At 72.2% G+C, this 114,870-nt stretch carries 94 protein-coding genes and 2 pseudogenes (2 of these 96 only partly in view); 62 read left to right on the plus strand and 34 right to left on the minus strand.

Going from position 1 to position 114,870, the window contains the following annotated elements:
• The 4 genes from ACLJPL_RS13470 to ACLJPL_RS13485 all read right to left on the minus strand — a co-directional run.
• On the minus strand, nt 1–78 hold the 5' end (the start) of the coding sequence (locus ACLJPL_RS13470; protein ID WP_411081035.1) for a pyruvate, phosphate dikinase. Its footprint begins 1,659 nt before the window's first position; the window shows 78 of its 1,737 coding nt (coding positions 1–78); the start codon lies at nt 76–78; its stop codon lies beyond the left edge, outside the window.
• Between the two features lie 104 nt (nt 79–182).
• Nucleotides 183–815 carry a transcriptional regulator gene (locus ACLJPL_RS13475; protein ID WP_411081036.1) on the minus strand — a complete coding sequence of 211 codons (633 nt, stop codon included), beginning with the start codon at nt 813–815 and terminating at the stop codon, nt 183–185.
• Between the two features lie 230 nt (nt 816–1,045).
• On the minus strand, nt 1,046–1,174 hold the full coding sequence (locus ACLJPL_RS13480; RefSeq protein WP_411081037.1) for a hypothetical protein: 129 nt from the start codon (nt 1,172–1,174) through the stop codon (nt 1,046–1,048).
• Between the two features lie 178 nt (nt 1,175–1,352).
• The gene (locus ACLJPL_RS13485) at nt 1,353–2,000 is read right to left on the minus strand and encodes a LysE family translocator (protein ID WP_411081038.1); all 648 of its coding nucleotides are present in this window, start codon (nt 1,998–2,000) and stop codon (nt 1,353–1,355) included.
• Nucleotides 2,001–2,258: 258 nt separating this feature from the next.
• Here ACLJPL_RS13485 and ACLJPL_RS13490 point away from each other — a divergent pair, with 258 nt between their 5' ends.
• The 8 genes from ACLJPL_RS13490 to ACLJPL_RS13525 all read left to right on the plus strand — a co-directional run bounded on the left by ACLJPL_RS13490 (nt 2,259) and on the right by ACLJPL_RS13525 (nt 12,451).
• The gene (locus ACLJPL_RS13490) at nt 2,259–3,602 is read left to right on the plus strand and encodes a PLP-dependent aminotransferase family protein (RefSeq protein ID WP_411081039.1); all 1,344 of its coding nucleotides are present in this window, start codon (nt 2,259–2,261) and stop codon (nt 3,600–3,602) included.
• 328 nt (nt 3,603–3,930) lie between these two features.
• Nucleotides 3,931–6,303 (plus strand): M9 family metallopeptidase, encoded by a 2,373-nt coding sequence (locus ACLJPL_RS13495; RefSeq protein WP_411081412.1) that lies wholly within the window; start codon nt 3,931–3,933, stop codon nt 6,301–6,303.
• 134 nt (nt 6,304–6,437) lie between these two features.
• Complete coding sequence (locus ACLJPL_RS13500; RefSeq protein ID WP_411081040.1) at nt 6,438–7,598, plus strand: NAD(P)/FAD-dependent oxidoreductase; 1,161 nt, start codon at nt 6,438–6,440, stop codon at nt 7,596–7,598.
• 87 nt (nt 7,599–7,685) lie between these two features.
• Nucleotides 7,686–7,991, plus strand: a complete 306-nt coding sequence (locus ACLJPL_RS13505) for a (2Fe-2S)-binding protein (RefSeq protein WP_411081041.1) — start codon at nt 7,686–7,688, stop codon at nt 7,989–7,991.
• Nucleotides 7,972–9,510 carry an FAD-dependent oxidoreductase gene (locus tag ACLJPL_RS13510; RefSeq protein WP_411081042.1) on the plus strand — a complete coding sequence of 513 codons (1,539 nt, stop codon included), beginning with the start codon at nt 7,972–7,974 and terminating at the stop codon, nt 9,508–9,510. The genes ACLJPL_RS13505 and ACLJPL_RS13510 overlap by 20 nt, the downstream gene beginning before the upstream one ends.
• Nucleotides 9,511–9,662: 152 nt before the next feature.
• The gene (locus tag ACLJPL_RS13515) at nt 9,663–10,595 is read left to right on the plus strand and encodes a dihydrodipicolinate synthase family protein (protein ID WP_411081043.1); all 933 of its coding nucleotides are present in this window, start codon (nt 9,663–9,665) and stop codon (nt 10,593–10,595) included.
• A gap of 45 nt (nt 10,596–10,640) precedes the next feature.
• Nucleotides 10,641–11,642 carry a proline racemase family protein gene (locus ACLJPL_RS13520; protein WP_411081044.1) on the plus strand — a complete coding sequence of 334 codons (1,002 nt, stop codon included), beginning with the start codon at nt 10,641–10,643 and terminating at the stop codon, nt 11,640–11,642.
• Nucleotides 11,643–11,746: 104 nt separating this feature from the next.
• Complete coding sequence (locus ACLJPL_RS13525; protein WP_411081045.1) at nt 11,747–12,451, plus strand: GntR family transcriptional regulator; 705 nt, start codon at nt 11,747–11,749, stop codon at nt 12,449–12,451.
• A 126-nt stretch (nt 12,452–12,577) separates the two neighbouring features.
• Here the strand turns inward: ACLJPL_RS13525 and ACLJPL_RS13530 are convergent, their stop codons facing one another.
• A complete protein-coding gene (locus ACLJPL_RS13530) occupies nt 12,578–14,176 on the minus strand; it encodes a helix-turn-helix domain-containing protein (RefSeq protein ID WP_411081046.1) in 1,599 nt (532 codons plus the stop codon).
• Between the two features lie 201 nt (nt 14,177–14,377).
• Between ACLJPL_RS13530 and ACLJPL_RS13535 the strand changes: the two genes are divergently transcribed.
• The 3 genes from ACLJPL_RS13535 to ACLJPL_RS13545 all read left to right on the plus strand — a co-directional run bounded on the left by ACLJPL_RS13535 (nt 14,378) and on the right by ACLJPL_RS13545 (nt 18,723).
• Complete coding sequence (locus ACLJPL_RS13535) at nt 14,378–15,223, plus strand: FAD binding domain-containing protein (protein ID WP_411081047.1); 846 nt, start codon at nt 14,378–14,380, stop codon at nt 15,221–15,223.
• Nucleotides 15,220–18,024: a molybdopterin-dependent oxidoreductase gene (locus tag ACLJPL_RS13540; protein ID WP_411081048.1), complete on the plus strand. Its 2,805-nt coding sequence runs from the start codon at nt 15,220–15,222 to the stop codon at nt 18,022–18,024. The genes ACLJPL_RS13535 and ACLJPL_RS13540 overlap by 4 nt, the downstream gene beginning before the upstream one ends.
• 231 nt (nt 18,025–18,255) lie before the next feature.
• Entirely contained in the window at nt 18,256–18,723 is a 468-nt protein-coding gene (locus ACLJPL_RS13545) for a molybdopterin-dependent oxidoreductase (protein ID WP_411081413.1), read from the plus strand.
• Between the two features lie 48 nt (nt 18,724–18,771).
• Here the strand turns inward: ACLJPL_RS13545 and ACLJPL_RS13550 are convergent, their stop codons facing one another.
• Nucleotides 18,772–19,266, minus strand: coding sequence for a MarR family winged helix-turn-helix transcriptional regulator (locus ACLJPL_RS13550; protein WP_411081049.1), 495 nt, complete (start codon nt 19,264–19,266; stop codon nt 18,772–18,774).
• Between the two features lie 390 nt (nt 19,267–19,656).
• Between ACLJPL_RS13550 and ACLJPL_RS13555 the strand changes: the two genes are divergently transcribed.
• Nucleotides 19,657–20,679, plus strand: coding sequence for a GDSL-type esterase/lipase family protein (locus tag ACLJPL_RS13555; protein WP_411081050.1), 1,023 nt, complete (start codon nt 19,657–19,659; stop codon nt 20,677–20,679).
• Nucleotides 20,680–20,780: 101 nt separating this feature from the next.
• On the opposite strand, the gene ACLJPL_RS13560 is transcribed toward ACLJPL_RS13555, so the two are convergent.
• A complete protein-coding gene (locus ACLJPL_RS13560) occupies nt 20,781–21,428 on the minus strand; it encodes a nitroreductase family protein (RefSeq protein ID WP_411081051.1) in 648 nt (215 codons plus the stop codon).
• A gap of 214 nt (nt 21,429–21,642) precedes the next feature.
• Between ACLJPL_RS13560 and ACLJPL_RS13565 the strand changes: the two genes are divergently transcribed.
• The 4 genes from ACLJPL_RS13565 (at nt 21,643) to ACLJPL_RS13580 (ending at nt 25,551) form a co-directional block, all read left to right on the plus strand.
• Nucleotides 21,643–22,692, plus strand: a complete 1,050-nt coding sequence (locus ACLJPL_RS13565; RefSeq protein ID WP_411081052.1) for an iron-siderophore ABC transporter substrate-binding protein — start codon at nt 21,643–21,645, stop codon at nt 22,690–22,692.
• 50 nt (nt 22,693–22,742) lie between these two features.
• Nucleotides 22,743–23,780, plus strand: a complete 1,038-nt coding sequence (locus tag ACLJPL_RS13570) for a FecCD family ABC transporter permease (RefSeq protein ID WP_411081053.1) — start codon at nt 22,743–22,745, stop codon at nt 23,778–23,780.
• Nucleotides 23,777–24,844 carry a FecCD family ABC transporter permease gene (locus tag ACLJPL_RS13575; protein WP_411081054.1) on the plus strand — a complete coding sequence of 356 codons (1,068 nt, stop codon included), beginning with the start codon at nt 23,777–23,779 and terminating at the stop codon, nt 24,842–24,844. Before ACLJPL_RS13570 ends, ACLJPL_RS13575 begins: the two co-directional genes overlap by 4 nt.
• 125 nt (nt 24,845–24,969) lie before the next feature.
• Nucleotides 24,970–25,551 (plus strand): hypothetical protein, encoded by a 582-nt coding sequence (locus tag ACLJPL_RS13580; RefSeq protein ID WP_411081055.1) that lies wholly within the window; start codon nt 24,970–24,972, stop codon nt 25,549–25,551.
• A gap of 124 nt (nt 25,552–25,675) precedes the next feature.
• Here the strand turns inward: ACLJPL_RS13580 and ACLJPL_RS13585 are convergent, their stop codons facing one another.
• The gene (locus tag ACLJPL_RS13585) at nt 25,676–26,353 is read right to left on the minus strand and encodes a DedA family protein (protein ID WP_411081056.1); all 678 of its coding nucleotides are present in this window, start codon (nt 26,351–26,353) and stop codon (nt 25,676–25,678) included.
• A gap of 71 nt (nt 26,354–26,424) precedes the next feature.
• Entirely contained in the window at nt 26,425–27,309 is an 885-nt protein-coding gene (locus tag ACLJPL_RS13590; protein ID WP_411081057.1) for an SIS domain-containing protein, read from the minus strand.
• 324 nt (nt 27,310–27,633) lie between these two features.
• On the opposite strand from ACLJPL_RS13590, the gene ACLJPL_RS13595 reads away from it, so the two are divergent.
• From ACLJPL_RS13595 to ACLJPL_RS13645, 11 genes and pseudogenes are all read left to right on the plus strand, one after another.
• Complete coding sequence (locus ACLJPL_RS13595) at nt 27,634–28,431, plus strand: DeoR/GlpR family DNA-binding transcription regulator (protein ID WP_411081058.1); 798 nt, start codon at nt 27,634–27,636, stop codon at nt 28,429–28,431.
• A gap of 126 nt (nt 28,432–28,557) precedes the next feature.
• Nucleotides 28,558–28,962 carry a cell division protein SepF gene (locus ACLJPL_RS13600; RefSeq protein WP_411081059.1) on the plus strand — a complete coding sequence of 135 codons (405 nt, stop codon included), beginning with the start codon at nt 28,558–28,560 and terminating at the stop codon, nt 28,960–28,962.
• A 215-nt stretch (nt 28,963–29,177) separates the two neighbouring features.
• Nucleotides 29,178–29,536, plus strand: a pseudogene (locus ACLJPL_RS13605) (nucleotide pyrophosphohydrolase).
• Nucleotides 29,537–29,660: 124 nt separating this feature from the next.
• Complete coding sequence (locus ACLJPL_RS13610) at nt 29,661–30,161, plus strand: DUF6099 family protein (protein WP_411081060.1); 501 nt, start codon at nt 29,661–29,663, stop codon at nt 30,159–30,161.
• Between the two features lie 94 nt (nt 30,162–30,255).
• Nucleotides 30,256–31,179 carry an LLM class F420-dependent oxidoreductase gene (locus tag ACLJPL_RS13615; RefSeq protein WP_411081061.1) on the plus strand — a complete coding sequence of 308 codons (924 nt, stop codon included), beginning with the start codon at nt 30,256–30,258 and terminating at the stop codon, nt 31,177–31,179.
• Between the two features lie 119 nt (nt 31,180–31,298).
• On the plus strand, nt 31,299–32,216 hold the full coding sequence (gene mmuM, locus ACLJPL_RS13620; protein ID WP_411081062.1) for a homocysteine S-methyltransferase: 918 nt from the start codon (nt 31,299–31,301) through the stop codon (nt 32,214–32,216).
• Nucleotides 32,217–32,325: 109 nt separating this feature from the next.
• Nucleotides 32,326–33,861: a 3' terminal RNA ribose 2'-O-methyltransferase Hen1 gene (locus ACLJPL_RS13625; RefSeq protein ID WP_411081414.1), complete on the plus strand. Its 1,536-nt coding sequence runs from the start codon at nt 32,326–32,328 to the stop codon at nt 33,859–33,861.
• Nucleotides 33,858–36,443 (plus strand): polynucleotide kinase-phosphatase, encoded by a 2,586-nt coding sequence (locus ACLJPL_RS13630; protein ID WP_411081063.1) that lies wholly within the window; start codon nt 33,858–33,860, stop codon nt 36,441–36,443. Before ACLJPL_RS13625 ends, ACLJPL_RS13630 begins: the two co-directional genes overlap by 4 nt.
• Before the next feature lie 103 nt (nt 36,444–36,546).
• On the plus strand, nt 36,547–37,782 hold the full coding sequence (locus tag ACLJPL_RS13635; RefSeq protein WP_411081064.1) for an arginine deiminase: 1,236 nt from the start codon (nt 36,547–36,549) through the stop codon (nt 37,780–37,782).
• A gap of 139 nt (nt 37,783–37,921) precedes the next feature.
• A complete protein-coding gene (gene argF / locus ACLJPL_RS13640) occupies nt 37,922–38,926 on the plus strand; it encodes an ornithine carbamoyltransferase (protein WP_411081065.1) in 1,005 nt (334 codons plus the stop codon).
• A 223-nt stretch (nt 38,927–39,149) separates the two neighbouring features.
• Nucleotides 39,150–40,658 (plus strand): amino acid permease, encoded by a 1,509-nt coding sequence (locus ACLJPL_RS13645; RefSeq protein WP_411081066.1) that lies wholly within the window; start codon nt 39,150–39,152, stop codon nt 40,656–40,658.
• On the opposite strand, the gene ACLJPL_RS13650 is transcribed toward ACLJPL_RS13645, so the two are convergent.
• Entirely contained in the window at nt 40,609–41,058 is a 450-nt protein-coding gene (locus tag ACLJPL_RS13650) for an ATP-binding protein (protein WP_411081067.1), read from the minus strand. The genes ACLJPL_RS13645 and ACLJPL_RS13650 overlap by 50 nt on opposite strands.
• Nucleotides 41,059–41,434: 376 nt before the next feature.
• On the opposite strand from ACLJPL_RS13650, the gene ACLJPL_RS13655 reads away from it, so the two are divergent.
• Nucleotides 41,435–42,262, plus strand: a complete 828-nt coding sequence (locus ACLJPL_RS13655; protein WP_411081068.1) for an enoyl-CoA hydratase family protein — start codon at nt 41,435–41,437, stop codon at nt 42,260–42,262.
• Between the two features lie 179 nt (nt 42,263–42,441).
• Nucleotides 42,442–44,712, plus strand: a complete 2,271-nt coding sequence (locus ACLJPL_RS13660) for a bifunctional salicylyl-CoA 5-hydroxylase/oxidoreductase (protein ID WP_411081415.1) — start codon at nt 42,442–42,444, stop codon at nt 44,710–44,712.
• Between the two features lie 19 nt (nt 44,713–44,731).
• Here ACLJPL_RS13660 and ACLJPL_RS13665 read toward each other — a convergent pair whose 3' ends face one another.
• Together ACLJPL_RS13665 and ACLJPL_RS13670 are read right to left on the minus strand one after the other, a co-directional pair.
• Nucleotides 44,732–45,565 (minus strand): PaaX family transcriptional regulator C-terminal domain-containing protein, encoded by an 834-nt coding sequence (locus ACLJPL_RS13665; protein WP_411081069.1) that lies wholly within the window; start codon nt 45,563–45,565, stop codon nt 44,732–44,734.
• A 9-nt stretch (nt 45,566–45,574) separates the two neighbouring features.
• Nucleotides 45,575–47,230 (minus strand): AMP-binding protein, encoded by a 1,656-nt coding sequence (locus tag ACLJPL_RS13670; protein WP_411081070.1) that lies wholly within the window; start codon nt 47,228–47,230, stop codon nt 45,575–45,577.
• Between the two features lie 225 nt (nt 47,231–47,455).
• Here ACLJPL_RS13670 and ACLJPL_RS13675 point away from each other — a divergent pair, with 225 nt between their 5' ends.
• The 9 genes from ACLJPL_RS13675 (at nt 47,456) to ACLJPL_RS13715 (ending at nt 56,804) form a co-directional block, all read left to right on the plus strand.
• Nucleotides 47,456–48,736, plus strand: a complete 1,281-nt coding sequence (locus ACLJPL_RS13675; RefSeq protein ID WP_411081071.1) for an acyl-CoA dehydrogenase family protein — start codon at nt 47,456–47,458, stop codon at nt 48,734–48,736.
• Nucleotides 48,733–49,134 carry a RidA family protein gene (locus ACLJPL_RS13680; RefSeq protein WP_411081072.1) on the plus strand — a complete coding sequence of 134 codons (402 nt, stop codon included), beginning with the start codon at nt 48,733–48,735 and terminating at the stop codon, nt 49,132–49,134. Before ACLJPL_RS13675 ends, ACLJPL_RS13680 begins: the two co-directional genes overlap by 4 nt.
• 229 nt (nt 49,135–49,363) lie before the next feature.
• Nucleotides 49,364–52,267: a Na+/H+ antiporter subunit A gene (locus ACLJPL_RS13685; protein WP_411081073.1), complete on the plus strand. Its 2,904-nt coding sequence runs from the start codon at nt 49,364–49,366 to the stop codon at nt 52,265–52,267.
• Complete coding sequence (locus ACLJPL_RS13690; protein WP_411081074.1) at nt 52,264–52,884, plus strand: Na(+)/H(+) antiporter subunit C; 621 nt, start codon at nt 52,264–52,266, stop codon at nt 52,882–52,884. Before ACLJPL_RS13685 ends, ACLJPL_RS13690 begins: the two co-directional genes overlap by 4 nt.
• A complete protein-coding gene (locus ACLJPL_RS13695; RefSeq protein ID WP_411081075.1) occupies nt 52,881–54,533 on the plus strand; it encodes a Na+/H+ antiporter subunit D in 1,653 nt (550 codons plus the stop codon). Before ACLJPL_RS13690 ends, ACLJPL_RS13695 begins: the two co-directional genes overlap by 4 nt.
• A gap of 35 nt (nt 54,534–54,568) precedes the next feature.
• On the plus strand, nt 54,569–55,156 hold the full coding sequence (locus tag ACLJPL_RS13700; protein WP_411081416.1) for a Na+/H+ antiporter subunit E: 588 nt from the start codon (nt 54,569–54,571) through the stop codon (nt 55,154–55,156).
• Nucleotides 55,153–55,491, plus strand: a complete 339-nt coding sequence (locus ACLJPL_RS13705; protein WP_411081076.1) for a monovalent cation/H+ antiporter complex subunit F — start codon at nt 55,153–55,155, stop codon at nt 55,489–55,491. The genes ACLJPL_RS13700 and ACLJPL_RS13705 overlap by 4 nt, the downstream gene beginning before the upstream one ends.
• Entirely contained in the window at nt 55,488–55,841 is a 354-nt protein-coding gene (gene mnhG / locus ACLJPL_RS13710; protein ID WP_411081077.1) for a monovalent cation/H(+) antiporter subunit G, read from the plus strand. The genes ACLJPL_RS13705 and mnhG overlap by 4 nt, the downstream gene beginning before the upstream one ends.
• A 213-nt stretch (nt 55,842–56,054) precedes the next feature.
• Entirely contained in the window at nt 56,055–56,804 is a 750-nt protein-coding gene (locus ACLJPL_RS13715) for a CDP-alcohol phosphatidyltransferase family protein (RefSeq protein ID WP_411081078.1), read from the plus strand.
• Here ACLJPL_RS13715 and ACLJPL_RS13720 read toward each other — a convergent pair.
• On the minus strand, nt 56,773–57,222 hold the full coding sequence (locus ACLJPL_RS13720; protein WP_015612087.1) for an adenylyltransferase/cytidyltransferase family protein: 450 nt from the start codon (nt 57,220–57,222) through the stop codon (nt 56,773–56,775). The two genes, ACLJPL_RS13715 and ACLJPL_RS13720, sit on opposite strands and share 32 nt — an antisense overlap.
• A 152-nt stretch (nt 57,223–57,374) precedes the next feature.
• Between ACLJPL_RS13720 and ACLJPL_RS13725 the strand changes: the two genes are divergently transcribed.
• From ACLJPL_RS13725 to ACLJPL_RS13735, 3 genes are read left to right on the plus strand one after another with little or no spacing between them, the layout of a single operon-like run.
• The gene (locus ACLJPL_RS13725) at nt 57,375–58,637 is read left to right on the plus strand and encodes a glycosyltransferase (RefSeq protein ID WP_411081079.1); all 1,263 of its coding nucleotides are present in this window, start codon (nt 57,375–57,377) and stop codon (nt 58,635–58,637) included.
• Nucleotides 58,634–60,325 (plus strand): lipopolysaccharide biosynthesis protein, encoded by a 1,692-nt coding sequence (locus ACLJPL_RS13730; protein ID WP_411081080.1) that lies wholly within the window; start codon nt 58,634–58,636, stop codon nt 60,323–60,325. Before ACLJPL_RS13725 ends, ACLJPL_RS13730 begins: the two co-directional genes overlap by 4 nt.
• A complete protein-coding gene (locus ACLJPL_RS13735) occupies nt 60,322–61,569 on the plus strand; it encodes a hypothetical protein (RefSeq protein WP_411081081.1) in 1,248 nt (415 codons plus the stop codon). Before ACLJPL_RS13730 ends, ACLJPL_RS13735 begins: the two co-directional genes overlap by 4 nt.
• Here ACLJPL_RS13735 and ACLJPL_RS13740 read toward each other — a convergent pair.
• A complete protein-coding gene (locus ACLJPL_RS13740; protein WP_411081082.1) occupies nt 61,538–63,079 on the minus strand; it encodes a hypothetical protein in 1,542 nt (513 codons plus the stop codon). The genes ACLJPL_RS13735 and ACLJPL_RS13740 overlap by 32 nt on opposite strands.
• Nucleotides 63,080–63,187: 108 nt before the next feature.
• Here ACLJPL_RS13740 and ACLJPL_RS13745 point away from each other — a divergent pair, with 108 nt between their 5' ends.
• A complete protein-coding gene (locus ACLJPL_RS13745; RefSeq protein WP_411081083.1) occupies nt 63,188–64,351 on the plus strand; it encodes a glycosyltransferase in 1,164 nt (387 codons plus the stop codon).
• Between the two features lie 76 nt (nt 64,352–64,427).
• On the opposite strand, the gene ACLJPL_RS13750 is transcribed toward ACLJPL_RS13745, so the two are convergent.
• The 5 genes from ACLJPL_RS13750 to gmd are packed head-to-tail and all read right to left on the minus strand — an operon-like array spanning nt 64,428 to nt 69,644.
• Nucleotides 64,428–65,267 (minus strand): glycosyltransferase family 2 protein, encoded by an 840-nt coding sequence (locus ACLJPL_RS13750; protein WP_411081084.1) that lies wholly within the window; start codon nt 65,265–65,267, stop codon nt 64,428–64,430.
• The gene (locus ACLJPL_RS13755) at nt 65,264–66,022 is read right to left on the minus strand and encodes a hypothetical protein (protein ID WP_411081085.1); all 759 of its coding nucleotides are present in this window, start codon (nt 66,020–66,022) and stop codon (nt 65,264–65,266) included. The genes ACLJPL_RS13750 and ACLJPL_RS13755 overlap by 4 nt, the downstream gene beginning before the upstream one ends.
• The gene (locus tag ACLJPL_RS13760; protein WP_411081086.1) at nt 66,022–68,277 is read right to left on the minus strand and encodes a LamG-like jellyroll fold domain-containing protein; all 2,256 of its coding nucleotides are present in this window, start codon (nt 68,275–68,277) and stop codon (nt 66,022–66,024) included. Before ACLJPL_RS13760 ends, ACLJPL_RS13755 begins: the two co-directional genes overlap by 1 nt.
• Nucleotides 68,278–68,634, minus strand: a complete 357-nt coding sequence (locus ACLJPL_RS13765; RefSeq protein ID WP_411081087.1) for a hypothetical protein — start codon at nt 68,632–68,634, stop codon at nt 68,278–68,280.
• The gene (gmd, locus tag ACLJPL_RS13770; RefSeq protein ID WP_366392386.1) at nt 68,631–69,644 is read right to left on the minus strand and encodes a GDP-mannose 4,6-dehydratase; all 1,014 of its coding nucleotides are present in this window, start codon (nt 69,642–69,644) and stop codon (nt 68,631–68,633) included. Before gmd ends, ACLJPL_RS13765 begins: the two co-directional genes overlap by 4 nt.
• A gap of 116 nt (nt 69,645–69,760) precedes the next feature.
• Here gmd and ACLJPL_RS13775 point away from each other — a divergent pair, with 116 nt between their 5' ends.
• On the plus strand, nt 69,761–70,744 hold the full coding sequence (locus tag ACLJPL_RS13775) for a GDP-L-fucose synthase family protein (RefSeq protein WP_411081088.1): 984 nt from the start codon (nt 69,761–69,763) through the stop codon (nt 70,742–70,744).
• A 62-nt stretch (nt 70,745–70,806) separates the two neighbouring features.
• Here ACLJPL_RS13775 and ACLJPL_RS13780 read toward each other — a convergent pair whose 3' ends face one another.
• The 9 genes and pseudogenes from ACLJPL_RS13780 to ACLJPL_RS13820 all read right to left on the minus strand — a co-directional run bounded on the left by ACLJPL_RS13780 (nt 70,807) and on the right by ACLJPL_RS13820 (nt 85,865).
• Entirely contained in the window at nt 70,807–72,357 is a 1,551-nt protein-coding gene (locus ACLJPL_RS13780) for an exopolysaccharide biosynthesis polyprenyl glycosylphosphotransferase (protein WP_411081089.1), read from the minus strand.
• Between the two features lie 378 nt (nt 72,358–72,735).
• Nucleotides 72,736–75,021: a hypothetical protein gene (locus tag ACLJPL_RS13785; protein WP_411081090.1), complete on the minus strand. Its 2,286-nt coding sequence runs from the start codon at nt 75,019–75,021 to the stop codon at nt 72,736–72,738.
• Between the two features lie 102 nt (nt 75,022–75,123).
• A complete protein-coding gene (locus ACLJPL_RS13790; RefSeq protein ID WP_411081091.1) occupies nt 75,124–75,663 on the minus strand; it encodes a hypothetical protein in 540 nt (179 codons plus the stop codon).
• 133 nt (nt 75,664–75,796) lie between these two features.
• Nucleotides 75,797–78,361, minus strand: coding sequence for a SpoIIE family protein phosphatase (locus ACLJPL_RS13795; RefSeq protein WP_411081092.1), 2,565 nt, complete (start codon nt 78,359–78,361; stop codon nt 75,797–75,799).
• 116 nt (nt 78,362–78,477) lie between these two features.
• Entirely contained in the window at nt 78,478–79,107 is a 630-nt protein-coding gene (locus ACLJPL_RS13800) for an alpha-ketoglutarate-dependent dioxygenase AlkB (RefSeq protein WP_411081093.1), read from the minus strand.
• Nucleotides 79,108–79,230: 123 nt separating this feature from the next.
• A complete protein-coding gene (locus ACLJPL_RS13805; RefSeq protein WP_411081094.1) occupies nt 79,231–80,793 on the minus strand; it encodes a GMC family oxidoreductase in 1,563 nt (520 codons plus the stop codon).
• 55 nt (nt 80,794–80,848) lie between these two features.
• Nucleotides 80,849–82,414, minus strand: a pseudogene (locus ACLJPL_RS13810) (APC family permease); the annotation flags it as partial.
• Nucleotides 82,411–83,880 (minus strand): aldehyde dehydrogenase family protein, encoded by a 1,470-nt coding sequence (locus tag ACLJPL_RS13815; protein ID WP_411081095.1) that lies wholly within the window; start codon nt 83,878–83,880, stop codon nt 82,411–82,413. The gene ACLJPL_RS13815 and the pseudogene ACLJPL_RS13810, both read right to left, overlap by 4 nt.
• Nucleotides 83,881–84,200: 320 nt before the next feature.
• Nucleotides 84,201–85,865, minus strand: coding sequence for an MFS transporter (locus tag ACLJPL_RS13820; RefSeq protein ID WP_411081096.1), 1,665 nt, complete (start codon nt 85,863–85,865; stop codon nt 84,201–84,203).
• Between the two features lie 160 nt (nt 85,866–86,025).
• On the opposite strand from ACLJPL_RS13820, the gene ACLJPL_RS13825 reads away from it, so the two are divergent.
• Nucleotides 86,026–89,508 carry an AfsR/SARP family transcriptional regulator gene (locus tag ACLJPL_RS13825; RefSeq protein ID WP_411081097.1) on the plus strand — a complete coding sequence of 1,161 codons (3,483 nt, stop codon included), beginning with the start codon at nt 86,026–86,028 and terminating at the stop codon, nt 89,506–89,508.
• Nucleotides 89,509–89,677: 169 nt separating this feature from the next.
• Here ACLJPL_RS13825 and ACLJPL_RS13830 read toward each other — a convergent pair whose 3' ends face one another.
• The 3 genes from ACLJPL_RS13830 to ACLJPL_RS13840 all read right to left on the minus strand — a co-directional run bounded on the left by ACLJPL_RS13830 (nt 89,678) and on the right by ACLJPL_RS13840 (nt 92,515).
• A complete protein-coding gene (locus tag ACLJPL_RS13830; RefSeq protein ID WP_411081098.1) occupies nt 89,678–90,310 on the minus strand; it encodes a hypothetical protein in 633 nt (210 codons plus the stop codon).
• Nucleotides 90,311–90,392: 82 nt separating this feature from the next.
• Nucleotides 90,393–91,958 carry a PQQ-binding-like beta-propeller repeat protein gene (locus ACLJPL_RS13835; protein ID WP_411081099.1) on the minus strand — a complete coding sequence of 522 codons (1,566 nt, stop codon included), beginning with the start codon at nt 91,956–91,958 and terminating at the stop codon, nt 90,393–90,395.
• Nucleotides 91,958–92,515 carry a hypothetical protein gene (locus tag ACLJPL_RS13840; RefSeq protein WP_411081100.1) on the minus strand — a complete coding sequence of 186 codons (558 nt, stop codon included), beginning with the start codon at nt 92,513–92,515 and terminating at the stop codon, nt 91,958–91,960. The genes ACLJPL_RS13835 and ACLJPL_RS13840 overlap by 1 nt, the downstream gene beginning before the upstream one ends.
• Nucleotides 92,516–92,743: 228 nt before the next feature.
• On the opposite strand from ACLJPL_RS13840, the gene ACLJPL_RS13845 reads away from it, so the two are divergent.
• Nucleotides 92,744–96,364, plus strand: a complete 3,621-nt coding sequence (locus ACLJPL_RS13845; RefSeq protein ID WP_411081101.1) for an AfsR/SARP family transcriptional regulator — start codon at nt 92,744–92,746, stop codon at nt 96,362–96,364.
• Nucleotides 96,365–96,433: 69 nt separating this feature from the next.
• Here the strand turns inward: ACLJPL_RS13845 and ACLJPL_RS13850 are convergent, their stop codons facing one another.
• The gene (locus tag ACLJPL_RS13850; protein ID WP_411081102.1) at nt 96,434–97,309 is read right to left on the minus strand and encodes a LysR family transcriptional regulator; all 876 of its coding nucleotides are present in this window, start codon (nt 97,307–97,309) and stop codon (nt 96,434–96,436) included.
• A gap of 266 nt (nt 97,310–97,575) precedes the next feature.
• Between ACLJPL_RS13850 and ACLJPL_RS13855 the strand changes: the two genes are divergently transcribed.
• The 3 genes from ACLJPL_RS13855 to ACLJPL_RS13865 all read left to right on the plus strand — a co-directional run bounded on the left by ACLJPL_RS13855 (nt 97,576) and on the right by ACLJPL_RS13865 (nt 100,488).
• Nucleotides 97,576–98,220: a disulfide bond formation protein DsbA gene (locus ACLJPL_RS13855; protein WP_411081103.1), complete on the plus strand. Its 645-nt coding sequence runs from the start codon at nt 97,576–97,578 to the stop codon at nt 98,218–98,220.
• Between the two features lie 128 nt (nt 98,221–98,348).
• Entirely contained in the window at nt 98,349–99,257 is a 909-nt protein-coding gene (locus ACLJPL_RS13860; RefSeq protein ID WP_411081104.1) for an EamA family transporter, read from the plus strand.
• Nucleotides 99,258–99,276: 19 nt separating this feature from the next.
• A complete protein-coding gene (locus tag ACLJPL_RS13865; RefSeq protein ID WP_411081105.1) occupies nt 99,277–100,488 on the plus strand; it encodes an MFS transporter in 1,212 nt (403 codons plus the stop codon).
• Nucleotides 100,489–100,524: 36 nt separating this feature from the next.
• Here the strand turns inward: ACLJPL_RS13865 and ACLJPL_RS13870 are convergent, their stop codons facing one another.
• A complete protein-coding gene (locus ACLJPL_RS13870; RefSeq protein WP_411081106.1) occupies nt 100,525–101,013 on the minus strand; it encodes a MarR family winged helix-turn-helix transcriptional regulator in 489 nt (162 codons plus the stop codon).
• Between the two features lie 300 nt (nt 101,014–101,313).
• Between ACLJPL_RS13870 and ACLJPL_RS13875 the strand changes: the two genes are divergently transcribed.
• From ACLJPL_RS13875 to ACLJPL_RS13925, 11 genes are all read left to right on the plus strand, one after another.
• On the plus strand, nt 101,314–101,751 hold the full coding sequence (locus tag ACLJPL_RS13875) for a DUF6069 family protein (RefSeq protein ID WP_411081107.1): 438 nt from the start codon (nt 101,314–101,316) through the stop codon (nt 101,749–101,751).
• A 966-nt stretch (nt 101,752–102,717) separates the two neighbouring features.
• Entirely contained in the window at nt 102,718–102,852 is a 135-nt protein-coding gene (locus ACLJPL_RS13880; RefSeq protein WP_411081108.1) for a hypothetical protein, read from the plus strand.
• Nucleotides 102,849–102,938: a K(+)-transporting ATPase subunit F gene (kdpF, locus tag ACLJPL_RS13885; protein ID WP_411081109.1), complete on the plus strand. Its 90-nt coding sequence runs from the start codon at nt 102,849–102,851 to the stop codon at nt 102,936–102,938. The genes ACLJPL_RS13880 and kdpF overlap by 4 nt, the downstream gene beginning before the upstream one ends.
• An 8-nt stretch (nt 102,939–102,946) precedes the next feature.
• Complete coding sequence (gene kdpA / locus ACLJPL_RS13890) at nt 102,947–104,611, plus strand: potassium-transporting ATPase subunit KdpA (RefSeq protein WP_411081110.1); 1,665 nt, start codon at nt 102,947–102,949, stop codon at nt 104,609–104,611.
• On the plus strand, nt 104,608–106,713 hold the full coding sequence (gene kdpB, locus ACLJPL_RS13895) for a potassium-transporting ATPase subunit KdpB (protein WP_411081111.1): 2,106 nt from the start codon (nt 104,608–104,610) through the stop codon (nt 106,711–106,713). Before kdpA ends, kdpB begins: the two co-directional genes overlap by 4 nt.
• Nucleotides 106,714–106,719: 6 nt before the next feature.
• Nucleotides 106,720–107,391, plus strand: coding sequence for a potassium-transporting ATPase subunit C (locus ACLJPL_RS13900; protein ID WP_411081112.1), 672 nt, complete (start codon nt 106,720–106,722; stop codon nt 107,389–107,391).
• A 92-nt stretch (nt 107,392–107,483) separates the two neighbouring features.
• Nucleotides 107,484–108,167 carry a response regulator gene (locus ACLJPL_RS13905; RefSeq protein ID WP_411081113.1) on the plus strand — a complete coding sequence of 228 codons (684 nt, stop codon included), beginning with the start codon at nt 107,484–107,486 and terminating at the stop codon, nt 108,165–108,167.
• A gap of 35 nt (nt 108,168–108,202) precedes the next feature.
• Complete coding sequence (locus ACLJPL_RS13910) at nt 108,203–110,746, plus strand: DUF4118 domain-containing protein (protein WP_411081114.1); 2,544 nt, start codon at nt 108,203–108,205, stop codon at nt 110,744–110,746.
• 119 nt (nt 110,747–110,865) lie between these two features.
• A complete protein-coding gene (locus ACLJPL_RS13915) occupies nt 110,866–111,192 on the plus strand; it encodes a PadR family transcriptional regulator (protein WP_411081115.1) in 327 nt (108 codons plus the stop codon).
• Nucleotides 111,189–111,545, plus strand: a complete 357-nt coding sequence (locus ACLJPL_RS13920) for a DUF1048 domain-containing protein (RefSeq protein ID WP_411081116.1) — start codon at nt 111,189–111,191, stop codon at nt 111,543–111,545. The genes ACLJPL_RS13915 and ACLJPL_RS13920 overlap by 4 nt, the downstream gene beginning before the upstream one ends.
• Before the next feature lies 1 nt (nt 111,546).
• Nucleotides 111,547–111,873, plus strand: a complete 327-nt coding sequence (locus ACLJPL_RS13925; RefSeq protein WP_411081117.1) for a DUF1048 domain-containing protein — start codon at nt 111,547–111,549, stop codon at nt 111,871–111,873.
• A gap of 108 nt (nt 111,874–111,981) precedes the next feature.
• On the opposite strand, the gene ACLJPL_RS13930 is transcribed toward ACLJPL_RS13925, so the two are convergent.
• A complete protein-coding gene (locus tag ACLJPL_RS13930) occupies nt 111,982–112,479 on the minus strand; it encodes a hypothetical protein (protein ID WP_411081118.1) in 498 nt (165 codons plus the stop codon).
• A 251-nt stretch (nt 112,480–112,730) separates the two neighbouring features.
• On the opposite strand from ACLJPL_RS13930, the gene ACLJPL_RS13935 reads away from it, so the two are divergent.
• The 3 genes from ACLJPL_RS13935 to lanKC all read left to right on the plus strand — a co-directional run.
• Nucleotides 112,731–112,841 carry a class III lanthipeptide gene (locus ACLJPL_RS13935; protein WP_189430104.1) on the plus strand — a complete coding sequence of 37 codons (111 nt, stop codon included), beginning with the start codon at nt 112,731–112,733 and terminating at the stop codon, nt 112,839–112,841.
• Nucleotides 112,842–112,949: 108 nt separating this feature from the next.
• Nucleotides 112,950–113,060: a class III lanthipeptide gene (locus ACLJPL_RS13940; RefSeq protein ID WP_189430102.1), complete on the plus strand. Its 111-nt coding sequence runs from the start codon at nt 112,950–112,952 to the stop codon at nt 113,058–113,060.
• Nucleotides 113,061–113,174: 114 nt separating this feature from the next.
• Nucleotides 113,175–114,870, plus strand: the 5' portion of a protein-coding gene (lanKC, locus tag ACLJPL_RS13945) for a class III lanthionine synthetase LanKC (protein ID WP_411081119.1). Its footprint extends 1,001 nt past the window's final position; only the first 1,696 of its 2,697 coding nucleotides appear in the window; it begins with the start codon at nt 113,175–113,177; its stop codon lies beyond the right edge, outside the window.

Here is a 114,870-nt window from a genome sequence, read left to right on the forward strand (position 1 = left end):
GATGAGGCCGTGCGCCTTGCTGCCCAGGACTTCCGCCGTCTCCTCCACCTCGGCGGAAAGCGGGTGGATCCAGGTCATCGCGGTGTCATCTCCGTGTCGTCCGTGTCGCCTTCGCTGGTTCGGCTTTGCGGGCCCCGGCTCCCTGCGCGGCAGGCGTGGGCAGGTGCGGCCGAGGGGGCGGTTCAGTGGCGCGGGATGCCCAGGGTGACCAGCAGGTCCTCGTGCAGGTGGAACCACACCGTGTGGTACGAGGAGGTGCTGTCCGCCACGTGCTCCACGGACCCGGCCCGCGCCCGGGCGAGGGCGTCCGCGAGCCGGACGGGATAGCGCCGGAAGCGGAGCAGCGCCCCGGACAGCTCGGCGCAGACGGGCTCGGCACGCTGATGGAAAGCCGTGAAGCGGTCGAGCACCCGGGCGTCGTAGGCGGGGTCGCTGTGGTCGTTCATCGTCAGGGCGCCGTCCGTGGTGCGGGTCTGCCATGCCGTGCAGAGGTCGAGCAGCTCGGGGTTGAGCACCATGAACCGGTCGAACGCCGCCATCACCCGGCCCCGGGCCCCGGCGGCCGCCAGCTCGTCCGCGATCCGCTCGGCGTCCGCGGCGCGGCCCTCCTCCGTAAGTCCCCATCCGCCGAAGTCGCCCGAGGCGTGGGTGACGAGTCCGGCCACGGCGAGGTCGATCAGTTCCGATTCGACGTCGGACTCGGGGAGTCCCGCCGCCCGGGCCACCCCGGCGAGGCCGGAGAAGCCGATGCAGCGGAGCGTGTGCAGCACCAGCAGGTCGTTGCTGGTGGGGTGGGACACAAGGGACTGGCTCATGGTGCGGCACCTTCCTGTTCCGTTCACGGTCACCGCCGCTCAGCGCTCAAGATACATCAATCATCCCGATGTTGAGAACATGCGAATGGGGGCGGCCCGCAGTGCGGCAGGGCGAGGCGGGAGTCCGCTGTGCGGTCGGCAGGGAAGTCCGGTGTCCGAGGCGTGATCTGCGCCGGGGGCGTGATCGACACGGCCCCGGGTAACTGAGCGCATATGTTCAAGCATCGGCGTCAAAGAGTTGCGTGCGTACTGCTGGTCGGCTGGGCGGGACTGGCCTTCGTGGAGCGGTGGGCCGAGCAGACGTCCTGGTCGCGGGCCGTGATGCACGGCTTGGTGTGGGCGTGCGTGGTGGCCGGCACGTGGTGGTTCGCCGAGATGACCCAGGGGCGAGCGGCCCGAGCGGGGGAGTCCCGCAAACGCTCCCGAATCTGAGGCGACGTCTCCGGCCCCTGCCGGGAAAAGCCCTGCCCGCCGGGAAAGGCCCTGCCCGCAGCCAAAAGGGAAGGGGCAGGAGAGAAGAGGGCGATTGGCCGAGGCTCAGCTCGAACTGGCCGGTGTGGAGGTGTCCAGGGCCACCGATATGGCCAGCAGGCCGAGCGCCGTTCCCATCAGGTAGCGCTGCGCCTTGAGCCAGGAGGGGCGGCGGGCGAGGAAGACGGCGATGGCTCCGGCCGCCAGGACGATGCTCAGGTTGACGGTGAGCGCCACCACGATCTGGACGGACCCGAGCACGAAGCCCTGGAACAGCACGTGCCCCGCCTCCAGGTTGATGAACTGGGGGATGAGGGAGAGGTACATGATGGCGATCTTCGGGTTGAGCAGATTCGTCATCAGCCCCATCGTGAACAGCCTGCGCGGAGAGTCGTGGGGCATCTCCTGGGGAGCGAACACGGCTACGCCGCCCGGCCTCAGGGCGGTCCACGCCAGATAGGCCAGGTATCCCGCGCCGGCCAGCTTCACCGCGACGTACAACTCGGGGACGGCGATGAAGACCACCGACAGTCCGAGGTTCGTCGCCAGCAGGTAGACCAGGAACCCCACCGCGACGCCGCCGAGGGACACCACTCCGGCGCGCCTGCCCTGTGTGATGCTCCGGGAGACGAGATAGATCATGTTCGGGCCGGGGGTGAGCACCATTCCCAGGGCGACCATCGCGACCCCCAGCACTCCCGTCAGCTCCACCATGGCTCTACGTCGCTTTCTGTTCGGCAAGACGGTCGGTCAGGGCAATTCGAGTGTAAGTTCCCTCGTTGCTCGGTTCAATGCCGCACATTGATCTCGGTGCAATGTTGTGCTTCGATGGCGCTGAGTACGCGGTCGGCCCGATACGGAGATCGGTCCGGGAATCGATCCAGGAATGGGTCCAGGAATCGGTCCGGGAACGGTGCCGGTCGCGGCCGGGAACGGGGCCGGGCACCGGCCAGGTGCGGGAGGCGAGGGCTCGTGAAGGACTACCGGAGCGTCGCCGACGCGGTGGCGAAGGAGATCGGGGCGGGCCGGCTCAAGGCCGGCGACCGGCTCCCCACGCAACGGGAGTTCGCCCGGAAGTACGGCATCGCCCCGTCCACCGCCACGCGCGTCTATCAGGAGCTCGCCCGCCGGGGCCTCACCGTGGGCCATGTGGGCCGCGGCACTTTCGTGTGCGAGGCTCCGGGCGCCCCGGCCCCCGCCCCGGCGCTCTCCGAACCCGCCGACAGCCGCGTCGACCTGGAGCTCAACTACCCGGTGGTGCCCGAACAGGCCGGGTTGCTCGCGGCCGGGCTGGGCCGGCTGCTGCGCCCGGACCGGCTGGAGCCCGCGCTGGGCCCGGTCGGGGCGGTGGGCACCCCCGCCGCGCGCGAGGCCGCCGCCGATCTGCTCGCGCGGGGCGGCTGGAGTCCCGGACCGGAACGCGTCCTTTTCGCCGGGAGCGGCCGCCAGGCGATCTCGGCGGTCGTCGCCGCGCTGACCCGGCCGGGCGCGCGGCTGGGCGTCGAGGAGTTGACGTACCCGGTGCTCAAGGCGATCGCCACCCGGCTCGGCGTCACCCTGGTCCCGCTGGCCATGGACGCGGACGGGCTCGTCCCCGAGGCCGTGGAGGAGGCGCACCGCACCGAGCCGCTGCACGCCGTCTACGTACAACCGGTCCTGCACAACCCGCTGTCGCTGACCATGCCCGCGAACAGGCTGGACCACCTGGCCGACGTGCTGCTGAGGTGCGGGATCCATGCGATCGAGGACGCCGTCTGGGCCTTCCTCAGGGACGACCTGCCGCCCCTCGCGTCGCGCGCGCCCGAGCGGACGGTACTCGTCGACAGCCTGTCCAAGCGGCTGTCCCCGGGGCTCTCCCTCGGGTTCGCCGTGGCCCCCGCCGCCGTGACGGGCAAGGTCGCCGCCGCGCTGCGCTCGGGAGGCTGGACGCCCATGCGGTTCCCCCTGGAGGCGATGGCCCAGTGGCAGGCGGACGGGGCTGTGGCCGCGTTGGTGCGGGCCAAGCAGCGGGAGGCCGGGGTGCGGCAGGAGATCGCGGAGGGCCACCTCGGTGACTTCGTGACGCGCGGGGCCGCCCGTTCGTACTACCGCTGGTGGGAGCTGCCGCGCCCGTGGCGCGCCGACACCTTCGTCGCCGCCGCGGCACGGCACGGCATCGCGGTGACCCCGGCCGCCGCGTTCGCCGCGGGCCGTCACCGCGGGCCGCACGCGATCCGCATCGGCCTGGCCTCGCCCACCGCGAAGACCCTTTCCCGGGCCCTCGCGACCCTCGGCGACCTCGCCCGCTCCGCCCCCGACGACCTGGCCCAGGACTGAGAGACCCCACGCAGACCTGGCCCAGGACCGAGAGGGGTCCCTCGGGGCGGTGGGGCGAAGGGCGCCAGGTCAGGGATCGAGGAGCGGGCGGACAACTGACCGGAAGGTCACCGGCAACTGACCGGCAGTCGACATTCTGTGCGTGCGTCGCCTTCTCAAAAGTTGTGCTGTGTGAAATTGTACTGTCGCATAGCACCCTGCGTGTCCATGTCAATCACATGGATGGGCGGGTGCCGCTCCGCCATCCCCACCCCGTCCCATCCCACCCTCATCCCCCCACCCGCATGGGGTGAGCCTTCAGAGGAGGCAGCTGGTGAGACCAGCTTGGATGCGTCAACGCGCGGTCAGCCTGGCCGTGTTGACGCTCTGCATGTGCCTGGGCCCGATATCGCTCGGCGCCCCGTCGTACGCGTCCGCTCCGCCGTCCCCGTCCGCCGGTGCGTCTTCGTCGGCCGACGCGATCGTTGCGGACGCCCCGGCCCCTTCGGCCCACAAGTCCACCCTCTCGTCCCCGACTTCGCCATCGTCGGACGGCGACGGGGAAATCCCGCCCGCCGCCTCCCTCCGGCCGGACGGCGCGTCCGAGCCCGAGCCCGAGCACGTACGTGACACGCCGCTGCCGGTCGACGAGCGGGGCCCGGCCCCGGCGTCCGACGCGGCGCACAGGCGCGACTACGACCGGCCCGCCGAGAGCCCCGGAGCCGCTGCCACCGCCGCCTGCGATCCTGCGGACTTCACCTCCCGTACCGGAAACGCCCTCGTCCAGCAGATCAAGGCGTCCACCACGGCCTGCGTCAACACGCTGTTCGGCCTGAGGGGCGAGAACGCGCGCCTGGCGTTCCGTGAGGCGCAGATGGCGACGGTGGCGTACGCGCTGCGCGACGCCTCGGCCTCCTATCCGGGCAACGGGAGCACCGGCGTACCGCAGTTGGTGCTGTACCTGCGGGCCGGGTACTACGTGCAGTGGTACAACGAGTCGACCGTGGGGCCGTACGGGCCGCCGCTCACCACCGCGATACGGTCCGGGCTCGACGCGTTCTTCGCCTCGCCGCGCTCGCGCGATGTGACCGACGCCAACGGCGAGACGCTGTCCGAAGCGGTCATCCTCATCGACAGCGCCCAGGAGAACGCCCGTTATCTGGGCGTGGTCAAGCGCCTGCTCGCCGACTACGACAGCTCGTACAACGGGCTCCGGCACATGCGCAACGCCGTGAACAGCACCTTCACCGTGCTCTTCCGGGGGCATCAACTCCCGGCGTTCGTCGCGGCGGTCACGGCGGACCGGTCCACCGCCGACGCGGTCCACTCCTTCGCCTCCCGCCACCTCTCCCTGCTGGGCGCCGACCATGCGTTCCTCGTCACCAACGCGGGCCGCGAACTCGCCCGCTTCCTGCAATACGGGGCCCTGCGGCCCACGGTCCGCCCGCAGGTCAAGGAGCTGCTCGACCGGACGTCCATCACCGGCGCGACCGCGCCCCTGTGGGTGGGCCTGGCCGAGTCGGCCAACTACTACGACGCCGGCAACTGCGCCTACTTCGCGACCTGCGACCTTCCCGACCGCCTGGACAGGGCGGCCCTGCCGGTCAGGCACGACTGCAGCGGCAGCCTGCGCATCCGCGCCCAGGAGATGTCGGCCGCCCAACTCGCCTCCACCTGCACCAGCTTGGCGAACCAGGACGCGTTCTTCCACGACATCGCCCGCGCGGACGGGCCGGTGGCCGGAGACCGCAACACCCGACTTGAGGTCGTCGTCTACAACTCCAGCGGCGACTACGGGACATACGCGGGCGCCATGTTCGGCATCGACACCGACAACGGCGGTATGTACCTGGAGGGCGACCCGTCCGCCGCCGGCAACCAGCCGCGCTTCATCGCGTACGAAGCCGAGTGGCTCAGGCCCGACTTCCAGATCTGGAACCTCAACCACGAGTACACCCACTACCTCGACGGCCGCTTCAACATGGCCGGCGACTTCGCCGCCGGGATGGGCACCCCGACCGTCTGGTGGGTCGAGGGATTCGCCGAGTACGTCTCCTACTCCTACCGGCGACTCTCCTACGACGCGGCCCTCGCCGAGGCGGGCAAGCGCACCTACCCGCTGAGCACCCTGTTCGACACCACCTACGACAACAGCGACAGCACGCGGGTGTACCGCTGGGGCTACCTCGCGGTCCGCTACATGCTCCAGTCCCGCCGTACGGACCTGGACACCGTCCTCGGCCACTACCGCACCGGCAACTGGAACGCGGCCCGCACCCACCTGAAGTCCACCATCGGCACGCGCTACGACGCCGACTGGAACGCCTGGCTCACCGCCTGCGCGGCAGGCGACTGCGGCACCGCCACCCACCCGCCCAACCCGCCGGGCCTGCCCGAGTGCACCCTCCCCGAAGCGACGCGGCTCGATCGGAACTGCGCGCGCTCCGGAGTGTCGGCCCGGGCGGGCGACTACGCCTACCTCACCCTGTACGTCCCCGCCGGTACGCCGCAGTTGCGCATCCGCACGCACGGCGGCACGGGCAACGCCGACCTCTACCACCGGGCCGGTTCCTGGCCGTCGAAGACCTCCTACGCCCACCGGTCCGCGGGGCCCGGCAACACCGAGACGGTGACGGTGGCTTCGCCCGCCGCCGGCTGGCACTACGTCTCCATCGCCGCCGAAGAAGCGGTCTCCGGACTCGTGGTCTCCGCCGAGTACTGAGCCGGCCGGTGGACGCCTGCTGCCCGTCGCGGGTCCCGGGGGAGCAGGCGTCCGACCGTCCGATCCGGCGGAAAGGAGGTCTTGGCAGCCTCTGCGTTATGTGACATGTTACTGCCGTGCTCAAGGGAGAGTCCGTGGATCTCGTCGTGATCGGCGCCGGAGTCGTCGGCGCCGCGTGCGCCTATTACGCCGCTCGGGCCGGTCTGTCGGTGGCCGTGGTCGACCGGGGGCCCGTCGCGGGCGGCACGAGTGGCTGCGGTGAGGGCAACCTCCTGGTCTCGGACAAAGGGCCCGGTCCGGAGCTGGAGTTGGCGCGGATGTCGCTGGCGCTCTGGAGTGAGCTGGCGCAGGAGCTGCCCGCAGACGTCGAGTTCGAGGCCAAGGGCGGACTCGTGGTCGCTGAGGACGCCCAACAACTGCGATTGCTCGGCGAGTTCGCCGCAGCGCAGGCGCGTGCCGGTGTGGCGGTGGGGCAAGTGGACGCCGATGCCCTCCGCGACCGGGAGCCGCATCTCGCTCCCGGCCTCGCCGGAGGGTTCCACTACCCGGAGGACGCCCAGGTCCAACCGGCCCGTGCCGCCGCCCACTTGCTGGAGCACGCCGGACGCGCGGGTGCGCTGGTCTTCCTGGGGGAGGAGGTCACGGAGGTGACGCTCACCCCGCGCGGCCGGGTGAGCGGGGTGCGGACCTCGCGCCGCCGACTGGCGGCCGGGGCGGTCGTGAACGCGGCCGGCACCTGGGCGGGCCGGATCGCCGAACTGGCGGGCTCCTTCCTGCCTGTCCAGCCTCGACGCGGCTTCGTCCTCGTCACCGAACCCCTGCCCCCGCTGGTGCGGCACAAGGTATACGCCGCCGGATACGTCGCCGATGTGGCCAGCGGAGGAGCGGAGTTGCAGACCTCGCCCGTCGTGGAGGGGACGCCAGCGGGCCCGGTCCTCATCGGCGCGAGCCGGGAGCGCGTGGGGTTCGACCGCCGGATCTCCCGCGAGGCCGTCCGGCGACTGGCCGCCGCCGGGACGGGGCTGTTCCCGGTCCTGTCACGGGTGCGTGTCGTCCGGGTGTACTGCGGCTTCCGCCCGTACCTGCCCGACCACCTGCCGGCGATCGGCCCCGACCGCCATGTGCCCGGGCTCTATCACGCCTGTGGGCACGAGGGCGCGGGGATCGGGCTCGCTCCGGCGACCGGGCTGGTCATCGCCCGACAACTCACGGGCGCGGAAACGGGGGTTGACGTGAAGCCGTTCGACCCGGGGCGGTTGGCGGGACCCGCCGACGCGCGACCGGCTTCCGCGTGAGAACTCCCGTACGGGACCTTCTGACCGGGCACTCGCGTGCGACGGCTTTCCTTGCAAGTTCCCTACGAGAAAGGAGGCCGGCGGTCCATGCGACGCAGAGCCGAACCGCCCGCCGAGGCCGGGTCCGTCCGCTTCGCCTTCGACGACCGTGCCGTCGCCGCCCGGCAGGGGCAGAGCATCGCGGGCGCGCTGTGGGACCACGGCATCGTCGCCTGGCGCACCACGCGCGGCGGCGGACGGCCGCGCGGCGCGTTCTGCGGCATGGGCGTCTGCTTCGACTGCCTGGTCACCGTCAACGGCACCCCCAACCAACGGGCCTGTCTCGTCAGGGTGTCGGACGGAGACGTGGTCACCTCGCAGGAAGGACACGGACGTGACGATCTCGGCATCTGAGGGGCACGACCTGGCCGTCGTCGGCGCGGGCCCCGCAGGTCTGGCCGCGGCCGTCACCGCCGCGGACGGCGGCCTGGACGTCGTGCTCGTCGACGTCTCGGAACGCCCGGGCGGCCAGTACTTCCGCCGCCCCGCCCCCGGCCTCGCCCACCGGGGGCGGCCGGTCCACCACCGGCGGGCCGCCTTCACCGCGTGGTCCGCCCGCTTCGCGGCCCACGTCCGGGAGGGCGGGATCACACACCTCCCGCGACGCCAGGTATGGACGGTCGAGGGCGGTGACCCGGCCCCCGGGCGGCAACGCTGGACGCTCCACCACGTCCCGGTCGACGGCGCGCCCGGTGGAGGCGTTCGCGTCACGGCGGCCCGCTGCCTCCTGCTGGCGACCGGCGCCTATGAACGTCAACTGCCCTTCCCCGGCTGGACCCTGCCAGGAGTGGTCGCCGCCGGAGGCACGCAGGCGATCCTCAAGGACTCCCTCGCGCTGCCCGGGCGGCGCATCGTCGTGGCCGGCAGCGGCCCGCTCCTGGCGGCGGTCGCCGTCTCCCTGGCGGAGGCGGGCGCCGACATCCCGGTCCTGGCCGAGGCCGCTTCGTACGCCGGTTACGCCGCCCGGCCCGGCGCCCTCGCCCGCAACCCGGCCAAGGCGGCGGAGGGGGCCCGGCTCGCGATGGGCCTCCTGCGGCACCGGATCCGGCTGCGCACCCGCAGCGCGGTCGTCCGGGCGCACGGCACGGACCGGGTCGAGGCGGTCACCCTCGCCGCCCTCGACCGGGACTGGCGGCCGGTGGCCGGGACCGAGGTGCGCATCGCGTGCGACGCGCTCGCGGTCGGCCACGGCCTCGTCCCGCAACTGGAACTCGCCATCGGTCTCGACTGCGCGCTGCGCACCGCGCCGGACGGAACGCCCGCCGTGGTGGTCGACGAACGACAGCGCACCGATGTCCCGGGAGTGTGGGCGGCCGGTGAGTCCACCGGCATCGGAGGCGTCGAACTCGCCCTGGCAGAGGGCCGTTCGGCGGCCCTGGACATCACGGACTCCATCGACGGGAGCGCGGCGGTCGGGAGCCGCACCGCCCAGCCCGTCCACACCGCCCAAGCCGTCCACACCGCCCAAGCTGCGCAGGCCGCCCACACCGCCCACACCGCCGAAGCCACCCGGCTGCGGGCGGTCGTCGGCCGGCAACGCCGCTTCGCCGACCTCATGGCGGCCGTGCACCGCCCGGGCGCGCGGTGGCCGCAGTGGCTCACCGAGGACACCGAGGTCTGCCGCTGCGAGGAGGTCACGGCCCACGAGCTGCGGCAGGCCCACGAGTTGGGCGCGCGGGACACCCGGAGCGCCAAACTGCTCACCCGGGCCGGCATGGGCTGGTGCCAGGGGCGCATGTGCGAGTCGGCCGTCGCGTGCCTCGCGGCCGGTGACGACGGTTCCGCCCCCCTCTCCCCGGCACGTCGGCCGCTCTCCTGCCCGGTGTCCCTCCAGGATCTCGCCGGCCCCGCCCCCGGCACCCCGTCCGGCTGACCGCACCCTCACCCGCCCCTCAGCGCCCCAACCCGCCCGACACCCGCACCGCCGCCCCCAACCCGTAGCGGCCACGCACCGACAGCCCCACCTCCACCTCCACCCCCACCCGCGCCCCTCCATCCGTACAACCGCGATCCCAGGAGGTCACCATGTCCCCAACTCCCGCCCGCACTCAGCCCCGTACCCACTCCCGTACCCGTCCCTGGCACGGCGTCATGGTCGCCACCACCCTGCCCTTCCGCGACGACCACTCCGTCGACTACGACGCCTTCGCCGCTCACGTCCGCTCCCTCCTCGAAGCGGGCTGCGACGGCGTCGTGCCGAACGGTTCCCTCGGCGAGTACCAGACCCTCACCGACGACGAACGCCGCCGGGTCGTCGAGACCGCCGTCGACGCGGCGGGCGACGGGGCCCGGGTGATGCCGGGCGTCTCCGCCTACGGCAGTGCGGAGGCCCGGAGTTGGGCGGAGCAGGCGGCGCGGGCCGGGGCCGGCTCCGTACTGTTGCTGCCGCCCAACGTCTACCGGGCCGACGCGGAGGCCGTACGCGCCCACTATGCCGAGGTCGCCCGCGCCGGGCTGCCCGTGGTCGCCTACAACAACCCGTACGACACCCGCGTCGACCTCACCCCCGATCTGCTCGCGCAGCTCCACGAGGCCGGGGACATCGTCGCCGTGAAGGAGTTCACCGGCGATGTGCGCAGGGCCTGGGAGATCGCCGAGCGGGCCCCCGGACTCGACCTGCTGATCGGGGCCGACGACGTCCTGCTCGAACTGGCCGTCGCGGGAGCGGTCGGCTGGATCGCCGGGTTTCCCAACGCCCTCCCCGGCTCCTGCACCGCCCTCTACCGTGCGGCGGTCGCCGGTGACCTGGACACCGCCGTACCCCTCTACCGGCGTCTTCACCCGCTGTTGCGCTGGGACTCCCGGACCGAGTTCGTCCAGGCCATCAAGGTGTCGCAGGACGTGGTGGCCGACGGGAGCGGCGGACCCTGTCGGCCTCCGCGCACCCCTCTCTCCCCCCAGGACGGCTCGACCGTACGGGCGTTGACCGAGAAGCTGCTCGCCGAGGGCCTGGACTGAGGCAGCGGAGCCACCCCCCCCGTCCCACCACGAAGGAGCAGCGTTGTGCGCAGCCGTCGCACCGTCCACGCCGTGGACTCCCACACCGAGGGCATGCCCACCCGCGTCGTCACCGGCGGGATCGGAGCCGTACCCGGAGCCACCATGGCGGAGAGGCGCGCCTACTTCCAGGAGCACCTGGACCACCTCCGCACCTGGCTGATGTACGAGCCGCGCGGCCACGCGGCGATGAGCGGGGCGATCCTCCAGCCGCCCACCAGGCCCGACGCCGACTGGGGCGTGCTGTTCATCGAGGTGTCCGGGCTGCTGCCGATGTGCGGCCACGGCGCCATCGGGGTCGCCACCGTGCTCGTCGAGACCGGCATGGTGACCGTGACCGAACCCGTGACCACGGTCCGGCTCGACACCCCGGCGGGACTGGTGGTCGCCGAGGTCCGCGTCGAGGACGGCGCGGCCACCGCCGTGACCCTGCGCAACGTCGCCTCCTTCACCGTCGCCCTGGACCGGCGCGTCGAGGTGCCCGGCTACGGCGAGGTCGCCTACGACCTCGCCTACGGCGGCAACTTCTACGCGATCCTTCCCCTGGCCCGCCTCGGCCTGCCCTTCGCCCGCGAACGCAAGGACGACATCCTGCGGGCCGGACTCGACCTGATGGCCGCGGTCAACGCCGCCGAACCGCCCACCCACCCCGAGGACAGGACGATCACCGGCTGCCATCACGTCCAGCTCCTGGCCCCCGGCTCGACCGCCGTACGCTCCCGCCACGCCATGGCCATCCACCCGGGCTGGTTCGACCGTTCGCCGTGCGGCACCGGCACCTCCGCGCGCATGGCCCAGCTCCACACCCGGGGCGAACTGCCCCTGCACCAGGACTTCGTCAACGAGTCCTTCCTCGGTACGTCGTTCACCGGCCGGCTCGTGGAGGAGAGCCGGGTCGGGGGTGTGCCGGCCGTCGTCCCGACCATCACCGGCCGCGCCTGGATCACCGCGACCTCGCAGTTCCACCACGACCCCGGCGACCCGTTCCCGGCGGGATTCCTGCTGTGACGGGCACGGGACCAGGGCCTTTCGCGGGTGAAGTGCCTGGGCGAAGATCCTTCGGGTAACGTGACATTGCACTGATACGCACACCCGAAGTCCCGGAGGACGCCGTGGTCACTCTGCAATCGCGCAAACTGGTGTCGCCCACCGAGAATCTGCGCGACCAGGTGGCCCATGCGCTGCGCGCCGCGCTCATCGCGGGGGAGATCAAGCCCGGCGGCGTCTACTCCGCGCCCGCCCTCGCCGCGGAGTTCGGCGTCTCGCCCACCCCGGTGCGCGAGGCGATGCTCGACCTCGCCCGTGAGGGCCTGGTCGAAGCCGTACGGAACAAGGGCTTCCGGGTGACGGAGATGACCGAGCGGGACCTCGACGAATACACCGAGATCCGTACGCTCATCGAGGTGCCCACGGTCGGCAAGGTGGTCCGGACCGCGACGCGGGAGCAGTTGGAGGCCCTGCGTCCGGGGGCCGAGGCCATCGTGGCGGCGGCCCGGGGGCACGATCTCATCGGCTACCTCGACGCCGACCGCCGGTTCCATCTGGACCTGCTCGCCCTCGGCGGGAACCAGCACCTCGTGTCGGTGGTCAGCGACCTGCGCAAGCGGTCCCGGCTGTACGGTCTCACGGAGCTCGACGAGGCCGGGGTGCTCGTCGACTCCGCCGAGGAGCACGTACGGCTCCTGGATCTGATGATCGCTCAGGACGCGGCGGCGGCCGAGGCGTTGATGCGCCACCACCTGGAGCACGTGCGGACCCTGTGGGCCAGCCGCCCGCAGCCGGAGAAGCGCAGCGCGCTGACCCTGAACCGCGTCTGACTCCGAACCACATCTGACTCTGAATCGCGTCTGATTCTGAACCGTGCCTGACCCTGAACTATGCCTGACTCTGAACCGTGCCTTACCCCGCGCCCCTCCTCGAAGTCCCGCGTCTGGTCCCCACGTTCAGCGGCAGAGCAGCGCCGCCTTCAGGTCCAGCTTGTGGTCGAGGCGGGCCAGGTCGCGGCCGGTGAGCAGCTCGACGCGCCTGATCCGGTAGTGCACGGTGTTGACGTGCAGGTGCAGCGCCTCGGCCGTCCGCGCCCAGGAGCCGTTGTGCGCCAGGAAGGCGTCCAGGGTCTCCAGGAGCATCCGGTGGGAGGGGTTCGTGGCATCGGCGAGCGGGCCGAGCGCGTGGATGCCGAAGGCCGTCCGGACGTCGCCGGGGACGCCCGAGAGGAGGGCGTCCAGCGTGGTGAGGTCCTCGATCGCGGTGAGGTTCGCGCTCCCTGCCCTCCCCGCAGCCGTCAGTGCGTAACGCGCCTGCACCAGCGCGCCGTTGAGACCTTCCGGGGTCGCGGCCGGAGCGCTGACACCGCCGTACGGGAGGGCGGCTCCGTCGCAGGCGTGCAGCGCGGGCCAGAGGTCCTTGAGGGCGGCGACCACGGCATCCGGAGAGCGCGCCCCGGCATCCCCGGCGATCACCGCCACCGCCCCGCCGTCCCCTGACGCCCCGCCCCCCGACGCCCCGCCCATCGCCGACCGCCCGATCGCGAACCGGTGGCCCGTGAGGTGGCGCAGAGCCTCCTCCAACGCGTCGGCCCCCGCCGCCGCCCCGCCCTCCTCCGCCCCCGCGGAGACCACGACCACCGTGTACGGGCCCTGCTCCGGCAGCCCGCAGGCGCGCAGCGCGGCCGGAAGGGCGGCGGGCCCGGGGCCCGGGGCGTCGATGAGGGCCAGGAGCTCCGTCACCGGGCCACGGGCCGCGGCCTCGCGGCGGAGCTGCCCCTGCCGGTGCTGGGCGAACACCTCGGCTATCTCGTGCAGCATGCGCGGCGGCACCTCCACGGCGCCGGGCAGGTGGAGGTACCACTGGCCGTACGGGGAGGCGTCCGGGTCGACGCCCAACGTGGTCGCGGGGGCCGGGGCGGCCGCGAACGGCGTGGCGGCCCTCAGCCGCCGGGCCGCCCGTGACGCGGGCAGGGGCGGGGCGAGAGGCGTACGGGCGATCGTGCGGCCGGTGGCGCTGAGCACGTAACAGGGCGGGGCGCCCACGTGGTCGAGCGCGCGGGTGAGCAGCGTGTCCGGGTCCGCGCCGGCCGCGCCGTCCGCGAGGAGCCGGCTGAGCTCGCCCCGCACGTTCTCCGGCAGCGCGTAGTGGTCGGCGGGCCGCCTGCTGAGGTCCCCCCACTGCCGCAGGTACACGGTGTCGGTGATGGCCCGGAAGGAGGTGTGCACCGGCACGGAGAGAATCGCGATGCCATGGCGGCGGCACGCCTCGACCAGCGCCTCCGGAACCGTCCCGTGCGTCTCCTCGCCCGCCAGCAGAGCCGCCGCGCCCGCGTCGTGCAGGGCCGCGACGAACCGGTCCGCCTTCGCGCCGTCGTCCGCCGCGCTCCACCACACCAGGCCGCTGAGCACGATCTCGCCCCGCTGGAGGAACCGTCCCGGGTCCTCCAGGTCGGTCGCGGTGACCCCGCTGATCTCCCGGGCGAGGAGCGGCGGTCCTCCCCAGAGCAGGGTCAGGTCCAGGGACTCCAGTCGGAGGAGGTCTTCGACGTGCATGGGCGGTCTCCTAGGGCCTGCCGGGCACCGCACCCGGCATCTCGCATGCACGAGGTCAATACGAGTCCTCGCATCGTAAATGCAAGGTCAGGAGAGGAAAACACCTCTTGGTTGATCCTCCAGTGCCACGGTCCGGGCCTGGTGTATTTCCGTACGGTGAACCAGTCGTGCGGGCCCCCGCCCCGGCGCTTCACTGACGCCATGGACCTCAACACGGTGCTCGATGTACGGGACGCCCGCAGCCGCGTTCCCTGGCGGCCGGGCGACGCCTGGCTCGGCGGGGGCACCTATCTCTTCTCCGAACCGCAGCCGCATCTGCGCCGGCTGGTGGATCTGAGCCGGATGGGCTGGGAGCCGGTGCGGGAGCTGCCGGACGGCTCGCTGGAGATCGCGGCGACCTGCACGATCGCGCGGCTGTCGCGGTTCGCGAAGACGTGGCGTGCGCCGGCGGCCCCCCTCTTCGAGCAGTGCTGCCGGGCCTTCCTCGCCTCGTTCAAGATCTGGAACATGGCGACGGTCGGCGGCAACCTCTGCAACGCCCTGCCCGCCGGACCGATGATCTCGCTCACCGCCGCGCTGGACGGAGTGTGCCTGCTGCGCGCCCAGGACGGCTCGCTACGGCGGGTGCGGGCGGCGGAGTTCGTCGTCGGCGCGGGCCGAAAGGACCTGGGCGAGGGCGAGTTGCTGCGCTCCATCACCCTGCCCGCCCGCGCCCTGGCCTCCCGTACGGCGTTCCGCCAGGCGTCCCTGTACGGGCTCGGGCGCTCGGGAGCCCTGGTCATCGGGGCCCTGGACCCGGTCGACGGGTCGCTGACCGTGACGGTGAGCGCGGCGACCGTGCGGCCGTTCCGCTTCTGGTTCCCGCTGCCGCCGGACCGGGAGTCCCTGCACCACGCGATCGACGGGGCGGTCGCCGCCGACGACTGGTTCGACGACATCCACGGACTGCCCGCGTGGCGGCGGCACATGGCCCTCCGCTTCGCCGAGGAGATCCGCCGCGAACTGACGGCCGGGGAACGGGAATCGACCTCAGGGGAAAAGGGATGAGCTACGGGATCCACATCAACGGCCGGCCCTTCGAGGACGAGCCCCGCGCCGGCCAGTGCCTGCGCACCTACCTCCGCGAACGTGGCTGGTTCGGCGTCAAGAAGGGCTGCGACGCGGGCGACTGCGGGGCGTGCACCGTCCACGTGGACGGCGAGCCGGTGCACAGCTGCCTCTACCCGGCCCTGCGGGCCGAGGGCCGAGCCGTCACCACGGTCGAGGGCCTGGCGACGGTGGACGGCGAACTCCACCCCGTACAAAAGAAGTTCCTGGACGCGCAGGGCTTCCAGTGCGGCTTCTGCACCGCCGGATACCTGATGACGACGGCAGCCCTCGACGACGAGCAACTGGCCGACCTGCCCCGGGCGTTCAAGGGCAACATCTGCCGCTGCACCGGCTACCGGGCCATCGAGGACGCGGTGCGCGGCGTACGGCACACCGAGGAGCCGGACGCCGGGCGGGCGGTCGGCCGCAATCTCGGCGCACCCGCCGGGCCCCAGGTGGTGACCGGAACCGCGCGCTACACCTTCGACGTCGACGTTCCCGGCCTCCTCCATATGAAGCTCCTGCGCTCCCCGCACCCGCACGCCCGCATCCTCGCCGTCGACACCGCCGCCGCCCTGCGCGTCCCCGGCGTCCACCTGGTCCTCACCCACCACGACGCCCCCGAACGCCTCTATTCCACCGCCCGCCACGAGCACCCCACCGAGGATCCCGACGACACCCGGCTGCTGGACGACACCGTGCGCTACGCGGGCCAGCGTGTCGCCGCCGTGGTCGCGGACAGCGAGGCGGCGGCCGAGGAGGGGTGCCGCCGCATCGAGGTGACGTACGAGCGACTCCCGTACGTCACCGACCCCGAGGAGGCGATGCGGCCCGGCGCCCCGGTCATCCACGACAAGGGACCCGAGTCGCGCATCGCCCGCCCCGAGAACAATGTCGTGGGCGAGGTGCACGGCGAGATCGGCTCGGTCGAGGACGGGTTCGCCGAGGCCGACGTCGTGTACGAGGAGACCTTCCGCACCCAGCGCGTCCAGCACGCCAGCCTGGAGACGCACGGCGCGGTGGCCTGGTACGAGACGGCCGAGGACGGTGCGGAACGCCTCACCGTACGCTCCAGCACCCAGACCCCCTTCCTCACCCGGCGGGCCCTGTGCGCCCTGTTCGACCTGGAGTTGAAGCAGGTACGGGTGCTGGCGGGCCGGGTCGGCGGCGGCTTCGGCGGAAAGCAGGAGATGATCGTCGAGGACATCGTGGCGTTCGCCGTGATGCGGCTGCGACGCCCGGTCAAGCTGGAGTTCACCCGCGCCGAGCAGTTCTACGGGGCGACCACCCGCCACCCCTTCACCATCCGGGTCCGGGCGGGCGCACGGGCGGACGGCACGCTGACCGCGCTCCAACTCCGCGTGGTGTCCAACACCGGGGCGTACGGGAACCACGGCCCGGCCGTGATGTTCCACAGCGTCGGCGAGTCGATGGCCGTCTACCGCGCCCCGCACAAGAAGGTGAACGCCTACTCCGTCTACACCAACTCCGTCCCGGCGGGCGCTTTCCGGGGCTACGGCCTCGGGCAGGTCGTCTTCGCGGTCGAGTCGGTGATGGACGAACTGGCCCGCCGCACCGGCGTCGACCCGCTGGTCTTCCGCGAACGCAACATCATCGGTCCCGGCGAGCACATGATCAGCCCCGGCGGCGAGGAGGAGGACCTGGAAATCGCCAGTTACGGGCTCGACCAGTGCCTCCAGGTCGTACGGAACGCGATCCAGGAGTACGGAGAAGGGGACGGGGGCGGGAGCGGACACGGGTTCCGCGACGACGTGCCGGAGGGGTGGCTCGTCGGCCAGGGCGCCGGGATGTCGATGATCGCCACCGGTCCGCCCGGCGGCCATTTCGCGGACGCCACGGTGAAGTTGCTCGAGGACGGTACGTACGACATCGCGGTCGGCACCGCCGAGTTCGGCAACGGCACCACGACCGTCCACCAGCAGATCACCGCCGGTGCGCTCTCCACGACCGTGGACCGGATCGCGATCCGCCAGTCGGACACCGACGTGGTCCGGCACGACACCGGGGCCTTCGGCTCGGCCGGGACGGTGGTGGCGGTCAAGGCAGTTCTGAAGGCGGCCGACGAACTCGCCCTTCGGATAGTGGACTTCGCGGCACGGCACCTGGGTGTGGAGCATGGCGTCTGCCGGCTGACGGTGGACGCGGTGGAGTACGCCGGGCCGGAGGGCGAGGGGTGCGAAGTCAGCCTGAAGGAGCTGTTCCAGGCGGCGCGCACGGCGGGACGGGAGCTGTCGGCGGACGGACACTGGGGCGGTTCGCCGCGCTCGGTGGCCTTCAACGCCCAGTGGTTCCGGCTCGCCGTGGACCCGGACACCGGCGAGATCCGCATCCTGCGCAGCGTCCACGCCGCCGACGCGGGCAAGGTGATGAACCCGATGCAGTGCCGGGGCCAGGTGGAGGGCGGGGTGGCGCAGGCGCTCGGCGCCACGCTCTTCGAGAACGTACGGCTCGATGAGCGCGGCGAGGTGACCACGGCCGCGTTCCGCCGCTACCGGCTGCCGCAGTACGCCGATGTGCCGCGCACCGAGGTGCACTTCATGGAGACGTCGGACGCGATCGGCCCGCTGGGCGCGAAGTCGATGAGCGAGAGCCCGTTCAACCCGGTCGCCCCGGCCTTCGCCAACGCGCTGCGCGATGCGACGGGGATCCGGTTCACGGAGCTGCCGCTGACCCGCGACCGGGTGTGGCTGGCGCTCGCCGAGGCGAGGGGAGAGACCCGGGATCCGGAGATCTCCTAGTCCCAGATGCCACGAGGAAAGCCCCTTCGAGTTGGCTCTTGCTACGGATACGGGGGATTCCCTCTCGCTTCTGAGGTTCGGGGGTGTTCGCTTCGGGCATCACGTACAACGGGGAGCGTGGCCGGGGCGGTTCGCGTCCGAGGTGCGTCGTCGCTGCTCGTGGCATGTGGCACGTCGTTGTCGAGCCCGAGGGGGAAGCCGGTGGCGGTGGACAGGCTCGACGCACGGGATGTGGGCGGCGGGCGGGCGGATGCGCCGCTCCGGTCGTTCGCCCTGACGGGCGAGGTGCGTCGGCCGGTGGCGCTCACGGTCCGGGATCTGCGTGGGGGCTGGCCGCAGCACCGCGCGGCGGTGACCTTCGACTGTGCGACCGGCGGACCCCGAAACCACACGTTCGAGGGGCCGTTGCTGCGGGAGGTCGTCTCCGCCTCGGGCCCGGCGTTCGACCCGCGCGGACGCAAGGACCGTTCGCGCTTCCTGCTGGCCGTCACGGGCCGGGACGGCCACCACACGGTGCTGTCGTGGGCGGAGATCGACGCGGACTTCGGCGACGCGCCCGTGCTGCTGGCCACCCGGATGGACGGCCGGTCGCTGGAGCCGGAGGGCAGCCAGCTCGTGGTGCCATCGGACCGGTGCGGGGCCCGCTATGTCAGCGCGATCACCCGGGTGTGGGTGGGCGGCTGCGCGTCGCCCCCGTGACGGACGGAGCCGCGCGGCAGGGGGGACCGGCCGCGCCCCCCGCCGGGCTCAGCCGACGTCGAGGATCTTGCCCATCAGCCGGGTCAGGGTGCGGCGTTCGGCCGCCGTGAGAGCGCCGAAGGCCCGGTCCAGCAGGTGCGGCACGCCCTTCTCCGCCTCCTCCAGCACCGGTCCCGCCTCCGGCGTCAGCGTCACCGCGTAGGCCCGGCGGTCCCGGGGATGGCGCTCGCGGCGAACGAGACCGGAGTCCTCCAGTCCGTCGATGCACCCCACCATCACGCTGCGGTCGATCCGCAACTGCTCGCTGAGCTCCTGCTGCGAACAGGGCCCCACATCGCTCAGCATCTTCAGCACCAGGTGCTGAGCGACCGTGAGGCGACGCCCGGACGACTCCTCGTCGAGCGTCCGGGTCACCAGTGTGGTCGCCCGGCACAACGCGATGTCGGGGCGCTCCTGCGCCAGCCTGGAGAAGTACTGGCCGCGCCCACCGGCCTCCGGCTCCCGGCTGGGCGAGGTGAGACGGGAAGGCTGTGTGGCGGTCAAGGCTGCTCCTCCTGCGGTTCAGGGCGGCGGGCGGGCCATCGGGCGACGCGAGATTGTCCGGCTCCAGAACGTTTTCCGCCCTCCAGCCTAGACCCGCCGCGATGCGACGGGCTCGGACTCCACCAGGAGGCCGTTCGCGTGGAGCGAAGAGCTCTTCCAAGATTGTTTGTGTACAGACTATTGGTGCTGATACGTTTCTGTTCCTCGCGCCGCCCACATCCCCGAAGCCGTCCCCGATGCCGATGCCGATGCCGACGTCGCTTTCGGCAGCGCCGGTCCGGCTCAGGAAGGTGACCGATCACGCCGTCCGACGCCACCCCCTCTTCCTCGCCCTCTCCCTCCCCCTTCCCCTCTCCCTCCGCTTCGACCGGCCCGGGGCCGAGCGCGTCCGTGGAGCGGTTCGCCCCGGACGATCCCCGGCTGTCCTTCGACGGGATCGTCGGCTGGAGTCACGGGAGCGGCAGCGGTCTCCTGCCGTCGCGGATGCCTCTGGACCGGCTCGCCACCGCCATGTCGGACAACCTCGCGCGACTGGCCCGCACCACCGCCGGAGTGCGCTTCGCGGTCCGGACCGACGCCGCCTCCATCGAGCTGGACGTGGAGATCGGCCCCGGCGGCTCACCGCTGGACGTCCGGGTCGACGGCGTCCTCGCCCACCGCTGGACGGGCGGGCCCGGCCGGCACCGGATCGGCTTCGCCCTGCCCGCCGGGGGCGGTACCCCGGTGGAGGTGGAGGTCTGGCTGCCGCACCTGTCGGTCACCCGGATCGCGGCCGTCACCCTGAGCGGTCACAGCGCGGCCCCGCTCGCGGTGGACCGGCCGGGGCCCCGCTGGGTGGTGTACGGAAGCTCGATCACCCACTGCATGTTCGCCGCGGGCCCCTCGGAGACCTGGCCCGCCCTGGTGGCCGCGGAGCGCGGGTGGCGGCTGCGCAACCTGGGGTTCGCGGGGGAGGCGTACCTCGACCCGGTGGTGGCCCGGGCCGTCCGGGACGCGCCGGCGGACCTGATCACCCTGGAGCTGGGCGTCAACGCCTATATCCGGGGCGCGTTCACCGCACGGACCTGGGGCCCCGCCGTCTGCGGTTTCGTGGAGACCGTCCGCGACGGCCACCCGGGCGTCCCCGTCGTCGTACTCACCCCGCTCGCCTCGCCCGGGCGCGAACAGGCGGCCAACAGCGCGGGAATGACGCTGTCGGAGGCCCGGGCCAGGACCGCCGATGCGGTGCGCGTCCTCCAGCGGCTGGGGGACCGGGATCTCCACCTGCTGGACGGGCTCGCCGTCGTACCCGTCGAGGACGCCGGGCGGGTGTACGCGGACGGCCTCCACCCCACCGCCGAGGGCGAGCACGTCCTCGCCGGTCGGATCGGTGCGGCGCTCGGGAAGCTTCCGCTGCCGCCGGGAGCGAGCTGAGAACGCCGCCCCGCCATCGGCGGAAGTCGTCGTCCCGCATGGGCAGTTCACCGATGAGGGCGGCGCCACGACGAACCTTCGTGGCGCCCCGTCCCGTCCGCCTACCAGGCGTCCCAGTGCGCGATCTCGGCCACATCGGTCCGGGGCCCGGGCCGGAAGTCCGTACCGATCGTGTGCGCGACCGGGATCAGCGCCGTCTGGAGCACGGTGTCGTACGGGATGGACAGGAGATCGGCGGCCTCCCGCTCGTAGTGCAGATGCGGGGTGGTCCAGGCGGTGCCGAGCCCCCGTGAGCGGGCGGCCAGCATGAACTGCCAGACCGCAGGGAGGATCGAGCCCCAGGTGTTCGCCTGCCCCACGTGCGAGGCGTTCTCGTGCCGTCCCTGGACCCGGATGCACGGCACCAGCAGCACGGGGACCTCGTGCAGATGGTCGAACAGGTACTGGGCGCTCTCCGCGATCCGCAGCCCGCCCGCCGGATCACCCCGGTTCACCCCGTCCCGTACGACCTGCTGGCGGGGCCGGGCGAGCCCGAGGCGGTACAGGTCCGCCAGGGCTGCGCGTTTGGCGGGGTCCGTCACCAGGACGAAGTCCCAGCGCTGCCGGTTGCGGCCGGTCGGGGCCTGGGTGGCGAGCTGCAGGCATTCCTCGATCAGGGCGCGTTCCACCGGCCGGTCCAGGTCGAGGCGTTTGCGGACGGCGCGGGTGGTGGTCAGGACTTCGTCGGCGGTCAGGTCGAGCGGGGACATGGAGCTCCGTCCGTACGGCGATCGGTGAACCCGGGCACGCCCGACGGTACGGAGAAATGATCTATAGGTCAATCATCTTCAACAAGATTGAATTGCTGTCGATTGTGTGAGGTGCGCGCTCCTGCCGGAAGGGGAGGGGGGTCATGAAAGATCCCTGTACGTTTAGCTTAGGCTTGCCTAACTCTCACCGCTCGTCCAACCATGAGGAACACCCATGCTCGGCTTCACCCGCGTGCGTCGTCACACCCTTGCCGCTTCGGCCACCGCCGTCGCCCTCGCCGTCGCCCTGGCCGGCTGCTCCTCGGACGGTGACGGCGACAAGGACTCGGCGAAGGGCGCGGCGAAGAGCGACGGCGCCTTCCCCGTCTCGATCAAGAGCTCGCTCGGCACGGCGAAGATCGACGAGAAGCCCGAACGCATCGTCACCCTCGGCCAGGGTTCCGCCGAGACCGCGATAGCCCTCGGCCAGACCCCGGTCGGCATCGAGAGCTACCCGTGGGGCAGCGACAAGTCCGGCTACCTCCCGTGGATCAACGAGGCCGTGAAGAAGTCCGGCGACGAGCTCCCCAAGCAGTTCACGGGCGGCGAGGAGATCGACTTCGAAGCCATCACCGAGCTGGAGCCCGACGTCATCCTGGCCCCCTGGTCGGGCATCACGCAGAAGCAGTACGACGTCCTCAAGGACATCGCCCCCACGGTCGCCTACCCGGACCAGGCGTGGAGCACCGACTGGGACCAGCAGATCGACATCATCGGCAAGGCGCTCGGCCGGACGAAGGACACCGACGGCCTCAAGAAGAAGATCGAGAAGCAGCTCTCCGACGCCGCGGCAACCCGGCCGAACTACAAGGACGTCACCTTCTCCTACATCTACAACAACGGCCCCGGCTCCCTCGGCGTCTTCAAGCCCGAGGAGCAGCGCGTCAAGATGGTCTCCTCGCTCGGCCTGAAGGTCGACCCGGTCGTCGACGGCTTCAAGGAGACCCCCGGCACCGACTCGGCCCTCATCGGCCTGGAGAACGCCGAGAAGCTGAAGGACAGCGACCTGATCTTCACGTTCTACACGGACGCGAAGAACCGCAAGCAGATCGAGGGCCAGAAGCTGTACGGCGCGATCCCCGCGATCAAGAAGGGCGCCGTCGTCGCGAGCAACGACAACTCCTTCGTGACCGGCTCCTCGATCATCAACCCGCTGACCGTGCCGTGGACGATCGAGCGCTACCTGCCGATCATCGACAAGGCCATCAAGACGGCGGGCGAGTAACCCCCGCCGGGTATCCGGAGCACCGAGGCCACAAGGCACACTTCACTCCCATGGCAACCACCACGGTCGCACCGCCGAGCGGCGCCGGTACCTCCCGTACCGGCGCCGCTCGGGTGGCGTTCCTCCTGCTCGCAGCGGTCGCCGCGCTGACGGTCGCCCTCTGCGCGAGCGTCATGTTCGGCAGCCGCAGCACCTCGCTCGGCGATGTCCTCGGCGTCCTCGCCGGCACCGCCGACGACAACGTCACCGCCATCATCGAGAGCCGCTACCCCCGCACCGCACTCGGCGTCCTCGCCGGACTCTGCCTCGCGGTGGCCGGAACCCTCATGCAGGGCGTCTCGCGCAACCCGCTGGCCGAACCCGGCCTCCTCGGCATCAACGCCGGCGCCTCCGCGAGCGTCGTCGCCGCGACCGCCTGGCTCGGGGCCTCCGGCGCCACCGACACCATGTGGTGGGCGCTGCCCGGAGCACTGATCGCCGGAGTGCTCGTCCATGTCATCGGCTCCGCCGGTACGGGGACGAGCGTCGTGCGCCTCGTGCTCGCCGGAGCGGTGCTCACCGCCGTACTGATGGCGTTCATCCAGGCGGTGACGCTCAGCAAGCCGCAGGTCTTCGACAGCTACCGCTACTGGGTCGTCGGGGCCCTCGGCGGCCGGGACTTCGACGTCCTGTGGTCCGTCCTCCCCTTCGCCGCCGCCGGTTTCCTCCTCGCCCTGGTCCTCGGCCCCGGCCTCAACGCCCTGGCCCTCGGCGACGCGACCGCGCTCGCCCTCGGCTCGCACCCCGCGCGCACCCGGGGCGGCGGGCTGCTCGCCGCCACCCTGCTCAGCGCCGCCGCGACCGCCGCCGTGGGCCCGATCGCCTTCGTCGGCCTCGCCGTACCCCATGTCGTACGCGTCCTGGTCGGCGTCGACTTCCGGGTCCAGATCCTCTTCTCCGCGCTGATGGGCCCCACCCTGCTGCTCCTGGCCGATGTGGTGGGACGGGTCGTCATGCGCCCCAGCGAACTCATGGTCGGCGTCGTCACCGCCTTCATCGGCGCACCCGCGCTGCTCATCGCCGTACGCAGGATGCGGGGCACGTCATGACCGTCACCGAACATACCGCCCCCGTACGCAAGGCCCCCCGGGGCTACCTGGTCATCGGCCGTACCGTGGCCGTCCCCATGCGCCGGGCCTCCGTGCTCGCGGGAGCGGGGCTCTTCGTCCTCCTCCTCGTGGCGGCCGTGGCGACGCTCACCTGGGGCCGGCTGGGCCTCGACCTGCCCGACCTGCCCGCCGCCCTCCTCGGGGACGCCGAGGGCAAGGACCGGTTCGTCTTCAACCGGCTGCGCGGCCCCCGCCTCACCGTCGCCATCGGCGTCGGCGCGGCGCTCGGCCTCTCCGGCGCGCTGTTCCAGTCCGTCACCCGCAACCCGCTCGGCAGCCCCGACGTCATCGGGCTCTCCGCCGGAGCCGGGGCGGGCGCGGCCATCTCCGCGCTGATGTTCCCCGGCACGGTCCCCGTCGCTGTCGGCGCGCTCATCGGCGCGGTCGCCGCGATGGCCCTCGTGTACGTCTCCACGGGCACCGGCTTCCGCAACCCCGCCCGGCTCGTCATCGCCGGCATCGGGGTCGCCGCGATGGGCGCGGCCGTCACCCAGTACGTCGTCTACGCCCTGGAACGCGACAAGGCGTCCGTCCTCACCGCGTACGTCAACGGCAGTCTGACCGCCCGTTCCTGGACCGACGCGACCACCATCTGGCTGGTCCTGCTCGCCGCCGCCCCGCTGACCGCGCTGATCTCCCGGCGGCTCGACATCGGGGAGATGGGCGACGACATCTCCGAAGGGCTCGGCTCCGAGCCGAAGAAGGCCAAGACCCTGGCCGTCGTCCTCGCCATCGCGCTCTCGGCCGCCGCCGTCAGCGTCTCCGGCCCCATCGCCTTCATCGCCCTGACCGCCCCGCAGATCGCCAAACGCCTCACCCGCGCCTCCGGCCCCCACCTGCTGCTCTCCGGCCTGACCGGCGGCCTCCTGCTGGTGGCCGCCGACCTCTGCGCGCAGCAGCTGCCGCTCTTCGAGGACCTGCCGGTGGGGATCTACACCATGGCGATCGGCGGCGCGTACCTCGGCTATCTGTTGATCCGCGAGTGGCGCAAAGGGGTGCTCTGATGACGGCGAGAACGACCGGGACCGGGCCGGAGAGCGGTGCCGGGAGCGGTGACAGGGGTGGTTACGGGGGTGACGGGAGCGGTGACGACTGGTCACGTACAGGTTCGTGGACCATACTGCCCGCCGTGGAGCAGAGCATAGATTCGAACAAGAAGCCCGAGTTCGCCGCAGGCACCGACCCGGCGTTCATCCCCCTTCCCGGCCTGGCGGCGCCCGTCGCGCCCCGGAAGCCCGAACCCGAGCCGGAGGCCGATGCGGCAGCCGATCCGGAGGCCGTCGCGGAAGCCGATGCGGAATCCGGTCCTGAAGCCGGTCCGGAGTCCGACGACGCGCCCGAGACGGCAGCGGGGCAGGCAGACGCGGCGGCTACGGACGCCGAAGCGGAATCGAAAGCGGAGAAGGGGGAGGAGGACGGGGACGCCGAGGACGGCCCGGTCTTCGAGGTGAGCGACCGCCGTGGCTCGATCCGGGTGGCCCGGGAAGGGGTCAGGTTCCGGCTGGACGACCAGCAGGCCGAGTTCGACTGGGCCGAGATCGGCGCGGTGGAGATCAAGCCGGCCCGGTTCGGCCGCAGGTTCACCGTGACCGTGCACCTGTCGACCCGGCGCTGGTTCAACGCGGAGGTCGAGGCGGCGAGCCGGAGCGAGCTCAAGAGCTGGCCGGCCGAGCTGGACGCCGTCCTGGACGCCTACTTCGAGGAGTCCTGAACCGGCGGCCGCACCCCGGGCGGCCGAGGGCCGTCGGACACCCTCCAGCGATGCTCCCGGCGCTCGCGGCACAGCGGCGTCCGGGAGCGCCGGTGGCGGACGCGCCCGGACGGGCGGCGTCGGGTCACTCGTCGCCGCGTCTGTTCCCGCGTCGGTTTCCGCGTCGGTCGCGGCCCCGGACGCGCATCACCACGTAACAGATCAACGCCACCACGGCCAGCGCGAGCACGGCCTTGGACATGACCCCGACATACGTGCCGACCACGTCCCAGCGGTCGCCGAGCCAGTAACCCGCCATCACCAGCACGGTGTTCCAGATCAGGCTGCCGACCGTCGTCAGCGCGACGAACACCGTCAGCGGCATGCGCTCCACGCCCGCCGGCACGGAGATCAGGCTCCGGAAGACCGGCACCATGCGGCCCAGCAGGACCGCCTTGGTGCCGTGCCGCGCGAACCACTCCTCCGTGCGCACCAGGTCCGAGGCCCTGACCAGCGGCAGCTTCGCCCACAGGGCGTGCATCCGCTCACGGCCGAAGGCGGCCCCGATCCCGTACAGCGCCACCGCCCCGACGACCGAGCCGAGCGTCGTCCAGAACAGGGCCGAGGCCAGGCTCAACACCCCCTGCGCGGCGGCGAAGCCGGTCAGCGGGAGGATGATCTCGCTGGGCAGCGGCGGGAACAGGTTCTCCAGGGCGATGGCGAAACCGGCTCCCGGCCCGCCGAACGTCTCGACCAGCCCGGTGGCCCAGCCCGCGATCCCGCCCTTCGGCTCCTCGGCGGCGACGGCGTGTGCGAGGTGCATGGGGGCTCTCCGGCGGTGCTGGTCGGGTGCGCGGAGGGGAAACCGGCCGCGTCCTGTCCGGCCATCCTGCCTCAGAGCTGGTCGAGGACCACCGAGCGGGTCAGGTGGCGGGGCCGGTCGGGGTCGAGCCCCTGCGCCGCCGCACGGGCGATCGCCAGCCGTTGTACGCGTACGAGGTCGGCCAGCGGGTCGAGTCCGCCGGCCACCCACCGGGCGCCCGTGGCCCGCACCTGCTCCGCCAGGCCCTCGGGGGCGGTGCCGAACATCCAGGTCGCGGTGCCCGCCGTGCTGACGCTGATGGGCCCGTGGCGGTACTCCATCGCCGGGTAGGACTCGGTCCACGCCAGCGACGCCTCCTTCATCTTCAGCGCCGCCTCATGGGCCAGGCCGACCGTCCAGCCCCGGCCGAGGAAGGAGAACTGGGCGCACTCCAGCAGCCCTTCCGGCAGCGGCTCGGCGAGGGCCCTCTCCGCGTCCCGTACCGCGTCCTCGGTGTGCAGACCGAGGTGGGCCCGCAGCAGGGTGAGGGCGGTCGTGGCGAAACGCGTCTGGACGACGGACCGTTCGTCGGCGAAGTCGAGGACGACGAGATCGTCGGCCGCCGCCCGCACCGGGGTCCGCGGATCGGCGGTGATGGCCACCGTGCGGCAGCCGGGGCGCACCCGCTCCAGCAGGTCCAGCACCTCGGTCGTCGTCCCCGAGCGGGTGAGCGCGACGACCCGGTCGTAGGCGCGGCCGACCGGGAACTCGGAGGCGGCGAACGCGTCCGACTCGCCCTGGCCGGAGCCCTCGCGGAGCGCGGCGTAGGACTGCGCCATGAAGAAGGAGGTCCCGCAGCCGACGACGGCGATGCGCTCCCCGGCGGCGGGCAGGACGGCCGCCTGATCGTCCGCCAGCGCGGCGGCGCGGCGCCAGCAGGCGGGCTGACTGGCTGTCTCGGTCTCGGCGTACGACACGTCTGCACTCCACGGGACGGGGGCGGGGAGGAGGAAGGGCGGGCAGGCCCGGGACGGGGCCGGGCGGCGGGTGAAGCCTCCATGTGGAATCCTGCACGTTACATGCGCTTATCGAGCACGAACAAGCAAGAACAGGCAAGAGCGGGCGCGGACAGGCACGGACAGGCACGGACAGGCGTGATGCGCGAGGTTCGGAGCTGATCGCCGGGGCCCCGGTGGAAGCCGGTCACCGGGCCCCTGTGCGAGGCTAGCGGCGGTCCGGCCACCGGCGACCGCGTTCCCGGGAAGCGCGGAGCCCGCCGCCGGACGGTTGAGGAGACGCACGTGGCCAGGGACGCCCGGTGGGACGCGCTGCTGGAACTGGTCGGCAAGCACGGCAGGGTGGAGGTCGAGGAGGCGGCGGCGACGCTCGCCGTATCGGCCGCGACCATCCGCCGCGACCTGGACCAGCTCGCCGAACAGCACCTGCTGACCCGCACCCGGGGCGGCGCGGTCGCGCACGGGGTCTCCTACGAGCTGGCGTTGCGCTACAAGACCGGTCGGCACGCGCCCGAGAAGCAGGCCATCGGCCGCGCGGTCTCCGAACTGGTCGCGGTCGGCGAAGTGGTCGGCCTGACCGGAGGCACGACGGTGACCGAGGTGGCCAGGGCGCTGGCCGTGCGTCCCGACATCGTGGGCGAGGCGACGGTGGCGGGCGGGCAGCCGACGCTCACGGTCGTGACCAACGCGCTCAACATCGCGAGCGAACTGACGATCCGGCCGCAGATCAAGATGGTCGTCACGGGCGGCGTGGCCAGGCCGCAGTCGTACGAACTGACGGGACCTCTGGCCGTCGGCGTGATGAACGAGATCACCCTCGACGTCGCCGTCCTCGGGGTGAACGCCATCGACCTCGAACGCGGTGCCTACGTCCACCACGAGGGCGAGGCCAGCGTCAACCGGCTCCTCGCCGAGCGGGCGCAGCGGGTGGTGATCGCGGCGGATTCCTCGAAGATCGGCAAGCGGGCCTTCGCCCGGGTGTGCGACCTCGGGGCGGTCGACGTGCTGGTCACCGACTCCGGCATCACGGTGGAGGCGAGGGAGCGGTTCGGTGAGGCGGGGGTCCAGGTCGTGGCGGTGTGAGACCGACTCGATCCGGCCCTTCGCCGTGTCGGTGGTACGCCGAACGGGTGAGGGACGAGAGGATTGCCCGATGAACAGTGAGCGCAGCCGGCGCGAACCCGACCGGCTAGAGGACGGGGTGGCCCTGTGAGCAGGTACGACAGGTACGACAGATATGACGCCACCGACGAACAGTGGGAGGGGCTCGCCCAGGTCGTACCCCTGCGCGGCCGCGACGAGTGGCCGTCCCGGATCGACCACCGCACGGTCCCGAGCGAGCGCGCGGCCGAACAGCGACGCCTGGTCGTCCTGCGGGTGCAGGTCTTCGCGGACGCCCGCGAGGTCGCGGAGTACCTGGTCGCCCAGGTGCCGGTGCTGCTCGACCTGACGGCGGCGGAGACGGACGTGGCCAAGCGGATCCTCGACTTCAGCAGCGGCGTGGTCTTCGGTCTCGGCAGCGGCATGCACCGCGTCGACCGCAACGTCTTTCTGCTCGCCCCGGAGGGCATGGAGGTCGAGGGGGTCACTCCGGCGGGGCTGACCCACTCGTAGGACCCTCCGGCGCCCTTCTCGACTCTCCCCTCGCGCGCGCACTCGCCGGCCCCGACGCCGGACGCCCTTGACGAGGCGTCCGGCGCGGCGACGGGGGCCGGTGGGGAGGGACCGGTGACGGCGGACTACGGCGGCGGGGGCTGCGGCGACGGACCATGGCCGTGGACTGCGGACCGCGGACCGTACTGACAGACCCCGGTGGTAGACCTGGGGCCGTGACAGAAGTCGATGTGGCAGAACTCCAGCGACGGCTGGCCGCGTTCGCGGCGGCGCGGGACTGGGGGCAGTACCACACCCCGAAGAACCTGGCGTCCGCCCTGAGCGTCGAGGCGTCCGAACTGGTCGAGATCTTCCAGTGGCTGACGCCCGAACAGTCCGCCCGGATCATGGACGAGCCGGAGGCGGCCCACCGCGTCGCCGACGAGGTCGCCGATGTGCTCGCCTATCTCCTCCAGTTCTGCGAGGTGCTGGGCGTCGACCCACTGCGGGCGCTGGCGGCCAAGATGGACCGGAATGAGGCGCGCTTCCCCGTCCCCACCCTCCGGAACCCCAGGATCGTCACTCTTCGGAGTGATCGACTTATCCACAATCGACTTGGTGTCCACAGATTTCCGATTTCCTCTGGCCTTACGGTGCTGTCTACCTCACTGTGGGTAATGAATTGGGTGAGCGGGTTTTCGTACGGACGGGGGAAACACATGGAAGCGGAGCGACTCATCGAGGCGGGTCGGCGGGCGCTGGCGGAGAGCCGGGGCGCGCTGGACGTGATGGCGGAGGCATGGCAGGCGCAGGCTCTCGCGCGGACGGTCGGCAGCCGGCTGGCGCTGCTGGGCCCGATGGAGTTACGGGGTGAGGCGCGGGCGCTGGGAGAGATCGGCGGCGGGTGCTCGGCGCCGGACCACCCGGCGGTGCTCTCCCGGGGCGCGAGGGCGGCGCAGCTCTCCGGGATCTCCGATGTGCGGGCGGCGCTGACGGGACTCTCGCTGCTGCTGGGCGAGGCGGGGATCGCGCTCGTCGGGGTGGCCTGCGACACGGGGGAGGACGGCCTGTACTGGCAGTGCATCGAGGCCATGGACGCCGCGGACGAGTCGCTCGACCGTGTGCACGGGCTGCTGAGACGGCTGTCGGAGCGGGAGAGGGAGCGCGACGGCCCCTACGGCGGGATACGCGGCCCGGCGCCGTCGGCGGCGGGGCCCTGAGGGGTGGGGGACCGGGGGAGATAGGGAGAAGGTGAGGGGCGGAGGTGGCCTGGCCCGGGAGGAAGAGCCACCGGTGAAGGGGCAGGATGGGTGCATGGATCTTCGAATCTTCACCGAGCCCCAGCAAGGGGCCGACTACGACACTCTGCTCACCGTCGCCAAGGCTGCCGAGGACCTCGGCTTCGACGCCTTCTACCGCTCGGACCACTACCTCCGCATGGGCTCCGGCGACGGTCTGCCCGGACCGACCGACGCCTGGATCACGCTGGCCGGTCTCGCGCGCGAGACCAAGCGGATCCGGCTCGGCACACTGATGACGGCAGGCACCTTCCGGCTGCCCGGTGTGCTCGCCATCCAGGTCGCCCAGGTCGACCAGATGTCCGGCGGCCGGGTCGAACTGGGCCTGGGCGCGGGCTGGTTCGAGGAGGAGCACAAGGCGTACGGCATCCCGTTCCCGAAGGAGAAGTTCGGCCGGCTGGAGGAGCAGCTGGCGATCGTCACCGGCCTGTGGGCGACGGAGGTCGGCAAGACCTTCAGCTACGACGGCACGTATTACCAGCTCACCGACTCGCCCGCGCTGCCCAAGCCCGCCCAGGCCAAGGTGCCGGTCCTGATCGGCGGCCACGGCGCGACCCGCACCCCGCGCCTCGCCGCGCAGTACGCGGACGAGTTCAACATCCCCTTCGCCTCCCTGGAGGACAGCGAGAAGCAGTTCGGCCGGGTCCGGGCGGCGGCGAAGGCGTTCGGGCGCGACCCCGACGACCTGGTGTACTCCAACGCCCTGGTCGTCTGCACGGGCAGGGACGACGCCGAGGTGGCCCGGCGGGCGGCGGCCATCGGCCGGGACGTGGAGGAGCTCAAGGCGAACGGGCTGGCCGGCTCGCCCGCCGAGGTGGTCGACAAGATCGGCCGGTACGGGGCGATCGGCTCGTCCCGGATCTACCTCCAGGTCCTCGATCTGGCCGACCTGGACCACCTGGAACTGATCTCCTCACAGATCCAGTCCCAGTTGACCTGACCTGACCTGACCTGACCTGACCTGACCTGACCTGACGTGACCGGGCCCGACCCGACCTGCCCCGACCCGTTTCCGTCGCGCGTCGCGGATACCGGAAGACCGATGAGGAGGAGGCGCCCGTGAGCTCCGGCCGTACGCTCGCCGACGCACTGGGCGAAGGGCCCGTCCTGCTGGACGGCGGACTCTCCAACCAGCTGGAGGCGCAGGGCTGCGACCTCTCCGACGCGCTCTGGTCGGCCCGGTTGCTGGCCGACGCGCCGGAACAGATCGAGGCCGCCCACCTGGCGTATCTGCGTGCGGGCGCGCGGGTGCTCATCACGTCCGGCTATCAGGCCACCTTCGAGGGGTTCGCGCGCCACGGGATCGGTCCGGACCGGGCCGAGGCGCTGCTCGCCCGCAGCGTGGAGCTGGCCCGGCGGGCCGGTGACGCGGCGCGCCGGGCCGATCCGGGGCGGGAGGTGTGGGTCGCCGCGTCGGTCGGCCCGTACGGGGCGATGCTCGCGGACGGCAGCGAGTACCGGGGCCGTTACGGGCTCACCGTCCGGGAGCTGGAGCGCTTCCACCGCCCCCGGATGGCGGTGCTCGCCGAGGCGGGGCCCGACGTGCTGGCGCTGGAGACGGTGCCGGACCTGGACGAGGCCGAGGCGATGGTGCGGGTGGCCGAGGAGACGGGGCTGCCGCTCTGGCTCTCGTACAGCGTCGCCGGCGGCCGGACCCGGGCCGGGCAGCCGTTGGAGGAGGCGTTCGCGGTGGCCGCCGGGCGGGAGCGGGTGGTGGCCGTCGGGGTCAACTGCTGCGACCCGGCCGAGGCGGAGGAGGCGGTGCGGGCGGCAGTGGCGGTCACGGGCAAGCCGGCCGTCGTCTACCCGAACAGCGGAGAGGGCTGGGACGCCGAGGGCAGGGGATGGACCGGGCGGGCCACCTTCGACCCGGCCCGGGTGCGGGCCTGGACGGGGGCCGGGGCCCGGCTCGTCGGGGGCTGCTGCCGGGTGGGACCGGACCGGATCGGGGAGCTGGCGGGGCTGCTGGAGAGCTGAGCGGGGGAGGCCGGCGGCGCTGCCGGAGAGCCGAGTCGGGTATCGGCGGGGCTGCTGGGCATCGAAAATGCCTGGTGAGGGAGGGGAGGTGAGGACCATAATCGGGCGGGTGTTCCTGACGATCAGTACGACCGGCACCCCTGAACGCCCCGCCACGGACCTCGGCTTCCTGCTGCACAAGCATCCCGACCGGGCGCAGGCGTTCTCCACCTCGCACGGCGCCGCGCACGTCTTCTACCCCGAGGCGTCCGCCGAGCGCTGCACGGCCGCACTCCTGCTGGAGGTGGATCCGGTGGCGCTGGTGCGGCGCGGCAAGGGCAAGGGCCGGGGCGGAGCGCCCGACGCGGCGCTCGCGCAGTACGTCAACGACCGCCCCTACGCGGCCTCCTCGCTGCTCTCGGTCGCCCTCGCCGCGGTGTTCAAGTCCGCGCTGGGCGGTGTCTGCCGGGCCATGCCCGAGCGGGCCGGGGCTCCTCTGCCGCTGCGGATCGAGGTGCCCGCGCTGCCCGCCCGGGGCGGTGCGGAGCTGGTGCGCAAGCTGTTCGCGCCGCTCGGCTGGGAGCGGGTCGAGGTGACGGCGGTGGCGCTGGACGAGCAGTTCCCGGAGTGGGGCGACTCGCGCTACGTACGTCTGGTCCTGGAGGGGGAGTCGCGGCTGGCCGACGCCCTGCGCCAGCTCTACGTCCTGCTGCCCGTGCTCGACGACGCCAAGCACTACTGGGTCGCGCCCGACGAGGTGGACAAGCTGCTGCGGGCCGGTGAGGGCTGGCTGGCCGACCACCCCGAGCGCCCCCTCATCACCCGGCGCTATCTCTCCCACCGCTGGGGGCTGACCCGCCAGGCCGACCAGGCCCTGGAGCTGGTCCGGCTCGCGGAGTCGGACGACCTCGACGTGGACAGCGTCGACAACGCGGTGGACGAGAGCACCGACACCGAGGAGAAGCCCGTCCCGCTCGCCGAGCACCGGCGCACCGCGATCCTCGACGCGCTGCGCACGGCCGGTGCGCACCGGGTGCTCGACCTGGGTTGCGGCCAGGGCCAGTTGGTGCAGGCGCTGCTCAAGGACGTGCGGTTCACCGAGATCGTCGGCGTCGACGTGTCGATGCGCGCCCTCACCATCGCCTCGCGCCGGCTGAAGCTGGACCGGCTGGGGGAGCGGCAGGCGGGCCGGGTGACCCTCCAGCAGGGCTCCCTCACCTACACCGACAAGCGGCTCAAGGGGTATGACGCCGCCGTGCTCAGCGAGGTCATCGAGCACCTCGACCTGGACCGGCTGCCCGCGCTGGAGTACGCGGTCTTCGGTGCGGCCCGCCCGGGCACGGTGCTCGTGACCACGCCGAACGTGGAGTACAACGTTCGCTGGGAGACCCTCCCGGCCGGACATGTGCGCCACGGGGACCACCGCTTCGAGTGGACCAGGGCCGAGTTCCGGGCCTGGGCGGGGAAGGTCGCCGAGCGCCACGGGTACACCGTCGCGCATCTGCCCGTGGGGCCGGACGACCCCGAGGTCGGACCGCCGACCCAGCTGGCCGTCTTCACCCTGGCCGACACCGCGACCGACAAGGACAACGACCACAAGAACAACCACGACAAGAACAACGACCACAAGAGCAACGGCAAGAAGAGGGAGGCGGAAGCCGCATGACGAACAACGACACCAGCACGACCGACAGCACCGACGTCACCGGCACCGCCGCCCGCACCCTGCCCGTGACCGACCTCTCCCTCGTCGTCCTCATCGGCGCCAGCGGATCGGGCAAGTCCACCTTCGCCCGCAAGCACTTCAAGCCCACCGAGATCGTCTCCTCGGACTTCTGCCGGGGCCTCGTCGCCGACGACGAGAACGACCAGAGCGCCAGCGGCGACGCCTTCGACCTGCTGCACTACATCGCCGGCAAGCGCCTGGCCGCCGGACGGCTCACCGTCGTCGACGCCACCAGCGTCCAGTCCGAGAGCCGCAAGCAGCTCGTCCGGCTGGCCCGCGAGCACGACGTGCTGCCCATCGCCATCGTGCTCGACCTCCCCGAAGAGGTCTGCCTGCGGCGCAACACGGCCCGACCCGACCGCGCGGACATGCCCCGCCACGTCGTCCAGCGCCACCGCCGCGAGCTGCGCCGCTCCCTGCGCGGCCTGGAGCGCGAGGGCTTCCGCAAGGTGCACATCCTGCGCACCGAGGAAGAGGCCGAGAGCGCACAGGTGGTCCTGGAGCGCCGCTACAACGACCTGCGCCACCTCACCGGCCCGTTCGACGTCATCGGTGACGTCCACGGCTGCCGCTTCGAGCTGGACACCCTGCTCGGCAAGCTCGGTTACGTGGACGGCGCCCACCCCGAAGGGCGTACGGCCGTCTTCGTCGGCGACCTCGTCGACCGGGGCCCCGACAGCCCGGGCGTGCTGCGCCGCGTGATGTCCATGGTCGCGGCGGGCAACGCCCTGTGCGTGCCGGGCAACCACGAGAACAAGCTCGGCCGCTACCTCGCGGGCCGCAAGGTCCAGCAGACCCACGGCCTCGCCGAGACCATCGAGCAGCTGGAGCGTGAGGACGCCGAGCACCCCGAGTTCCGGCAGCAGGTGCGGGAGTTCATCGCCGGGCTGGTCAGCCACTACGTGCTGGACGGCGGCAATCTGGTGGTCTGCCACGCCGGGCTGCCGGAGAAGTACCACGGCCGCAACTCGGGCCGGGTCCGCTCGCACGCGCTGTACGGGGACACGACGGGGGAGACCGACGAGTTCGGCCTGCCCGTGCGCTACCCGTGGGCCGAGGACTACCGGGGCCGCGCCGCCGTGGTCTACGGCCACACCCCCGTGCCCACCACCTCCTGGATCAACAACACCATCTGCCTGGACACCGGCGTGGTCTTCGGCGGGAGGATGACCGCGCTGCGCTGGCCGGAGCGCGAACTCGTCGACGTACCGGCCGAGAAGGTCTGGTACGAGCCCGTCAGGCCGCTGACCACCGAAGCGCCCGGGGGCCGGGAGGGCAGGCCGCTGGACCTCGCGGACGTCCAGGGCCGCCGGATCGTGGAGACCCGGCACATGGGCCGGCTCGCCGTGCGCGAGGAGAACGCGGCCGCGGCGCTCGAAGTGATGAGCCGGTTCGCCGTCGACCCGCAGCTCCTGGCCTACCTCCCGCCCACCATGGCCCCCACCGCGACCTCCCGCGAGGACGGCTTCCTGGAGCACCCGGCCGAGGCGTTCGCGCAGTATCGCGGCGACGGAGTCGAGCGGGTCGTGTGCGAGGAGAAGCACATGGGCTCCCGGGCCGTCGTCCTGGTCTGCAAGGACGCCGCCGCCGCGACCGCCCGGTTCGGCGCCAACGGCCCCACCGGGGCCCTCTACACCCGCACCGGCCGCCCCTTCCTCGACGACCGGGACATGACCGAAGTGATCCTGGACCGGCTGCGCACCGCCGTCACCGCCGCCGGGCTCTGGGAGGAGTGGGACACCGACTGGGCGCTGCTGGACGCCGAGCTGATGCCGTGGTCGCTGAAGGCCGGCGGCCTGCTGCGCTCGCAGTACGCGGCGGTCGGCGCGGCCTCCGGCGCGGTGTTCCCGTCCGCCCTCGCCGCCCTGGAGACGGCCGCCGCCCGGGGTGTCGAGGTCGGCGACCTCGCCGGGCGGCAGCGCGGCCGGGCCGAGGACGCGGCCGCGTTCACCGAGGCGTACCGGCGCTACTGCTGGACCACCGAGGGGCTGGACGGGGTGCGGCTCGCCCCGTTCCAGATCCTCGCCGTCCAGGGCCGTTCGCTCGCCGCCGTCCCCCACGACGAGCAGCTGGCCTGGCTGGACCGGCTCGTCGAGCACGACCCGACCGGGCTGCTCCAGGTCACCCGGCGGCTCGTCGTGGACCTGGCCGACGAGGCGTCCGTCCGCGCGGGCGTCGACTGGTGGCTGGAGATGACCGGGCGCGGCGGCGAGGGCATGGTCGTCAAGCCGCTCGGCGCGCTCGTCCGGGACGCCAAGGGCCGCCTGGTCCAGCCCGGCGTCAAGGTGCGCGGCCGGGAGTATCTGCGGATCATCTACGGCCCCGAGTACACCCGCCCGGAGAACCTGGAGCGCCTGCGCTCCCGGTTCCTCGGCCACAAGCGCTCGCTCGCGCTGCGGGAGTACGCCCTGGGCCTGGAGGCCCTGGACCGGCTGGCCGAGGGCGAGCCGCTGTGGCGGGTCCACGAGGCGGTGTTCGCCGTCCTGGCCCTGGAGTCGGAGCCGGTGGACCCCCGGCTCTGAGACCGGGCGCCGGCTCCGGCGACCCGGCACGGACTCCGGCAGCCGCTCCAACCCGTGGGCGATTCGCGGGGTGAACGGCGCTCCGCCCGGTGAGGATGAGGACATGGGATTCCATGTCGACTCCGAAGCCGGGCGGCTGCGCCGCGTCATACTGCACCGCCCCGATCTGGAACTGAAGCGGCTCACCCCCCGCAACAAGGACGCGCTCCTCTTCGACGACGTGCTCTGGGTGCGCCGCGCCCGGCAGGAGCACGACGGGTTCGCCGACGTCCTGCGCGACCGGGGCGTGGAGGTGCACCTCTTCGGCGACCTCCTCCAGGAGTCCCTGGACATCCCCGTCGCCCGGCGGCTGGTGCTCGACCGGGTCTTCGACGAGAAGGAGTACGGGCCGCTCGCCACCGAGCACCTGCGCTCCGCCTTCGAGGAGCTGCCGTCCGCGGAGCTCGCGGAGGCGCTGGTCGGCGGGATGACCAAGCGCGAGTTCCTGGAGCGGCACAGCGAGCCGACCTCCGTCCGCTTCCATGTGATGGACCTGGACGACTTCCTGCTCGGCCCGCTGCCCAACCACCTCTTCACCCGGGACACCTCCGCCTGGATCTACGACGGGGTCTCCATCAACGCGATGCGCTGGCCCGCCCGGCAGCGCGAGACCGTCCACTTCGAGGCGATCTACCGTCACCATCCGCTGTTCACCGGGCCGGAGGCGGGCGTCTTCCACCACTGGTCGGAGGGGCAGGACGACTACCCCTCGACGATCGAGGGCGGTGACGTCCTGGTCATCGGGCAGGGCGCGGTGCTGATCGGGATGAGCGAGCGCACCACCCCGCAGGCGGTGGAGATGCTGGCCCGGGGGCTCTTCGACGCCGGCTCCGCGCGGACGATCGTGGCGCTCGACATGCCGAAGGGCCGGGCGTTCATGCACCTGGACACGGTGATGACGATGGTCGACGGCGACACGTTCACCCAGTACGCCGGGCTCGGGATGCTGCGCTCGTACACGATCGAGCCGGGCAGCGGCCCCCGCGAGCTGAAGGTCACCGACCACCCGCCGGAGCACATGCACCGGGCCATCGCCGCCGCTCTCGGCCTCGACGCGATCCGGGTCCTCACCGCCACCCAGGACGTGCACGCCGCCGAGCGCGAGCAGTGGGACGACGGCTGCAACGTGCTGGCGGTCGAGCCGGGCGTCGTCGTCGCGTACGAGCGCAACGCGACCACGAACACCTATCTGCGCAAGCAGGGCATCGAGGTCATCGAGATCCGGGGCAGCGAGCTGGGGCGGGGGCGCGGCGGGCCGCGCTGTATGAGCTGTCCGGTGGTGCGGGACCCGGTGCAGTAGCGGGAGCGGTGGCCGGGCGGCGTCCGGGGCGGTCAGGGGGCTGTATAGGAATGCAGGTAGTCGTATAGACTTCCAGCGTCACGCGTCGACCCGTCCCCCTCCGGACCCGTCGATCCCGTCCCACTCTGGAGCAGCCATCATGGCCATCGACCTCACCGGCCGCCACTTCCTCAAGGAGCTGGACTTCACCTCCGAGGAGTTCCTCGGCCTGGTCGCGCTGGCCGGTGAGCTGAAGGCGGCCAAGAAGGCGAGGGCGGAGGTCCAGCGGCTGCGCGGCCGGAACATCGCGCTGATCTTCGAGAAGACCTCGACGCGTACGCGCTGCGCGTTCGAGGTCGCCGCCGCCGACCAGGGGGCCTCCACCACCTACCTGGACCCCTCCGGCTCCCAGATGGGCCACAAGGAGTCGGTGAAGGACACCGCTCGGGTGCTCGGCCGGATGTTCGACGGGATCGAGTACCGGGGGGAGAGCCAGCAGGCCGTCGAGGAGCTGGCCGCGCACAGCGGCGTCCCCGTCTTCAACGGGCTCACCGACGACTGGCACCCCACGCAGATGCTCGCCGACGTGCTGACCATGACCGAGCACAGCGACAAGCCCGTCACGGGCCTGGCCCTCGCCTATCTCGGCGACGCCCGCTTCAACATGGGCAACTCCTACCTGATCACCGGCGCCCTGCTCGGCCTGGACATCCGGATCGTGGCCCCCGAGGCGTACTGGCCCGCGGCCCCGGTCGTGGAGCGGGCCCACCAGCTCGCCTCGGTCAGCGGGGCTACGGTCACGCTCACCGAGGACGTCGCCGAGGGTGTCCGGGGGGCCGACTTCGTCGCCACGGACGTGTGGGTGTCGATGGGGGAGCCCAAGGAGGTCTGGGCCGAGCGGATCGCCGCGCTCGCGCCGTACGCCGTGACCATGGACGTCCTGCGCGCCACCGGCAACCCGGACGTGAAGTTCCTGCACTGCCTGCCCGCCTTCCACGACCTCGGCACCCAGGTGGGCCGGGACGTCCACGCCGCGTACGGGCTCAGCGAGCTGGAGGTCACCGACGAGGTCTTCAAGTCGGCGCACTCGGTGGTCTTCGACGAGGCCGAGAACCGCATGCACACGATCAAGGCCGTGCTGGTGGCGACGCTGGCGGACGCGTAGCCGCCCCGGCGGCCGGGGGTTCGTATGGCCATTCGCCCGATTGGGTGAACATGCGCGGTGGTGGCTACGATGTCGCCTCTGGTGGGGTTCGGGCCGGTGCCTGTCGTCAAGCTGCCGTCTGCCGTGCGGCGCCTGGCTCGCACGCTCGAACCCCTTACCCGTGCGCCGTCCACGCGCACGGGGCCGTCCCCCCACTGCACCACCAGAGAAGAGAACGTCCCGCATGAGCCCCGGTCTGCCGTCGTCCGGCACCCCGAAGCGCCCCGGTCTCCCGAACCTCTCGAAGCCCGGTCTGCGCCGCAAGAGTCCCGATCAGCTCATCGCCGAGTCCGGCGGCGACCTGGAGGGCCACGGCCTCAAGCGGACGATGGGCCTCTTCCAGCTCGTCTGCTTCGGCGTCGGCGCCATCGTCGGCACCGGCATCTTCGTCGGCCTCTCCGACACCGTCGCCGAGTCCGGGCCCGCCGTCGTGGTCTCGTTCATCCTGGCCGCGATCACCTGCATCTTCACCGCCTTCTCCTTCGCGGAGCTGGGCAGCGCGATCCCGGTCTCCGGGAGCTCGTACTCCTTCGCGTACGCCGCCCTCGGCGAGCGCACGGCGTTCCTCGTCGGCTGGTGCCTGATGCTGGAGTACGGCGTCTCGGTCTCCGCGGTCGCGGTGGGCTGGAGCCAGTACGTCAACGAGCTGCTGAACAGCCTGATCGGCTGGGAACTGCCCGCCGCCGTGTCCGCCGGGCCCGGCGACGGCGGCGTGATCAACCTCCCCGCGGTCGTCGTGATCGCCATGGCCGCCACCCTGCTGGTGCGCGGCGTCCGGGAGAGCGCGGGCGCGACCGCCGCCATGGCGGTCCTGAAGATCGGCATCCTGCTGGCGTTCTGCGCGATCGCGTTCACCGCGTTCCAGGACGACAACCTCGTGCCGTTCGCCGGCCACGGGCTCGGCGGGATCACCGCGGGCGCGTCGCTGGCGTTCTTCTCGTACATCGGCTTCGACGCCATCACCACCGCCGGCGAAGAGGTCAAGAACCCGCGCCGGAACATCCCTGTAGCCATCCTGATCTGCATCGGCGTCGTCACGCTGCTCTACTGCGCGGTGGCCCTGTCGGCCATCGGCGCGCTCGGCGCGGACGCCGTCTCCGACAAGCCCGCCGCCCTCTCGCTGGTCGTCAACCAGGTCACCGACTCCACGGTCGGCGGCGGCATCATCGCCTTCGGCGCGGTCGTCGCGATCGCTTCCGTGGTGCTCGCCGTGATGTACGGGCAGACCCGCATCCTGATGTCGATGTCCCGCGACGGGCTGATCCCGCGCGTCTTCGAGCGGGTCTCGCCCAAGACCCACACCCCGGTCGCCAACACCTGGATCGTGGCCTGCGTCTTCGCCGTCCCGGCCGCGTTCGCCTCGCTGGACGTCGTCGTCAACCTGACGACCATCGGCACGCTCGCCACCATGGTCGCGGTCAACGTCGCGGTCGTGGTGCTCCGCCGCCGCAACCCGGAGCTGGAGCGGACCTTCCGGGTGCCGCTCTACCCGGTGAGTCCGCTGCTCGGCGTCGCGTTCTGCCTGTATCTGATGTACGGGACCGGCTGGACGACCTGGGTCCAGTTCGCGGTCTTCCTCGCCGCCGGTTCGCTGCTCTACGCCTGCTACGGGCGCAAGCGGTCCCGGCTCGTCACCGCCGGCGTCAGCTCTCCGGGGACGGACCCGGCTGGGACGGGATCGCCGGAAGCGTGAACCAGACGGCCTTGCCGTGCTCCGTGGTGCGGTGACCGCAGGCGGAGCTGAGGGTGCGGATCAGCAGCAGGCCGCGGCCGTGCTCCTGCCAGGGGTCGACCTCGAAGCCGGGCTGCGGCCGGGACAGGTCGCCGGGCGGGGCCGGGTCGTGGTCGTGCACCTCGACCTGGCAGCCGGTGGGCAGCAGCTCCACGACCAGTTCGATGGGCTCGCTGCTCATCGTGTGCTCGACCGCGTTGGCCACCAGCTCGGCGGTGAGCAGCTCGGCGGTGTCGCTGTCCGCGGGCGCGTCGATGTCCGACAGGGCCGTACGGACCAGAGCGCGGGCGATCGGCACGGCCGCCGTCGAGTGCGGCAGGGCGATACGCCAGGAAGCGGGAACAGGGACATCGGGCGGCACGGCGGGGTTCCGTTCGGGAGCGGGTCTTCCTTGTAGCGGGACTTCTCGACTCATCGGGTCTCTCGACTCGTCTCGGGGTCTCTCTCGACGCGTCATCGGGGCTCCGTGATTCGTCATCGGAGTTCCGCGACGCGTCATCGGGACTTCTCGACTCATCGGCATCGCGTATCGAGACTTCCTGGTGTCAACCTTACGAACCGCACAGGCGTTGCCATAGAGGCGGTCGACCGGTGCAAAGGGGACTTTCGACACAACAGTCTCATGGTCGCCGTATTGCGGCCTCGTGACGGCAGTCACATATGGGTGATAACTTCGGTGGCGGAACGCGACCCGCGCACGGCCGGCAACCCGCCCGATTGCTGAAGGGAACCCCTTCATGAGCTCGTTTCCCAGCTCCGCCCCGAGCGTGGAGGAGTGGCGCCATCTCCGGATCACCCGGGACGACGGTGTGGTGACCGTCACACTGGACCGCCCCGAAAAACTCAACGCCCTCACCTTCGGCGCCTACGCCGATCTGCGCGACCTCCTCGCCGAGCTGACCCGGGAACGCTCCGCACGCGCCCTCGTGCTCGCCGGTGAGGGGCGCGGCTTCTGCTCCGGCGGCGACGTGGACGAGATCATCGGCGCGACCCTCGCGATGGACACCGCAGCCGTCCTGGAGTTCAACCGGATGACCGGACAGGTCGTACGGGCCCTGCGCGAGTGCCCCTTCCCCGTCGTCGCCGCCGTCCACGGGGTCGCCGCCGGAGCCGGGGCCGTGCTGGCGCTGGCCGCCGACTTCCGGGTCGCGGACCCCTCCGCCCGCTTCGCCTTCCTCTTCACCCGGGTCGGCCTCTCCGGCGGCGACATGGGCGCGGCCTACCTCCTGCCCCGCGTCGTCGGCCTCGGCCACGCCACCCGGCTGCTGATGCTCGGGGACGCCGTGCGGGCCCCCGAGGCGGAGCGGATCGGGCTGATCAGCGAGCTGGCCGACGAGGGGCAGGCGGATGCCCGTGCCGCCGAGCTGGCCCGCCGCCTCGCGGACGGCCCCGCCCTCGCCCTCGCCCAGACCAAGGCGCTGCTCACCGCCGAGCTGGACATGCCGCTCGCCGCCTCCGTCGAGCTGGACGCCAACACCCAGGCGCTCCTGATGCACGGCGAGGACTACGCGGAGTTCCACGCCGCCTTCACCGAGAAGCGGCCCCCGAAGTGGCGGGGGAGGTAGCCGTGGCGAGCGGCTCCGAAGACACCCGGCCTCCGGGCGCGATCGGCGCTCCCGAAGACGCCCGGCCCCCGCACGCGGCCGACGTGGCCGACCGGGGGCCCGCTCTCGGCCGGCCGCCCGTCCCGGACCGGGTGCCCGTCCCCGATCGGCCGCCCGCTCCCGGACGCCCGCCCTCCCCCGTGCGGCGTGTCGCGGTCATCGGCGGCGGGCCCGGCGGTCTCTACGCCGCCGCCCTCCTCAAACGGCTCGACCCGGCCCGCTCGATCACCGTGTACGAGCGCAACGCCCCCGACGACACCTTCGGCTTCGGCGTCGTCCTCTCCGACGAGACCCTCGGCGGCATCGAGCACGCCGACCCGGAGGTCTTCGGGGCGCTGAGAGCCGAGTTCGTCCGCTGGGACACCATCGACATCGTCCACCGAGGCCGCACCCACACCTCCGGCGGCCACGGCTTCGCCGCCCTCGGACGCCGCCGGCTGCTGGAGATCCTCCACGAGCGCTGCACCGCACTCGGCGTCGACCTCCGCTTTCGTGCACAGGCCCCGCCCGCCGCCGAACTCGCCGCCCGCCACGACCTGGTCATCGCCGCAGACGGGGTGCACAGCGCCACCCGCGAGGCGCATCCCCAAGCCTTCGGCCCGGCCCTCACCGAACACCGCAACCGCTACATCTGGCTCGCCGCCGACTTCGCACTCGACGCCTTCCGCTTCGAGATCGCCGAAACCCCCTACGGCGTCATGCAGATGCACGGCTACCCGTACGCGGCCGACGCCTCCACCGTCATCGTCGAGATGCGCGAGGAGGTGTGGCGCGCCGCCGGACTCGACGCCTGCGACCCGGCCGAATCCACCACCCGCTGCGCCAAGTTCTTCACCGAAGCCCTGGACGGCAGGCCCCTGCGCGCCAACCGGTCCAGCTGGCTCACCTTCCGTACGGTCACCAACTCCCACTGGTCGCACGGGAACACGGTCCTCATCGGAGACGCCGCCCACACAGCCCACTTCTCCATCGGCTCCGGCACCAAGCTCGCCGTCGAGGACGCCCTCGCGCTCGCCGCCTGCATCGAGGAACAGCCGGACCTGCCCGCCGCACTGGCCGCGTACGAGGCCGAGCGCCGCCCGGTCGTCGCCTCCACCCAGCGGGCCGCGGCGGCCAGTCTGCGCTGGTTCGAGGAGCTGGCCGACTACGTCGAACAGCCGCCCCGACGCTTCGCGTTCAACCTGCTCACCCGCAGTCGCCGGGTCACCCACGACAACCTGCGGCTGCGCGACGCCACCTTCACCGCCGCCGTGGAGGAGGAGTTCGGCTGTCCGCCCGGCACCCCGCCGATGTTCACCCCGCTGCGGCTGCGCGGCCTCGAACTGCGCAACCGGGTCGTCGTCTCACCCATGGACATGTACTCGGCCACGGACGGGCTCCCCGGCGACTTCCACCTCGTCCACCTCGGAGCCCGTGCGCTCGGCGGAGCCGGACTCACCATGACCGAGATGGTCTGCGTCAGCCCCGAGGGCCGCATCACCCCCGGCTGCACCGGTCTGTGGACCGACGAACAGGCCACCGCCTGGCGGCGGATCACCGACTTCGTCCACACCTCCGCGCCCGGCGCGGCCATCGGCGTCCAACTCGGCCACTCCGGCCGCAAGGGCTCCACCAAGCTGATGTGGGAGGGCATCGACCAGCCCCTGGAGACCGGCAACTGGCCACTGGCAGCCGCCTCCCCGCTCCCGTACGCGCCAGGCGTCAGCCAGATCCCGCGAGAGCTCGACCGAACCCAACTGAACGCCGTGCGCGAGCAGTTCACGCAGGCGGCCCGCCGTGCCGCCGACTCCGGCTTCGACCTCCTCGAACTCCACTGCGCCCACGGCTACTTGCTCTCCGGATTCCTCTCCCCGCTCACCAACCGCCGCACCGATGCCTACGGCGGACGGCTGGAGAACCGGCTCCGCTTCCCCCTCGAAGTCTTCGACGCCGTCCGCGAAGTCTGGCCGCGGGAGCGCCCGATGACCGTCCGGATCTCCGCCACCGACTGGGCCGAGGGCGGCACCGACGCGGCGGACGCCGTGGAGATCGCCCGCGCCTTCGCCGCCCACGGGGCCGACGCCATCGACGTCTCCACCGGCCAGGTGGTGCCCGAGGAGCGCCCCGAGTTCGGCCGCTCCTACCAGACCCCGTACGCGGACCGGATCCGCAACACCGTGGACGTCCCGGTCATCGCGGTCGGCGCGATCTCCTCCTGGGACGACGTCAACTCCCTGCTGCTCGCGGGTCGCGCGGACCTGTGCGCCCTGGCCCGCCCGCACCTCTACGACCCGAACTGGACGCTGCACGCGGCGGCCGAACAGGGCTACGCGGGACCGGGCGCGCCCTGGCCGCTCCCCTACGGCGCGGGCAGCCGCCCCCCGCCCACCGGCCGCACGGACGCCCCGAAACCCCGGCTCAGGCTGGGGTGACGGGACGGGCGCCGCACCCTCACCCCCGTACGAACCGCTCCCCGGCGTCCCGCAGCCGCTCGTGCAGCTTGCCGAACACCTCCGCCGAGCGCCCGCCCGGCCAGTCCCCCGGCAGCAGCTCCTCGGGCAGCCCCGGGTCCGCGTACGGGAGTTGCCGCCAGGAGTCCAGGGCCAGCAGATAGTCCCGGTAGGCGTCCTGCGGGCGGGGGCCCTCCGCGGTGTCCGGGGTCGCATCCCACTCGCGGAGCACCGGTTCGTGCAGCTCCAGGAAGTCCCGGTGCAGGCGGGCCACCGCGTCCAGGTCCCACCAGCGGGCCACCGACTCGCGGGTCGCGGCGAATCCCAGGTGGTCGCCGCGGAACAGGTCGACGTACGGGGCGAGTTCGAGCCGTTCCAACGTGTGCCGGGTCTCCTCGTGGAGGCCGGCCGGGGCGATCCACACCCCGGGGGCCGCCGTGCCGAAGCCGAGGCGGGCCAGCCGGGAGCGCAGCAGGTGGCGCTTGTTGCGCTCGGCCTCGGGGACGGAGAACACCGCGAGGACCCAGCCGTCGTCGAGCCGGTGCGGGGGGCGGCCGAGGACACGGCCGTAGATGCGCCCGTCGCCGTCGTCGAGCAGCTGGCGGGCGTCCGGCGACAGGGCGTACCCGGCCGAGCCGTCCGCCGCCCGGGCCGCGACCAGCAGCCCGCGCCGCTTCAGCCGCGAGACGCAGGAGCGTACGGAAGGGGCGTCGACGCCCACGGCGTGCAGCAGGCGGATCAGCTCCGCCACCGCGAAGGGCGCGCCGTCCGCCGGACGGCCGTAGGCGCCGTAGAGCGTGACGATCAGGGAACGGGGGGTGCGCAGCTCGGCCACGTGATCACTCTAGAGCGGCTGGTCCCGGAGCAGGAACCGCTGGAGCTTCCCGGTCGCGGTACGTGGCAGGGACTGCTCGAAGACGAAGAGGCGCGGGCACTTGTGCGGGGCCAGGCTGCCCTTCATATGGGCGCGCAGGGAGTCGGCCGTCTGCTCCGAGCCCTCCCGCAGCACCACGTGCGCCACCACGATCTCCCCGCGCAGTTCGTCCGGCCGGCCCACCACCGCCGCCTCGGCGACCTCCGGATGGCGCAGCAGGGCGTCCTCCACCTCGGGGCCCGCGATGTTGTAGCCGGACGAGATGATCATGTCGTCGGCGCGGGCCACGTAACGGAAGTAGCCGTCCGGCTCGCGGACGAAGGTGTCCCCGGTCATGTTCCAGCCGTGCCGCACGTACTCCCTCTGCCGGGGGTCGGACAGATAGCGGCAGCCGACCGGTCCGCGTACGGCGAGCAGCCCCGGTTCGCCGTCCGGCAGCTCATCGCCGTGCTCGTCCACCACCCGGGCCTGCCAGCCCGGCACGGGGACGCCGGTGGTGCCCGGCCGGATGGCGTCGTCGGCGGCGGAGATGAAGATGTGCAGCAGTTCGGTGGCCCCGATGCCGTTGATGATCCGCAGCCCGGTGGCCTCGAACCACGCCTGCCAGGTCGCCGCGGGCAGGTTCTCCCCGGCCGACACACAGCGCCGCAGCGCCGAGAGGTCGTGGCCGTCCAGTTCCCCGAGCATCGTGCGGTAGGCGGTCGGGGCGGTGAACAGGACCGACACCCGGTGCCGGGCCAGCGCGGGCAGCAGGTGCCGCGGCCCGGCCTGCTCCAGCAGCAGCGCGGAGGCCCCGGCCCGCAGCGGGAAGACCAGCAGCCCGCCGAGGCCGAAGGTGAAGCCGAGCGGCGGGCTGCCCGCGAACACGTCGTCGGCGACGGGCCGCAGCACCTGCCGGGAGAAGGTGTCGGCGATGGCCAGCAGGTCCCGGTGCAGGTGCATACAGCCCTTGGGCCGGCCGGTGGTCCCCGAGGTGAACGCGATGAGGGCGACCTCGTCGGCGGCTGTGTCCACCGCCCGGTACGGGGCGGGGTGGGCGCGCATGAGGCGGGTCAGGTCCGCGTCGCCCGCCCCGCCGAACACCGTGATCCGCAGCCCGTCCACGTCCGCCTTCGCCAGGTCCTCCACCGAGCGGGCGTCGCACAGCGCGTGGCTGACCCGGGCGAGCGAGCAGATGGTGGCCAGTTCGCTCGCGCGCGCCTGCGCCAGCACGGTCACGGCGACCGCGCCCGCCTTCATGACGGCGAGCCAGCACGCGGCCAGCCAGGGCGTGGTGGGCCCGCGCAGCAGCACCCGGTTCCCCGGCTCCACGGCCAGGTCCTCGGTCAGCACGTGGGCGATGCGGTCCACCGTCTCCCGCAGCTCGCCGTAGCTCCAGACGGAGCCGTCGCCCGCACGCAGCGCGGGGCGGTCGGGGCCCCGTTCCTCCACCGTGCGGTCCAGCAGCTCGCGGCCGCAGTTCAGCCGGTCGGGGTAACGCGGCTCCGGACCGTCCAGCAGGAGCTCCGGCCACTGTTCCGGCGGCGGGAGGTGGTCGCGCGTGAACGTGTCGGTGTGCGCGCCGGGGACGCGTACGGACGCGTCGGCGGCGGCTGCGGGCGTGTTCGGCGAGGAATTCGGCTCCATCAAGGATCGCCCCCTTGTCGCCTCTGGAGCGTATCGTTTGGGTGACGGTAGTCAACGGTCCGCGATAAGACTGGGGCGCGACGGGCTGAAGACGCGACAGGGCGAGGACCGGCGGAACAGGAACCGGTGAAGCACGGACCGGCGATGTGGCAGACCCGCAGGGCGAAGACCGGCACGGACAGAGACGCGATAAGACGGACAAGACGCGACAAGAGAGGCGCCGCCATGACGGCATTCTCCCTCGAACCGGAACAGACCGCCTGGTGTGAGGAGCTGCGCACCCTCGCCGAACAGCAGCTCCGCCCGCTGGCGGAGAAGGGAGAGGCCGGGCGCGTCAACCGCCCGCTGCTGGCCGCCCTCGGTGAGCTGGGCCTGCTGGACCGGCTGTTCGGCTCCGGGGCGCTGGACCTGTGCCTGCTGCGCGAGTCCCTGGCCCGGGGCTGCACCGAGGCCGAGACCGCCCTCGCCCTCCAGGGCCTCGGCGCGACCCCGATCGTGCGGTCCGGCACCCCCGCCCACCGCGAGCGCTGGCTCCCCGAGGTCCGGGCGGGACGCGCGGTCGCCGCGTTCGCGCTGAGCGAGCCGGGCGCGGGGTCCGACGCGGCGGCCCTGAGCCTCGCCGCCGAACCCGTCCCCGGCGGCTGGCGGCTCACCGGCGAGAAGTGCTGGATCTCCAACGCCCCCGAGGCCGACTTCGCCACCGTCTTCGCCCGCACCACCCCGGGCGCGGGCTCGCGCGGGATCACCGCGTTCCTGGTCCCCTCCGACCGCCCCGGGCTCACCGGCTCCGCGCTCGACATGCTCTCCCCGCACCCGATCGGCACCCTGGAGTTCGACGGCGTACCGGTCACCGCCGACGACGTCCTCGGTGAGCCCGACCGGGGCTTCCGGGTCGCGATGAGCACCCTCAACCTCTTCCGCCCCAGCGTCGGCGCGTTCGCCGTGGGGATGGCCCGCGCCGCCCTCGACGCCACCGTGGCCCACACCGCCCGGCGCACCGCGTTCGGCGGCCCGCTGAGCGACCTCCAGGCCGTCTCCCACCAGGTCGCCGAGATGGCCACCCGCACCGAGGCCGCCCGCCTGCTGGTGTACGCGGCGGCCGCGGCGTACGACGCGGGGGAGAGCGGCGTGCCCCGCCGCGCCGCCATGGCCAAGCTGTACGCCACCGAGACCGCGCAGTACGTGGTCGACACCGCCGTCCAACTGCACGGCGCGCGGGCCCTGCGCCGCGGCCATCTGCTCGAACACCTCTACCGCGAGGTCCGCGCGCCCCGGATCTACGAGGGCGCCAGCGAGGTCCAGCGGGCCATCATCGCCAAGGAGCTGTACGCGACGGCCGCTCAGCAGACGGCTGCCCAGCAGACGGCCGCTCAGCAGACGGCTGCTCAGCAGACCGCCCCTCAGCAGACGGCCGCCCAGCAGACCGCCCCTCAGCGGTCCGTCGCCCAGGAGCCCCCTGCCATGGACCCCCAGGACCCCCATGACCCCCAGGAGCCGCCCGTATGAGCCCCTCCCACCGGATCAACCCGCCCGAACTCTCCCCGCCCACCGGCTTCTCGCACGCCGTCGTCGCCACCGGCGGCCACCTGGTCTTCCTCGCCGGGCAGACCGCCCTGGACCCGGACGGAAAGGTCGTCGGCGCGACCCTGCCCGAACAGTTCGCCACCGCCCTCACCAACCTGCTCACCGCCCTGCACGCGGCGGGCGGGGCCCCCGCCGACCTGACCCGCGTCACGGTGTACGCCACCGATGTGGCCGACTACCGCTCGCACGCCGCCGAACTGGGCCGGATCTGGCGTCGGCTGGCGGGGCGCGACTACCCGGCGATGGCGGTCATCGGGGTGGCCAGGCTCTGGGACGAACAGGCGATGGTCGAGATCGACGGGATCGCCGTGCTGCCCTGATCGCCTCGGGAGGCCCGGGTCCGAGCAGTGATCCAGTGCACTCGAAACGGATGAAACGTCTTGAGCGGTCGAAACCATCGAAATCACTGAAACTGCTGAAAACGCCTCATATAGCAGTGGGGTAAGGGGGGAGGGCGGCGCGCCGGACGGGTGAACGACCTGGGAAGATATATTTGTATCTAGTGCTCTTCATTCCGGTTGCCCCGCCCTCTAACCCGGACTCTCCTCTGTGATCGCCCTCATCATCTGCCACTTCGCGCTGGCCGCCTGCGCAGGCCCGCTGGTGCGCCGGCTCGGCAGGCGCGCATTCGTCGTGCTCGCGCTGCCCCCGGTCGCCGCCACCGTCTGGGCGTTCACCCGCTGGGACACCGCCGCATCAGGTGACGCCGTCACGTGGTCCTGGCAGTGGATCCCGGACTACGACGTCTCGCTCGACCTGCGTCTGGACGCGCTGTCCGAACTGATGGTCCTGCTCGCCGCCGGGGTCGGGGCACTCGTCCTGCTCTACTGTGCGTCCTACTTCCGCGACGACACGCCGCAACTGGGCCGTTTCGCCGGGAATCTGCTCGCCTTCGCGGGGGCGATGCTCGCCCTCGTCCTCGCCGACGACCTGATCACGCTGTACGTGTTCTGGGAGCTGACCACGGTCTTCTCCTTCCTGCTGATCGGCCACGGCAGCGAACACCGGCACAGCCGCCGCTCCGCCCTCCAGGCGCTCATGGTCACCACGCTCGGCGGCCTCGCGATGCTGGTCGGCTTCCTGATCGTCGGTCAGGCCGCCGGGACCTACCAGATCTCCGCGATCGTCGCCGATCCGCCGGAGGCGACCCTCGCCGTCTCCATCGCGCTCGTGCTGATCCTGAGCGGGGCGCTGTCGAAGTCCGCGATCTGGCCGTTCTCCATGTGGCTGCCGAACGCCATGGCCGCCCCGACCCCGGTCAGCGCCTATCTGCACGCCGCCGCGATGGTCAAGGCCGGGGTGTACCTGGTCGCCCGGCTCTCGCCCGCCTTCGCCGACGTACCCGTGTGGAAACCCGTCATCCTGGTGCTCGGCGGCGCGACCATGCTGCTCGGCGGCTGGCGGGCGCTGCGTCTCAACGACCTCAAGCTCGTCCTCGCCTACGGCACCGTCAGCCAGCTCGGCTTCCTGACCCTGCTCGCCGGCACCGGCAACCGGGACGCGGCCCTCGCCGCCGCCGCGATGATCCTCGGTCACGCCCTGTTCAAGGCACCGCTCTTCCTCGTCACCGGCATCGTCGACCACGCCACCGGCACCCGCGACCTGCGCAAGCTCTCCGGGGTCGGCCGCTCCCTGCCGTACGTCGCCGTCGTCGCCGGCCTCGCCGCCGCCTCCATGGCCGCCCTGCCGCCGCTGCTCGGCTTCGCCGCCAAGGAGGCCGCGTTCGAGGCGCTGCTGCACGGCTCCGCCGCCGACCGGTGGGCGCTGGCCGTCGTCGTGGCGGGCTCCGCGCTGACCACCGCGTACACCCTGCGGTTCGTCTGGGGCGCCTTCGCCCGGAAGCCCGGCGTCGCCGACACCCCCGTACACCGCGTCGGCTGGGCCTTCCTCGCCCCGCCCGCCCTGCTCGCCGTCCTCGGCCTGGTGCTCGGCCCCGCCGTCGGTCTGACCGACCGCCTGCTCGGCGCGTACGCCGACACCTATCCCGCGCCCGAGCACCCCTACCACCTGGCCCTCTGGCACGGATTCGGCGTCGCCCTGCTCCTGTCGGCGCTCGCCTGGGCGGCCGGCGCGGTCCTCTTCCTCGGGCGTGACACCGTCACCAAGGTCTCCCGGCGCATCGCCTGGCCCACCGCCGACAGCGTCTTCGGCCATCTGCTGCTCGGTCAGGAACGCCTCGCGCTCCAGGTCACCGGCTTCATCCAGCGCGGTTCCCTCTCCGTGTACCTGGCGACCACGCTGCTGGTGATGCTCGGCGGGCAGCTCGCGGTCCTCTTCACCGACGAGCCCTGGCAGGGCGCCGTGGCCCCCCGGCTCTGGGACAACCCGCTCCAGGGCGGGGTGGCCGCGCTCACCTGCCTGGCGGCCCTGCTCTGCCTGACCGTACGACGCCGGATGAAGGCGGTCGTCCTGAGCGGTCTGATCGGTTACGGGACCGCGCTGCTCTTCGTCGTCCAGGGCGCGCCGGACCTGGCGCTCACCCAGTTCTGCGTCGAGACCGTCGCGATGATCGTCTTCGTCCTGGTGCTGCGCCGGATGCCGGTCCACTTCGAGGAGAAGGTCTCCACCTGGCGGCGCGCCATCCGCGTACCGGTGGCCCTCGCCGCGGCCGCCACCATCGGGGTCGCGGTCTGGGTCGCCGCCGCCGCGCGCACCGAGGAACCCGCCGGGGCCGCCATGGTGAAGGAGGTCGCCGACCACGGGTACAAGGACGTGGTCGCCACGATCCTCGTCGACCTGCGCGCCTGGGACACCATGGGGGAGTCCGCCGTGCTGGCCGCCGCCGCGATCGGCGTCACCAGCCTCATCTACCTGCACCGCCGCAGCGACGGACCGATGCTCCAGGACGAGCTGAAGGGCCGCACCGCCTGGTCGCTGTCGGCCCAGCACTCGACGCGTCTGCCGCAGGGCGACGACGTGGCCCCCGAGCGCAGCTGGCTCGCCGCCGGTTCGACCCTCGCCCCCGAGCACCGCTCGATCGTCTTCGAAGTGGTGGCCCGGCTGCTGTTCCACCCCATCCTGATCCTCTCGGTCTACCTGCTGTTCTGCGCCGAGAACATGCCCGGCGGCGGCTTCGTCGCCGGACTCGTCGCCGGGGTCGCCCTGATCACCCGCTACCTGGCGGGCGGCCGCTTCGAACTGGCCGAGGCCGCGCCCCTGCAACCGGGCCTGTTCACCGGACTCGGCCTGTTCATCTCCACCGGGGTGGCGCTCCTCGGCCTGATCGACGGCACCGTGCTGCACGCCTTCACCTACCACGGGCACCTGCCGGTCTTCGGCGACTTCCACATGAGCACGCCGATCCTCTTCGACTTCGGCGTGTACCTGCTGGTCCTCGGCGTCGTCCTGGACATCGTCCGGGCCCTCGGCGCCAAGATCGACCGGCAGATCGAACGGGCCGCGGGCGCGCTCACCCCATCGGGCGGCCCCGAGGCCGGAGGGGAATCCCGATGATCGTCAGCGCCTCACTCCTCGCCACCGCCGTGGTGCTCTGCGCCGTGGGCGGCATCCTCATGCTCACCCGGCCGCTGACCCGCATCCTGCTCGGCGCGGTCATCCTGAGCAACGGCGTCAACCTGCTGATCCTCTCCTCGACCGGCACCGCCGGCGCGGCGCCGCTCCTGTACGGGGTGAGCCTGCGCCGGGTCACCGACCCGCTGCCGCAGGCCATCGCGCTCACCGCGATCGTCATCACCCTCGGCACCACCGCGTTCCTGCTCGCCATGGCCTACCGCAGCCACCAGATCACCGGCACCGACGAGGTGCACGACGACCTGGAGGACCGGCGCATCGTGCTCCGCGCCGAAGTGCTGGGGGAGCGGGCCCAGTTGCGCGAGGAGTTCCGCTCGGGCTCCGTGCCCACCGACGGCGAGCGCGAACGCTACCGCGAGGAGCGCCGCAAGCTGCGCGACCGGCTGCGCGCCGACCGCGCCCGCCAGGCCCGCGGCCGCGACGCCTCCGGCGACCTCTGGAACGACGTCATCGGCGCCGACCCCGAGGACTACGAACGCGACGGCGACGCCAAGGCCGACGACCGCTACCCCCGCGACGACCGAGGAGCCACCGGATGAACGCGCTCGTCCCGCTGCCGGTGCTGCTGCCGCTCTGCGCCACCGGTCTCAGCCTCACCTTCGGCACCCGCCTGCAACGGTTCCAGCGCTTCATCAGCGTCGCCGTGCTCACCGCCGTACTGGCGCTGTCCATCATCCTGATGATCGCCGCCGACCGGCAGGGCCCGCTCTCCGTCCACCTCGGCGACTTCGCCCCGCCGCTCGGCATCACCCTGGTCGCCGACCGGCTCTCCGGGCTGATGCTCACCGTCTCCTCGGCCGTCACGCTCTGCGTGCTGATCTACTCCCTCGGCCAGGGCATGACCGACCGGGACCGCGAGACACCGGTCGCCGTCTTCCACCCCGCCTATCTGATCCTGGTCGCCGGAGTCTCCTGCACCTTCCTGGCGGGCGACCTCGTCAACCTGTACGTCGGCTTCGAGATCATGCTCGTGGCGAGCTTCGTGCTGCTCACGCTCGGCGGCACCGGACCCCGGATGCGGGCCGGCTCCACGTACGTGATCATCTCGCTGTTCTCCTCGATGCTCTTCCTCATCGCCATCGCCATGACGTACGCGGCGGCCGGCACCGCCAACTTCGCGCAGCTCGCCCAGCGGCTGCCCGATCTGCCCATAGGCGTACAGACCCTGATCCAGGCGATGCTGATCACCGTCTTCGCCATCAAGGCCGCCGTCTTCCCGCTCGCCGCCTGGCTCCCCGACTCCTATCCGACCGCCCCCGCGCCCGTCACCGCCGTCTTCGCCGGACTGCTCACCAAGGTGGGCGTCTACTGCATGCTGCGCACCGAGACGCTCCTCTTCCCGGGCAACCGGATCGGCGACCTCCTGATGGCCGTCGCGCTGGCCTCGATGGTCATCGGCATCCTCGGCGCGGTCGCCCAGACCGACCTGAAACGGCTGCTCTCCTTCACCCTGATCAGCCACATCGGCTTCATGGTCTTCGGGATCGGCCTCGCCACCCGCGAGGCGTACGGCGGCGCCATCGTCTACGTCGTCCACCACATCACCGTGCAGACCACCCTGTTCCTGGTCGCGGGACTCATCGAACGCCGGGGCGGCACCACGGAGCTGACCCGGCTCGGCGGGCTGGCCAAGGCCGCGCCGATGCTGGCGCTCCTCTTCTTCGTCCCCGCGATGAACCTCGCCGGCATCCCCCCGCTCTCCGGCTTCATCGGCAAGCTCGGGCTGATGCGCGCGGGCGTCGCGGACGGCAGCGCCTGGGCCTGGATCCTGGTCGCCGGCTCGGTGGTCACCAGCCTGCTGACGCTGTACGTCACCGCCAAGGTCTGGAACCTGGCGTTCTGGCGGGCGGCCCCGCCCGGGCAGGCCGAGGCGGGCACGGTCCTGGAGTCCGGGGACGACAGCGACGACGACAGCGACGAGGGCCCGGACGGCGTCCCCGGCACCGGTGACGAGGGCATCGAGCCCGTACGCCGGCCGGCCGGCCGGGCCGTCGCCGCGACGCTGCACGGACGGGCCGTCACCACCACCAGCCGGCTGCCCAAGCCCATGATGGCGGCCACCGCGGCGACCATCGTGCTGGGCCTGTCCTTCACGGTGCTCGCCGGCCCGCTCACCGCCTTCACCGACCGCTCGGCCGCCGAGCTCCTGAAGCGCACGCCCTACATCGAGGAGGTGCTGGGCCGGTGAGCCGTACCCCGCGGTTCTCGTTCCGCAACGCCGACATGCCGCCGCTGAGCTGCAAGGTCGGCCGTCGCGGACGTGTGCTGGACCTGCCCCTGATCGCCTGGCTCACCCTCATCTGGGTGCTGCTCTGGTCCACCTTCAACCTGGCCAACATCATCACGGGCGTGATCGTCGCCGTCGCCGTCTGCCTGGCCTTCCCGCTGCCCCAGGTCGACCTGGGGCTCCGGCTCCACCCCTGGGGCATCATCCGCCTCGCCGGATACCTGCTGTACGACATGTACACCTCGGGAGTGAAGGTCACCCGCCAGATTTTCGTCGGCCTGCCGCACCGGGCCGCCGTCATCGGCGTGCCGCTGCGCTGCCGCAGCGACCTGATGCTCGCCGCCGTCGCCGTCGCCGTGTCCAACGTGCCGGGCGGCTCCGTCATCGAGGTGCGCCGGGCCACCGCCACCGTCTTCCTGCACGTCCTGGACGCCGACGACCCCGAGGAGCTCGAAGCCGCCCGGCTTCAGGTGTGGCGGCTGGAGGAACTGACCGTACGGGCCTTCGGCACCTCCGACGAGATCGCCCGCGTCGCCGAACCGCCCCCACCGCCGCAACTGGCCGCCGGGAGGCCCGCACCGTGAGCGTATTCGACCAGATCGACCGCATTCTGCTGACCGCCGCCGTCGCCCTGATCCTGCTGGCCGGCCTTCTGCTGCTGGCCCGGATCTGGCTCGGCCCCTCCATGCTGGACCGGGCGATCTCGCTGGACGTGATCGCCGCCCTGATCATCGCCGGGCTCGGCGCCAAGTCCGCCTTCGCGCTGGACTCGTTCTACTTCCCGATCATGCTGGTGCTCGCGTTCCTCGGCTTCACCGGTTCGGTGGGCATCGCCCGCTTCATCGCCGTACGCGACCGGCCCCGCAACCGCACGTCCCTCCCCGCGCAGCCCGGTGACACCAAGGAGGGCCCGCAGTGAACGTCTGGCTCCAGATCCTCGACACGGCCGGCGCCGTCCTCGCCCTGCTCGGCGCGGCGATCTGCCTGCTCGGGGTGATCGGCATGCTGCGGCTGCCCGACGTCCTCTCCCGCAGCCACGCCGCGACCAAGCCGCAGACCCTCGGCATCATCCTGGTGCTGGCCGGGGTCGCCCTGCGGCTGCGCACCGGCATGGACCTCGCCACCCTCGGGCTGATCGGCTTCTTCCAGATGCTCACCGGCCCGGTCGCCTCGCACCTGGTCGCCCGCTCCGCGTACCGCACCGGGCAGGTCGAGCACGAGGAGCTGCTCTTCGACGAACTGGACGAGCAGCTCACCGACGAGAAGTAGCCCACGGCCGGGCGAACCGGCGAGAGCGCGGCCTGCGGTGAGGCGACCCCGCGAGAGCACTGCCCGCGCGAGCGGGATCACGTGAGCGCGGGCGCGAGGGCAGGATCACGGAACCGCGGGCATGATCACGGAACTGTTCCGTCCACGCCAATCACGCCACGGCCCCGGCGCGCACATGTCATGATGCGGGCAATGCCGGACGCTGGGGGGCGTATGGGAAGCACGGGCACGGTGCTGCGCGAACTGCGCGGCGCACAGAAGAGCGCCAAGGGCGTCTCGCTCTACTCGCGGTACGTGAACCGCCCGGCCGGGCGGTTCCTCGCGGCGGGGGCGTACCGGGTGGGACTGACGCCTGATCAGGTCACTCTGGTCAGCGCCCTGTTCACCTATTCCGCGCTCGCCGCGGTCGCACTCGTCGAACCGTCCTGGACGCTGGCCATCGTGGTGTACGCGGCTCTCGTCGTCGGCTTCGCCTTCGACTCCGCCGATGGCCAGCTCGCCCGGCTCACCGGCCGGGGCGGGCCCGCCGGCGAGTGGCTGGACCATGTGGTGGACTGCGGCAAGCTGGTGCTCGTGCACACCGCCGTGCTGATCTCCTTCTACCGCTTCGGGGAACTGCCCTCGGAGGGCTGGCTGTTGCTGCCGCTGGGCTTCCAGCTCGCCGCCGTGGTCACCTTCTGCGCGGGGCTGCTGCGCGAGCAGCTCGGCAAGGCGGCCGCCGCCGCGCAGACGGCCGCCGAACAGCCGGCGACCGTGACGGCTTCCGCCGCACCCGTCTCCCGGGCCCGGGCGGTCGCCCTGCTGCCCGCCGACTACGGGGTGTTCTGCCTGGTGTTCCTGCTGCTCGGCGCACCCGGGGCCTTCCGGGCCGGGTACGCCGTGCTCGCGGTGGTCCACACGCTCTTCCTGGCGGCCTTCCTCGCCAAGTGGTTCAGGGAGCTGAGAGCGCTCCGTCCCGGCTGACGAGCACGTCCAGCGCCCGGCGCAACTGGGTGCTGGACGTGTGCACGGTGTACGGGAAGTAGACGACCTCCACCCCGACCTCGGCGAAGTCGCGCTCCAGCTTCTTCCCCTTCTCCGTGCCCCGCCAGTCGTCGCCCTTGAAGATCACGTCGAACCGGACCTGCTGCCAGGTCTCGACCTTGTCCGGCACGGTCTCCACGAACGCGGCGTCGACGAACCGCACACTGCGGACGATCTCCAGCCGTTCGCGCAACGGGATGACGGGCGTGTGGCCCTTGGCGAGGGCGGCCATCTCGTCCGAGACGACCCCCGCGACCAGGTAGTCGCACTGACTGCGGGCATGCCGCAGGATGTTGAGGTGACCCACGTGGAACAGGTCGTACACCCCGGGCGCGTATCCCACCCTGTGCTGCACCATCCGTATCTCTCCCCCCACGGTCGAACGTGATCCGGTGATGTGGCAACGACCTTACTGTGAAGAACACTTGTGCAAGCCGTGAACGGATAAGCTCGACAGGGGCTGTTCCCGCAGGGGAGCGGCGGCTGTCGTGGGGGGAAGGCGATCGTCCGATGTCCGATGCCGAACGGCACAGGCCGTTTCAGAACCGCCGCCTTCTGGTGGTCTCGACGAACTACGCACCAGAGGTCACGGGCATCGGCCCGTACGCTGCTCAACTCGCCGAGCACTGGGCCGCGTCCGGGGCCCGGGTCCGGGCGCTCACCGGCATGCCGCACTACCCGTCCTGGCGGCTGGACGAGGCGTACCGGAGCGTGTGGCGGACGGTGGAGATACGCGGCGGCGTCGGCGTGCACCGACGCCGCCACTATGTGCCGTCCCGTCAGACCGCGCTGCGCCGGGCCGCGTTCGAGGCGAGCATCCTCGCCACCGGACTGTTCGCCCCGCCGCCGGGCAGACCGGACGCCGTGATCTCCCAGATGCCCAGCCTCGCCGGAGGCGTCATCGGAGCCCGTCTCGCGCGCCGCCACCGCGTCCCGTACATACCCGTCGTCCAGGACCTGATGGGCGCCGCCGCGGCCCAGAGCGGCATCCGGGGCGGCGGCAGGGCGGCGGCCGTCGCGGCGGCGGCCGAGCGGTACGCCCTGCGCGACGCGGCCCTCGTCGGCGTCATCCACGAGAGCTTCGTCCCCGGCGTCACCGCCCTCGGCGTCGACCCCGCCCGCATCCGGCTCGTCCCCAACTGGAGCCATGTGCAAAGGCCCACCGCCGACCGGGCCGCCACCCGGGCCCGGCTCGGCTGGGACGCCGGCGCCCCCGTCCTGCTGCACTCGGGGAACATGGGCCTCAAGCAGGGCCTCGACGTCCTGGTCGACACCGCCCGCCTGGCCCCCGACGTCCGCGTCGTCCTCATGGGCGACGGCAACCAGCGCGACGCCCTGCGCGCCCGCGCCGAGGGGCTGCCCAACGTGGACTTCCTGGAGCCCGCGGCGGCCGGGGAGTTCACCGACATTCTGGCCGCCGCCGACGTCCTCGCGGTGACCCAGCGGGCCTCCGTCCTCGACATGAGCGTCCCCTCCAAGCTCACCTCCTACTTCGTCTCCGGACGCCCGGTCGTGGCCTCCGTCGCCGACGAGGGCGGCACCGCCGACGAGGTGCGCCGCTCCGGGGCCGGGGTGCTCGTCGCCCCCGAGGACCCGGCCGCCCTGCTGGAGGCCGTACGGAAGCTGGCCGCCGACCCGGTCGCGGCCGACGCCCTCGGGGCCGAGGGGCCGGGGTACGTCGCCCGTCACCTGAGCCGGGAGGCGGGCCTCGCCCGCTTCGACGCCCTGCTCGCCGAGGTCCTGGAAGACGCGGAAGGGAGCCCCCGCCGATGACCCCCGTGAACCGGGTCCTGGACGACCAGGACGAGCCGGCGCTCCTGCGCGACCAGTTCCGCCAACTCCTGCGCTATCGGGCGCTGCTGGCCACCGGAGTAGTCATCGGCCTGTTCGGCGGCGGCTTCCTCGCGCTCAGCGGCGAGGACACCTACACCGCCACCGGGGAGGTGCTGGTCCGCTCCGCCATCTCCGACCCCTTCGCCGCCGGGGCCACCGCCGACAAGGGCATCAACATCGGCTCCGAGCGCCAGACCGCCGTCAGCGACACCGTCGGCACCCTGGCCGCGGGCACCCTCCTCAAGAAGGGCGACGACGTCACCGCCCGCGACCTCCTCGCCGGGCTCCAGGTCACCAACCCGCCCAACACCCTCACCCTGCGCTTCTCCTACACCGGCGCGACCCCCGAGGAGTCCCGGGCCCGCGCCGAAGCCCTCGCCAACGCCTATCTGGCCCACCGCAAGGCGCGCACCGAGGAGAGCATCAAGAACATGTCCGGCGGCTACCGGGCCCAGCTCGACCCGCTGGAGGAGAAGCGGGACCTGCTGGAGAAGCAGAGCGGCGTGGGCGCGGCCGACGACGTCAGCAGCGCCCGCGCCAACATCATCGTCTCCATCTCCGAGCTCAGCCGGAAGATCTCCGAGCTCAAGGCCCTGGACACCACCCCCGGCTACCTCAACAAGAAGCCCGTCGCCCCCACCGCGCCCACCGGCCCCGGGCTGCCCCTGCTGCTCGGCCTCGGCGGCGTCGTCGGCCTCGCCCTCGGGCTGCTGCTCTCCTGGGTGCGGCTCGTCTTCGACCCCGCCGTACGCTCCCCCCGCGAGCTGGTCCGCTCGCTCGGCGGCCCGCTGCTCGGGACCCTGCCCCGCGAACGCGCCGCCACCGGGGCGCTGCTCGCGATCGGCCGCAGCGGCTCCCGGCTCGCGGAGGAGTACCGGGCGGTCGCCTTCCGGCTCGCCTACGACCCGTCGTTCGCCGAGAGCCGCCGACTGCTGGTCACCGCCCCGCGCGGCGACAACGCCGAAGCGGCGGCGGCCGCCGCCAACCTGGCCGCCGCCTTCGCCGAGATGGGCCGGGACGTCCTCCTCGTCGAGGCCGACCTGCGCACCCCCTCCCTCGCCCGCGCCCTGGGCTCCGGCGCGCACGGGGCCCGCCCGCCGCGCTGGGCGGCCGAGGAGGGCGACGGCAGCTGGCCCACCGGGGGCCGCTCCAATGTGGACGTGCCCGGCTCCGGGGCCTTCGCCCTGATCCCGGGCACCACGGTCGACAACGTGCCGCGCGCCCTCACCTCCCCGCCGGTCGGCCGCATCGTCGCCGAGGCCGACCGGCCCGGCGGCGTCGTCATCGTCCTCGCCCCGCCCGTGCTGTCCTACGCCGACGCGGTCGCCCTGGTCGACCGGGTGGAAGGCGTCATGATCGTCTGCGACCCGCGCGAGGTGCACCGCAGCGACCTGGAACGCATCCGCGAGATCATCGGCGCCTCCGGCGGCTCCGTCCTCGGCGCGCTGCTCCACCCGAGCCGGGGACGGCTGCTGCGGCCGGAGCGCCGGAAGAAGTCCGCCCGCCGCCGCAACGGGGGCGGCGACGGGCCCGCCCCCACCGCCGAACCGGACGCCCCCGAGACCACCGGAGACCCCACCGAAACCCTCGGCCTGCGCTCCCTGACCCTCCCGGCGGCGCGGCGGTGAGAGCCCGCACGGCGGTCCTCTGCTCGGTCGCGGACCAGGGCGTGGCGGCGCTCACCAACATCCTGGTGCTGGTGGCCGCCGCCCGGCTCTCCACGCTGGCCGACTTCGCCCGCTTCTCCGCGGTCTACCTGGTCTTCACGGTGCTGCTCGGCGTCTTCGGCGCGTACACCGGGCAGCCCCTGGTCCTCAAGCGCGGCGGCGGGAAGGAGACCCGCGGCGCGTGCCGCTCCGCCGTGGCCTTCGCCGTGCTCGCGGCGGCCGCGCTCGGGGCGCTCCTGGCCGCCGTGTGCGTCCTCGTCCCCGGGGACACCGCACGGGCGCTGACGATGCTCGGCCTGGTGCTGCCGGTGGTGCTGGGACAGGACGCCGTACGGTACGCCTTCTCCACCCTCCAGCAGCCCCATCTGGCCCTGCTCTCGGACCTGTTGCGGCTGGCCTGCGTCCTCGGGGCGCTCGGGACGCAGGCGTACGGTGCGTCTCCCGCCCGCCTGATCGCGCTCTGGGGCCTGTCCGCCCTGCCCGCGCTGCTGCTCTCCGCCGCCCTGCTCCACCGCTCCACCGCCGGGAGCCCGCTGTCGCTCCGGCCGATGCTGCGGCGCGGCCACCTCGGGCAGCGGTTCACCATCGAGTTCGCGGTGGGCAACGCGACCAGCCAGCTCTCCGTCCTGGGCCTCGGCGCGGTCGGGAACCCGCTGCTGGTCGGCGCGTTGCGCGGGGCGACCACCCTGTTCGGGCCGCTGAACGTGCTGTTCACCTCCGCCACCTCCTTCGGCCCGCCGCTGCTCGGCCGCATCGCCGACGAGCGCCGCCGGGTGCGGGCCACCGCGGCGCTCGCCGCCGCGCTGGCCACGACCGCCGCGCTCTGGGCCACCGTCCTCGCCCTGCTCCCCGACCGGGCAGGCCGCCAACTCCTCGGCGACACCTGGCCGGTGTCCGCCGCCCTGCTGCCCGCGACCGGCAGCCAGTACGCGGCGATGGCCGTCGGCACCTGCGGGCTGCTCGCCCTGCGGATGCTGGACCCGCGCACCACGCTCGCCATCCAGGTCGTGTTCTCGCTCACCGCCGTGGCGTTCCTCGCGGGCGGTTACGTTCTCGGGGGCGTCCCGGGAGCCGCCTGGGGCCTCTTCCTCGGCTCGCTCTGCAAGGCCGCCGCCACCTGGATCCGGGTGGCCCGGCTGCGCCGCCGCACGCCTCGGCCGGAGCAGGCCCGGCTCACCGCCGACGCTTCGCCCGCTGCTCCCTGAACGTGCTGATCAGCAGCAGACACAGCGCGGCGATGGCCAGCTTCCCCGCCGCCTGGAGCAGCGGGCCGCGCAACAGGATGAAGGTGTATCCGGCGATCAGCGGCGCGGCGATGGCCAGCACGCTTCCGGGGCCGGGTCCCGCCCGGGTGACGGCCAGGGCGTAGCGGCGGTCGGTGCGGGCCGAGGCGTAACCGATCAGCGCGAGGCCGCCGACCATGCCGGACGCGCCGAAGTCGACCCAGAACTCGGTCCACAGCGGGGCCGAGAGGTTGGTCATCCGCAGCCCCATCCACTGCCCGACCCGGACCCCGGTGTCCTCCGGCTTCCCGCTCCACACCGCGCGCGGCACGAAGAACAGCGCGGAGCCGCTCAGTTGGCGGCCGTAGGTGTGGTCCCGGGTGTCGACCCAGGAGATGGTGTTGGCGAACATCACCATCTGGTCGTAGTCCTTGGTCACCAGCGGCTCGAAGACCGAGGCCGACTGCGCGGGCCGCTGTCCTTCGTCGTCGTAGCGGAACTTGTCCGCGTACGGGAACACCACCAGCGCCCCCACCACCCCGGTCGCCAGCACCGTGCGGTAGACCGCCGCACTGCTCGGCAGCGCGGTGAACACGAACGCCAACAGCACCGTCAGGAACCAGTAACGGGCGTTGGAGATCGGGTTGTTCACCACCAGGTTCAGCGCCGCCAGCGCCACCCACACCAGCGCCGTCGACGGGGTGCGCCGGGCCCGGTAGGAGGTCGCCAGGCGGCGCGTGTAGAAGAGCAGCGCCAGCAGGGCCGGGACCTGGCCGAAGCCCTTGACGAACGCGGAGCCCACGTTGGAACCCTCCGCGGCGACCCCGCTCGCCGCGACGGTCTCGTTGATCTCCTGCCGGCTGGAGAAGAAGACCGCGGGCCCGCCCAGCTTCAGCACGTAGAACGCGCTCGCCGCGAACGCCACCAGCACCAGCAGCCGCAGCCGCAGCGGATGCGCCCGGGCCGGACCGCCGCCCGAACCCCGCGCGGATGGCGTACGGCGGCGCAGCGGCCGGCGTGAGGCCAGCAGCGCCCCCAGGTCGTAGGCGGCACACCCCACCAGCACCATCGCGATGGCCGTGATCAGGTCCTGGCGCGGCCCCACCATCGGCGTCGGCGTCTGCCCGATCACCACCTGGGCGAACGGGGCCACGCCCATCGCGATGTACACGAACATCCAGAAGACGCCCTGGAGCAGCCGCCGCCGGGTGGAGAGGATCATCGTCGCGAGGCGGGCCCCCGCGTAGCAGGTCAGGACCAGCTGGAGCCAGTACGCGGTGTCCCGGACGCCGCTGCCGGGCTGCGCGGCGATCAGCGCGGGCAGGAAGCAGACCAGGCCCAGGATGAGCGGCACGGACAGCGCCCGCGACAGCATCGACCAGGCGATCGGCCGCTCGGGAGGCTCCGGAGGGCCGCTTCGCGCCCGGGACCGCTCAGGGCGCGCGGACGCGTCGGCGACCGGTCCGTGCGCCGACGTGTGCACCGACGTCATGCGCCCCCCCGGGATCAGTGAACCGCTGAACACTCTAACGAATCACCCCACTTGAGGGGGGCCGATGACTACCCTGTGAACAAGTGGCCGCAGTCGAGGGGAACTCTGGTGAAAATCCTGCACGTCGTCACGCTCCACACCCCGGACCACGCCTTCGGCGGTCCGACCCGGGTCGCGCTCAACCTGTCCAAGGTCCAGCGGGCCGCCGGGGACGACGCCCGCATCATGGCCCTCGGAGACGACTTCCCGGACGGCGAACTGCCCAGCCACGTCGAGGGAGTTCCGGTCCACCTCTTCCAGGCCCGGCACGTGCTCCCGATGTTCGAGGTCAGCGGCATCACCTCCGCCGCACTGCTGCGCACCGCACGCCGCATGATGCGCGGCGCCGACCTCGTACACGTCCATCTGATGCGGGACCTGGTGACCCTGCCCGCAGCGCTGCTCGCCCTCGCGACCCGGACGCCGCTGGTCGTCCAGACCCACGGCATGATCGACCCGACCGAGAAGCGCGTCGCCCAGCTCACCGACCTGCTCGGGGTCCGCAAGGTGCTGCGCGGCGCGGACGCCGTCCTGCACCTCACCGAGATGGAGCGGCTCGACGTCAACGCGGTCGCCGCCCCCGTCCCGCTCACCCGCACCGTCCGGCTGGTCAACGGCGTCCGCCCGCAGGAGCGCAAGCCCGCCCGCGACCCCGGCCGGCCGCCCACCGTGCTCTTCCTCGCCCGCGTCCAGAAGCGCAAGCGGCCCGAGGACTTCATCGCCGCCATGCCGCACGTCCTCGCCCGCCACCCGGACGCCCGCTTCGTCCTGTCCGGACCGGACACCGGCGCGCTGCCCGGCACCCTCGCGCTCGCCCGGGAGCTGGGCGTCAGCGACTCCCTGGACCATGTGGGCCCGCTGGAGCACGACGAGGTCCTCGCAGCCCAGCGCGAGGCCGACGTGTATGTGCTGCCCGCGATCGAGGAGCCCTTCCCGGTCTCGGTCCTGGAGGCGATGTCGGTCGGCACCCCCGTCGTCATCACCCGCACCTGCGGGCAGGGCCCCGATGTGGCGGAGGCCGGGGCGGGCCGGGTCATCGACAGCCGGGTCGGCCAGGACGCGGCCAACGCCCGGAAGGTGGCCGACGCGATCCTGGAGCTGCTGGAGCCGGAGGCCGCCGAGCAGGCGGGCAAGGCCGCCTGGGAGCTGGTCAACGACCAGTTCACCATCGAGGTCGTCACCGCCACCCTCCGGCGGACCTACGAGGACGTGGTCCGCCGGAGGCGAGGGTGAGGGGACGGGCCCGGTACACCCGTCAGGCCCGCCGGAGCCGTCAGAGCCGGCAGAGCTGACGGAGCCGGCAGAGCCGTCAACGTAGCGGCTTCTCGCGGGACTTGAGAGCGATCTGCCAGCGGTAGAAGCTCATCGCCAGCGCGAAGTCGAACCCGGCCCGGCCGTCCAGGAAGCCCCGCCGGTAGAGGTACATGTACGCGAACGACACCACGGGCTTGAACGGCGCCTTGTGGAACAACTGCCCCTGGCGCGACTTGACCTGGCGCACCTGCTCCTTCACCTCGGGGTGCTGCTCCAGCCACGCCTCCCAGTCCGAATACCGGTTGTGCCGCTCGAACCAGGCGGTCACCGGGTCGAGATCCTGGTGCTCGATGGGGTTCTCCAACGTGCCGACCGTCGCGGCGACGGGCTGGTAGTGGCCCTCCACCTCCCCGATGCCCGGCGCGTCCAGGTCCCCGACCTCCGGGTAGTGGCTGCGGGTGCGGTCGGTCAACGACCTCTTGCGGATGGTGTATCCGTGCCGCAGCCGCTTCCCCGAGAACCAGTAGCCGAGCGGTATGTCGTACGCGGCGGGCTTCGGGGCCGCCGGGTCCCTGAAGGTCTCCCGCAGCTCGGCCAGCAGCCCCGGGCTCAGCCGCTCGTCGCCGTCGAGCAGCAGGATCCAGTCCAGGTCGGTGCGGACGTTGTCCAGGCACCACTGCTTCTTGCGCGGATGGCCCCCGTCCCAGGTGTACGCGACCACCTCGGCCCCGCACTCCTCGGCGATCTTCGCGGTGTCGTCGGTGCTGTGGGAGTCCACCACGACGACCGCCTCGAAGTGGCCGAGCACCGATTTCACCGCCTCGGCGATGTTCAGCCCCTCGTTCTTGGTCGGTATCGCCACGGCTATGGGCAGTTTCGTGTGGTCCGAGGTCATCCCTTGTTTCCTTCGGGCAGCCAGGCGTAGCAGCCTGTGGAGGTGAACGAGCGGGCGGACCCGGGGATCGTGATCTTCCGGGACGCGCCGGTGTCGGAGGAGCCGGAGGCCAGTTCCTCGCCGCCGGCCCCGGTGATCTGCCACGAGCATTTCGTGGTGGGGGAGGCGGAGCGGTAGACGCCGGGCCGCAGCGTCTTCCCGGTGTGGGCGCCGTCCGGATAGGCGTACGCGGCCTCGTCCACCAGGTCCTGGTGCTGGGGGCAGAGACCGGCCACGGCGTCCGCCGCGTCGGTGATCTCGTTCGCCGCGATCGCGCCCACGGCGGTGTCCCGGTCGGCCTTGACCAGATAGCGCAGCTTGTCGCAGGTCTCCTGCCCGGTCTGGAGCACGGCGGCCGGGTCCATGCCCTTCGGCACCCGGTCCTCCAGGTACTTCTTCTGCTTCTCGGTGAAGGTCCCCGTGGCCGGGGTGATCTCGTCGGCGGGCGTCTTCGGGCCCTGGTCCGTAGTGCCCCCGGCGGCCGGTCCGCCGGCACCGGGCCCGTCGCCGGCGGGCGCGTCGGCGGTCGGCCCGGAAGCGGAGGGCCCTGAGGCGGACGGCCCGGGGGAGGACGGGCCGGGGACGGCGGGCCCGGAGGCCGCGGGGCGCTGGGCGCCCGCGGCCTCCGGGTCGTTCCCGTCCGCGGACGAGCCGCAGGCGGCCAGCGCCGCCGCCGTCATGACGACGGCGGCGCAGGCCAGGAACGGGTTCCTCATCAGCCGTTCCTCAGGGCGTAGTGCGCGCTGATCTGGGAAGCGCTCAGCGCGGTCGGGTAGACGGCGGTCTCGTCGATCTCCCCGGCGAAGAAGTTGCTCGTCGGACGGTTCGGCCAGCTGGCGAGGTTGTCCCCGCCGATCCGCCAGTACCCCGGCTGGTTCTCGTTGCTCGTGTACAGGATGCTCGACGCGCGCAACTGCCCGTCGACGTAGAGCGCCATGCCCGAGGGCCCCTGGGTGGCGACGACATGGTGCCACTGGCCGTCGTTGTACGCCCCCGTGGTGGCGATCGTGCGGGCCGCGCCGCTGTACACGCCGAACGTGAGCCGGCCGTCGTTGCGCATGTAGACGTGCTTGTCGTGGCGGGTGCTGTTCTGCTGGGTCAGGTTCCCGAAGCCGATGATCTTCCCGCCCCGGGTGGTGGTCGTCTTGATCCAGGTCTCCACGGAGAAGCGGGCCGGCGCGGGGTGGAGCCGGTTGCTGTAGGCGTACTGGTTGGTCCCGTTGAACCCGATCGCGGTCGAGGGCCCGGCGACGGCCGGCGGGGTCTGCCGGTAGGCCGGGGCGTTGCGCAGGAAGCCGTTGTTGAGGTTGCCGCTGCTGTCGTGGGCGAAGGTGGCACTGGGCTCGTCGTAGCGCCAGTAGAGCGTCGCCCCGTCCGCCTTGACCCTGGCGGGGTACGCCTGGGTCGCGGTCGTCACGGTGGCGGACTGGGCGGGCGACTTGGCGCTGGTGTTGACGCCGTCGCTCGCGGTGATCCGGTACGAGTAGGTCTCGCCCGGCACCACGTCGGTGTCCGTCCAGCTCAGCTGCGGCCGGTTCCAGAAGACCGAGAAGCCGGTCGTGGTGTGGATCGGGGTGTTCGACCCGTTCTTGAAGATCTGGTAGGTCAGCTCTCCGTCGTCGGTGTCGAAACTGCTCTGCCAGTTCACCTCGATCTTCCCCGGATTCAGCGTCGACAGGCTGACGTTGGGCACCCAGGGCGCGCCGGTGTCCGGGCCGTCCGCGAATCGGGTCAGCCCCTGCTGGGCGGCGCCGTTGACGGTGGTGAACTCGCCGCCGACCCACAGGTAGTGGCGGCCGCCCTTGCCGGTCTGGGTCATCACCCGCGGACCGACCGGCTCGCCGATGCCGTCGTTGGTGTCCGGGAACCACGGCAGCAGCTTCGGGTCGTCGACGGCCTGGGCCAGCAGGTGCTTGCGCGGCTGGTCCGGGAACGCGCCCATGGAGACGCAGTCATGGGCGTGGCTGCCGCTGTAGAGCACCCCGGAGTAGACCGCCACGGACTGCGTGGCCCCCAGGCACGTGTCCCGCCACCGCTGCTGGAAGTCGCTCAGGTTCAGCGCGATGCGGCCGTCGAACACCCCGCCGCCGGTGCCCTCGTTGGCGGTGTAGAAGCCGGTGGCGTCGGTGGTGATGTCCTGGACCGTGGAGTTGTTGTGGATGAACCCCGGGTAGGTCTTGGTGAGTTGTCCGGTCGTGGCGTCGACCACGGCCAGGGCGTGGGTGGTGGTGCCGTTGATGCGGAAGAAGTCCCCGCCGAGCAGCACGTGCCGCCCGTCCGGGGTCACCTCGACGGCCCGCGCCACCTCGTCCGCGTTCGCCGTGAACGGCAGCAGGGACGCGCCGGCGGTGGTGACGGCCGCGAACTTGTTCCGGGTCTGGCCTCCGACGGTGTTGAAGTCCCCGCCCAGGTAGACCGTGTCGGCGGTGACGGCGAGCGCCCGCACGGTGGCCGAGACACCGATCTTGAAATTGTTGCGGACGGTGCAGGTCGCGGTGTCGATGGCCGCGATGTTGCTGACCCCGACCCCGTTCACCGCCCCGAACTGCCCGCCCGCGTACAGCGTCTCCCCGTCCGGGGAGAGCGCCAGCGAGCGCACGGTCGCGGTCCCCGAGGAGACCGTGAACGACAGCGAGCAGCCGGTGGGCGCACCGGTCGCCGCGTCGAACGCGGCGAAGTTCACCGCGGGCTGCTCCCCGGTGCCGGGTGCGGCCTTGGGCGGCCGCACGGTGGAGAAGGTGCCGCCCGCGTAGACGACGCCGTCGCCGGCCGCCATCGACCAGACGATGCCGTTGGTCTGCCAGGTGGAGAGGTCGTCCGCGGTGATGGCCACCGGAGGGGTCAGCGCCGTGGCCGGGGAGGTCCCGCCCGCGGTCGCGGACAGGGCTCCGGCGAGCAGGCCGAGAGCGGCGGCGACGGCTCGTGCACGGCCGCGCCTTCCGGTTCTCTGCCCCGTACTTCCGTTCATCATTCAGCTCCGAAGGTGAGATTCGAGCTGCGGCCGGGAGGCCGCCGATGCTGCCTCGCCCGACCAGCCGCGCGGACTGTCCGTCCCGTGACCGGTCGGGGCGAGTGAGGAGGCGAAGCCGAGGGCCCCGCCCGGTGCCGGCGCGATGAGCTCCACCGAGCGGTCGGTGGAGACGGCGGGTGCGCCGGTGCTGATCCCCGGCACGGACGCGACGAGCGCCGGCCGGGAGTTGTGGGTGAGTGCCGCCTCGGCCGGGGCGGCGGTGACGGGAGCGGCGGTGCGGCTGTCGGAGGGGCCCGCCGCCGGATCCGACGACGTACGGGTGCGGAGCCGGGCCTCCGTGAGGGCCCGCCCCCTCATCTGTCCACCCGCACGGCGGCCCCGGTCAGCTGGTCCGAGAGCAGGCGGATGTCCGCGTCGACCATGATCCGGGCCAGCTCCCGCGACTTGACCTCGGGCTTCCAGCCGAGCAGCTCCTCCGCCTTGGACGCGTCGCCGATCAACGCGTCGACCTCGCTGGGGCGTTCGTACTTCGGGTCGTAGCGCACATGCTCGGCCCAGTCGAGGCCCGCGTGCTCGAAGGCGAACTCCAGGAACTGCCGGACGCTGACCCCCTCGCCGGTCGCCACCACGTAGTCGTCCGGGGTGTCGCACTGGAGCATCCGCCACATGGCGTCCACGTACTCCGGCGCGTACCCCCAGTCCCGGACCGCGTCCAGGTTGCCCAGGTGCAGCCGGTCCTGGAGGCCGGCCTTGATCCGGGCCACGCCCCGGGTGATCTTCCGGGTCACGAAGGTCTCACCCCGGCGCGGCGACTCGTGGTTGAACAGGATCCCGTTGACGGCGAACATCCCGTACGCCTCACGGTAGTTGACCGTCGCCCAGTACGAGTAGACCTTCGCCACGCTGTACGGGCTGCGCGGGTGGAACGGGGTCTTCTCGTTCTGCGGCGGCGGGCTGGCGCCGAACATCTCGGAGGACGACGCCTGGTAGATCCGGGTCTGGACGCCGCTCGCCCGCACCGCCTCCAGAAGGCGGATGGTGCCCAGGCCGGTGACGTCACCGGTGTACAGCGGGGCGTCGAAGGAGACCCGCACATGGGACTGCGCGCCCAGGTTGTAGACCTCGTCGGGCTGGATGTCGCGCAACAGGTTCACCAGCGCCACGCCATCGGTCAGATCGGCGTGGTGCAGGACGAAGGAACGCTCCGGCTCCTCGGGGCCCTGGTAGATGTGGTCGATCCGCTCGGTGTTGAAGCTCGACGAGCGGCGTATGAGGCCATGGACCGTGTATCCCTTGTCGAGCAACAACTCCGCCAGATACGAGCCGTCCTGGCCGGTCACTCCGGTGATGAGCGCGGTCTTTGCCACGATTCCCCCTTCTCTGTTGCTCGCCTGTGCGACGAACAGGTCACCGACATATCGGAATTGGAGCGTTCTGCGGCAAAACATCACCGCAGTCCCTTACTGCTGGCACAATCCGAGCCATGACGACCGAACTCCCCGTATGGCCCCAGGAATCCGCCCGCCCCCTACTGCGCCCGGGCTCCCGCATATTCGTCGCGGGGCACCGCGGACTGGTCGGTTCGGCGGTGGCCCGCCGCCTCGCCGACGACGGCCACGAGGTCCTCACCCGCGGCCGCGACCTCCTCGACCTGCGCGACGCCGCGCGGACCGAGACGTATCTGCGGGACGTCCGCCCGGACGCCGTGGTGCTGGCCGCCGCCAAAGTGGGGGGGATCATGGCCAACAGCACCTACCCGGTGCAGTTCCTGGAGGACAACCTGCGCATCCAGCTCAGCGTGATCGCCGGGGCGCACGCGGCCGGGACCGAGCGGCTGCTCTTCCTCGGCTCGTCGTGCATCTACCCCCGGCTCGCACCCCAGCCGATCCGTGAGGAGTCGCTGCTCACCGGGGAGCTGGAGCCGACCAACGAGGCGTACGCGCTGGCCAAGATCGCCGGAATCGTCCAGACCCAGTCCTACCGCCGGCAGTACGGCGCCTCCTACATCAGCGCCATGCCCACCAATCTCTACGGGCCCGGCGACAACTTCGACCTGGAGACCTCGCACGTCCTGCCCGCGCTGATCCGCCGCTTCCACGAGGCGCAGCGCGACGGGGCCCCGGAGGTCACCCTGTGGGGCACCGGCTCCCCGCGCCGCGAGTTCCTCCACGTCGACGACCTGGCCGCCGCCTGCGTACGCCTGCTGGAGGCGTACGACGGTGACGCGCCCGTCAACATCGGCTGCGGCGAGGACCTCACCATCCGCGAACTCGCCGAAACCATAGCCGAGGTGACGGGCTATCAAGGTCGCATCGGCTGGGACGCTTCCAAGCCGGACGGTACCCCCCGCAAGCTGCTCGACGTCTCCCGCCTGACCTCTCTCGGCTTCAAGCCGCAGATCCCGCTGCGCGACGGCATCGCCCGCACCTACGCCTGGTGGCTCGGCCAACTCTCGCCCACCGCCTGACCATGCGCCGCCGCACGCGCGGCGGCGCACCGGGGCTCCTCGCATCCGCACGCCCGCCGTCCTCAATACGCCCCGCGGCCGTCGGTGACGGCGCGCACCGTACGGGCGAGGAGCCCCATGTCCGTGGCCACCGACCAGTTGTCGACGTACCAGAGGTCCAGCGACACGGTCTCCTGCCAGGACAGGTCGGAGCGCCCGCTGACCTGCCACAGCCCGGTCAGCCCCGGCTTCACCGCGAGCCTGCGGTGCTCCCGCTCGTCGTACCGGGACGCCTCCTCGGGCAGCGGAGGGCGTGGCCCCACCAGCGACATATGGCCCAGCAACACATTGACGAGCTGCGGGAGTTCGTCGACGGACGTCCGGCGCAACGCCCGGCCGATCGGCGTCACCCGGGGGTCCCGGCGCATCTTGAACAGCGGCCCGTCGACCTCGTTGGCCTCGGTGAGCTGCGCCTTGCGCTCCTCGGCGTCCGCGACCATCGTGCGGAACTTCCACATGGTGAAGGGCCGGTTGTGTTGCCCCTGGCGGACCTGCCGGTGGAAGACCGGACCGCGCGAGGAGAGCCGCACGCTCAGCGCCACCGCGAGCAGCAGCGGCGCCAGCAGCAGAAGCCCGAACAGGGCCCCGCCGCGGTCCAGGGCCGCCTTGAACGCCGCCTGCGGGCCACCGCGCAGCGGCGGCGCGATGTGCAGCAGGGTGAGCCCGCCCGCCGTCACCGGCCGGACCCGGGAGGCCGCGACGCCGGAGAGGTCGGAGAGCACGCACAGGGCGACGCCCGCGTCGTGCAGCCCCCAGCCGAGCCGCCGCAGCCGGTCCCCGGTCAGCTGGGGCCCGGGAGCCACCAGCACCAGATCCGCGTCGTGGGCGTAGGCCCCGCCCAGCACCGTCGTCACATCGTCGTCGGCCGGGCAGGAGGCGAGCCGCCCCGGCGTCTGCACGCCGTCGTACTCCAGCGCGGCCGGCCCGACCGGTATCACGGCCACCAGCTGATAGCCGTGGTCCGTACGGGTGTCGAGCAGCTCGGCCGCCCGGTCCACGCCCGCCGCCTCGCCTACCAGCAGCACCCTGCGGGCCGCCCGGCCCCGCCGCGCGGCCCGGGGCCAGGGCCGGGGCCCCTGGACGGCGACGGCCACGAGCAGCCCGGGCGCGACGGCGGCGACGGCCGTCGCCGGGTCGACGGAGCCCCCCGCCGCCGCGTGCAGGACGGCCAGCACCCCGAGGAGCACCAGCCAGTCCCCGAGGGCGTCGGACGCACCGCCCCGCTCGGCCCGCGGCCGGTCGGCGTACCGGCCGCGCGATCCGCGTAAGGCGGCCCACATCAGCCCGGCCACCGTGGCGGCGAGCCACGGGCGGGGCTGGTCGCCCAGGTGCAGCAGCAGCCAGGCGGGACCGGCCAGACCCAGCAGGTCGGTCAGCGCGCCGAGCGACGGGTGGTGCCCCGGCTTCCTGCGGGCCGGAGCCCGCTCGGCCGGGTCGCGCTGTGCTGTCGGGGCCCTCCACAGCTGTTCCAGGGCCGCCGTGCGGTTCCGGGAGGCGGCGGTGCGGGGGCGCGGCGCGCCCCGGAGCCCCACCGGCCCGGATATGTCGGTCTCCGGTATTTCGACATGCCCCATGAACCCCCCAGTCACAGTCGCACCCCCACAAACGGGACGCATCCGTCGATCCCATGGACTGACGGATGCGCCCTCGCTCGGTGCACGATATCCACACACGTGCCATTTCGCTGGAGTTCTCGTGAAGTTCAGACGGCTCGTTCCGGACTCCCCCGATCGGTCCCGGGTGTCCGATGTCGCCTGTGGTGGAGGGATGTTGGTGGCCCAACGGGTGAACGACGGCCTGTGGGGCGGGGAGGCCGGCCACCGGTCGCGGAGGCATCCGCTCCGGCGTGCGCCGGAGCGCACACACGAACCCCCTGGCCGCGACCTGCGTGGCCAGGGGGTTCGTCGTTCCGCGGACGGGCCCGCCCGGGGTGGAGGGGGGCGCCCACGGGGTCAGACGAGGCCGGTCGTGCGCCTCCTGGCCCGGCGGTGGATCAGCAGCCCGCCGCCAAGGAGCGCCGCCGCCAGGAGAGTTACCGAGATCACAGTGATCCCGGTCGCCGCGAGGCTGCCGCCGGACGTTGTCACCGGGCCGGTGCCGCCCGCGACGCCGCCGCCCACCGTGGACCCGGTGGCGCCGGCCGACGAGCCGGAGGAGCCGCCGCCGGTGTCGTCGCCGCCCGTCGAAGCGGCGCCCGCCGTAGCACCGCCTGACGCGTCGTCACCACCGGTGCCGGAGCCGCCGTTCGCGGTGTCGCCCGGACCGGCGCTGTCACCGCCGGTGTCCCCGCCCGTCTGGCCGTCCGTCTGGCCGTCGCTCGCCCCATCGGTGTCCCCGCCGCCGGTGGCCTCGGTGACCGTCAGCGTGATCGGGGCCGTACGCGTGGTGCCGACGTCGTTGCGGAACTCGGCGCGGTACCGGTAGCCGTCCTGGGCCGTCCGCGCGGTGAACGTGAGCACGGGCTCCTTCGCGCCCTCGACGTCCCGCCAGGTCTGCGAGCCGTCCGCGCTGACCTGCCAGCGGACCGAGGGCTCCGGAGTGCCCTCGGCGCGCGCGGTGAGGGCGACCTCCTCCCCGGCCTTCACCGAGCGGTCGGCGGGCGCCTGGGTCACCAGCGGCGAGACCTGCCGCGTCAGTTTGGTGATCTTCCCCTCGGCCGGGCTGGTCACGAACACCGTGGCCCCGCCCGGCTCGACGGCGAGCGAGGCGGCCCCGAGCTGCGACTGGTTGCCGGGCAGCGAGAGGTCCTTCGCCGCCGGGGTGAAGTCCTCGGTGCTGTACACGGTGAGCGTGCCGTTGTTGTCGTTCGCCGGGTCGGAGAGGTTCCCGCCGTCCTGCCAGACGACGAAGGCGCGGCCGGTCCGCGCGTCGAACGCCGCGTCCCGGGCCAGGTCCTTGCCGATCAGCGTCTTCACCAGCTTGCCCCGGGCGTCGAAGACCAGCACGGACCGGTTGACGCCCACCCACACCGCGCCGCTCGCCGGATCCGTCTCGGTGAACCCGGCGATGGAGTCCGCGCCGGGCAGGTCGAAGGAGGCCGTGACGGCGAAGGAGGCCAGATCGACCCGGTGCAGCTTCCCGGCCACGAAGTCGCTGAACCACAGCGCGCTCCGGGCGTGGTCGACGGCGAACTGGTTCCCGCCGGGCAGGGTCACGCTCCGGGAGGCCGCACCGGTCGCGCGGTCGATCTCGGAGAGCTTCGCGCCCTGGGCCACCAGCACCGTGCCCGGAGCCGTACCGGGGGCGATGTCCGTGATCGTCGACCCGGCGAGCCACACGCCGGAGGCGGACGTGTCGCCCGCCTTGGCGCTCCCGACGCCCCGCAGCGGGTAGTTGTAGACCACGCCGTCGCCCGTCAGCGGTCCCGAGATCCGCGCCGCCGTCGACGCGCGCAGCTCTCCGGTGGGGCCGGGGGCCTGGCTGATCCAGCTCTCGGCCTTCCCGTCCTCGGGGTTGAGCGCGTACAGGCCGCGTTCGTCGAGGTCGGCCGTGTCGGGCAGGTTGTCCGCGCCGACGTACAGCTTCTTGGAGTCGGGGTGCAGGAGCAGGTCCAGCGGCTTGCCGGCCGAGGTGAAGTCGGCGACCGGCTTGTACGAGACGGTCCCCGCGGGGACGTCCACGCCCTCCCCGCCCGGTTCGCCGGGCTCCTGGCCCGCGAAGGTCACGGGTATGCGCACGTCCTGCGTACGGTCGCCGCTCGCGCGGTGGTCGGCCCGGGTGACGACGGAGCACGGCACGTCGGCGCAGTCGAGACCGTCGCCCTTGGACCGGATCTCGATCTCCACGTCGAAGGAGCCGCCGGGGCCGAAGGGCCGGGCGAGCTCGCCCTCGTACGGGTCGCCCGGCGGCACGATCCACCGCGAGGTGCTCGAACCGCCGCTCATGTCGGCCCCGCCGAGGCAGGGGGAGGGGACCCGGTTCGCGCCGTTGTCCTTGCAGAGCGCGACGTAGATGCCGGACGTCAGCCCGTAATCCTCGCCGGTGACCCGGATCTTCTGGCCGGCCGGGTCGAGCCCGGTGGTGGCCGAGACGGTGAGCTTCTGCCCCTTCGGGCCGGTGGCGCTCTTCGGCGTGCCGGCGTCGGCGCTGACCGCCGCGCCCACGGGGATCGCCCCGAGCAGCAGGGCGGCGAGGGCGGCCGTGCCGGCCAGGCGGCCGAATCCGCGGGGCCGGCCGGGGCGGGCGGACCCGGGATGTCTGCCGGGGCCGGTCTGCGGGGTGCCCGGAGTGGGTGTCATGTGCTTCCTCGTCACGACGCGGGGGAGCCCGGCCCCGGCGAGGAGCGCCGGAGCCGGGCCGATGGCTGGTTGTCGGGGGCGGCCGGTGGCGGCCGGGGCGTCCTACACGAAGTCGATCGGCGTGTGGACGTCGTACTTGCGGTCGTTGGTGTCGGTGTGGTCGGCGCGGGTCACGACGGCGCACTCGACGGTGTCGCCGCAGATGTTGCCGCCGCCGAGGTCGGCCTTGACGTGTATCCGGACGCTGAACGTGCCGCCGGAGCCGAAGGCCGAGCTGTTGGGGAGCGTGCCGCCGCCCTGGTTGGACACCCAGTGGGAGGCCCCGGTGGTCCCGGATTCGTCCTGGCCGCCGAGACAGGGGGAGGGCTTGTTGGCGCCCTGCGCCCCGTCCACCACGCAGAGGCTGACGTAGACGCCCTGGCCCGGGTTGTATCCGCTGCCGGTGACGGTGATGTTCTGCCCGGCGGCGGCCGCCGTGTCCGGGGCGGTCAGCGACAGGTTGTACGTGACGCCGCCGTCGGTGATCGTGCGGGCGCCGGTCGCGGCGGCGGCGGGGGAGGCGAGCGAGAGCGCCAGCGCGGCGGCGGAGAGGACGGCGAGGCCCGTGCGGGCGACGGTACGGGTGGAGGGAACAGCACTCATCGAATGAGCACCTTTCTCAGCATCGGGACCAGAACCACGGACACCCAGTCGACTTAGGTAAGGCACACCTAAGTCTAACGATGTTGAAGTTGTCAACAAAGTGGCTCACGAGAACCGGCGAAAGCGAGCAGTTTCAGCCGAAGTCGACCGGCGGAAAGGCTTGTTCGGTCCAGATGGTCTTGCCGGCGGGGGTGTAGCGCGTGCCCCAGCGCTGGACGAGCTGCGCGACGATGAACAGCCCGCGCCCGCCCTCGTCGTCCTCCGCGCTGTGCCGCAGGTGCGGCGAGGTGTGGCCGGTGTCCGCGACCTCGCACAGCAGCGTGCGGTCGCGGATGAGGCGCAGCCGCAGCGGCCCGCCCGCGTACCGGACCGCGTTGGTGACCAGTTCGCTGACGACCAGTTCGGTGGCGAAGGACAGTTCCTCCAGCCCCCAGACGGCGAGTTGGCGGGTCGCCAGCTCGCGCGCCCGGCCCACCGCCACCGCCTCAGCCGGCAGCTCCCACTCGGCGACCTGCCCCTCGTCCAGCTCCCGGGTGCGGGCGAGCAGGAGAGCGGTGTCGTCGGCAGTCGTGGCGTCCGGCACCAGCTCGGTCACGGCCCGGTCGCACAGCTCCTCCAGCGACGCGGTGCGGTCGGCGAGCACCCGGCCCAGCGCGTCGAGCCCCCGGTCGATGTCGTGCTCGCGGGCCTCCACCAGGCCGTCCGTGAACAGCGCCAGCAGGCTCCCCACCGGCAGCTCGATCTCCATCGACTCGAACGGCAGACCTCCCAGGCCCAGCGGCGGCCCGGCCGGCAGATCCGGGAACGCGACCTGTCCGTCCGGGTGCACGACGGCCGGCGGCAGGTGCCCGGCGCGGGCCATCACGCACCGCCGCGAGACCGGGTCGTACACCGCGTACAGGCAGGTCGCCCCGGTGGTCAGCTCGTCGTACGCGTCGGAGGCCGGCTCCCCGCGCGTGCCCGGCCGCTCCTCCAGCGGCTGCCCCACCAGGTCGTCCAGCCGGGTCAGCAGCTCGTCGGGGGCCATGTCCAGTTGGGCGAAGGCGCGCACGCTGGTGCGCAGCCGCCCCATGGTGGCGGCCGCCTGGAGCCCGTGGCCGACCACGTCCCCGACCACCAGGCCGACCCGGGTCCCCGAGAGCGGGATCACGTCGAACCAGTCGCCGCCGACCCCCGTCACATCGTCGGACGGCAGATAGCGGTAGGCGATGTCGACCGCGGACTGCGGCGGCACATGGTGGGGCAGCAGCTGCCGCTGGAGGGCGAGGGAGGCGGAGCGTTCGCGGGTGAAGCGGCGGGCGTTGTCGATGCAGACGGCGGCGCGCGCGGCCAGCTCGTCCGCCAGGGCGACCTCACCGTTGTCGAAGGTGCTCGCCGGACCCCGGGCGACCGCACCGCCGGACGCCTCGGGACGCGGAGTCCGTACGAAGGTGACGAGCCCCAGCACGCTGCCGCCGACGCGCAACGGGACGACCAGGGTGGTGTCGTCGAGCACCAGGCCCCCGGAGGCGAGGCTGCGGTCCTGGGCCGAACCCGGCGGATAGGCCACCGGGGGATAGCGGTCGGCCGGACTCCCCGGGGCCGCCGGGCGCAACGGCTCGGCCGCGTCGGCCACCCCCGGGACCGCGGAGTGCTCGCCGACCCGCAGGAGGTCCATGGCCGCCGAACTCCCGGTCGCCGGGAGCTCCCCGGCCATCACCGTCGCCCGCGCGATGTCGACCCGTACGGCGGAGGCGAAGTCCGGCACCGTCACCTCGGCGATCTCCTCGGCGGTGGTGACCACGTCCAGGACCGTGCCGATCCGGCGTCCGGCCTCCACCAGCAGGGCCAGGCGCTGCTGGGCGCGGTAGCGGTCGGAGATGTCGAAGGCGTCCTCGCAGACCCCGAACACATGCCCGTGGGCGTCCTCCAGCCGGTAGTAGGAGCACGACCACAGGTGCTGCGTCCCGGGGTCGCTCGGCGGAATCCCCTGGAAGTGCAGGTCCAGGACGGGTTCGCCGGTGTCGATCACGTGGTGCATCACGGCGTCGAGCGTCTGCGGGTAGCCGGGGGTGACGAACTGGCCCCCCGAGTACAGCTCGTCGGCCCGCTTCCCCCGGAACTCGGCGAGCGGCTTGCCGATCTCCCGCTCGTAGGCGGTGTTGCTCCAGGTCAGGCGGAGATCGGTGTCGTAGATCGCCAGGCCCACGGGCGACTGGGTGGCGAGCCCCTGGAGCAGGGCGAGCCGGGACTCCCACTGCCGCAGCGCCCCGAGCTCGGCCGCGACCAGCACCCGGCCCGGCGCGCCGGAGCCGTCGACGGCCCCCGCACCGGCCCCCGCGCCCGCATCCGCCAGCGGGCACGTCGTGGTCGCCACCAGCAGCTCTCGGCCGTCCCGGTGACGCGCGAGACGGATGGCGTTGCCGGCGGGTGGCGAGCCGGCCTCGGAAGCCGGGAGGGGCCCGGGGTGGACCTCGGAAGCCGGGAGAGGCCCGGGGTGGACCTCGGCGGCGGGGACGGGCCCCTCCACGGGCAGCGGCGACAGGAACGCGCTCAGGGGCCGCCCGGCGACCTCGTGCGGGCTGTAGCCCAGCAGCTCGGTGGCGGCCGGGCTCCACCCGATGACGGTGTCCCGGCCGTCCAGGACCACCGTGGCCGCCCTGGCGATGTCCAGGGGGCCGCGGAAGTCGGCGGCATCCGCCGCTCTGGTCGCGCTCACCGCGCCACACCGGCCTGGTCCATGGTCCTCAGAATCCGCCCTGCCCGGGGCGGGCACAACTGCGGTGCGCCCGCGCCACGGCCGATCGTGGCGGCATCCGGCGGACGCCGGTGCGCTCAGCGCACCCCGGCGGGCCGGAACTGGACGCTGATCCGCGGCCCCACCGCCCGTGCCGTCTTCGGGACGGCGTGCTCCCAGGTGCGCTGGCAGCTGCCGCCCATGACGATCAGGTCGCCGTGCCCGAGCGGCCGGCGTACGGGGGCGGGGCCCGGGCGGCGGGGGCGCAGCGCGAGGTGGCGCGGCGCGCCCAGGGAGAGGATCGCGATCATGGTGTCCTCGGTGGAGCCTCGGCCGATCGTGTCACCGTGCCAGGCGACCCCGTCCCGGCCGTCGCGGTAGTAGCAGAGCCCCGCCGTGGTGAACGGCTCGCCGAGCTCGCCCCCGTAGTGCGCGCTGAGCGCCGTGCGGGCGGCGTCGAGCGCGGGGTGCGGCAGGGGGTCGCCGCTGTCGAAGTGGGCCAGCAGGCGCGGGACCGCCACCAGGCGCTCGTACATGACCCACTGCTCCGCCCGCCAGGCCACGTCGCTCGCCAGCGTCCCGAACAGGGCGTCCGCGCCCCGGAGCCACTGCGGGAGTACGTCGATCCAGGCGCCGTGGCCCAGATCCGTACGGCGCAGCCCGTTCAGGGAGCCGACGACGATGTCGTCCCCCTGGTCGAAGAGCGACGGTTGCAGGTGGAGGGCCATGGCACGAGCGTAACGCTATTCGCACAGGTGTGCGAGTGCAGTACGAGGGGCACTCAAGCGCCCTGGCTCAGGCGGCCTGGCTCAAGCGCCCACGCTCAAGCCGCCCCGCTCAAGCCGCCCCGCTCAGCCCTCCTTGATCAGATCGGCGCACTTCTCGCCGATCATCATGGTCGTGATGCACGGGTTGACCGTGGTCAGCAGCGGCATCACCGAAGCGTCGGCCACCCGGAGCCCCGTGACCCCCTTCACCCGCAACCGCGGGTCGAGCGGGGAGTCCGGGTCGTCCGCCGGGCCCATCCGGACCGTCCCCGCCGGGTGGTAGACGGTGTTGTGGGTCTCGCGGATGTAGTCGAACAGCTCCGCGTCCGTGGCGGCGGCCGGCCCCGGAGCGAGCTCGGTCCCCGCCCACGCGGCCATCTCCGGCCGAGCGACGATTTCCCGGGCGAGGCGGAGCCCGTAGGTCATCACCCGTACGTCGTGCTCGTCGGTGAAGTAGCGCGGATCGACCCGGGGCTTGTCCCGGAAGTCCCGGGTGCGGAGCCGGACCGTGCCCCGGGAGCGGGCCCGGGTGACGTTCGGGGTGAGGCAGAACGCGTTCTCCGAGGTGGGGTAGCCGCGCCGGTAGGTGTTCAGGTCGAACGGCACCGAGCCGTAGTGGTACATCAGGTCCGGCCGGTCCAGGCCCTGCTCCGTGCCGGCGAAGATCCCGATCTCCCACCACTGGGTGGAGGAGGTCACCATGGGCTGCCGCGCCTCCCACATGATCACGCCCTCCGGGTGGTCCTGGAGGTGCGAGCCGACGCCGGGGGAGTCCACCCGGACCTCCACCCCGGTCTCCCGGAGATGGCCGGCCGGCCCGATCCCGGAGAGCATCAGCAGCTTCGGGGAGTCGATCGCCCCGCAGGCGACGACCACTTCGCGCCGGGCGTGCACCCTGCCGCTGTGTACGGTGTCGGGCTCCAGGTACTCCACTCCGGTGCAGCGGTCCCCGTCGTCGAACAGCAGCCGTTTCGCCTGGAGGCCCGTCCGCACCTCCAGGTTGGGGCGCTTCCCCAGGATCGGATGCAGATACGAGACCGAGGCCGAGGAACGGGTGCCGTCCTCGCGGGCGTTGATCTGGAACCAGTGCGCGCCCCTGATCACCGTGGTGCCCGTGTTGAACGGGGTGGTGGGGATGCCCGCTCCGGCGCACGCCGCCAGCAGCGCCGTACCGCACGGGTCGTCGGGCGGGACCGTGCGGAGGGTGACCGGGCCGGAGCGGCCGTGGTGGTCGCCGGGCGCGTCGTTGGTCTCCAGCCGCCGGTAGAGCGGGAAGCAGTCCGCCGCGCTCCACCCGGTGCAGCCCAGCGCCCCCCACTCGTCGAGGTCCTCGGCCGGAGCCCAGAAGGCGATGCACGAATTGTGCGAGGAGCAGCCGCCGAGCACCTTGGCGCGGGCGTGCCGCATGAAGCTGTTGCCGTACTCCTGCGGCTCCACCGGATAGTCCCAGTCGTAGCCGGACTCCAGCAGCTCCATCCACCGGTCCAGCCGCAGGACGCTCTCGTCGCCCATGTCCGACGGGCCCGCCTCCAGGACGCAGACGGTGACGGCGGGATCCTCGGTCAGCCGGGCGGCGACGACGGCTCCGGCCGTACCGCCGCCGACCACGACGTAGTCGTACACGGGCGCAGAGCTCTCTTCGGGCATCGGGTCTCCAGGGTTCGGCGGGCCGGCGGGGTCTCAGCGGCCGGGCGTCGTCGGGGGCGGGGGGGGCGGTGGGGTCCTCGGCCTCGAAGCGGTGTTCGGCGAGCACGCCCGTACGGTGCCGCTGGACGAACCAGTAGTAGGCGAAGCCGCCGAGCGCGACGACGCCGATGAACAGGAACGCGCCCCACCGCAGATACCAGTGCTGCGGGCCCGTCGCGTTGTAGACCTCGGCGCGCGGCCACGCCAGGTTGAGGGACATGGCCGTGCCCCACAGCACCGCGAGCACGTTGACCGGCAGCCCCCAGCGGCCCAGCGAGAACGCGCCCTCGCGCGGCTGCCACGTACCGCGCAGCCGCCGCAGCAGCATGGGCACGGTGACCAGCAGATACGCCACGTAGATCATGATGATCGCGATGCTGGTGATCACCGAGAAGATCTGCGGCTGGTTGATGTTCACCACCAGGATGACCACGCCCACCACCCCGATCAGCACGGCGGGCACCACGGGCGTCCTGAAGCGCGGGCTGACCCGGGCCAGCTTCGACCCGGCGGGCAGGTTGTTGTCCCGGGCCATGGCGAACATCAGCCGGATGCCCGCCGCCTGCACGGCCAGGACGCAGACGGTGATCGCGACGACCACCGACCAGAGGAAGACGTCCCCGACGGTGTCGCCGAGCGTCGCCAGCACCACGTACTGGAGCCCGCCCGTGGACAGCTCCCGCGCCTGGAGGTCCGGCACCGCGAGCAGCGCGAAGAGCAGGATGAACGCGCCGATCAGGAACGACGCGATGAGCGCCCGCAGGATGGCGCGGGGCGCGTTGCGGCCCGGGTCGTGCGACTCCTCACCGAGGGAGGAGGCGGTGTCGAAGCCGTACATGACGTACGCGGAGGCGAGTGACGCGGTGAGGAACGCGCCGAAGTAGCCGAGGGAGGTGCCGCTGCCGAGGTCGTACGTCTCCGTCAGGGCGGTGCTGGGGCCCCGGGTGATGTGGGCCGCGAGGAAGATGATCAGGGCGACGGCGGCGATCAGCTCGATGAAGACGCCTGCGGAGTTGATCCGGGCCATGAGCTTGACCCCGAACGCGTTCACCAGCGTGGAGAACAGGATGAGCACCGTGCCGAGAAGCACCGCGTTGGCCGCCTGGTCGTTCCGGCCGCGCCCGTCGCCGACGAACTGGAACCAGCCGTCGATCTGCGGCAGCGTGATCTGGTACGCCAGCGCCACCGCCGCCAGCGTGACCATGGTGGCCGTCATCATCATCCAGCCGCCGAGCCAGCCCACATGCGGGCCGCCCATCTTCTTGGCCCAGTTGTAGACCGAACCGGCCACCGGATAGCGGGCCGCCAGCTCGCAGAAGCACAGCGCCACCATCAGCTGCCCGCAGAAGACCATCGGCCAGGACCACCAGTAGGCGGGGCCGCCGAACGTGACGCCGAAGTAGAACAGCTGGAACGTGCCGGTCAGGATGGAGATGTAGCTGATCCCGGCGGCGAAGGTGTGGAAGTTGCCCAGCGTGCGCTTGAGTTCGGGACGGTAGCCGAGTTCGCCGAGGGCGTCGTCGTCGTGCTGGGTCTGGGTCCTGGGCGGCGGGACGGGGTCCGGCCCCGTGGCCGTACTCACTCGAACCACCGCTGCGGAGCCGCCGCCACATTGCGCCAGATGTGCTTGGCCTCCTGGTACTCGGCCAGACCCGCCGGACCCAGCTCGCGGCCGAAGCCGGACTGCTTCATGCCGCCCCACTCCGCCTGCGGTACGTAGGGGTGGAAGTCGTTGATCCACACGGTGCCGGCCCGCAGCCGCGAGGCCACCCGGTGGGCGCGGCCGCCGTCCAGCGTCCAGACCGCGCCCGCCAGCCCGTACACCGTGTCGTTGGCCAGCCGCACCGCCTCGTCCTCGTCCCGGAACCGCTCCACCGTGAGCACCGGCCCGAACGACTCGTCCTGCACCACGGACATGGAGGAGCGGCACTCGTCGAGCACGGTCGGCGGGTAGTAGAAGCCGTCCGCCAGCGCCGGATCGTCGGGCCGCGCGCCCCCGCAGCGCACGACCGCGCCCTCCGCGACGCCCTCGGCCACATACGCCTCGACCTTGTCGCGGTGCGCGGCCGAGATCAGCGGACCGCTGCGGGCGTCCTCGTCGAAGGGCCCGCCCAGCCTGATCCGGCGCGCCCGCTCCACCAGCTCGTCCACGAACCGGTCGTGCAGCTCGTCCTGGACGAGGAGCCGCGCGCCGGCCGAGCAGACCTGGCCGGAGTGGAGGAAGACCGCCATCAGCGCGTAGTCGACGGCGGTGTCGAAGTCGGCGTCGGCGAAGACGATGTTGGGGTTCTTGCCGCCCAGCTCCAGGGCGACCTTCTTCACGGTGGGCGCGGCGGCCGCCATGATGGCCCGCCCGGTGACGAGCCCGCCGGTGAACGACACCATGTCCACCCGCGGGTCCTCGGTGAGCGGGGCCCCCACCGCCGCGCCCGCCCCGAGCACCAGGTTGGCGACCCCCTCCGGCAGCTCGGCCTCGACGAGCAGCCCCATGAGCAGGACGGCGGTGTGCGGGGTCAGCTCACTGGGCTTGAGCACGAACGTGTTGCCGGCCGCGAGCGCCGGGGCGACCTTCCAGGCGGTCTGGAGCAGCGGATAGTTCCAGGGGGTGATGAGCGCGCAGACGCCGACCGGTTCGTGGACGATCCGGCTGTCGACGTCTGCCGTGCCGGTGTCGACGACCCGGTCGGTGGACCCGGCGGCGACCAGGTTGCCGAAGTAGCGGAAGCAGTTCGCGATGTCGTCCATGTCGTAGGCGCTCTCCACCAGCCGCTTCCCGGTGTCCAGCGACTCGGCCCGCGCGAAGATGTCCTTGTCGCGCTCCAGCAGCTCCGCGACCCGCAGCAGCAGCCGCCCGCGCCCGGCGGCCGGCGTACCGGGCCAGGGCCCGTCGTCGAAGGCCCGGCGCGCGGCGGCGACGGCCGCCCCGGCGTCCTTGGGCCCGCCCTCGTCGACGGTGGCCACCAGGCTGCCGTCCGCGGGGCAGCGGATCTCCCGCGTGCCCGCGTCGGCGGCGGTGGTCCACCGGCCGTCGATGAACAGCTCCGGCATGGGGGGCTCCTCCTGTACGGGGGTGGGGCGGGCGGCCCGCCGGTCGCGGCCTCACAGCGACCGGCGCTCCGCGTGGCGACTCCAGAACAGACAGTAAGGTCGGCCGGTCGCGCGCGCAGCGTGGGCGGGGCCGATCCGGGGCGAGGGCACACGGAACGGCCCGGTCGATGCGCTCGACCGGGCCGTTCCGTTGTTCGGTGCTGGTGCTGGTGCTGGTGCTGGTGCTGGTGCTGGTGGCCTTGCTGTTGCTCTTGATCTTGCTCTGGTGCGTGTCGTGCTTGCTGTGTCCCGGTGGGCGGTGGCCGGTGGCCGGTCGCGGATCAGGTCGAGGGCCGGCCGGCCGACGCGGTCGCGACCGCCTCTCCCGGCTTCCCCGCCTCGCCCGGTTCTTCCGTCTCCTCCGTCTTCTCCGGCTTCCTCTCGTCCGCCGGACCGTCCGGGGCCTCGCCCGTCGCCGGTACGTGCCGCAGCAGCACGATCGCCGCGACGGCGAGCGCGGCCACGGTGACGCCCGCGATGCCCGCCGCGAGGTTCAGCCCGCTGGTGAACGCCTCCCGGGCCTGCTCCAGGAGCTCGACGCCCGCCGGGCCGGTCAGGTTCGCGGCGACGGCGTCGGCCCCGGGGAGCGTGTCACGGGCCGTCTCCGCCGCCGACGCGGGCAGGTCCGACGACAGGGCGCCGGTGATCTCGTCCCGGTACACGGCGGTGACGACACTGCCGAGGCCCGCGATGCCCAGCGCGATGCCGAACTCCATGCCCGCCTCCGACATGGCCGCCGCCGAACCGGCCCGCTCGGGCGGGGCCGAGCCGACGACCAGGTCCGTGCCGAGCACCATCATCGGGCTGATGCCGGTGTAGATGAGCACGAACCCGGTCACCAGCAGCGGCAGCCCGCCGGTGCTGCCGACCTGGGCGATCAGGGCGTATCCCAGCACCGAGAGGAAGAGGGAGCCGCCGACGACGTACCCGGGACGCACCCGCTGGGCGACGGCGGGCGTCAGCGAGGAGGCGACGATCAGCGCGCCGGCCGCGGGCAGCAGCCACAGCCCCGCCTTGATCGGCGACAGGCCCTCCACCAGTTGGAGGTACTGCGTGATGAACAGGTAGAGCCCGCCCATCAGTCCCAGCCCGAGCATCAGCACCAGGAGGGCGGCGCTGAACGCGCGGTCGGCGAAGAGGCGCAGGTCCAGCAGCGGGTCGGCCAGCCCCCGCTGGCGCAGGACGAAGACCACGCCGAAGAGCACACCGGCCAGGAGCGCGCCGATCGCCACGGCTCCCGCGCCGTGCTCGGCCAGGTGCTTGATCCCGTAGATCACCGGCAGCACCGTCAGCAGGGACAGCGCCACACTCGCCAGGTCGATGCGTCCGGCGTCCGCGTCCTTGTACTCGGGCAGCAGGATCGGCGCGACGATCAGCAGCAGCACCATCACCGGCACGGCCAGCAGGAAGACCGAGCCCCACCAGAACCACTCCAGCAGCACACCGCCCAGGACCGGGCCCACCGCGACGCCCACGGAGAAGCAGGTGACCCAGACGCTGATGGCGACTCCGCGCTGCCGGGCGTCCTTGAACATGTTGCTGATCAGGGCCAGTGTCGAGGGCATCAGCGTGGCGCCGGTGACGCCGAGCAGCGCACGCGCCGCGATCAGCATCTCCGCGCTGGTCGAGAAGGCGGCGAGGACCGAGGCGACGCCGAAGCCGAGGGCCCCGATCATCAGCAGCCTGCGCCGGCCGACGCGGTCGCCCAGCGTGCCCATGGTCACCAGGAAACCGGCGATCATGAAGCCGTAGATGTCCACGCTCCACAGCAACTGCGCGCTGGTGGGCTCCAGGTCTGCGCTGATCTGGGGGACCGCGAGGTTCAGCACGGTCGCGTCGAGGGCCAGGAGGATCGTGGGGAGGGTGAGCACGAAGAGCCCGAGCCACTCCCGCGGTCCGGCCCTCAGCTCCGGGGAGGTCGGGGAATCTGTCGTCAAGTCGGACATCGGATGCTCCTGCGCCGGGTCGGCCTGCCGCCGGCGGTGATGGTGGAGCCGGCAGCGGTGATGGACGTGTCCCAGCCTGCGCCGGGGCGCTCACGACCGGCTCTCCGCTCGCTCACGGCCGACTCACCGCACGTCACAGCCCTGCGTTACGGTGACGCCCATGCGATTCGGGGTACTGGGGCCACTGGCCGTGTGGAAGGCGGACGGCACCCCCGTCACCGTGCCCGGCCCCAGGACCCGGGCGCTCCTGGCCGCCCTGCTGTCGCACGAGGGGCGCCCGGTGAGCGCGGACCGGCTCGTGGACGAGCTCTGGGGCGAGGCCGAACTCCCCGGCAACCCGGCCGCCGCCCTGCAGACCAGGATCTGGCAACTGCGCAAGGCGCTCGACGACGCGGAGGCGGGCGGCCGCGAACTGCTGACCCTGCGCGACGACGGCTATGTGCTGCGTACGGAGCCGGAGAGCGTCGACCTGGACCGGTTCCTGGTGCTGGCGGCGCGGGCCAGGGCCGCCGGCGAAGCGCCCGCCCGTACGGCCCTGCTGACCGAAGCGCTCGGCCTGTGGCGGGGCGCTCCGTTCTCCGGGTTCGAGGACGCCGCCTTCGCCCGCCCGGTCATCGCCCGCCTCGAAGAGGCCCGCCTCGCCGCCGTCGAGGCGCTCGCGGAGGCCCGTATCGGGATGGGCGAACACGTGGCGGTGGGGGAGGAGTTGCACGAACTCGTCGTACGCCACCCGCTGCGCGAACGGCTGCGCGCGCTCCAGATGCGGGCGCTGTACGCCGCCGGGCGGACGGGCGAGGCGCTGGCCGGCTACCAGGAGCTGCGGACACGGCTCGCCGGTGAACTCGGCCTGGATCCGGGCCCCGAACTCACCGCCCTGCACCAGGCGATGCTGGAACAGGCCCCCGGGCTGACCCCGGCCCTGACCACCCCTGCTCTGACCACCACCCCGGCCCTGATCGCCCCCGCCCTGACCGCCCCTGCCGCCGGTAGGCGTCTCCCCGGTGCCAACCTGCCCGCCCCGTTGACCGAACTCATCGGCCGAGACGGCGCGTTGGCGGAGGTGGAGCGGCTGCTCGCCACCGCCCGGCATGTGACGCTGACCGGCTCCGGGGGCGTCGGCAAGACGCGCCTGGCGCTGGAGACGGCGGCCCGGCTCGCCGGGGGCTTCCCGGACGGCGCGTGGCTGGTCGAGCTGGCCGCGCTGGGCCGTACGGGTGGAGCGGGCGGCGCGCACACGGTGGACGCCGTGGCGGAGGCCGTCATGACGGCGCTCGGCGTCCGGGAGGACACGGGGCCCGGGTCACCCGCGTCGCCCGGCGTGTACGACTCCTCATCACCCGCCGGGCGTCTCGCCGGTGCGCTGGCCGACAAGCGCCTCCTGCTGCTCCTGGACAACTGCGAGCACATCGTCGACGCGGTGGCCGAACTGGCGGCGCTGCTGCTGAAGCGCGCCCCCGGGCTGAGGCTCCTGGCCACCAGCCAGGAGCCGTTCGGGGCCCTGGGCGAGGTGGTGTGGGCCGTGCCTCCGCTGGAGGTGCCGGCGCCGGGGGTGCCCGGGCTGGACGCTCCCTCCTCGGAGCCGTACGCGCCGGACGCGCCCGCGCTGGACGCGCCCTCGCCGCACGCACTCGGCTCGGCCCCCGCTCCGGGGCTGGAGGAGGTGGCGCGCTCCAGCGCCGTCGCGCTGTTCACCGCCCGCGCCGCCGCCTCGCCCGGCTTCACGCTCGACGCGGGCAACGCGCGGGACGTCGCGGTGATCTGCCGCCGGCTCGACGGGATCCCCCTGGCGCTCGAACTGGCCGCCACCCGGGTGCGCGCCCTCGGCGTACGGGGCCTCGTCGCCCGGCTGGACGACCGCTTCCGGCTCCTGGCCACCGGCTACCGGGGAGCCCCGCCCCGGCAGCAGACGCTCCGGGCGATGATCGACTGGAGCTGGGACCTGCTGACGGGACCCGAGCGCGCCGTCCTGCGCCGCCTCGCCGTGCACGCCGAGGGATGCACCCTGGAGGCGGCCGAAGCGGTCTGCGCGGGGCGGGGAGTGGACCGGGACGACGTCCTGGACCTGCTGGCCCGGCTGGTGGACCGCTCCCTGGTCGTCATGGTGGACGCGGGCGACGAACCCCGCTACCGGCTCCTCGAATCCGTCGCCCAGTACGGTCTGGCCCGCCTGGACGAGGCCGGCGAGAGCGACGAGGTGCATCGCCGCCACCGCCGGTACTACACCGAACTGGCCGCGCGCACCGCGCCGTTGATCCATGGCCCCGGCCAACGGCGGTGGCTGCGCGCCCTGGACGCGGAGACCGCCAATGTGCGTCGGGTGCTCCAGGACGCGGGCCGGGACGGCGGGGCCGAGGACGCCCTCCGCCTCGTCAACGCGCTGACCTGGTACTGGTTCCTGCGCGGTCGGCTCCGGGAGGCGGGCCGGTCCCTGGAGGCCGCGCTCGCCGCGTCCGGGCCGGAGGGGGAAGCGGGGCCGACCGTGGCGTCCGGGCCGGGTGAGGGGGCCGGGTCCGCTGCCGTCTCCGGCCCGGCCGCGGTGGAGTCCCTGCGGGCGCAGGCCCGGGCCTGGCGGGCCGGGTTCGCCGTGCTCGTCGGCGACGGCACGGAGCGGGCGCGGTACGGGCGGGTCGCCGTGGAGCTCGCCCGCCGGGTCACGGACCGGCGGGAGCGGGCCCGGGCGCAGTGGTTCCTCGGGTTCGCCCTGTTCGGCGTCGGGGACCAGGCCACCAGCGAGGAGCTCATCGAGGAGGCGCTCGAAGGGTTCCGGGCGCTCGGCGACCCCTGGGGCACCGCGGCGGCGCTGAGCGTACGGGCCAACCAGGCCCATGTCCGGGGCGAGTTGGACCGGCTCGCGCTCGACGGGCAGCGCAGCGCCGAACTCTTCGCCGAACTGGCGGACGGGTGGGGCCAGTTGCAGACCGTCGAACCGCTCGCCGCGCTGGCGGAGATGGCCGGGGACTACGACCGTGCGGCCCGGCTCCACCAGGAGGGGCTGCGCAGGGCCGAGGATCTCGGGCTCTGGCCGGAGGCCGCCGACCGGCTGACCGGTCTCGGCAGCACCGCCATGCTCACCGGGGACCACGCCCGGGCGCGCGCGTTCCACCAGCAGGCCATGCGCCTCGCGGCCGAGCACAGCTTCAAGCCGGGGGAGATCCACGCCGAGATCGGCCTCGGCCTCGGCGCGCGCCGCGAAGGCCGGTTCGACGCCGCCGAGACCCATATGCGCCACGCGCTGGAGTGGCAGACCACCATGTCCTTCGAACCCGGCCGCGCCCTGGTCCTGGCCGAGTTGGGCTTCATCGCCGAACAGCGCGGCCGGGTGGAGGAGGCCCTGCGGCTGCACCGGGAGGGCTGGACCTCCGCGCACCACACCGGCGACCCCCGCGCCATGGCCCTGGCCCTGGAGGGCCTGGCGGGAGCGCACGCCCTCGCGGAACGGCCCGCGTACGCGGCCCTGTTGCTCGGCGCGGCCCACACGTCCCGGGCATCGGTCGGCATGCCGCTTCCTCCGGCCGAACGCGGCGACGTCGACCGCATCACGGCGGCGGTACGGGGGAGCCTCGACGAGGCCGCCTACCGGGCCGCGTACCGGCGCGGCACCGGGCTCACGCCCGAGCAGGCACTCGCCGCGACCCGCCCCTGAGCGACCGCCCGGGGCCACCCGCAGCCACCGCCGGGGCCCGCCCACGGATCGCGACCGCGCGCCCGCCCACGGATCGCGACCGCGCGCCCCGGTTCCGTAACCCCGGTTCCGTCCGTCGGCTCCATAACCCCGGTTCCGCCCTCGGGGTTCCGTGCCGACCACTCCGCCGCTACGGCTTCGTCCCCGCCGGAGGCGGCGTCACGGACGGCTCGATCGTCGACCTGACGAAGATCCGCGTCGTGCCGGGCCTGAACTCGTGCACGAAGAGGTCGACGCAGCGCTGAAGGTGGGCGCCCTCGGGGGTGTCGAGGCCCTCGGGGCACAGGCTGGTCCTTCGAAGGTCCCGCGTGATCGTTTCCGGCTCCGGCAGGCCGAGGTGCGCGAAGGCGGCCGCGGGGCGGTAGTCCTCCTTCTCGGGGTGCGCGTTGCCCAGCATCCGTATCCCGTCCGGGACGAGTCGGGCCGTGTACGCCCGCGCCCGGTCGCTCGGCAGGACGAAGGAGAGGAGCCCCGTGTCGTAACGCAGTCCGGCCTTGTAGCCCGCCCGCCGGTCCGAGGCGTCCTTTGGGAAGCGGACGCCCAGTTGCCCGCTCATCCAGGCCGGAGTCGCTCCCTCCTCCCAGCAGCAGTTCATCTCCTGGTCGGTCAGTCGCGACTCCGCCCGGTCAGCCGTCCACCACAGCCCGCCGACCACGGCGGCGGCGCCGAGGCCCAGCACCAGGGCGACGATGCCGAGTGCGACCGGCAGCGGAAGCGGTGGCTTGGGCGGCCCGGCCGCGACCTTCCCATGAAGGCGCTTCATGACGTGTCCCCCCCCGGCTTCGTCCCCGCTCCCGGCCCGCCCCGGTGCGGACGACACACCCTAGGGCAGGGCGCTCACGCGCTCACTGTTTCTCGGGGGCGAAGGAGATCATGCGGGCCTCGCGCTCGGTGTCCTTGCCGCTCACGATCGACGGCGTGATGATGATCCGGCCCTTCACATAGGCCAGACGCCCGGCGAGCATCTTGTACTCGGTGGGGCGGGCCGATTGCGGATGCCGCAGTACCTGCTTCTTCGTGTCCACGCCGCCCGGGCCGAACTTGATGATCCCGCCCTCCCGCTTCGGCCAGGCCGCCTCGTAGACCAGTGCGAACGTGCCGTCCTCCTCGCGCAGCGGGTGGAGGGTGCTCTCCTGCGACTTCACGCCCCAGACGAACTTCCCGGTGCCGAGGTCGTAGGCGCCCACCTGCTTCGTGCCGCCGACGTGGACGGCGTTCTTCCCGACGACCATGCCCGGGCAGTTCTGGATGCCCTGGCCCGAGTCTCCCGAGTCACCGCAGTAGCCGAAGCCCTTGGGCCGGGCGTCGATGGTGGTACGGAGTTTCCCGCCGGCTCCCAGGGCGACGATCCGCCAGTTGTCGGTGCGGTCCTCCACATGGAGCGTGGTGAAGACGGCGGGGGCGACGGAGAGCACCTTGCCGACCCGCCAGCCCGCCTGGGTACGGAAACGCCACCGGACCTTCCCGGTGCGCGGGTCGATCTCGCGGAGCTGGCTGTACGACTCGCTGCGCTCGCCGCTGATCGCGCAGGTGGAGCTCACCAGGAGCCGGGCGCCGCCCGCCACGTCGTCCGGGTAGCACTTCCCGGGATTCTCCATGGGGATGTCATGGAGCTTCACGCCGTCGTCGACCCGGTACGCGGCGGCCTTCATGCTCTGGACGATCGCGAGGACGCCACCGCTGATGGCGGTGTGCACGATGATCGTGTCATCCATGGACCCGGTCTCGGCCAGCTCTCTCTGCCACCCCGCCTTCCCGGTCCGGAGGTCGATCATCTGGAGCTGGTTGCACCGGTTCCCGCTCTTGGCCTGGCTGTTCTTGTACACCACGACGACTTTGCCGTCAGGGGTCGGATTGACCGGCGTCTCGCAGACGGGCGCGGGCAGCGGCACGCTCCACACCTCGACGCCGTCCGAGAGGCGGTAGGCGCTGACCTTCCTGTGCATGGCCTGGACGACGGTGTCGCCGACGACCCACAGATCGTGGAGCAGGACGGTGGTCCCCGGCAGGTCGGTCGGGTCGTCGACGACCCACGCCGTGGCGTCTCCCGGCTTGCGCCCGGCGTTGATCTCCTGCGACGTCGGGATCCGCTGCTGCTCGGGCGTACGGACCGAAGGGGCAGGGGAAGGGGGAGCGGACGGCGTCGCCGAGGCGGACGGCGTCTTCTTCGCCACCGGCGTCACGGGCGCGGGGGAGCCGCCCCACCGGCCGTCGCTGACGGCGTACACCCCGCCGGCCACCAGGAGCAGCAGCACGACGGCCGCGGCGATCAGCGGGAGCCTGCCGGACCGCCGGGGGCGGCCCGGCTCCACCGGCGGGCCGAAGCCCTGCGCGGCATACGGGTTGCCCGGCACCGGCCGGTGCTCCGGGGGCAGCTCCCAGGGCTGCGGGGGGCGAGGTGCGTCGGCCATCAACGATCCCGCTGGGAGGCGACGCGTTCGCCGGACGGCTCCGCGACGACGATCTGGACGTGCTGCGGGGCGTACTTGCGCGCCTTGCGGACCATCTTGTCCAGGTCGAACCCGGCACGCGGGACGGCGACATGGACCGGTGCGGGCATGGCCGGGTGCTGCGCCGCGCTGCTCGCACCCGTGGGCAGGCTCGCGCCGGGACGCAGCCGTGCCCCGATCAGCGCGTGCCGGTCGTCCGGCGTGGCCACGACGAACTGGGTGACGTCCTGCCACGGCAGCAGCAGCCCACCGAACCGGGCGCCGGCCGCGTCGAACTGGAAGGCGGTGCGCCGCTTCTCGTACCAGGCGATGATGAAGGGGATCGCCAGGACGATGACCGTACCGCCCCTCATCTCGAGTGCCCAGCCGAGCAGGAGGGCCAGCGCCACGACACCCAGGATCAGCCCCCACAGGCCCGCCAGGTCCTGCGCGGAGAACGGGTGGGCGACCCGGTAGCGCTGCCATCGCGCACCGCGGCCGGAGGGCTGTGTGCCGGGGGCGCGATTGCCGTACGACATGGGGTCTTCCTCTCTCGATGACGTGCCGGCCGGGTCTGCGCCCGGGCGACCGAGCCGACGCCCGGCCCCACCGACACCGACGCAACCTGGCAAACTCTGTCGCGACGCGCTGAAATGCCGATGGAATCCTGCTGAAGCAGGCACTTCGGGGTCGGCGCGGGCACGGGGCGAACGGCGGGCACAGCGCGCGGTGCGCACGGGGCGCACGGGGGATGTGGGGACGTTGACATGGGCGTGGACGCAGGAGGTTCGGTCGCGGATGCGGCTGATGCCGGGGGGCGCTCGCGGATCGACTTGCGGATCGACCTCCTCGGGCCGGTCGGGGCCCGCCGCGGCGCGTCGCCGCTGGCGCTCGGCCCCGTACGGCGGCAGGCGGTCCTCGTGGCTCTGATCCTGCGCGCGCCGGCCTCGGTGTCGTATCGGCAACTGCTGGACGACGTATGGGGAGATGAGCCTCCGGGCACGGGCCACCGGGTCCTGCCGAGTTATGTCTACGCGCTGCGCAAGGCGCTGGACGGGGCGGGCGCGGGGCCGGACCGGTCGGTGATCCGCGGTGGGCGCGGCGGCTACCGCTTCGAGCCCGGGGAGGCCCGGACCGACCTCGCCGAGCTCGCCGAACAGGTCGCCCGCACCCAGCGGGCGAAGGCCGCCGACGACCTCGACGCGGCGCTCGTCCACGGCAGCCGGGCCCTGGAGCTGTTCCGAGGCGAACCGTTGCCCGGTCTGCCCGGCCCGCTCGCCGACGCGGAGCGCGTACGCCTGACCCGGCAGCGGCGCACGGTGCACCAGGACCTGGCGGAGTGCCTGCTGCTGCTCGGGCGCTACCCGGAGGCCCTGGACGCCCTCATGGCGGAGCCCCTGGCCCGGCCGCACGACGAGCCGGTCGCCGGACTGCGGATGCGCGCGCTGTACGGCAGCGGGCGGCAGGCCGAGGCACTGGCCGTCTACCAGGAGATACGGCGCGGGCTCCTCGACGAGCTGGGGATGGAGCCCGGGGAGGAACTGCGCCGCGTGCACCAGGCGGTCCTGCGCCGAGACCGGCAGACGCTGCTGGGCCGCCGGACGGGGGCGCCCGCGTCTGCCGTCTCCGCGTCCGCCGCTCCCGCGACCACCGTCTCCGCGTCCGCCGCTTCCGTGGCCGCCGTCTCCGCGTCCGCCGTTCCCGCGACCGATGCATCCGCGATCGCCGTTCCCGAGGTCGACGCGTCCGCTTCCGAGGCCACCGTGGACGGGGCGGCTCCGCGCCCGGCGGCCGACCCGCGCGACACCGACCGGACCGAGCTGGCCGCGCGCAGGACCGACCAGCCCGAGGCCACTCGACGTAACGCCGCTCAAGACCATGCCGCTCAGCCCAACGCCACCCCTTCCAACGCCACCCCTTCCAACGTCGCCCAGCCCAACGCCACCCAGCCCGGGCCCACTTCGCGCGAGGCCACGACGCGAGAGGCCCTCCCGCCCGGCCGCCCCCTCCCCGGCGGGGCCGATCACGCCGACGTCTCCCGCACCCGGCGGAACGACCTCCCCGGTGACACCGCCTGCCTGGTCGGCCGCGAGGAGGAACTCGCCCTGCTCACCGCCCCCGTGTCCCCGGAGGGCGTCTCCGTGGTGGCGGTCGACGGTACGGCGGGCGTCGGCAAGACCGCCCTGGTGGTGCGCGCCGCCTGGGCGCTCGAAGACGCCTATCCGGACGGCTGCCTGTACGTGGACCTGCGCACCCATGGCGCGGCCCACGAGAGCGTGGGCCCGGAGCGGGCGCTGCGCCGGCTGCTGCGCGCGGTCCGCGGCAGCGGTGACGAGATCCCGGACGACCTGGACGACCTGGCGGACCTGGTCACGGCCTGGCGTGCGGCGACGAGTTCGCTGCGGCTGCTCCTGGTCGTCGATGACGCCCGCAGCGCCGCGCAGGTCCGTCCGCTCCTGCCCGCCGGGCCGGGCAGCCGGGTCCTGGTGGTCGGCCGGCAACGCCTGCTCGGCCTCGACGCCGACCTGCGGCTCACCGTGGAGCCCCTGGACACGGGCGCGGCGGTCGGCCTGCTCCGGGAGCTCGTCGGCGGATCCCGGGCGGAGCACGAGCCGGAAGCGGCACTGGAGTTGGCCCGGCGCTGCGGCGGCCTGCCCCTGGCGCTGCGCATCGCGAGCGCCCGGCTGCAGAACCGCCCGTCCTGGACCCTGGCCCTGCTGGCGGGACGGATGTCCGACGACGCGCGCAGCCTCGGCGAGTTGCGGGCCGGGGACCGCAGCGTGGAGGCCGCCTTCCGGATGTCGTACGACCAGCTCGCGCCCGAACTGCGGCGCGGATTCCGTGCGTTGGGTGTGGCGCCGACCGCGCGCTTCGACGTGCTCACCCTCGCCGTCATGCTCGACGTTCCCCGGCAGGACGCTGAGGATCTCCTGGAGGACCTCGTCGACGCGAGCCTGCTTCAGCAGCCCCACCCCGGCCGCTACCGGCTGCACGATCTCGTACGGGCACACGCGCGGCGTCTCGCCACCGAAGCGCCCGAAGCGCCCGAAGCGCCCGAAGCGCCCGAAGCGCCCGAAGCGCCCGAAGCGCCCGAAGCGCCCGAAGCGCCCGAAGCGCCCGAAGCGCCCGAAGCGCCCGAAGTGGCCGAAGTGGCCGAATTCAAGAGGGGGTTCGGGGTGTCCGAAGCGGCCGGGACATCCGGGGCGCCCGGCGAATTCGGGCCGTCCGGGGTGTCCGAGGAGTCCGAAGTGCCCGACACGCCCGACGAGGCCGCCGCCGACCGGTCCGCCGTCCTGAGCCTTTACACGGCGGCGGGCCGCATCGCCAGCGACTGGGGGCCCGAAGGGTTCGCGACCGGCCTGGACGTCAACAGCCGGTCACTCTTCCCGAGTTGGCGGGAAGCCTCGGCATGGCTGAAGGAGGCGGGCGGAGAGCTGGTCGATGTGGTCGCCTGCGCGGCCGCCGACGGCGAGTTCGACCACGCCTGCCGGATCGCCGAAGCCCTGATCGACCACCTGGTCCACCAGGGCCGGTACCACGAGTGCCGTGCCGCCCTGGAAATCGCCCTGCCGTGCGCGGACGTGGCCACCGACCGGCGGATGTCCGCCTCGCTGCGCAACTGCATGGGAATGGTCGACATCTACCAGGGGCGGTTCCAGGAGGCGCACACCTGGTTCACCGAGGCGCTGCGCCATGCCTGCGGCCAGGACGATCTGCGGGATCAGGCCCGGGCGATCGCCGGGATGGGCGCCGCCGAGTGGATCCTCGGCGGCGTCGAGGAGGCCGTCGTCCACCTGGGCGAGGCGGTGGAACTGGCGTCCGGCCTCGGGGATGACTGGCTGTCCGGGATCGCGCTGTGCAATCTCGGCGCGATCCGCTCCGAACAAGGGCGGCACCAGGAGGCACTTGAGCACTACACCGCCGCTCTGGTCATCGCCGAGAAGAACGGCCGGCCCCGAACCATCTGCAACGCCCTGTGTTTCGCCGCCGACGCCCATCTGGCCCTCGGGCGGTACGCGCAGGCCACCGATCTGCTGCGGCGGGCGGTCGCCCTGGCCCGTGAGGCGGAGGATCTGCTGCTGCGGGCGGCGAGCCTGTCCCGTCTCGCGACCGTGGAACACGTCCAGGGCAGTCCGCACTCCGCCGTCGACATCCACCACGAGGCGCTGTCCACGCTCACGCGCAGTGCGAGCACCTGGCTGGAGATGGAGGTCCGCGTCCGTCTCGGCAGCGCGTACGCGGCGGCCGGCCGGCATGCCGAGGCGCGGCACGAATTCGAGACCGCCCTCGCCCTGCCCGGAGGCGGTGACCACCCCCGGCAGAACCGCATGGCACGCGACGGGCTGAGGAGTCTCGACGCCGGCGGAACGCGGCCGGACCAGGGGTGATCACCTTCTGAAGCAGGGGGAGAGGGAGCCTCCCCGGGCTTTCGTACGGGATCTGGATCCGCCCGCCGTTCACTCCTGCCCGACGCCCAGCAGCTCCAGGAAGGCGACGGCCGCCGGAGTGAGGCTCTCGCGGCCCCAGATCACGTACTCGGCACGGCTCGGCGCGTCCGCGACCTCGATCATGACCAGCCCGGCCAGCCCCTCCACGTACGCGGGCGGAAGCAGGGCCACGCCCAGGCCCGCGCCGACCAGACGGGCCAGGTAGTCCGCGTTGGTCACCTCGAAGGCGACTTCGCGGGTGAGGCCGGCGGCGGTGAACGCCAGATCGGACTGGGCCCGGCCGGCGGTCTTCGCCGGGAGGTCCACGAACACCTCGGCGGACAACCGGCGCAGGTCGACCGAGGTCTCGCCGGCGAGCGGGTGATCCGGGGAGACCACGGCGACCAGCCGCTCCCGGGCCAGCTCCCGCGCCCTGACGCCCTGGGGGCGGGCCGTGACCGGGACGCCGAGGAAGGCCACCTCGATCTCGCCCAGCTTGACCTGCTCGACGAGCTCGTTGCTCGCCCCCACGCCGAGGCTGATCCGGGCCTTCGGATGGCGCTGGTGGAAGTCCTTGAGCACGGCGGGAACGTCCACGGCGGCGACGGTGGGGATCAGCCCCACCGCGAGACGGCCGCGCACCTCCCCGACCGCCGCCGCGACCTCGGCGGCGGCCCGCTCCGCCGCGTCCAGGCACTGGCGGGCGGCCGGCAGGAAGGCCGCGCCCGCCGGGGTGAGCCGGACCCGCCGGCTGGTGCGTTCGAAGAGCCTCGCGCCCAGTTCCTTCTCCAGGCGCGCGATCTGGTGGCTGAGCGCCGACTGCACCACCAGACAGCGCTGGGCGGCCCGCGTGAAGTTGTTCGTCTCGGCCACGGCGATCACGTACCGCATCTGCTGGAGCTCCATGGATCCATCGTGATACGAGATCGATCATGTGACAAGCATGTGTTGGACTCATTGATCCCTCAGGTCCGACACTGATGAGGACCCGCACCCCCCACCCACCCCACCTGGGAGTACGCCGCCGAGGCGAGGTTCGGCACGCCCGCACGCCCACACGCCCGCACACCGCCGACATCGGTATCGGTATCGGCACCGACATCGACAAAACGACAAACCAAGCCAACCGGCAGCCAGCAGGCATCGACAGAACGAAAGGACGACCGACCGCCATGAGCAGCACCGCGCCATCGCGTTCCGATACGACCGTCGCCGACATCTGGGTGGATCCCCGCTGCCCGTGGGCGTGGATCACCTCCCGCTGGCTGCTGGAGGTGGAACAAGTCCGGCCGCTGGAGACCCGGTTCCACGTCATGAGCCTGTCGGTCCTCAACGAGGGGCGTGAGGTCCCGGAGAAGTACCGCCAGGGCATGATCGACGGCTGGGCGTGCGTGCGCGTGTGCGTCGCGGCACGGCAGCGGCACGGCGACGAGGTGCTGCGCCCCCTCTACAACGCCATGGGCCGCCTGATCCACCACGAGGGAGCCGGGCTCGGCCACGACATGATCCGTGCCGCCCTTGAGGAGGCGGGGCTGCCCGCCGGCCTGATCGGGGCCGCGGAGGACAGGGCCTGGGACGAGCCGCTGCGGGCCGAGCACCACGAGGGGATGGACCCGGTCGGTTCGGAGGTCGGCACCCCGGTGATCCACGTGCCCGGCCCGGAGGGGAGGCCGCTGGCGTTCTTCGGGCCCGTTCTCACCCCCGCCCCGCGTGGCGAGGCGGCCGGAGAGCTCTGGGACGCCGTGCTGGCCGTGGCGGGCACACACGGCTTCTTCGAGCTGAAACGCGGCCGCGACCGTGGCCCGGTCTTCGACTGAGCCGCCGTGCCGACGTCGGCCGTGCCGCTGCCGACCGTACCGACGTCGGCCGTGCTGATGCCGTCCGTACCGAAGTGGGCCGTACCGACGCCGGGAGCCACCGTGATTTCCGAGGGATGCGAGGCACGATGAAGAACAGACAGCATGCGTTCACGGCTGCCGTGACCAGCCTGGCTCCGGCGGTCTGGGGGAGCACCTACCTGGTGACCACCGAGCTGCTGCCCCCGGACCGGCCGCTCCTGGCGACCACCATGCGGGCCCTGCCCGGCGGCCTGCTCCTGCTGGCCCTCGGCCGGAGACTTCCTGTCGGGATCTGGTGGTGGCGCGCGCTGGTCCTGGGCGCCGCGAACATCGGGGCCTTCAACTTCCTGCTCTTCGTCGCGGCCTACCGGCTGCCGGGCGGTATCGCCGCCATGATCATGTCGGCCCAGCCCATGTTCGTCGTGCTCCTCGCGGCGCTGCTCCTCGGCGACAGAATCAGGACCGTCCACGCCGTGGCCTGCGTCCTGGGCGCCGGGGGTGTGGTGCTGCTCGTCTTCAGGGGCACGGCGTCGCTCGACGCCGTCGGGGTGCTCGCCGCGGTCGGCGGAGCGCTGTGCATGGCCTCGGGCATCACGCTGACCAAGCGCTGGGGGCGGCCCGAGGGCGTCGGCCTGCTCACGTTCACCGGGTGGCAACTCACGGCGGGCGGTGCGGTTCTGCTGCCGTTCTGGCTGTCGCTGGAGGACCTTCCGGACGGCCTCACCGGCTCCAACATCGCCGGTTTCGCCTACCTCATCACGCTGGGCGCGGTCCTGAGTTACGTCGTCTGGTTCCGAGGCGTCGAACGCCTGCCGGCCGTCGCGGTCTCCTTCCTCGCCCTGGGCAGCCCGGTCGTGGCGACCGCGCTGGGCTACCTGGTCAAGGACGAGACGCTGTCGGCCCTCCAGATCGCCGGCATGGCCGTCATCCTCCTGGCGGTCGTCCTCGGCCAACCGCGCCCACCCGCACCGAAGTTCACGGATGCCTCCCCGGCTCCGTCCCGCACCGCACCCTGACTGCTTCCGGAGATATGACATGACCGTTCAAGAAGAGACCGGCCCGCCCTCCGCCTCGCGGAACCAGCCATCCCCGGCCCGGGGATGGCTGGGCGTGGCCGCCATCACCGCCAGCCTGTTCGTCTTCCTCACCACCGAACTGATGCCGATCGGCCTGCTCACCCCGCTCAGCGAGAGCCTCGACGTCTCGGTCGGCGCGGCCGGCCTCATGGTCACGGCGCAGGGCATCGCGGCCGGTCTCGGCGTGCCGTTCATCGTGGCGTGGAGCCGGCGCGTCAACCGGCGCAGACTGCTGACGGCACTGCTGGCCGTCCTGGCCATCGGCAATCTGATCACCTCGATCGCCCCCAACTACCCGCTGATTCTGGGCACTCGCCTGATCATGGGCTTCGCCAGCGGCGTCTTCTGGGCCATCGGCGTCAGCATGGCCATGCGCATCGTCCCCGAGAAGCACGCCAACCGGGCCGCCGCCGTCGTGATGTCCGGCATCTCGATCGCCACCGTGGTCGGCATCCCGCTCGGCACCCTGCTGGAGAGCGCCGGCGACTGGCGGTCCACCTTCCTGATCTGGGCCGGGCTCAGCGCCCTGGTGTTCCTCGCGGTCGCCTTCACGGTCCCGTCGCTGCCCTCGGCCAACGCGGTGTCGGTGCGCGAGGTGTTCAGCCTGCCGGTCAGGAACGTATCGCTGCGGGTGGTCCTGATCATGGTGGTGCTCTTCGTCCTCGGCCACTTCGGCGCCTACACCTTCGTCCGGCCGTACCTGGAGGAGAGCACCTCCGCCGGCGTCGGCTTCATCACCGTCGTCCTCATCGTCTTCGGCATCGGCGGTGCGATAGGCAACTTCATCGGCGGACACACCGTCGCCAAGAGCCTCCGCGGCAGCTTCGTCGTGGGCGGTCTGGTCATGGTCGCCTCCCTGGTCATGCTGCTGACCATCGGCGCGAACAAGGCCGGCGTCATCATCGCCATGGTCCTGTGGGGCCTCGCCTTCGGCGTCGTCCAGCTCAGCCAGATCAACATGACGCTCTCGGCGGCCCCCGAGCGGTTCGAGGCCGCGATGTCGCTCAACACGATGGCCTACAACACCTGCATCGCCCTGGGCGCTCTCGTCGGCGGCCTGTTCGCCGACCATGCGGGTGTCACGAGCGTCGTGTGGTTCGGCGTGGTGCTGGTCGCTCTCGCCGTGATCCTCCGCGCCGCCACCGGCCGGCGGCCCACGCCGGCGAACTGACGCTTTCGACGCCGCCGCCCGCCCCTCGGATCTTCGTCAGATCTTCGTCGAGCGGCGGCGCGGCGGCTGCTCGCACTCGGCGAAGGTCGAAAGACGGCCTTCGACAAGGTGGTTGAGGGCCTCGACGAACGGGGCGCGCAAGTGGGCGGGCAGCGATCCGAGCACGTCGGCCTGCACGGCCGAGACGATCTCGTCCGACCGCGCGACCAGTGCCCTGCCCTTGTCCGTGGCCGCGATGATCCTGGCCCGGCGGTCCGTGGTCGACGGGCGGCGTTCCGCGAGCCCGTCCTTTTCCAGCTTGTCGACGAGCACCACCATCGTCGTCTTGTCCAGGCCGAGCGACTCGGCGATCTGGCTCTGCGTCATGTCCGCCGACAGCGCCCTGTGCAGGACGCAGTGGACGCGCGGGGTGATGTCGAGCCCGGTGAGACCCGCGGTCAGCTCGGTCTGCAACGCGTGGGCGGCCCAGCCCAGAAGAAACGCGAGGTCGACATCGGGAAACGCGGCGGGGTCAGTCGGCTTCATGAAGCCAGGGTAACGAACGGGTTCGCAGTAGACGGTTTCGTACTGGAGCGATTACTGGACGATGGGCACCTGATGTCTCGATATAGATGATGCCGAACGGAACTATATGTTACGGTCCCGTCTTGTGCTCGTCAGTAGCCAGGGCACCCCGAAAAGCCGGACGGCCATGCCGTGTGGGCCACCCCGGCATGCCCGCGTCAGCCGCATCCGGCCCCACCCGGGCCGCCTGGCACGTTCCGGCCCTCCCGGGGCCCGTCCTGACCACTCTTCCGGCCCTCCCGACCACTTACGGAGCCCCTCATGTCCAACGAAACCCGCGCGGCCCGGACCTCCACCCCTCCCACCTCGTCCGTACGCCCCAGGGCCATCGCGGTCGTCGCCGCGACCGTGGCCGCCCTCGTGGTCTGGGGCATCGGCAAGGCGGCGGGCGCCGATCTCGGGGTCGTCCTGTCCAAGGGCGAACCCAAGACGGAGATCGGGTTCGTCGCCATCGCCGTCGTCGGGTTGTTCGCCGCCCTGGTCGGCTGGGGCGTCCTCGCCCTGCTGGAGAAGTTCGTGCCCGCCAAGGCCCTCCTGATCTGGACCGTGCTCGCGAGCGCGGTGACGGTCCTCTCCCTGCTGCCGGTCCTGTCCGCCGAAGCGTCGGGCGGCGCCAAGGTCACTCTCGCCCTGACGCACGTCGCGGTGGCCGCCGTGGCCATTCCCCTGCTGCGGCGCAGCGCGGCACCGAGCCGGTAACGGCCCTTCCACCGGCGGCACTTCGGCCCGGGACCGGGCCCGAGCGCGGGACCCGAGCGCGACCCACCGCACTCCCCGCCCGCCGCGTTCCCTGCCCGCCGCGATCCCCCCCGCCACGGCCCCGCTCGACGCCCGGTCCCCGCTCGACGTGAAGCCCCCGGGAAGCCCCACAGATGCCGCCGCCCCCTCGCCGGCCAGTGATTCAACTGGCCGGCGAGGGGGCGGCCGTTCTCGCCGGTCAGCTCGTTCCTGCGGTCAATGAGCTCTTCGAGCTGACTGCGCAGGTCGCCCATCGTCGGCCGAAGATCATTGAGAAGGGAGGTGGTCTTGGCCGCCTCGGCCTCCACTGCGAGATGCGGCTGCGTCGTCCCGCGTTCGCTGTGGTCGGGGTGCTGGTGCTGCCGGCAGGTCGGGGTGGAGGCTGCGCGGGCCGTCGAACTCGCCACTGCGGAGGACGGGATAGTCCAGAGCGACGAGCCGGCCGAGGTCCAAGGGCCGGGAGTAGCTCTTGAGGGAACGCCGACGTCAGAGCCGCCACACCGGCAGTGACGGAGACGGCCACGTTCAGGGCGTACTCAAGGATCAGCGAGGCGGCGGCCACCAGGCCGGCCGTGATCGGTTCACCGGAGTGCAGGGACAGGGGAGTGCCTTCCACGAGATATGAGTGGGGAGTGAGCGCGGCGTCGGCCCTGCCCGGACGGCCGTCGACGGGGCTTGACGTGATCCGTACGCCCACCCCGGCGCTTTTCACGCTTCTCGATACGCCGTGCCCGCGTATCCCGTGCGGGGGCTGACTCTGCCGCCCTGCGCTGTCCGGCCTGATCCGTTGCTCTCTGCGGTCGGAATGGAACACTTCGTAAACACTCCTCGGTCGGCCGTGTCAGATCGGCGTCAAGGGTTGCCCTGTATTCGTATGGATCCCGTCAAGGTGGCTTACCCCGGGGCTGAACCCGATGTTTGCTCTTCTTGGCCAAAAGGCCGATTCCGTTCCTCGCGTCAATCAATCAGGAGCTTGCGATGGCCGATCTGGCCTTCGTCGTCACCACGGTCGCGGTATTCGCGCTGGTGACTCTCATCGCCCGGGGGGTGACCAAGCTGTGACCGCCGAGAACGTCGTCGGCCTCATCGTGGCCGTCTCCCTGGTTGGATATCTCGTTCTGGCCCTCCTTTACCCGGAGAGGTTCTGAGCGCTGATATGAGTCCCTTCACCGCAGGTGTGATCCAGCTGCTGGCCTTGATAGCCGCTCTCGCGCTGGCATACCGTCCGCTGGGCGATTACATGGCCCGGGTCTACTCCTCCGAGAAGCACTACAAGCCGGAGAATTGGATATACAAGGCCATCGGCGCCAATCCGGCCGCCGAGATGCGCTGGCCCGCCTATCTGCGCGGAGTTCTCGCATTCTCGGCGGTGAGCGTCTTGTTCCTGTATCTGATGCAACGGATACAGGGCTCGCTGCCCGGTTCGCCAGGCTTCTCCTCGATCGACCCGGACCAGGCGTTCAACACCGCCGCGTCCTTCGTCGCCAACACCAACTGGCAGTCCTACTACGGCGAACAGGCCATGGGCCACGTCGTCCAGACCGGCGGCCTCGCGGTGCAGAACTTCCTGTCCGCCGCGGTCGGCATGGCCGTGGCGGTGGCCCTCGTACGGGGCTTCGCCCGCTCCCGTACCGGTGAACTCGGCAACTTCTGGGCCGACCTGGTGCGCGGCACCGTACGCATCCTGGTCCCGATCTCGGTGATCGGTGCGATCGTCCTGGTCGCCTGCGGGGCGATCCAGAACTTCTCCGGCATCCACCAGGTCGGACAGTTCATGGGCGGTGCACAGGAGTGGAACGGCGGGGCGGTCGCCTCCCAGGAGGCCATCAAGGAGCTGGGCACCAACGGCGGCGGTTACTTCAACGCCAACTCCGCCCACCCCTTCGAGAATCCCAACCCCCTGTCCAACCTGTTCGAGATCTTCCTCATCCTGCTGATCCCGTTCGCGCTGACCCGGACCTTCGGCCGGATGGTCGGCTCGCTGAAGCAGGGGTACGCGATCCTCGGTGCGATGGCCGTCATCTGGATCGGGTTCACGGCCCTGATGATGTGGACCGAGTTCGCCCACCGGGGGCCGGCGTTCGAGATCGCGGGCGGGGCCATGGAGGGCAAGGAGACCCGCTTCGGGATCGCCGGCTCGTCGATCTTCGCGGTCGCCACGACGCTGACCTCGACCGGTGCGGTGAACTCCTTCCACTCCTCGTACACCGGGTTCGGCGGCGGCATCACGATGCTGGGCATGCAACTCGGCGAGATCGCCCCCGGCGGTGTGGGCTCCGGCCTCTACGGCATGCTGATCATGGCGATCATCGCGGTGTTCATCGCCGGGCTGATGGTCGGCCGCACCCCCGAGTACGTCGGCAAGAAGATCGGCACCCGGCAGATCAAGCTGGCCGCCTGCTACATCCTCGTCACTCCGGCGCTCGTGCTCGGCTTCACCGCCGTCGCCATGGCCCTGCCCACGCCCGGGGACTCGATGACCAACTCCGGCGCGCACGGCTTCTCCGAGATTCTGTACGCCTATACCTCCGGCGCCAACAACAACGGCTCCGCCTTCGCCGGACTCAACGCCGACACCCAGTGGTTCAACACCACCATCGGCATCACGATGCTGCTCGGCCGGTTCCTGCCGATGGTGTTCGTCCTCGCGCTGGCCGGCTCGCTCGCCGAGCAGAAGCCCGTACCCGAGACCGCGGGCACCTTGCGCACCGACAAACCCCTGTACACGGGGCTGCTCGTCGGCACGATCCTCATCGTCACCGGACTCACCTACTTCCCCGCCCTGGCGCTGGGGCCGCTCGCCGAAGGGCTCGCCTCATGAGCACCGTCACTCCCACTCCCACTCCCACCCGCGCTCCGCACGGAGACCTGCCGCCTTCCGGTGGCAGTGTCGGAGGGGGGCTGTTCGATCCGAAGCAGTTGCTGAAGTCCTTCCCGGACGCGCTACGGAAGCTCGATCCGCGGGTGATGATCAAGTCGCCGGTGATGTTCGTCGTGCTGGTCGGCTCGGTGGTCACCACCATGCTCGCGCTCACCGACCCGACCGACTGGTTCGGCTGGGCGATCACCGCCTGGCTCTGGCTGACCACGATCTTCGCCAACCTGGCCGAGGCGGTCGCCGAGGGCCGGGGCAAAGCCCAGGCCGACACGTTGCGCAAGGCCAAGACCGACACCGTCGCCCGCCGGCTGGCCGGGGCGGGCGAGGAGCAGGTCCCGGGTACCGATCTGCGGATCGGTGACCTGGTGGTCTGCGAGGCCGGTGACATCATTCCCGGCGACGGGGACGTGGTCGAGGGCGTCGCCTCCGTCGACGAGTCCGCGATCACCGGCGAATCGGCTCCGGTCATCCGCGAGTCCGGCGGCGACCGTTCGGCCGTCACCGGCGGGACGAAGGTGCTCTCCGACCGCGTCGTCATCAGGATTACCACCAAGCCGGGCGAGACCTTCATCGACCGGATGATCAACCTGGTGGAGGGCGCGGCCCGGCAGAAGACACCCAACGAGATCGCTCTGAACATCCTGCTCGCGTCCCTCACGATCGTCTTCCTGCTGGCCGTGGTCACCCTGAAGCCGTTCGCGGTCTACGCGGGCGCCGACGACCAGACCTCGCTGATCGTGCTGGCCGCGCTCCTGGTGTGCCTGATCCCCACCACGATCGGGGCCCTGCTCTCCGCCATCGGCATCGCCGGGATGGACCGGCTCGTCCAGCGCAACGTCCTGGCCATGTCGGGCCGCGCGGTCGAGGCCGCCGGCGACGTATCGACGCTGCTCCTCGACAAGACCGGAACCATCACCCTGGGCAACCGGCAGGCAGCCGCGTTCGTCCCCGTCGAGGGCGTGACGGAGACGGAACTCGCCGACGCCGCGCAGCTGTCCTCGCTGGCCGACGAGACGCCGGAGGGCCGCTCGATCGTCGTGCTCGCCAAGGAGAGTCACGGGCTGCGCGAACGCCACCAGGAGGAGCCGGCCGACGCCGAGTGGATCGCGTTCACCGCGCAGACCCGGATGTCCGGCGTCGACCTCGCCGGGCGGAAGGTCCGCAAGGGAGCGACCGGCGCGGTCGCGGCCTGGGTGAAGGAGCGGGGCGGCAGTGAGTCCGAGGACGCGCAGGTGCTCAACGACCGGATTTCCCAGGCTGGTGGCACGCCGCTGCTGGTGGCTGTGGAAGACGCTCGGGGCGTACGCGTCCTCGGTGTCATCCACCTCAAGGATGTGGTGAAGGAGGGCATGCGGGAGCGGTTCGAGGAGCTGCGCCGGATGGGCATCCGTACGGTGATGATCACGGGCGACAACCCGCTGACCGCGAAGGCGATCGCAGAGGAGGCGGGGGTCGACGACTTCCTGGCCGAGGCGACGCCCGAGGACAAGATGGCGCTCATCAAGCGGGAGCAGGCCGGGGGCAAGCTGGTCGCGATGACCGGCGACGGCACCAACGACGCACCCGCCCTGGCCCAGGCCGACGTCGGCGTCGCGATGAACACCGGCACCTCCGCCGCCAAGGAGGCCGGGAACATGGTCGACCTGGACTCCAACCCCACCAAACTCATCGAGATCGTCGAGATCGGCAAACAACTCCTCATCACCCGGGGCGCGTTGACGACGTTCTCCATCGCCAACGATGTCGCGAAGTACTTCGCGATCATCCCCGCCATGTTCGCCGTGGCGTACCCCTCGCTGGACCGGCTCAACATCATGGGCCTCTCCTCGCCCGAGTCCGCGATCCTCTCCGCGGTCATCTTCAACGCGCTGGTCATCGTCGCGCTGGTGCCGCTCGCCCTCAGGGGCGTCCGCTACCGGCCGGCCGGCGCGGACAGGATGCTGCGCCGCAACCTCGCCGTCTACGGACTCGGTGGCCTGATCGCCCCGTTCATCGGCATCAAGCTCATCGATCTGCTCCTCTCCCTCATCCCCGGAATCGGCTGATCCGCCATGACCAACAACACCGTCAGCACCACCGCACGGGTGCTCGGGGCCGGGCTCCGCGCCCTGCTCGTCCTCACTCTCGTCTGCGGAGTGATCTACCCGCTCGCAGTCACCGGCGTCGTCCAGGCCCTGTTCAACGACCAGGCCAACGGCTCCGAGATCAAGGACAAGGAAGGCCGGGTCGTCGGCTCCTCCCTCATCGGCCAGCGCTACGACCTCCCGCTGAAGGACGGCGAGGAGTCACCTGCCCCGGACCTGAAGTGGTTCCAGCCGCGCCCCTCCAACGGTCTCGGCAGCAACAGCGTCAACACCCAGTACGACCTGATCCTCTCCGGAGCCACCAACCGCTCCGGCGACAACGAGGAACTGATCCAGTGGGTGAAGGACGCCAAGACGGCCGTGGTCAAGGACAACTCGACCGCGACGTACAAGGTGAAGCCCACCGACGTCCCGGCCGACGCCGTCACCTCGTCCGGCTCCGGCCTGGACCCGCACATCTCACCCGCGTACGCGAAGCTCCAGATCCACCGGGTCGCGGAGGAGAACGGCCTCGACGTCGAGGAGGTGGAGGATCTGGTTGCCGATCACACGGCCGGCCGGGTCCTCGGCTTCATGGGGGAACCCCGGGTGAACGTGCTGGAGCTGAACACCGCGCTCAGGAACCTGACTCAAGGCTGATGAAGCTGAGCCGCGGGACCGGAAGCCGGTGGGGTGCGGAAGACGCGCACCCCACCGGCTCCCCCCACAACCAAGGAGAAAGTGCACACCCCATGCCCCGGGTGCTCGTAGTCGAAGACGACACACAACTGGTACGCGCCCTCAGGATCAACCTCCAGGCGCGTGCGTACGACGTCGATGCGGCCTCCGACGGCAGCACGGCTCTCCGGCTCGCCGTCGCCCACAAGCCCGACGCCATCCTGTTGGACCTCGGCCTGTCGGACATGGACGGCGTCGAAGTCATCAAGGCGATCCGGGGGTTGAGCCAGGTGCCGATTCTGGTGCTGTCCGCGCGCCATCTGTCCGAGGACAAGGTCCGCGCCCTGGACGCGGGCGCCGACGACTACGTGACCAAGCCGTTCAGCATGGACGAACTGCTGGCCCGGCTGCGGGCGGCCACCCGGCGACGCCAGGAGACCGCCGAGGCCGAGGCGCAGAACGTCGTGACGACGGACGTATTCACCATCGACCTGGTGGCGAAGAAAGTGTGGCGCGGAGCCGATGCCGTCCGGCTGACCCCGACCGAGTGGCATCTGCTCGACATGCTGGTCAGCAGCCCCGGCCGCCTGGTGTCACAGCGGGTGCTCCTGCGGGAGGTGTGGGGGCCCACCTACGTGGAGAACACCAACTACCTTCGGGTCTACATGGCCCAGCTACGACGCAAACTCGAAGCCGACCCGGCCCACCCGCGGTATCTGATCACCGAGGCGGGCATGGGCTACCGCTTCGAACCTTGATGCGTGCACCCACCACGGAAGAACGAGAAGTCATCATGGGACGCGGAAAGCTGCGGATCTACCTCGGTGCGGCGCCGGGCGTCGGCAAGACGTACGCGATGCTCTCCGAGGCCCACCGGAGGGTGGAGCGGGGCACCGATGCGGTCGTGGGGTTCGTTGAGCACCACAACCGGCCGCGGACCGAGGTGATGCTCCAGGGGCTGGAGCTCCTGCCCCGCCGGGAGCTGGAGTACCGGGGGGCCAGGTTCACCGAGATGGACGTGGACGCGGTCCTGGAACGGGCTCCGGCCGTGGCCCTGGTGGACGAGCTGGCCCACACCAACGTGCCGGGCTCCCGGAACGCCAAGCGCTGGCAGGACGTCGAGGAGCTGCTGAAGGCCGGGATCGACGTCGTATCGACGGTGAACATCCAGCACCTGGAGTCGCTCGGCGATGTCGTGGAGTCGATCACCGGGGTACGGCAGCGCGAGACGGTCCCCGACGAGGTGGTGCGGCGGGCCGACCAGATCGAGCTGGTCGACATGTCGCCCCAGGCGCTGCGCCGCCGGATGGTGCACGGCAACATCTACCGGCCGGACAAGATGGACGCGGCTCTCTCGAACTACTTCCGCCCCGGCAACCTCACGGCCCTGCGCGAGCTGGCCCTCCTGTGGACCGCGGACCGGGTCGACGAGTATCTGAGGCAGTACCGGGGCGAGCACGGCATCCGGACCACTTGGCAGGCCCGCGAACGCATCGTCGTCGGCCTGACCGGCGGGGCCGAGGGCCGCACCCTCATCCGCCGCGCCTCCCGCCTCGCGGAGAAGGGGGCCGGCGGTGAGGTGCTGGCCGTCTACATCGCCGCCAGCGACGGGCTGAAGTCGGTGTCGCCCAAGGAACTAGCCGTCCAGCGCACCCTGGTCGAAGATCTCGGCGGCACCTTCCACCACGTCATCGGCGACGACGTCCCCTCGGCGCTGCTGGACTTCGCCCGTGGGGTCAACGCCACCCAGATCGTCCTCGGCGTCAGCCGCCGCAAGTCCTGGCAGTACATGCTCGGCCCCGGCGTCAGCGCGACCGTCGCCCGTGAGTCGGGTGCGGACCTGGATGTCCACATGGTCACCCACGACGCCGCCGCCCAGGGCCGGGGGCTGCCGATCGCCCGTGGCGCCCGGCTCGGCCAGGCCCGGATCATCTGGGGCTGGCTCGTGGGCATCGCCGGGCCCGCCCTCCTCAGCCTGCTGCTCAAGACCGTCGTTCCCGATCTCGGGCTCGCCAACGACATGCTGCTGTTCCTCACCGCCACCGTCGCGGCAGCCCTGCTGGGCGGCATGCTGCCCGCCCTCGCCTCGGCGGCCTTCGGCTCCCTGCTGCTGAACTACTACTTCACCCTGCCCCTGGGCCGGTTCACGGTCTCCGACCCGAAGAACATCGTCGCCATCGTGATCTTCGTCGGTGTGGCCGTCTCCGTCGCCTCGGTCGTCGACCTGGCGGCCCGCCGTACCCACCAGGCCGCCCGGCTGCGCGCCGAGTCGGAGATCCTCTCCTTCCTCGCGGGCAGCATTCTGCGGGGGGAGAACTCCCTCGACGCCCTGCTGGAACGGCTCCGGGAGACCTTCGCCATGGACTCCGCCGCCCTGCTGGAACGGGCGAGTGAGGTCGAGCCCTGGACCTGCGCGGCGGCCGCGGGAGCCCCGCCCGTCGACCGCCCCGAGGACGCCGACGTCGACATACCTGTGGGGGAGAACCTGGCCCTGGTCCTGACCGGCCGGGCGCTGCCCGCCGAGAACCGCCGGGTCCTGGGCGCCTTCGCCGCCCAGGCGGCCGTGGCCCTGGACCGCCGGCGCCTGGTCGGCCAGGCCGAGGAAGCACGGAAACTGGCCGAGAGCGACCGCTTTCGCACCGCCCTCCTCGCCGCCGTCAGTCACGACCTCCGCACCCCTCTGGCCGGAATCAAGGCATCGGTCACCTCACTGCGCTCCCACGAGGTCGCCTGGTCGGAGACCGACCGCGAGGCCCTGCTGGAAGGCATCGAGGAAGGGGCCGACCGCCTCTCGGCGCTCATCGGCAACCTCCTGGACATGTCCCGCCTCAACACAGGCACCGTCGTACCCCTGATCCGGGAGACGGACCTGGACGAAGTGGTCCCCATGGCCCTGGGCGGGGTCCCCGACGGCAGCGCGGAACTGGACATCCCGGAAACCCTGCCCATGGTCGCCGTCGACCGCGGACTGCTGGAACGCATCGTGGCCAACATCGTCGAGAACGCCGTCAAGTACAGCCCGGAGAACGTCCCCGTCCTCGTCTCCGCCAGCAGCCTGCACGACCGGGTCGAGCTCCGCGTCGTCGACCGCGGCCCCGGCGTCCCCGACACGGCCAAGGAACACATCTTCGAACCGTTCCAGCGCCTCGGAGACGCCCCACGAGGCGCCGGCGTCGGGCTCGGTCTGGCCGTCGCACGCGGCTTCACCGAGGCGATCCGCGCCACCCTCACCGCCGAGGACACTCCGGGCGGCGGTCTCACCATGGTCCTGTCCCTGCCCGCCGCCGCAGCCGTCCCGCAGGCCCCGCCCGAGACACCTCCCGCGTCCCCGGTGTAGACGTCCCCGATGTAGACGTCCCCGATGTGGACGAGCTCTTCGCGCAACCCGGTACTCGGTGATACTGTGTAGTGGTACTCGGTACTACGCAGTACCACTCGAGTGAGGAGGACTCAGCGATGGACGGCCTGACGGAGATGATGAAAGGGACGCTCGAAGGGTGCGTGCTCGAAATCATCGACCGCGAGGAGACCTACGGGTACGCCATCACCCGCCAGCTGAACGAGCTCGGCTTCGGCGATGTCATCGAGGGGACGGTGTACACCATCCTGCTGCGGCTGGAGAGGAACAAATTCGTCCAGGTGACGAAACGTCCGTCCGGGGTCGGTCCGCCGCGCAAGTTCTACGCGCTCAACGACGCCGGGCGTGAGGAACTCGCGATGTTCTGGACGAAGTGGCAGTACGTCTCATCACGCATCGACAAGCTCAAGGAGGGCGGGAGATGAACTTCTGGGAAACCATCACCGGCAGCGATCTCACCAGGGAGTGGAAGGCGTTCGACGTCAGGGCCGCGGCTCTGCCCGACGACTACCGGGCGGCGTGGGGGCAGATCCAGACCCACCTCCTGCCCCACGCGAACTTCACCGGCCGCAATCTGATGCCGATCCTGGACTCCGCGCTGGGGCTCCTCGAAGAAACGGCGGCGGAGGGGCAGAGCGTCCACGAAGTGCTCGGCGACGACATCCCGGGCTTCTGTGCGGCTCTGGCCGGAGGCGAAGGGGCGCGAACCTACCGCGACCGGTGGCGTGAGCAGCTGAACAAGAACGTCGCGAGGAAACTGAACCGGCTGGGGGGCTGACATGGGCATCCAGGACATCATCGAAGGCAAGAAGCAGTGGCGGGCCCACAGGGCTCGGGTCAAGGCACTTCCGCCCGACTACCGGATCGTCTACGAGGAGATGCAGAAGTACTTCTTCAAGGTCGGCCCGGTCGACCTGCCCGACGGGCCCCTGCTCCCCGGGATCGTCGACTTCTTCGAGGAGGGAGTCGCCGCGGGCAAGGGGGTCCTCGAACTCATCGGCACGGACGTCGCGGCGTTCTGCGACGATCTGGTCAAGGACTCACGCACTTACGCGGACATCTACCAGGAGTCCGTCAGCAGGGCATCCGGCACCACCGAGAAGTAGCGCCCCTCCTCCCATCGGCGGGCCCGGCCCGCAGGCGAACGTACTGCCGGGGCGGCGACGCGGGCTGCCTCGCCCACCCCCACCCTCGCCCGCACCCCCTGACCGCGCTCAGGGGGTGCGGGCGAGGGTGTCGGCGGCGGAGCGGAGGAGGCCGGGGGCCAGCTCGCGGTGCTCGGCAGAGTACTTGGTCCAGCGACGCCGGCCGCGGGCGGTGTGGTAGCGCACGAAGGTGCCCAGCGAGGTCGCGGGGTCACCGGCCTCGTCCGCGGTGCGCACGACGAGATGGAAGGTGTACGCGCGGGAGCGGGCCTCCATCCGGATCCACCCCGGCCCGCGGTCGCCGACCGGCCAGCCCGCGACCTGCCCCGGGCGGCGGCGCCACCGCGGGCGCAGCCGCAGCCCCATCACCACCCGCCACAGCAGCTGGGCCCGCACCCCGATGACGTCCTCGAACATCGTCCGCGCCCACTCCTCGGCGGAGTGCCCGGTGCGGGGGTGGCCGGTGAGGGTGAACGCGTCCGCGTAGTCGGGGGTGTCCATGGCGCCGAGGGCGGCGAGATCGGGTGGGATCGCGGTGGGGTCGAGGTGCTGTGTCACCTTGCTCATAAAAGAAACATACAAGCGTGTATGTATGTCGGCAAGGCGGGCGGGTCAGGGCGGGGCGCCGGCCGGACGGAGGCGGGTGGATCGTTGGTACCCGCATTCATGGGTGGGGACGGGGCGACCGGGTGGGGGCAGGAGGGATCGGATTATGGGGGCGGAGCTCCCATGTGGCCCGCGCCCGGGGGGCGTTGACTCGGGATCGCCGCCCGCCCGGGCGGCAAGCCCACCGCAGCCGTACCCCAAGGAGGAGTCCCATGAGTGTGCTCAAGCTCCAGACCCTGCAGCCGTCCACCTCGGCGGCGAACCGTGGCCCCGTGAGCCTCACCAGCAGCAGCAGCTCCTGCTGCACCACCCAGCCGAACTGATCGCGCGCGGCCCGGGTGGAGCCGCACCGGCGTCTTTGCCCGGGCCGCCGTCACCGGTGATCCGGGGGTGAACACCCCACCCCCGTCCGTACTTCGGGAGGAATCCAGATGAGTGTGCTGAAGCTCCAGACCCTGCAGCCGTCCACCTCGGCCTCGGCCCGTGGCCCGGTCAGCCTCACCAGCAGCAGCAGCACCTGCTGCACCACGAAGCCGAAGTAAACCCCGGGCGGTCCGGGCGCGGGCGCCTGACGCCCGCGCCCGGACCGCTTCGCCCGCGCCCCGCCGGCCACCGCTTCGACCCGCGGCCCCCGGACGACGACCACAGAGGCTGACATGCGCGACGAACGTTGGATCAACCGCTTCCTCTTCGCCTGGAACGACACCCTCTTCTTCGACCCGCTGGACGTCTACTACCACCCGCGGGAGGACCACTTCCTCGCCGGGTTCGACGAGCGTACCCGGGCGCGTTTCGTCCGCAGCGGGATCTGGTGGAGCCACCGGCACAACCCCGAACTGCCCGCGCAGGGCTGGAAGATCCACGTGTCGGCGGACCACCGCAGCGTGTACCGGGTGGCGGACGAGGTGATCCGCCACCTGGTCGACCGGGAGGCCGACTTCAAGATCGCCCTCGACCTCAACGTGTACGAGATGCTCAACTCCAAGGGCATGTCCCGGGGCAGCGGCGGCAAGCTGGTCACCGTCTACCCGCGCGATGAAGCGGAGTTCCGCTCCTGTCTGGCCGACCTGGCCCGGCTGCTGGACGGCGTCGAGGGCGCGTACGTGCTGTCCGACATGCGCTACCGGGACAGCCGTGCGCTGTACTTCCGCTACGGCCAGTTCCTGCACTCCCGGGCGGTGGACGTGCTCGGGCGGCCGGTGGCGCACATCGAGGGGCCGGACGGTCCGGTGCCCGACGACCGGCAGCCCGGATACGCCCAACCCTGGTGGGTGGAGTGGCCGTTCCATGACTGGAAGCCGGCCGAGGAGCCGGAGGACGACGGGCTGCTGGGCGGCCGCTTCCGGGTGACCGGGGCGATCCAGTTCTCCAACAGCGGTGGGGTCTACACCGCCGAGGACACCGCGGACGGGGACCGCAAGGTGGTGCTGAAGGAGGCCCGCCCGCACACCAACCCCAATCCGCGGCAGGGTCACGACGCGGTGGACATCCTGGCCCGGGAGTGGATGTTCCTGAACCGGCTGGCCGACGTGGGGGCCTATCCGCGGCCGATCGCGTACTTCGAGCACTGGGAACACCACTACATCGCCGAGGAGTTCGTGGAGGGCGCCGACATCCGTACGGTGCTGCTCGCCGACAACCCGCTGGCCCGGCCCGGCTTCGACCTGGAGCGGTCGCGCGACTTCCTGCGGCTCTTCGTGGACGTCTTCCGCGCGCTGGCCCGGGCGATCCGGGCGGCCCACGAACACGGCGTGATCCTGGGCGACTTCACCCCGGCGAACCTGCTCATCGACACCACCACCCACGAGGTGACCATCGTCGACCTGGAGGCGTGCCGGCTGATCGAGGCGCCGGGCACGGAGGGGGGCGACGACGCGGCGCTGGCGAAGCCGGTGGAGCTGTTCACCCCGGGCTTCAGCCTCTCCGGGCACCACTACCGGGCGGCGGGTCCGGAGGGCGACCTGTTCGGCCTGGCGACCACCATGGCGTACTTCGTCTTCCCGATCGCCGCCATGTCCTATCTGCGCACGGACATCCTGGACAGCTACCGGGTCTTCGTCGACGCGCTGGGCTGGCCGGAGCGGATCCACACCCTGATCATGGACCTGGCCGCGAACCGGATCACCCTCACCGAGGTGCTGGAGGAGCTGGGCGACGGCTCGGAGCTGGTCGACCGGGTGACGGTCGCGCCGCCACCCCCGGCGCTGCCGGAGCCGGAGCGGCTGGCGGAGGCGGAGGCCGGGGTGGCCGCGTTCGTCACCGCGGTGGCCGATCCCGGGCGTGCCACGCTCTTCCCGGTGGACCCGTTCGCGCACGTCACCAACCCGCTGAGCCTGGGTTTCGGGGCGGGCG

The organism is Streptomyces sp. cmx-18-6 (assembly GCF_046548915.1).
GTDB lineage: Bacteria > Actinomycetota > Actinomycetes > Streptomycetales > Streptomycetaceae > Streptomyces.

Excerpts from the sequence above, each read along its gene's own strand:
- ACLJPL_RS13700 (WP_411081416.1), top strand. The coding sequence starts at position 54,569 with ATGCCGCCGCTGAGCTGCAAGGTCGGCCGTCGCGGACGTGTGCTGGAC.
- ACLJPL_RS13800 (WP_411081093.1), bottom strand. The coding sequence starts at position 79,107 with ATGGCCCTCCACCTGCAACCGTCGCTCTTCGACCAGGGGGACGACATC.
- ACLJPL_RS13655 (WP_411081068.1), top strand. The coding sequence starts at position 41,435 with ATGAGCTCGTTTCCCAGCTCCGCCCCGAGCGTGGAGGAGTGGCGCCAT.
- ACLJPL_RS13505 (WP_411081041.1), top strand. The coding sequence starts at position 7,686 with ATGCGACGCAGAGCCGAACCGCCCGCCGAGGCCGGGTCCGTCCGCTTC.
- ACLJPL_RS13535 (WP_411081047.1), top strand. The coding sequence starts at position 14,378 with ATGGACCTCAACACGGTGCTCGATGTACGGGACGCCCGCAGCCGCGTT.
- ACLJPL_RS13830 (WP_411081098.1), bottom strand. The coding sequence starts at position 90,310 with ATGAAGCGCCTTCATGGGAAGGTCGCGGCCGGGCCGCCCAAGCCACCG.
- argF (WP_411081065.1), top strand. The coding sequence starts at position 37,922 with ATGGCCATCGACCTCACCGGCCGCCACTTCCTCAAGGAGCTGGACTTC.
- ACLJPL_RS13610 (WP_411081060.1), top strand. The coding sequence starts at position 29,661 with ATGGAAGCGGAGCGACTCATCGAGGCGGGTCGGCGGGCGCTGGCGGAG.
- ACLJPL_RS13485 (WP_411081038.1), bottom strand. The coding sequence starts at position 2,000 with ATGGTGGAGCTGACGGGAGTGCTGGGGGTCGCGATGGTCGCCCTGGGA.
- ACLJPL_RS13790 (WP_411081091.1), bottom strand. The coding sequence starts at position 75,663 with ATGAGTGCTGTTCCCTCCACCCGTACCGTCGCCCGCACGGGCCTCGCC.
- ACLJPL_RS13935 (WP_189430104.1), top strand. The coding sequence starts at position 112,731 with ATGAGTGTGCTCAAGCTCCAGACCCTGCAGCCGTCCACCTCGGCGGCG.
- ACLJPL_RS13680 (WP_411081072.1), top strand. The coding sequence starts at position 48,733 with ATGAGCCCCTCCCACCGGATCAACCCGCCCGAACTCTCCCCGCCCACC.
- ACLJPL_RS13635 (WP_411081064.1), top strand. The coding sequence starts at position 36,547 with ATGGGATTCCATGTCGACTCCGAAGCCGGGCGGCTGCGCCGCGTCATA.
- ACLJPL_RS13825 (WP_411081097.1), top strand. The coding sequence starts at position 86,026 with ATGCGATTCGGGGTACTGGGGCCACTGGCCGTGTGGAAGGCGGACGGC.
- ACLJPL_RS13570 (WP_411081053.1), top strand. The coding sequence starts at position 22,743 with ATGGCAACCACCACGGTCGCACCGCCGAGCGGCGCCGGTACCTCCCGT.
- ACLJPL_RS13905 (WP_411081113.1), top strand. The coding sequence starts at position 107,484 with ATGCCCCGGGTGCTCGTAGTCGAAGACGACACACAACTGGTACGCGCC.
- ACLJPL_RS13875 (WP_411081107.1), top strand. The coding sequence starts at position 101,314 with ATGTCCAACGAAACCCGCGCGGCCCGGACCTCCACCCCTCCCACCTCG.
- ACLJPL_RS13845 (WP_411081101.1), top strand. The coding sequence starts at position 92,744 with ATGGGCGTGGACGCAGGAGGTTCGGTCGCGGATGCGGCTGATGCCGGG.
- ACLJPL_RS13750 (WP_411081084.1), bottom strand. The coding sequence starts at position 65,267 with ATGACCTCGGACCACACGAAACTGCCCATAGCCGTGGCGATACCGACC.
- ACLJPL_RS13585 (WP_411081056.1), bottom strand. The coding sequence starts at position 26,353 with ATGCACCTCGCACACGCCGTCGCCGCCGAGGAGCCGAAGGGCGGGATC.
- ACLJPL_RS13855 (WP_411081103.1), top strand. The coding sequence starts at position 97,576 with ATGAGCAGCACCGCGCCATCGCGTTCCGATACGACCGTCGCCGACATC.
- ACLJPL_RS13630 (WP_411081063.1), top strand. The coding sequence starts at position 33,858 with ATGACGAACAACGACACCAGCACGACCGACAGCACCGACGTCACCGGC.
- ACLJPL_RS13840 (WP_411081100.1), bottom strand. The coding sequence starts at position 92,515 with ATGTCGTACGGCAATCGCGCCCCCGGCACACAGCCCTCCGGCCGCGGT.
- ACLJPL_RS13720 (WP_015612087.1), bottom strand. The coding sequence starts at position 57,222 with ATGGTGCAGCACAGGGTGGGATACGCGCCCGGGGTGTACGACCTGTTC.
- ACLJPL_RS13675 (WP_411081071.1), top strand. The coding sequence starts at position 47,456 with ATGACGGCATTCTCCCTCGAACCGGAACAGACCGCCTGGTGTGAGGAG.
- ACLJPL_RS13940 (WP_189430102.1), top strand. The coding sequence starts at position 112,950 with ATGAGTGTGCTGAAGCTCCAGACCCTGCAGCCGTCCACCTCGGCCTCG.
- ACLJPL_RS13850 (WP_411081102.1), bottom strand. The coding sequence starts at position 97,309 with ATGGAGCTCCAGCAGATGCGGTACGTGATCGCCGTGGCCGAGACGAAC.
- ACLJPL_RS13495 (WP_411081412.1), top strand. The coding sequence starts at position 3,931 with ATGCGTCAACGCGCGGTCAGCCTGGCCGTGTTGACGCTCTGCATGTGC.
- ACLJPL_RS13715 (WP_411081078.1), top strand. The coding sequence starts at position 56,055 with ATGGGAAGCACGGGCACGGTGCTGCGCGAACTGCGCGGCGCACAGAAG.
- ACLJPL_RS13785 (WP_411081090.1), bottom strand. The coding sequence starts at position 75,021 with ATGACACCCACTCCGGGCACCCCGCAGACCGGCCCCGGCAGACATCCC.
- ACLJPL_RS13760 (WP_411081086.1), bottom strand. The coding sequence starts at position 68,277 with ATGATGAACGGAAGTACGGGGCAGAGAACCGGAAGGCGCGGCCGTGCA.
- kdpA (WP_411081110.1), top strand. The coding sequence starts at position 102,947 with ATGAGTCCCTTCACCGCAGGTGTGATCCAGCTGCTGGCCTTGATAGCC.
- ACLJPL_RS13730 (WP_411081080.1), top strand. The coding sequence starts at position 58,634 with ATGACCCCCGTGAACCGGGTCCTGGACGACCAGGACGAGCCGGCGCTC.
- ACLJPL_RS13835 (WP_411081099.1), bottom strand. The coding sequence starts at position 91,958 with ATGGCCGACGCACCTCGCCCCCCGCAGCCCTGGGAGCTGCCCCCGGAG.
- ACLJPL_RS13475 (WP_411081036.1), bottom strand. The coding sequence starts at position 815 with ATGAGCCAGTCCCTTGTGTCCCACCCCACCAGCAACGACCTGCTGGTG.
- ACLJPL_RS13670 (WP_411081070.1), bottom strand. The coding sequence starts at position 47,230 with ATGGAGCCGAATTCCTCGCCGAACACGCCCGCAGCCGCCGCCGACGCG.
- ACLJPL_RS13870 (WP_411081106.1), bottom strand. The coding sequence starts at position 101,013 with ATGAAGCCGACTGACCCCGCCGCGTTTCCCGATGTCGACCTCGCGTTT.
- ACLJPL_RS13900 (WP_411081112.1), top strand. The coding sequence starts at position 106,720 with ATGACCAACAACACCGTCAGCACCACCGCACGGGTGCTCGGGGCCGGG.
- ACLJPL_RS13740 (WP_411081082.1), bottom strand. The coding sequence starts at position 63,079 with ATGACGTCGGTGCACACGTCGGCGCACGGACCGGTCGCCGACGCGTCC.
- ACLJPL_RS13820 (WP_411081096.1), bottom strand. The coding sequence starts at position 85,865 with ATGTCCGACTTGACGACAGATTCCCCGACCTCCCCGGAGCTGAGGGCC.
- ACLJPL_RS13930 (WP_411081118.1), bottom strand. The coding sequence starts at position 112,479 with ATGAGCAAGGTGACACAGCACCTCGACCCCACCGCGATCCCACCCGAT.
- kdpB (WP_411081111.1), top strand. The coding sequence starts at position 104,608 with ATGAGCACCGTCACTCCCACTCCCACTCCCACCCGCGCTCCGCACGGA.
- ACLJPL_RS13530 (WP_411081046.1), bottom strand. The coding sequence starts at position 14,176 with ATGCACGTCGAAGACCTCCTCCGACTGGAGTCCCTGGACCTGACCCTG.
- ACLJPL_RS13815 (WP_411081095.1), bottom strand. The coding sequence starts at position 83,880 with ATGCCGGAGCTGTTCATCGACGGCCGGTGGACCACCGCCGCCGACGCG.
- ACLJPL_RS13910 (WP_411081114.1), top strand. The coding sequence starts at position 108,203 with ATGGGACGCGGAAAGCTGCGGATCTACCTCGGTGCGGCGCCGGGCGTC.
- ACLJPL_RS13515 (WP_411081043.1), top strand. The coding sequence starts at position 9,663 with ATGTCCCCAACTCCCGCCCGCACTCAGCCCCGTACCCACTCCCGTACC.
- ACLJPL_RS13805 (WP_411081094.1), bottom strand. The coding sequence starts at position 80,793 with ATGCCCGAAGAGAGCTCTGCGCCCGTGTACGACTACGTCGTGGTCGGC.
- ACLJPL_RS13925 (WP_411081117.1), top strand. The coding sequence starts at position 111,547 with ATGGGCATCCAGGACATCATCGAAGGCAAGAAGCAGTGGCGGGCCCAC.
- ACLJPL_RS13695 (WP_411081075.1), top strand. The coding sequence starts at position 52,881 with ATGAACGCGCTCGTCCCGCTGCCGGTGCTGCTGCCGCTCTGCGCCACC.
- ACLJPL_RS13775 (WP_411081088.1), top strand. The coding sequence starts at position 69,761 with ATGACGACCGAACTCCCCGTATGGCCCCAGGAATCCGCCCGCCCCCTA.
- ACLJPL_RS13780 (WP_411081089.1), bottom strand. The coding sequence starts at position 72,357 with ATGGGGCATGTCGAAATACCGGAGACCGACATATCCGGGCCGGTGGGG.
- ACLJPL_RS13690 (WP_411081074.1), top strand. The coding sequence starts at position 52,264 with ATGATCGTCAGCGCCTCACTCCTCGCCACCGCCGTGGTGCTCTGCGCC.
- ACLJPL_RS13725 (WP_411081079.1), top strand. The coding sequence starts at position 57,375 with ATGTCCGATGCCGAACGGCACAGGCCGTTTCAGAACCGCCGCCTTCTG.
- ACLJPL_RS13755 (WP_411081085.1), bottom strand. The coding sequence starts at position 66,022 with ATGAGGAACCCGTTCCTGGCCTGCGCCGCCGTCGTCATGACGGCGGCG.
- ACLJPL_RS13565 (WP_411081052.1), top strand. The coding sequence starts at position 21,643 with ATGCTCGGCTTCACCCGCGTGCGTCGTCACACCCTTGCCGCTTCGGCC.
- ACLJPL_RS13615 (WP_411081061.1), top strand. The coding sequence starts at position 30,256 with ATGGATCTTCGAATCTTCACCGAGCCCCAGCAAGGGGCCGACTACGAC.
- ACLJPL_RS13860 (WP_411081104.1), top strand. The coding sequence starts at position 98,349 with ATGAAGAACAGACAGCATGCGTTCACGGCTGCCGTGACCAGCCTGGCT.
- ACLJPL_RS13645 (WP_411081066.1), top strand. The coding sequence starts at position 39,150 with ATGAGCCCCGGTCTGCCGTCGTCCGGCACCCCGAAGCGCCCCGGTCTC.
- ACLJPL_RS13540 (WP_411081048.1), top strand. The coding sequence starts at position 15,220 with ATGAGCTACGGGATCCACATCAACGGCCGGCCCTTCGAGGACGAGCCC.
- ACLJPL_RS13765 (WP_411081087.1), bottom strand. The coding sequence starts at position 68,634 with ATGAGGGGGCGGGCCCTCACGGAGGCCCGGCTCCGCACCCGTACGTCG.
- ACLJPL_RS13915 (WP_411081115.1), top strand. The coding sequence starts at position 110,866 with ATGGACGGCCTGACGGAGATGATGAAAGGGACGCTCGAAGGGTGCGTG.
- ACLJPL_RS13865 (WP_411081105.1), top strand. The coding sequence starts at position 99,277 with ATGACCGTTCAAGAAGAGACCGGCCCGCCCTCCGCCTCGCGGAACCAG.
- ACLJPL_RS13920 (WP_411081116.1), top strand. The coding sequence starts at position 111,189 with ATGAACTTCTGGGAAACCATCACCGGCAGCGATCTCACCAGGGAGTGG.
- ACLJPL_RS13560 (WP_411081051.1), bottom strand. The coding sequence starts at position 21,428 with ATGTCCCCGCTCGACCTGACCGCCGACGAAGTCCTGACCACCACCCGC.
- ACLJPL_RS13575 (WP_411081054.1), top strand. The coding sequence starts at position 23,777 with ATGACCGTCACCGAACATACCGCCCCCGTACGCAAGGCCCCCCGGGGC.